Origin of the sequence: Arthrobacter globiformis (genome assembly GCF_003261175.1) — a bacterium.
In the GTDB taxonomy this organism is placed as follows: domain Bacteria; phylum Actinomycetota; class Actinomycetes; order Actinomycetales; family Micrococcaceae; genus Arthrobacter; species Arthrobacter globiformis_A.
The window spans coordinates 229167-344509 of sequence record NZ_QLNP01000105.1; the positions used below are offsets into that span (position 1 = coordinate 229167).

The 115343-nt window shown below is 66.8% G+C and carries 103 protein-coding genes and 5 tRNA genes (2 of these 108 cut by a window edge); 75 read left to right on the top strand and 33 right to left on the bottom strand.

Features of this window, described 5'->3' with window-relative positions; all coding sequences use genetic code 11:
- The 8 genes from atpE to DBZ45_RS21850 all read left to right on the top strand — a co-directional run.
- Positions 1-61 carry the final stretch of an ATP synthase F0 subunit C gene (atpE, locus tag DBZ45_RS21815; protein ID WP_003804776.1) on the top strand. It extends 158 nt beyond the left edge of the window, so only the last 61 of its 219 coding nucleotides appear in the window; its start codon lies off the left edge, out of view; the stop codon is at positions 59-61.
- 53 nt (positions 62-114) lie between these two features.
- A complete protein-coding gene (locus tag DBZ45_RS21820; protein WP_111905892.1) occupies positions 115-672 on the top strand; it encodes a F0F1 ATP synthase subunit B in 558 nt (185 codons plus the stop codon).
- Positions 672-1499 carry a F0F1 ATP synthase subunit delta gene (locus tag DBZ45_RS21825; protein ID WP_111905893.1) on the top strand — a complete coding sequence of 276 codons (828 nt, stop codon included), beginning with the start codon at positions 672-674 and terminating at the stop codon, positions 1497-1499. Before DBZ45_RS21820 ends, DBZ45_RS21825 begins: the two co-directional genes overlap by 1 nt.
- 83 nt (positions 1500-1582) lie before the next feature.
- On the top strand, positions 1583-3220 hold the full coding sequence (gene atpA, locus DBZ45_RS21830) for a F0F1 ATP synthase subunit alpha (protein WP_111905894.1): 1638 nt from the start codon (positions 1583-1585) through the stop codon (positions 3218-3220).
- A 76-nt stretch (positions 3221-3296) separates the two neighbouring features.
- The gene (locus DBZ45_RS21835) at positions 3297-4187 is read left to right on the top strand and encodes a F0F1 ATP synthase subunit gamma (RefSeq protein WP_111905895.1); all 891 of its coding nucleotides are present in this window, start codon (positions 3297-3299) and stop codon (positions 4185-4187) included.
- Between the two features lie 72 nt (positions 4188-4259).
- On the top strand, positions 4260-5714 hold the full coding sequence (atpD, locus tag DBZ45_RS21840; protein ID WP_111905896.1) for a F0F1 ATP synthase subunit beta: 1455 nt from the start codon (positions 4260-4262) through the stop codon (positions 5712-5714).
- 1 nt (position 5715) lies between these two features.
- Positions 5716-6000, top strand: a complete 285-nt coding sequence (locus tag DBZ45_RS21845) for a F0F1 ATP synthase subunit epsilon (RefSeq protein WP_111905897.1) — start codon at positions 5716-5718, stop codon at positions 5998-6000.
- A 10-nt stretch (positions 6001-6010) separates the two neighbouring features.
- Positions 6011-6442 (top strand): DUF2550 domain-containing protein, encoded by a 432-nt coding sequence (locus DBZ45_RS21850; protein ID WP_076801988.1) that lies wholly within the window; start codon positions 6011-6013, stop codon positions 6440-6442.
- Positions 6443-6573: 131 nt separating this feature from the next.
- On the opposite strand, the gene DBZ45_RS21855 is transcribed toward DBZ45_RS21850, so the two are convergent.
- Together DBZ45_RS21855 and nucS are read right to left on the bottom strand one after the other, a co-directional pair.
- A complete protein-coding gene (locus DBZ45_RS21855; protein ID WP_003804766.1) occupies positions 6574-6777 on the bottom strand; it encodes a cold-shock protein in 204 nt (67 codons plus the stop codon).
- 295 nt (positions 6778-7072) lie between these two features.
- Entirely contained in the window at positions 7073-7768 is a 696-nt protein-coding gene (gene nucS, locus DBZ45_RS21860; protein WP_111905898.1) for an endonuclease NucS, read from the bottom strand.
- 169 nt (positions 7769-7937) lie between these two features.
- On the opposite strand from nucS, the gene DBZ45_RS21865 reads away from it, so the two are divergent.
- Positions 7938-8294, top strand: a complete 357-nt coding sequence (locus DBZ45_RS21865; RefSeq protein WP_111905899.1) for an ATP/GTP-binding protein — start codon at positions 7938-7940, stop codon at positions 8292-8294.
- Positions 8295-8346: 52 nt separating this feature from the next.
- Positions 8347-9147: an alpha/beta hydrolase gene (locus DBZ45_RS21870; RefSeq protein WP_111905900.1), complete on the top strand. Its 801-nt coding sequence runs from the start codon at positions 8347-8349 to the stop codon at positions 9145-9147.
- Between the two features lie 28 nt (positions 9148-9175).
- On the opposite strand, the gene DBZ45_RS21875 is transcribed toward DBZ45_RS21870, so the two are convergent.
- The gene (locus DBZ45_RS21875; protein WP_111905901.1) at positions 9176-10543 is read right to left on the bottom strand and encodes an AI-2E family transporter; all 1368 of its coding nucleotides are present in this window, start codon (positions 10541-10543) and stop codon (positions 9176-9178) included.
- Positions 10544-10734: 191 nt separating this feature from the next.
- Here DBZ45_RS21875 and DBZ45_RS21880 point away from each other — a divergent pair, with 191 nt between their 5' ends.
- The 8 genes from DBZ45_RS21880 (at position 10735) to DBZ45_RS21915 (ending at position 20047) form a co-directional block, all read left to right on the top strand.
- Positions 10735-12477 (top strand): hypothetical protein, encoded by a 1743-nt coding sequence (locus DBZ45_RS21880; RefSeq protein WP_111905902.1) that lies wholly within the window; start codon positions 10735-10737, stop codon positions 12475-12477.
- An 80-nt stretch (positions 12478-12557) separates the two neighbouring features.
- Positions 12558-13535, top strand: a complete 978-nt coding sequence (locus tag DBZ45_RS21885; protein ID WP_111905903.1) for a tetratricopeptide repeat protein — start codon at positions 12558-12560, stop codon at positions 13533-13535.
- Positions 13536-13540: 5 nt separating this feature from the next.
- A complete protein-coding gene (locus tag DBZ45_RS21890) occupies positions 13541-14638 on the top strand; it encodes an NADH:flavin oxidoreductase/NADH oxidase (RefSeq protein ID WP_111906024.1) in 1098 nt (365 codons plus the stop codon).
- A gap of 83 nt (positions 14639-14721) precedes the next feature.
- A complete protein-coding gene (locus tag DBZ45_RS21895) occupies positions 14722-15486 on the top strand; it encodes an ABC transporter ATP-binding protein (protein ID WP_111905904.1) in 765 nt (254 codons plus the stop codon).
- A complete protein-coding gene (locus tag DBZ45_RS21900) occupies positions 15468-17039 on the top strand; it encodes a transporter (RefSeq protein WP_111905905.1) in 1572 nt (523 codons plus the stop codon). Before DBZ45_RS21895 ends, DBZ45_RS21900 begins: the two co-directional genes overlap by 19 nt.
- A gap of 54 nt (positions 17040-17093) precedes the next feature.
- On the top strand, positions 17094-17876 hold the full coding sequence (nagB, locus tag DBZ45_RS21905; protein WP_111905906.1) for a glucosamine-6-phosphate deaminase: 783 nt from the start codon (positions 17094-17096) through the stop codon (positions 17874-17876).
- A gap of 51 nt (positions 17877-17927) precedes the next feature.
- The gene (locus DBZ45_RS21910; protein ID WP_102972082.1) at positions 17928-18269 is read left to right on the top strand and encodes a DUF3039 domain-containing protein; all 342 of its coding nucleotides are present in this window, start codon (positions 17928-17930) and stop codon (positions 18267-18269) included.
- The gene (locus tag DBZ45_RS21915) at positions 18269-20047 is read left to right on the top strand and encodes a DEAD/DEAH box helicase (protein WP_111905907.1); all 1779 of its coding nucleotides are present in this window, start codon (positions 18269-18271) and stop codon (positions 20045-20047) included. Before DBZ45_RS21910 ends, DBZ45_RS21915 begins: the two co-directional genes overlap by 1 nt.
- Positions 20048-20075: 28 nt before the next feature.
- Here the strand turns inward: DBZ45_RS21915 and DBZ45_RS21920 are convergent, their stop codons facing one another.
- Together DBZ45_RS21920 and DBZ45_RS21925 are read right to left on the bottom strand one after the other, a co-directional pair.
- Positions 20076-20711, bottom strand: a complete 636-nt coding sequence (locus tag DBZ45_RS21920) for an isochorismatase family protein (protein ID WP_111905908.1) — start codon at positions 20709-20711, stop codon at positions 20076-20078.
- 19 nt (positions 20712-20730) lie between these two features.
- Positions 20731-22059 carry a nicotinate phosphoribosyltransferase gene (locus tag DBZ45_RS21925; RefSeq protein ID WP_111906025.1) on the bottom strand — a complete coding sequence of 443 codons (1329 nt, stop codon included), beginning with the start codon at positions 22057-22059 and terminating at the stop codon, positions 20731-20733.
- 389 nt (positions 22060-22448) lie between these two features.
- On the opposite strand from DBZ45_RS21925, the gene clpS reads away from it, so the two are divergent.
- The 6 genes from clpS to rdgB all read left to right on the top strand — a co-directional run bounded on the left by clpS (position 22449) and on the right by rdgB (position 26806).
- A complete protein-coding gene (gene clpS, locus DBZ45_RS21930; protein ID WP_111905909.1) occupies positions 22449-22826 on the top strand; it encodes an ATP-dependent Clp protease adapter ClpS in 378 nt (125 codons plus the stop codon).
- Entirely contained in the window at positions 22819-23385 is a 567-nt protein-coding gene (locus DBZ45_RS21935) for a DUF2017 domain-containing protein (protein WP_111905910.1), read from the top strand. Before clpS ends, DBZ45_RS21935 begins: the two co-directional genes overlap by 8 nt.
- A 141-nt stretch (positions 23386-23526) precedes the next feature.
- Complete coding sequence (gene murI / locus DBZ45_RS21940; protein WP_440130545.1) at positions 23527-24552, top strand: glutamate racemase; 1026 nt, start codon at positions 23527-23529, stop codon at positions 24550-24552.
- Positions 24549-25346: an MBL fold metallo-hydrolase gene (locus DBZ45_RS21945; protein WP_111905911.1), complete on the top strand. Its 798-nt coding sequence runs from the start codon at positions 24549-24551 to the stop codon at positions 25344-25346. The genes murI and DBZ45_RS21945 overlap by 4 nt, the downstream gene beginning before the upstream one ends.
- A gap of 48 nt (positions 25347-25394) precedes the next feature.
- Entirely contained in the window at positions 25395-26153 is a 759-nt protein-coding gene (rph, locus tag DBZ45_RS21950; RefSeq protein WP_078026682.1) for a ribonuclease PH, read from the top strand.
- A 5-nt stretch (positions 26154-26158) separates the two neighbouring features.
- Positions 26159-26806 carry an RdgB/HAM1 family non-canonical purine NTP pyrophosphatase gene (gene rdgB / locus DBZ45_RS21955; protein ID WP_440130546.1) on the top strand — a complete coding sequence of 216 codons (648 nt, stop codon included), beginning with the start codon at positions 26159-26161 and terminating at the stop codon, positions 26804-26806.
- A gap of 81 nt (positions 26807-26887) precedes the next feature.
- Here rdgB and DBZ45_RS21960 read toward each other — a convergent pair whose 3' ends face one another.
- Entirely contained in the window at positions 26888-27661 is a 774-nt protein-coding gene (locus tag DBZ45_RS21960) for a VTT domain-containing protein (RefSeq protein ID WP_111905913.1), read from the bottom strand.
- Between the two features lie 68 nt (positions 27662-27729).
- Here DBZ45_RS21960 and DBZ45_RS21965 point away from each other — a divergent pair, with 68 nt between their 5' ends.
- On the top strand, positions 27730-28743 hold the full coding sequence (locus DBZ45_RS21965; RefSeq protein WP_111905914.1) for an exonuclease domain-containing protein: 1014 nt from the start codon (positions 27730-27732) through the stop codon (positions 28741-28743).
- Between the two features lie 261 nt (positions 28744-29004).
- Positions 29005-29529 (top strand): DUF4395 domain-containing protein, encoded by a 525-nt coding sequence (locus DBZ45_RS21970; RefSeq protein WP_111905915.1) that lies wholly within the window; start codon positions 29005-29007, stop codon positions 29527-29529.
- Here the strand turns inward: DBZ45_RS21970 and DBZ45_RS21975 are convergent.
- Entirely contained in the window at positions 29516-30634 is a 1119-nt protein-coding gene (locus DBZ45_RS21975) for an ADP-ribosylglycohydrolase family protein (RefSeq protein ID WP_111905916.1), read from the bottom strand. The two genes, DBZ45_RS21970 and DBZ45_RS21975, sit on opposite strands and share 14 nt — an antisense overlap.
- A 234-nt stretch (positions 30635-30868) precedes the next feature.
- Between DBZ45_RS21975 and DBZ45_RS21980 the strand changes: the two genes are divergently transcribed.
- The 4 genes from DBZ45_RS21980 to DBZ45_RS21995 all read left to right on the top strand — a co-directional run bounded on the left by DBZ45_RS21980 (position 30869) and on the right by DBZ45_RS21995 (position 37627).
- Positions 30869-31807, top strand: coding sequence for an MIP/aquaporin family protein (locus tag DBZ45_RS21980; RefSeq protein WP_111905917.1), 939 nt, complete (start codon positions 30869-30871; stop codon positions 31805-31807).
- 55 nt (positions 31808-31862) lie between these two features.
- Positions 31863-33035, top strand: coding sequence for an exonuclease SbcCD subunit D (locus tag DBZ45_RS21985; RefSeq protein WP_111905918.1), 1173 nt, complete (start codon positions 31863-31865; stop codon positions 33033-33035).
- Positions 33032-36127 carry an AAA family ATPase gene (locus tag DBZ45_RS21990; RefSeq protein ID WP_111905919.1) on the top strand — a complete coding sequence of 1032 codons (3096 nt, stop codon included), beginning with the start codon at positions 33032-33034 and terminating at the stop codon, positions 36125-36127. The genes DBZ45_RS21985 and DBZ45_RS21990 overlap by 4 nt, the downstream gene beginning before the upstream one ends.
- 117 nt (positions 36128-36244) lie before the next feature.
- A complete protein-coding gene (locus DBZ45_RS21995) occupies positions 36245-37627 on the top strand; it encodes an MFS transporter (RefSeq protein ID WP_111905920.1) in 1383 nt (460 codons plus the stop codon).
- On the opposite strand, the gene DBZ45_RS22000 is transcribed toward DBZ45_RS21995, so the two are convergent.
- A complete protein-coding gene (locus DBZ45_RS22000) occupies positions 37615-38349 on the bottom strand; it encodes an IclR family transcriptional regulator (RefSeq protein WP_111905921.1) in 735 nt (244 codons plus the stop codon). The two genes, DBZ45_RS21995 and DBZ45_RS22000, sit on opposite strands and share 13 nt — an antisense overlap.
- 249 nt (positions 38350-38598) lie before the next feature.
- Between DBZ45_RS22000 and DBZ45_RS22005 the strand changes: the two genes are divergently transcribed.
- Positions 38599-39930 (top strand): MFS transporter, encoded by a 1332-nt coding sequence (locus DBZ45_RS22005; protein WP_111905922.1) that lies wholly within the window; start codon positions 38599-38601, stop codon positions 39928-39930.
- On the opposite strand, the gene DBZ45_RS22010 is transcribed toward DBZ45_RS22005, so the two are convergent.
- From DBZ45_RS22010 to DBZ45_RS22020, 3 genes are all read right to left on the bottom strand, one after another.
- Positions 39927-40580 (bottom strand): phosphoribosyltransferase, encoded by a 654-nt coding sequence (locus tag DBZ45_RS22010; protein WP_111905923.1) that lies wholly within the window; start codon positions 40578-40580, stop codon positions 39927-39929. The two genes, DBZ45_RS22005 and DBZ45_RS22010, sit on opposite strands and share 4 nt — an antisense overlap.
- 128 nt (positions 40581-40708) lie before the next feature.
- Positions 40709-41536 (bottom strand): alpha/beta fold hydrolase, encoded by an 828-nt coding sequence (locus DBZ45_RS22015; RefSeq protein ID WP_111905924.1) that lies wholly within the window; start codon positions 41534-41536, stop codon positions 40709-40711.
- A 121-nt stretch (positions 41537-41657) separates the two neighbouring features.
- Positions 41658-43040: an amino acid permease gene (locus DBZ45_RS22020; protein WP_111905925.1), complete on the bottom strand. Its 1383-nt coding sequence runs from the start codon at positions 43038-43040 to the stop codon at positions 41658-41660.
- A 185-nt stretch (positions 43041-43225) separates the two neighbouring features.
- On the opposite strand from DBZ45_RS22020, the gene DBZ45_RS22025 reads away from it, so the two are divergent.
- From DBZ45_RS22025 to DBZ45_RS22045, 5 genes are read left to right on the top strand one after another with little or no spacing between them, the layout of a single operon-like run.
- Positions 43226-43936 (top strand): NUDIX hydrolase, encoded by a 711-nt coding sequence (locus tag DBZ45_RS22025; protein WP_111906027.1) that lies wholly within the window; start codon positions 43226-43228, stop codon positions 43934-43936.
- Complete coding sequence (gene nadA / locus DBZ45_RS22030) at positions 43933-45243, top strand: quinolinate synthase NadA (protein WP_111905926.1); 1311 nt, start codon at positions 43933-43935, stop codon at positions 45241-45243. The genes DBZ45_RS22025 and nadA overlap by 4 nt, the downstream gene beginning before the upstream one ends.
- Before the next feature lie 10 nt (positions 45244-45253).
- Positions 45254-47017, top strand: coding sequence for an L-aspartate oxidase (nadB, locus tag DBZ45_RS22035; protein ID WP_111905927.1), 1764 nt, complete (start codon positions 45254-45256; stop codon positions 47015-47017).
- On the top strand, positions 47010-47882 hold the full coding sequence (gene nadC / locus DBZ45_RS22040) for a carboxylating nicotinate-nucleotide diphosphorylase (RefSeq protein ID WP_111905928.1): 873 nt from the start codon (positions 47010-47012) through the stop codon (positions 47880-47882). Before nadB ends, nadC begins: the two co-directional genes overlap by 8 nt.
- A 7-nt stretch (positions 47883-47889) precedes the next feature.
- Positions 47890-49053 (top strand): cysteine desulfurase family protein, encoded by a 1164-nt coding sequence (locus DBZ45_RS22045; protein WP_111905929.1) that lies wholly within the window; start codon positions 47890-47892, stop codon positions 49051-49053.
- Here DBZ45_RS22045 and DBZ45_RS22050 read toward each other — a convergent pair.
- The gene (locus tag DBZ45_RS22050) at positions 49050-49916 is read right to left on the bottom strand and encodes a fumarylacetoacetate hydrolase family protein (protein ID WP_111905930.1); all 867 of its coding nucleotides are present in this window, start codon (positions 49914-49916) and stop codon (positions 49050-49052) included. The two genes, DBZ45_RS22045 and DBZ45_RS22050, sit on opposite strands and share 4 nt — an antisense overlap.
- A gap of 60 nt (positions 49917-49976) precedes the next feature.
- Positions 49977-50639, bottom strand: a complete 663-nt coding sequence (locus DBZ45_RS22055) for a DUF1684 domain-containing protein (protein WP_111905931.1) — start codon at positions 50637-50639, stop codon at positions 49977-49979.
- Between the two features lie 84 nt (positions 50640-50723).
- Here DBZ45_RS22055 and DBZ45_RS22060 point away from each other — a divergent pair, with 84 nt between their 5' ends.
- On the top strand, positions 50724-51509 hold the full coding sequence (locus DBZ45_RS22060; RefSeq protein WP_111905932.1) for a hypothetical protein: 786 nt from the start codon (positions 50724-50726) through the stop codon (positions 51507-51509).
- 73 nt (positions 51510-51582) lie between these two features.
- Positions 51583-52389 (top strand): transglutaminase-like domain-containing protein, encoded by an 807-nt coding sequence (locus DBZ45_RS22065; RefSeq protein WP_111905933.1) that lies wholly within the window; start codon positions 51583-51585, stop codon positions 52387-52389.
- An 85-nt stretch (positions 52390-52474) separates the two neighbouring features.
- Here the strand turns inward: DBZ45_RS22065 and DBZ45_RS22070 are convergent, their stop codons facing one another.
- From DBZ45_RS22070 to bcp, 9 genes are all read right to left on the bottom strand, one after another.
- A complete protein-coding gene (locus tag DBZ45_RS22070; protein ID WP_111905934.1) occupies positions 52475-52942 on the bottom strand; it encodes a MarR family winged helix-turn-helix transcriptional regulator in 468 nt (155 codons plus the stop codon).
- Entirely contained in the window at positions 52939-54051 is a 1113-nt protein-coding gene (locus DBZ45_RS22075; protein WP_111905935.1) for an LLM class flavin-dependent oxidoreductase, read from the bottom strand. Before DBZ45_RS22075 ends, DBZ45_RS22070 begins: the two co-directional genes overlap by 4 nt.
- A 167-nt stretch (positions 54052-54218) precedes the next feature.
- Positions 54219-55172, bottom strand: a complete 954-nt coding sequence (locus tag DBZ45_RS22080; RefSeq protein ID WP_111905936.1) for an endonuclease domain-containing protein — start codon at positions 55170-55172, stop codon at positions 54219-54221.
- A 157-nt stretch (positions 55173-55329) separates the two neighbouring features.
- The gene (locus tag DBZ45_RS22085) at positions 55330-58545 is read right to left on the bottom strand and encodes an efflux RND transporter permease subunit (protein WP_111905937.1); all 3216 of its coding nucleotides are present in this window, start codon (positions 58543-58545) and stop codon (positions 55330-55332) included.
- 88 nt (positions 58546-58633) lie between these two features.
- Entirely contained in the window at positions 58634-60139 is a 1506-nt protein-coding gene (locus DBZ45_RS22090) for a malate:quinone oxidoreductase (RefSeq protein ID WP_111905938.1), read from the bottom strand.
- Positions 60140-60215: 76 nt separating this feature from the next.
- Positions 60216-61892, bottom strand: coding sequence for an ABC transporter substrate-binding protein (locus tag DBZ45_RS22095; RefSeq protein WP_190243223.1), 1677 nt, complete (start codon positions 61890-61892; stop codon positions 60216-60218).
- A gap of 198 nt (positions 61893-62090) precedes the next feature.
- Positions 62091-62762 carry a fasciclin domain-containing protein gene (locus tag DBZ45_RS22100; RefSeq protein ID WP_111905939.1) on the bottom strand — a complete coding sequence of 224 codons (672 nt, stop codon included), beginning with the start codon at positions 62760-62762 and terminating at the stop codon, positions 62091-62093.
- 245 nt (positions 62763-63007) lie between these two features.
- Positions 63008-63089 (bottom strand) — tRNA-Leu (locus DBZ45_RS22105).
- Between the two features lie 160 nt (positions 63090-63249).
- Positions 63250-63729, bottom strand: a complete 480-nt coding sequence (bcp, locus tag DBZ45_RS22110) for a thioredoxin-dependent thiol peroxidase (protein ID WP_111905940.1) — start codon at positions 63727-63729, stop codon at positions 63250-63252.
- A gap of 95 nt (positions 63730-63824) precedes the next feature.
- Here bcp and DBZ45_RS22115 point away from each other — a divergent pair, with 95 nt between their 5' ends.
- A complete protein-coding gene (locus DBZ45_RS22115) occupies positions 63825-64301 on the top strand; it encodes a MarR family winged helix-turn-helix transcriptional regulator (protein ID WP_111905941.1) in 477 nt (158 codons plus the stop codon).
- A 26-nt stretch (positions 64302-64327) separates the two neighbouring features.
- Here the strand turns inward: DBZ45_RS22115 and DBZ45_RS22120 are convergent, their stop codons facing one another.
- Entirely contained in the window at positions 64328-65326 is a 999-nt protein-coding gene (locus tag DBZ45_RS22120; protein ID WP_111905942.1) for a LacI family DNA-binding transcriptional regulator, read from the bottom strand.
- Between the two features lie 110 nt (positions 65327-65436).
- On the opposite strand from DBZ45_RS22120, the gene DBZ45_RS22125 reads away from it, so the two are divergent.
- The 7 genes from DBZ45_RS22125 (at position 65437) to DBZ45_RS22155 (ending at position 72288) form a co-directional block, all read left to right on the top strand.
- A complete protein-coding gene (locus DBZ45_RS22125) occupies positions 65437-66600 on the top strand; it encodes a Gfo/Idh/MocA family oxidoreductase (RefSeq protein ID WP_223257216.1) in 1164 nt (387 codons plus the stop codon).
- The gene (locus tag DBZ45_RS22130; protein ID WP_111905943.1) at positions 66597-67391 is read left to right on the top strand and encodes a TIM barrel protein; all 795 of its coding nucleotides are present in this window, start codon (positions 66597-66599) and stop codon (positions 67389-67391) included. The genes DBZ45_RS22125 and DBZ45_RS22130 overlap by 4 nt, the downstream gene beginning before the upstream one ends.
- Positions 67392-67531: 140 nt before the next feature.
- Entirely contained in the window at positions 67532-68527 is a 996-nt protein-coding gene (locus DBZ45_RS22135) for a substrate-binding domain-containing protein (RefSeq protein ID WP_111905944.1), read from the top strand.
- A gap of 56 nt (positions 68528-68583) precedes the next feature.
- The gene (locus tag DBZ45_RS22140) at positions 68584-69639 is read left to right on the top strand and encodes an ABC transporter permease (RefSeq protein WP_111905945.1); all 1056 of its coding nucleotides are present in this window, start codon (positions 68584-68586) and stop codon (positions 69637-69639) included.
- A 5-nt stretch (positions 69640-69644) separates the two neighbouring features.
- Complete coding sequence (locus DBZ45_RS22145; RefSeq protein ID WP_111905946.1) at positions 69645-70571, top strand: ATP-binding cassette domain-containing protein; 927 nt, start codon at positions 69645-69647, stop codon at positions 70569-70571.
- Between the two features lie 22 nt (positions 70572-70593).
- Positions 70594-71628, top strand: a complete 1035-nt coding sequence (locus DBZ45_RS22150) for a Gfo/Idh/MocA family oxidoreductase (protein WP_111906029.1) — start codon at positions 70594-70596, stop codon at positions 71626-71628.
- A gap of 141 nt (positions 71629-71769) precedes the next feature.
- Positions 71770-72288, top strand: coding sequence for a DoxX family protein (locus tag DBZ45_RS22155; RefSeq protein ID WP_111905947.1), 519 nt, complete (start codon positions 71770-71772; stop codon positions 72286-72288).
- 61 nt (positions 72289-72349) lie between these two features.
- On the opposite strand, the gene DBZ45_RS22160 is transcribed toward DBZ45_RS22155, so the two are convergent.
- Both DBZ45_RS22160 and DBZ45_RS22165 read right to left on the bottom strand, forming a co-directional pair.
- Complete coding sequence (locus DBZ45_RS22160; RefSeq protein WP_111905948.1) at positions 72350-73363, bottom strand: Gfo/Idh/MocA family oxidoreductase; 1014 nt, start codon at positions 73361-73363, stop codon at positions 72350-72352.
- A gap of 2 nt (positions 73364-73365) precedes the next feature.
- The gene (locus DBZ45_RS22165; RefSeq protein WP_111905949.1) at positions 73366-74550 is read right to left on the bottom strand and encodes a Gfo/Idh/MocA family protein; all 1185 of its coding nucleotides are present in this window, start codon (positions 74548-74550) and stop codon (positions 73366-73368) included.
- Between the two features lie 131 nt (positions 74551-74681).
- On the opposite strand from DBZ45_RS22165, the gene DBZ45_RS22170 reads away from it, so the two are divergent.
- Positions 74682-75710: a LacI family DNA-binding transcriptional regulator gene (locus DBZ45_RS22170; protein WP_111905950.1), complete on the top strand. Its 1029-nt coding sequence runs from the start codon at positions 74682-74684 to the stop codon at positions 75708-75710.
- 96 nt (positions 75711-75806) lie between these two features.
- On the opposite strand, the gene DBZ45_RS22175 is transcribed toward DBZ45_RS22170, so the two are convergent.
- The 4 genes from DBZ45_RS22175 to DBZ45_RS22190 all read right to left on the bottom strand — a co-directional run bounded on the left by DBZ45_RS22175 (position 75807) and on the right by DBZ45_RS22190 (position 78591).
- Positions 75807-75882 (bottom strand) — tRNA-Lys (locus DBZ45_RS22175).
- 174 nt (positions 75883-76056) lie between these two features.
- Positions 76057-76132, bottom strand: a tRNA-Lys gene (locus DBZ45_RS22180).
- Between the two features lie 116 nt (positions 76133-76248).
- Entirely contained in the window at positions 76249-77469 is a 1221-nt protein-coding gene (locus DBZ45_RS22185) for a PQQ-dependent sugar dehydrogenase (protein ID WP_223257217.1), read from the bottom strand.
- A 93-nt stretch (positions 77470-77562) separates the two neighbouring features.
- Positions 77563-78591 (bottom strand): sunset domain-containing protein, encoded by a 1029-nt coding sequence (locus DBZ45_RS22190; RefSeq protein ID WP_111905952.1) that lies wholly within the window; start codon positions 78589-78591, stop codon positions 77563-77565.
- Between the two features lie 225 nt (positions 78592-78816).
- Between DBZ45_RS22190 and ilvD the strand changes: the two genes are divergently transcribed.
- From ilvD to DBZ45_RS22295, 20 genes are all read left to right on the top strand, one after another.
- A complete protein-coding gene (gene ilvD / locus DBZ45_RS22195; protein ID WP_111905953.1) occupies positions 78817-80538 on the top strand; it encodes a dihydroxy-acid dehydratase in 1722 nt (573 codons plus the stop codon).
- A gap of 396 nt (positions 80539-80934) precedes the next feature.
- Positions 80935-82836, top strand: a complete 1902-nt coding sequence (locus DBZ45_RS22200; RefSeq protein ID WP_111905954.1) for an acetolactate synthase large subunit — start codon at positions 80935-80937, stop codon at positions 82834-82836.
- Positions 82837-82838: 2 nt separating this feature from the next.
- Positions 82839-83351 carry an acetolactate synthase small subunit gene (ilvN, locus tag DBZ45_RS22205; protein WP_050054685.1) on the top strand — a complete coding sequence of 171 codons (513 nt, stop codon included), beginning with the start codon at positions 82839-82841 and terminating at the stop codon, positions 83349-83351.
- 99 nt (positions 83352-83450) lie between these two features.
- The gene (gene ilvC, locus DBZ45_RS22210; protein WP_111905955.1) at positions 83451-84476 is read left to right on the top strand and encodes a ketol-acid reductoisomerase; all 1026 of its coding nucleotides are present in this window, start codon (positions 83451-83453) and stop codon (positions 84474-84476) included.
- Between the two features lie 117 nt (positions 84477-84593).
- Entirely contained in the window at positions 84594-86183 is a 1590-nt protein-coding gene (gene serA / locus DBZ45_RS22215) for a phosphoglycerate dehydrogenase (protein WP_111905956.1), read from the top strand.
- A 232-nt stretch (positions 86184-86415) separates the two neighbouring features.
- Positions 86416-89211, top strand: a complete 2796-nt coding sequence (locus DBZ45_RS22220) for an ABC transporter permease (RefSeq protein WP_111905957.1) — start codon at positions 86416-86418, stop codon at positions 89209-89211.
- A complete protein-coding gene (locus DBZ45_RS22225) occupies positions 89208-89963 on the top strand; it encodes an ABC transporter ATP-binding protein (protein ID WP_111905958.1) in 756 nt (251 codons plus the stop codon). The genes DBZ45_RS22220 and DBZ45_RS22225 overlap by 4 nt, the downstream gene beginning before the upstream one ends.
- Positions 89964-89997: 34 nt before the next feature.
- Positions 89998-91557 (top strand): methionine--tRNA ligase, encoded by a 1560-nt coding sequence (gene metG / locus DBZ45_RS22230; protein WP_111905959.1) that lies wholly within the window; start codon positions 89998-90000, stop codon positions 91555-91557.
- 407 nt (positions 91558-91964) lie between these two features.
- Entirely contained in the window at positions 91965-92528 is a 564-nt protein-coding gene (locus DBZ45_RS23060; protein ID WP_190243224.1) for a hypothetical protein, read from the top strand.
- 295 nt (positions 92529-92823) lie between these two features.
- Positions 92824-93402 (top strand): class F sortase, encoded by a 579-nt coding sequence (locus tag DBZ45_RS22245; RefSeq protein ID WP_317616973.1) that lies wholly within the window; start codon positions 92824-92826, stop codon positions 93400-93402.
- A gap of 69 nt (positions 93403-93471) precedes the next feature.
- Entirely contained in the window at positions 93472-94524 is a 1053-nt protein-coding gene (locus DBZ45_RS22250; RefSeq protein ID WP_111905963.1) for a 3-isopropylmalate dehydrogenase, read from the top strand.
- A gap of 100 nt (positions 94525-94624) precedes the next feature.
- On the top strand, positions 94625-95737 hold the full coding sequence (locus DBZ45_RS22255; RefSeq protein ID WP_111905964.1) for a branched-chain amino acid aminotransferase: 1113 nt from the start codon (positions 94625-94627) through the stop codon (positions 95735-95737).
- Positions 95738-95919: 182 nt separating this feature from the next.
- Positions 95920-96726 carry an MBL fold metallo-hydrolase gene (locus tag DBZ45_RS22260; protein ID WP_111905965.1) on the top strand — a complete coding sequence of 269 codons (807 nt, stop codon included), beginning with the start codon at positions 95920-95922 and terminating at the stop codon, positions 96724-96726.
- A gap of 18 nt (positions 96727-96744) precedes the next feature.
- Positions 96745-97521 carry a fumarylacetoacetate hydrolase family protein gene (locus DBZ45_RS22265; protein WP_111905966.1) on the top strand — a complete coding sequence of 259 codons (777 nt, stop codon included), beginning with the start codon at positions 96745-96747 and terminating at the stop codon, positions 97519-97521.
- Positions 97522-97602: 81 nt separating this feature from the next.
- The gene (gltX, locus tag DBZ45_RS22270; protein ID WP_111905967.1) at positions 97603-99114 is read left to right on the top strand and encodes a glutamate--tRNA ligase; all 1512 of its coding nucleotides are present in this window, start codon (positions 97603-97605) and stop codon (positions 99112-99114) included.
- Entirely contained in the window at positions 99114-99866 is a 753-nt protein-coding gene (locus DBZ45_RS22275) for an HAD family hydrolase (protein WP_111905968.1), read from the top strand. Before gltX ends, DBZ45_RS22275 begins: the two co-directional genes overlap by 1 nt.
- A gap of 162 nt (positions 99867-100028) precedes the next feature.
- Positions 100029-100100: transfer RNA gene (locus DBZ45_RS22280), tRNA-Gln, on the top strand.
- 130 nt (positions 100101-100230) lie between these two features.
- Positions 100231-100303: transfer RNA gene (locus DBZ45_RS22285), tRNA-Glu, on the top strand.
- A 172-nt stretch (positions 100304-100475) separates the two neighbouring features.
- A complete protein-coding gene (locus tag DBZ45_RS22290; RefSeq protein WP_111906030.1) occupies positions 100476-102233 on the top strand; it encodes a dynamin family protein in 1758 nt (585 codons plus the stop codon).
- Positions 102230-103843, top strand: a complete 1614-nt coding sequence (locus DBZ45_RS22295) for a GTPase (protein WP_111905969.1) — start codon at positions 102230-102232, stop codon at positions 103841-103843. Before DBZ45_RS22290 ends, DBZ45_RS22295 begins: the two co-directional genes overlap by 4 nt.
- A 6-nt stretch (positions 103844-103849) precedes the next feature.
- Here the strand turns inward: DBZ45_RS22295 and DBZ45_RS22300 are convergent, their stop codons facing one another.
- The 3 genes from DBZ45_RS22300 to DBZ45_RS22310 all read right to left on the bottom strand — a co-directional run bounded on the left by DBZ45_RS22300 (position 103850) and on the right by DBZ45_RS22310 (position 106910).
- Positions 103850-104401 carry a DUF1697 domain-containing protein gene (locus DBZ45_RS22300; RefSeq protein ID WP_111905970.1) on the bottom strand — a complete coding sequence of 184 codons (552 nt, stop codon included), beginning with the start codon at positions 104399-104401 and terminating at the stop codon, positions 103850-103852.
- 9 nt (positions 104402-104410) lie between these two features.
- Positions 104411-106060, bottom strand: coding sequence for an HNH endonuclease (locus DBZ45_RS22305; RefSeq protein ID WP_111906031.1), 1650 nt, complete (start codon positions 106058-106060; stop codon positions 104411-104413).
- 130 nt (positions 106061-106190) lie between these two features.
- Positions 106191-106910, bottom strand: a complete 720-nt coding sequence (locus tag DBZ45_RS22310; protein ID WP_043420062.1) for an IclR family transcriptional regulator — start codon at positions 106908-106910, stop codon at positions 106191-106193.
- A gap of 111 nt (positions 106911-107021) precedes the next feature.
- On the opposite strand from DBZ45_RS22310, the gene leuC reads away from it, so the two are divergent.
- The 6 genes from leuC (at position 107022) to DBZ45_RS22340 (ending at position 113583) form a co-directional block, all read left to right on the top strand.
- The gene (gene leuC / locus DBZ45_RS22315) at positions 107022-108476 is read left to right on the top strand and encodes a 3-isopropylmalate dehydratase large subunit (RefSeq protein WP_111906032.1); all 1455 of its coding nucleotides are present in this window, start codon (positions 107022-107024) and stop codon (positions 108474-108476) included.
- 9 nt (positions 108477-108485) lie between these two features.
- The gene (gene leuD, locus DBZ45_RS22320) at positions 108486-109088 is read left to right on the top strand and encodes a 3-isopropylmalate dehydratase small subunit (RefSeq protein WP_111905971.1); all 603 of its coding nucleotides are present in this window, start codon (positions 108486-108488) and stop codon (positions 109086-109088) included.
- A gap of 188 nt (positions 109089-109276) precedes the next feature.
- Positions 109277-110602, top strand: coding sequence for a UDP-N-acetylglucosamine 1-carboxyvinyltransferase (gene murA, locus DBZ45_RS22325; RefSeq protein WP_111905972.1), 1326 nt, complete (start codon positions 109277-109279; stop codon positions 110600-110602).
- A gap of 10 nt (positions 110603-110612) precedes the next feature.
- A complete protein-coding gene (locus DBZ45_RS22330; RefSeq protein ID WP_111905973.1) occupies positions 110613-111359 on the top strand; it encodes a lysophospholipid acyltransferase family protein in 747 nt (248 codons plus the stop codon).
- Positions 111356-112408 (top strand): NAD(P)H-dependent glycerol-3-phosphate dehydrogenase, encoded by a 1053-nt coding sequence (locus tag DBZ45_RS22335; protein ID WP_111905974.1) that lies wholly within the window; start codon positions 111356-111358, stop codon positions 112406-112408. Before DBZ45_RS22330 ends, DBZ45_RS22335 begins: the two co-directional genes overlap by 4 nt.
- 26 nt (positions 112409-112434) lie before the next feature.
- Entirely contained in the window at positions 112435-113583 is a 1149-nt protein-coding gene (locus DBZ45_RS22340; RefSeq protein WP_111906033.1) for a D-alanine--D-alanine ligase family protein, read from the top strand.
- A gap of 17 nt (positions 113584-113600) precedes the next feature.
- Here DBZ45_RS22340 and DBZ45_RS22345 read toward each other — a convergent pair whose 3' ends face one another.
- Positions 113601-114116 (bottom strand): DUF3515 family protein, encoded by a 516-nt coding sequence (locus DBZ45_RS22345; RefSeq protein WP_111905975.1) that lies wholly within the window; start codon positions 114114-114116, stop codon positions 113601-113603.
- Between the two features lie 124 nt (positions 114117-114240).
- Here DBZ45_RS22345 and thiL point away from each other — a divergent pair, with 124 nt between their 5' ends.
- Together thiL and DBZ45_RS22355 are read left to right on the top strand one after the other, a co-directional pair.
- Complete coding sequence (gene thiL / locus DBZ45_RS22350) at positions 114241-115266, top strand: thiamine-phosphate kinase (RefSeq protein WP_111905976.1); 1026 nt, start codon at positions 114241-114243, stop codon at positions 115264-115266.
- A 22-nt stretch (positions 115267-115288) separates the two neighbouring features.
- Positions 115289-115343 carry the 5' portion of a DAK2 domain-containing protein gene (locus tag DBZ45_RS22355; RefSeq protein WP_111905977.1) on the top strand. The gene runs 965 nt beyond the window's last position, so the window shows 55 of its 1020 coding nt (coding positions 1-55); its start codon is at positions 115289-115291; the stop codon falls past the right edge of the window.

Below are 115343 nucleotides of genomic sequence, written 5' to 3' on the forward strand. Positions count from 1 at the left end.
CCTTGCGCTGACTGAAGCCCTCGCCATCCTGGGCCTGGTCTTCGCTTTCGTTCTCAAGTAAACCTTCAGAACCAAGCGAACATTCAGAACCGAGTAGATAAGGACGGGTGAAATATGAATCAGCTGATCATCTCAGCCGCCACTGAAGGCGCCGCGGCGGCTAACCCGCTCGTTCCCAATCTTTGGGAAATGGGCGTCGTCCTCGCCGGCTTTGCTGTCCTCTTTTTCATCGTGGTCAAGTTCGTTGTCCCGATGTTCGAGAAGACGTTTGCAGAGCGTGCCGAGGCCATCGAGGGCGGCATCGCCAAGGCTGAGAAGGCTCAGGCTGAAGCTTCTGCTGCACTCGAAGAGTACAAGCAGCAGCTCACTGATGCCCGTGCTGAGGCAAACCGTATCCGTGAGGAAGCACGTGCCGAAGGCGCCCAGATCCTGGCGGAACTGAAGGAGAAGGCTGCAGCAGAGTCTGCACGCATCACCGCTCAGGCACACGCGCAGATCGAATCCGAGCGCCAGGCGGCCGTTGTGTCGCTGCGTTCGGAGGTGGGCACCCTTGCCACCACGCTTGCGGGCCGCATCGTTGGGGAAACCCTCGAGGACGACGCACGTGCAGCACGCGTCGTCGACCGCTTCCTGGCTGATCTGGAGACCCAGAACGCAGGTGTAGCTAAGTAATGGCAGGTGTATCGAGCGAATCGCTGACCAAGGCGCTGACCGAGCTGGAGCCAAAGCTTCCGTTTGCATCGCTGCAGTTGGCAAAGGAACTTTTCGGAATCCTGGGAGCGGTAGACAGCTCGGCTGGCTTGCGCCGCGCCCTGACTGACCCCTCCCGCAGCGGTGAGGAAAAGTCGGCGTTGATCAAGCAGCTCTTCAGCGGAAAAGCTTCCGCCGAAGCCGTGGACATCGCAGCCGGTCTGGCCAGCTCACGCTGGGCATCGGCGCGAGACATCGGCGATGCACTCGAGACGCTTGCCGCAACGGTGGTCATTGCCGTTGCTGAAAACAAGTCGGCCGTTTCTGCCTCCGGTATCACCGGTCTGGAAGAGCTGGAGAACGATCTTTTCTCCTTCAACCAGGCCGTGGCTGCCAACCACGATGTGCAGCGCGCCCTGTCTGAACCGCAGGCCAGCGCTGCTGCAAAGATCGCCCTGGCCGAGAGGCTCGTTCCTTCCGCAAGTGAGGAAGCCAAGGTCCTCATCGGACAGGCGGTCGCGCACCCCCGTGGCATCAAGGCAACCAAACTCGTGAGCCGTTTCGCCGAGCTCGCCGCCAAGCGCCAGCAGCGCTGGATTGCGACGGTCAGCGTCACGCGTCCCCTCACGGGGACGCAGGAGAACCGTCTGCAGCAGGGACTGAACTCCCTTTACGGACGCGAGCTGAAGATCAACTTCAACGTTGATCCGACGCTGATCGGCGGCATCCGCGTTCAGGTGGGGGACGAAGTGCTCGACGCTTCGCTCCTCACCCGCCTGAACGACCTTCAGCGCCAGCTGGCCGGCTAGCCGGACAAGCACCACACAACTGATAGAAACCCCGGTCATCGTGAGCAACGATGATCACGAATACAGGAGAGCAGGGACTGCAGATGGCCGAATTGACCATCAACGCCGACGACGTCCGTAATGCGTTGAACGAATTCGCGGCGTCCTACGAACCCGGAAACGCAGAGCGCGTAGAGGTCGGCCGTGTGACCACCGCAAGTGACGGCATCGCCCGTGTTGAGGGCCTTCCCTCGGTCATGGCGAACGAGCTGCTTCGCTTCGAAGACGGCACCCTGGGCCTCGCCCAGAACCTCGACGTCCGCGAGATCGGTGTCATCATCCTCGGTGACTTCTACGGCATCGAAGAGGGCCAGGAAGTTCACCGCACCGGACAGGTTCTGTCCGTGCCGGTGGGCGACGCCTTCCTCGGCCGCGTGGTGGACCCCCTGGGTGTGCCGATCGATGACCTCGGCGAGATCAAGGCCGAGACCACCCGCGCCCTGGAACTTCAGGCACCGGGCGTTACCCAGCGCAAGTCTGTGCACGAGCCGATGCAGACTGGCCTGAAGGCCATCGACGCCATGATTCCGATCGGCCGCGGCCAGCGCCAGCTGATCATTGGTGACCGTCAGACCGGCAAGTCCGCCATTGCCATCGACACGATCATCAACCAGAAGGACAACTGGGCTTCCGGTGACGTGAACAAGCAGGTCCGCTGCGTTTACGTCGCGATCGGCCAGAAGGCTTCCACGATCGCAGCAATCCGCCAGACCCTTGAGGACAACGGAGCGCTCGAGTACACCACGATCGTTGCCTCCCCGGCTTCCGACCCGGCCGGCTTCAAGTACCTTGCCCCGTACGCCGGTTCGGCCATCGGCCAGCACTGGATGTACGGCGGCAAGCACGTCCTCATCGTGTTCGATGACCTGTCCAAGCAGGCCGAAGCCTACCGCGCCGTGTCGCTGTTGCTCCGCCGCCCGCCGGGACGCGAAGCCTACCCGGGTGACGTCTTCTACCTGCACTCCCGCCTGCTGGAGCGTTGTGCCAAGCTCTCCGACGAGCTCGGCGCAGGCTCGATGACCGGTCTGCCGCTCATCGAAACCAAGGCAAACGACGTTTCCGCCTACATCCCGACCAACGTGATCTCCATTACCGATGGCCAGATCTTCCTGCAGTCGGACCTCTTCAACGCCAACCAGCGCCCCGCTGTTGACGTTGGTGTCTCGGTGTCCCGCGTTGGCGGTGCCGCCCAGGTCAAGTCCATGAAGAAGGTCTCCGGTACCTTGAAGCTGGATCTTGCCCAGTACCGCGACATGCAGGCCTTCGCGATGTTCGCATCGGACCTCGATGCTGCGTCCCGCCAGCAGCTGACCCGCGGTGCACGCCTGATGGAACTGCTCAAGCAGGGCCAGTACTCGCCGTTCCCGGTCGAGAACCAGGTTGTGTCCATCTGGGCCGGTACCCAGGGCTACCTGGACGACGTTCCGGTTGAGGACATCAGCCGCTTCGAGTCCGAATTCCTGGACCACCTCAAGCACAAGTCCTCCATCCTCACGACGCTGGCTCAGACCAACGTTCTGGGCGACGACACCGTCGAAGCACTGAAGACCGCGATCGTGGACTTCAAGAAGGGCTTCTTCGGCGAGGGGGACAACCATCTGGTGGGCGCCGGCCACGAGGAGCATGAAGCTATCTCGGAGGGTCAGGTCGACCAGGAAAAAATCGTCAGGCAGAAGCGCTAGTTTCGCTGGCAGGGACTGCCGGAACCCTTCGGGGGTCCGGCAGTCCCGGCCATCGGGATCTTAGGAAAGGATAAGTATGGGAGCCCAGATCCGGGTCTACCGTCAGAAGATCAGCTCGACGACGTCGATGCGCAAGATCTTCAAGGCGATGGAACTGATCGCTACCTCGCGCATTGGCAAGGCCCGTGCCCGGGTGGCAGCTTCACTGCCTTACGCGAACGCGATCACGCGCTCTGTTTCTGCTGTCGCAAGCCAGAGCGAAATCGACCACCCCCTGACTACCGAGCCGGAGAACATCCGCCGGGCCGCCGTCCTGGTCATCACCTCAGACCGCGGCCTTGCAGGTTCGTATTCCGCTAGCGTGCTCAAGCAGGCCGAAGGCCTGAATGAATTGCTCCGTGCCGAAGGCAAGGAAGTCAAGACGTTCCTGCTGGGCCGCAAGGCGCAGGCTTACTTCGAGTTCCGGAACCGTCCATATGGGCGCGTTTGGACCGGCAACACCGATGCCCCTGAGTTCGCCACGGCGCAGGAAATCGGCGCGGCCCTGCTCGAAGACTTCGCCACTGACTTCGAAGAGGGCGGCGTGGACGAGATCCACGTTGTGTACACCCGCTTCAAGTCCATGGTGACGCAGGAGCCCACCGTCATCCGACTTCTTCCCCTCGAAGTTGTGGAAGAGCAGGCGGCCTCCGAATCGGAACTGCTGCCGCTTTACGAGTTCGAACCGGAGCCGGAACAGGTGCTCAACGCCCTGCTGCCGCGCTACATCGAATCCCGCATTTTCGCGGCCATGCTGCAGGCAGCGGCCTCTGAGCTTGCTGCACGCCAGCGGGCGATGAAATCCGCCGGCGACAACGCCACGGACCTCATCAAGAAGTACACGCGTCTGCGCAACACCGCCCGCCAGGCAGAGATTACGCAGGAGCTTTCCGAAATCGTGGCCGGCGCCGACGCACTTGCGTCGTAGCCGGACCGGTCCCGGACCCCTGCAACAAAAGATAAACTTAACCCCACGCCATCTACGAGTGAAGTGAGAGAGATGACTGCCACCGCTACCGAACACGTAGCAGCAACGGCCGGTGCCACCGGCCGTATCGCACGTGTTATTGGCCCGGTTGTCGACGTCGAATTCCCGGCTGACGCAATCCCCTCGATTTACAACGCACTCACCACCGAGATCACTCTCAACGGTGAGACCAAGACCATCACGTTCGAGACCTCCCAGCACCTGGGTGACAACCTGGTCCGCGCTATCTCCCTGCAGGCAACCGACGGCCTGGTCCGCGGCACGTCCGTAGTCGACAGCGGTTCCCCGATCACCGTGCCTGTTGGCGACGGCGTCAAGGGCCACATCTTCAATGTCCTCGGCAAGCCGCTGGACGTCGACGAGTCCGAGATCCAGGCTTCGGACTACTGGCCGATCCACCGCAAGGCCCCGTCCTTCGCGTCCCTCGAGGGTTCCACCGAAATGCTCGAAACGGGCATTAAGGTCATCGACCTCCTCACCCCGTACATCAAGGGTGGAAAGATCGGCCTGTTCGGCGGCGCTGGCGTGGGCAAGACCGTTCTGATCCAGGAAATGATCACCCGTGTTGCCCGCAACTTCGGTGGTACTTCCGTGTTCGCCGGTGTCGGTGAGCGTACCCGTGAAGGTAACGACCTTTGGGTTGAAATGGAAGAGGCAGGCGTCCTCAAGGACACCGCCCTTGTGTTCGGCCAGATGGACGAGCCGCCGGGAACGCGCCTGCGCGTGGCCCTGTCCGCCCTGACCATGGCGGAGTACTTCCGCGATGTCCAGAACCAGGACGTGCTGCTCTTCATCGACAACATCTTCCGCTTCACGCAGGCCGGTTCCGAGGTTTCCACGCTGCTGGGCCGCATGCCTTCCGCCGTGGGTTACCAGCCCAACCTCGCCGACGAGATGGGCCTCCTCCAGGAGCGCATCACGTCCACCAAGGGCCACTCCATCACCTCGATGCAGGCCATCTACGTCCCCGCAGATGACTACACCGACCCGGCACCGGCCACGACGTTCGCACACCTGGACGCCACCACGGAACTTTCCCGTGAAATTGCCTCCCGTGGTCTGTACCCCGCAGTGGACCCGCTGACTTCGACGTCCCGAATCCTGGACCCGCAGTACATCGGCAAGGACCACTACAACACGGCTGTCCGTGTGAAGCAGATCCTGCAGAAGAACAAGGAACTCCAGGACATCATCGCCATCCTCGGTGTTGACGAACTGTCCGAAGAGGACAAGATCGTCGTGTCGCGTGCGCGCCGTATCCAGCAGTTCCTGTCGCAGAACACCTACACCGCCAAGCAGTTCACCGGCGTTGAGGGCTCCACGGTTTCCATCAAGGACACCGTTGAAGGCTTCTCTGCGATCTGCGACGGCGAGCTCGACCACATTGCAGAGCAGGCGTTCTTCAACGTCGGCGGTCTGGATGACGTTGAGCGCCAGTGGGCCAAGATTCAGGAACAGACCAAGTAATATGGCTGAGCTTGAGGTTGAGATTGTCGCAGCGGACCACTTCGTGTGGTCCGGGGCGGCCAAGATGGTCAAGGCCCGCACCAGCGATGGTGAAATCGGAATCCTGCCCGGCCACTCGCCCGTGCTGGCGATTTTGGCTGAGGGCCAGTTGGCAATCGAGCCGGTTTCCGGCGACCGCATTGCCGTGGATGTTGACGGCGGGTTCTTCTCCGTCGACAACGACCGGGTGGTAATTGTTGCTGACAACGCCCAACTGGGTGACGCGGCCACTGCGGGGATCCGATAGCACAACCCTGATGGACGTTACTTCCTTTCCGTTCATCGCCATAGCAACCGTGTTTGCGGTGCTGATTTTTACGCTGTGCCTGTTTGGGGTGCGCCGCTTCAACCTGCGGCGCGCCCTGGGCACGGTGGACGCCTCCATTCGTACGGCTGGAAAGAGCTGGCGGATGGGGGTTTGTCGTTATCAGGACAATGAGCTTGAGTGGTTCAAACTGCTGTCGCTGAGCGTCCGGCCCCGCCACCGCTTCAAACGGAGTTCCCTTGAGCTGCTGGGCCGGCGCCAGCCCACAGAGGCGGAGCTGGTCAAGGTGCAGCCCGATGTGGTGATTGTGGAGCTTCGGTACGAGGGGGAGGATGTCTTCCTGGCCATGAAGTTCGACGCCTACACAGGGTTGTCCTCGTGGCTTGAAGCCGGGCCGGTCATCGGCGTGGGGACCTGGCGCTGAGGGTTGCCGGCACCGGCCTGGCGGCAGGGCAGATCAATCCGCCGCCATGAATGTTTCAAAGTCTGAAAATATTAGTGACACAAAAATGATCCCCGGCACGAATGCCGAGGATCATTTATTTTTGCGACAAATTAGACGACGGTTACGCCCGTGGCCTGGGGGCCCTTGGCGCCCTGGCCGATTTCGAACTGAACGCGCTGGTTCTCGTCGAGGGTCTTGAAGCCACCGGTCTGGATCTCGGAGTAGTGAACGAAGACATCGCCATCGGAGTCGTCCGGGGTGATGAAGCCGAAGCCCTTTTCAGCGTTGAACCACTTGACGGTTCCCTGTGCCATTTATTTCTCCTCAGTATGGAACTTTTTAAGGCCAGCACACCTCGTACTGGTCTTGGTTACTCCGCGAGAAGAATCCTGGCCTGCACCCCCGATGACCGGAATTGCGTTGCAGGAGCTTCGCGCTCGCAACATGTCTTGCGAGCATGAAAAACACCTACACAAAGACTGGTATAAGAATTTCATGGGCAAACCGTCTGGTCAACGGTCAAAACGCGAATTACGCCAAATTTTGGGCAAATCCGGAGTAAACGCCTGATCACCATTGGCTGCAGCTCCGCCAGTCAGGAAAAACAGGTCAGAAAAGCCGGGACTCGACGTCGTCAACGCCCCGCATCGCGTCGTAATCCAGGGTCACGCAGTCAATGCCGCGGTCCGTGGCGAGCACCCTGGCTTGCGGCTTGATTTGCTGGGCTGCGAAGATGCCGCGCACCGGTGCCAGCAGGGGATCCCGGTTGAGCAGTTCGAGGTACCGCGTCAGCTGCTCCACGCCGTCGATGTCCCCGCGGCGCTTGAGCTCAATGGCCACCGTGGCGCCGCCGGCATCCCGGGCAAGGATGTCGACTGGCCCGATGGCGGTATAGTACTCCCGCCGGATCAGGGAGAACCCTTCCCCGAGGGTTTCGATCTGATCGGCCAGGAGCCGCTGGAGGTCGGCCTCGACGCCGTCCTTGATCAGGCCGGGGTCCTGTCCCAGTTCGTGGGAGCTGTCGTGGAGCTGCTCATGGATGTTGATGATGAGCCGGTCGTCCGTCTTGGCCGACTGCACGGTCCACTGCTCGACGACGCCGACTTCGACGTCGGTGTCCTCCGGGGAGGTGACGCGGAGAACGGCGGGTGGGCTCATCCAGTTCAGCGGCTTGTAGGAGCCGCCGTCGGAGTGCACCAGGACCGAACCGTCGGCTTTCACCAGCAGGAGCCGGGTGGCGAGGGGGAGATGGGCTTTGAGCCGGCCAACATAATCAACGGAGCAACGGGCTATGACGAGACGCACGCCCTACACCCTACCTTCTCTGCAGAGCCTTCCCTGCAGTGCCTTCCCTGCAGTGCCTTCCCTGCGGTGCCTGCTGCGGTGCCTGCTAGGCAGAGGCGAGACCCTGGCGTGCAGTAGCGCGATGTCATCCAGTGCAGGGCAGGGGTACGGGCTAAGGCAGAATGGAGGCATGCCCCGCTCCAACCGTCCCCGCCGCCCCAAAGCCGGGCGCGGTGCGGCCGGAAACGCCCCGGGCGGTGGAAAGCACGGCGCAGGTCCCGCCCCGGAACTTGACCTGGAGCGGGCCCGCGCGGGAATCGCCCGGAGGGAAAGTGCGCCGGACGGCGACTGGATGGTGCGCACCATGACAGCCCGCAACGCCGAGAAGACGTACATCTGCCCGGGCTGCTCCACCGGAGTGCTGCCCGGGATCGCCCACCTTGTGGTCTGGGCGGACGACCACCTGTTCGGCGCTGCCGCGGGGCTGGCCGAACGGCGCCACTGGCACACCAACTGCTGGACGTCCCGCAACTTCCGGTACCGGTAACGCCCGGTGACCTGTGCCGGGGGCAACCCGGCCGGAAGATAAGCTGGTGCGCATGACTTTTGACCCGTCGTCGTACGTTTTCAGCCAGCCATCAGCAGCCACCGCGATCCGCGCCTCCACGGTGCTTCCCGCCCGGCGCGAAAACATCGAAATCCGCACCGAAGACGGCCACACGCTCGTGGGCGAACTGGCGCTGCCCGAATCGGGCCCGGTCACTGCCACGCTGATCACCCTCCACCCGCTGCCCACGCACGGCGGCTTCATGGATTCCCACGTGTACCGCAAGGCCTCCTACCGGCTGCCGGCGCTGGCCGGGGTGGCTGTACTGCGCTTCAATACCCGGGGAACGTCCTCGCCGCGCGGAACCAGCGACGGAACGTTTGAAGAGGGCATCGGCGAGCGGTACGACGTGGAGGCGGCGGTTCGCTTCGCCGTCGAGCGGGGGCTACCCAACCGCTGGCTCGTGGGCTGGTCCTTCGGCACGGAACTCGCCCTCATGTACGGCGCCGTGGAACCGGTGGCCTCGCAGGTGGAGGGCGCCGTGCTGCTGTCCCCGCCGCTGCACCGCGCCACCGACGAGCACCTGTTGCTCTGGGCGGCCGCCGGCAAGCCGCTGACCGTCCTGGTGCCCGAGCACGACGACTACCTCCGGCCCGCCGCCGCAGAGGCCCGGTTTGGCCTTGTGCCGCAGGCAAGGGTGGTGGGGGTCGACGGCGCCAAGCACCTCTGGGTGGGGGAGAAGCAGGCCGCGCGGGTGCTGAACGAGATCGTGGACGACGTTACGCGCAACGGCCCGGGAGCCGAGGGCCTGCCGCAGGAATGGGAAGGGCCGGTGGCTGCCGCCGGCGTCTAATGCTTGCTGCGCCTAGTGCATGCCTGCGTTAGTGCTTGTCCTGGCGCACGATGTAGATCTCCTTGATGAGCAGCAGGGTGGCGGCCGCCGTCGGGATGGCAATGAGTGCCCCCAGGACGCCGAGCAGGCTGCCTCCCGCGATCACCGAGATGACGGCGACGGCGCCGGGGACCGCGACGGCTTTCTGCATGATGCGCGGCGAGATGAAGTACGCCTCGAACTGCAGGTAGGCGAAGTAGCAGATGGCGTAGGCCAGGGCCGACTGCCAGCCCAGCGTGAGCGTGATCAGGATGACCACCACGCCGGCGATCAGCCCGCCCACCAGGGGGATGAAGGCCAGCAGCGCCACGACGAACGTCAGCAGCACGGCGAACGGCACGCCGATGATGGACATGACGATGAAGGCAAAGGTGGCATTCAGGAGGGCGACCACGGCCTGGCCGATGACGTAGTTGCCCACCGAGCGGCTGATCTCCTCGGACAGCGCCTCGACCCGTCCGCGCCGGGACCGCGGTGCCAGCCGGTAGCCCCATTTCTTCATCGCGGGCAGGGCTGCGAGGAAGTAAAGGCTGAGCACCAGCACGATCAGGGTGCCGAAGAGGCCGTTGGCCACCGTCGAACCGAAGCCGACGACGCCGCCGAAGATGCCGCTCATGGCCTCCGGGTTCTTGACGAATTTGTCCAGTTCCTCGGTGATGCGGTCGCGCACGCCGAACTGGTTGTCCACCGTCCGGAAGAAGTCCGAGTTGATGAAGTCGCGCACCCATACCGGAGCCTGCTTCACAAGCTCGGTGACCTGCTCCACGATCGTGGGGATGAGGGTGGCAAAGAAGCCGACGACGGCGAGCATCAGCACGGACACCGACACGAGGATGCCGGCGGGCCGGGGAATCTTCCGGCCCTCCAGCCAGCGCACCACCGGGTCCAGGCCGAGGGCGATGAACAGGGCAGCCACGATCCAGAGCAGGAGCTGGGTGGTGTGGGAGCCGATCCAGTAGACCAGTAGGGCCAGGCCGACGCCCACGGTGCCCATGAACCCCAGGTACAGCGGGTGCTGGGTCGAGATGCGGGGCCCCGGGGACCCGAAACGCTCGGTGTCCCCGGGTTCACCGGCGTCTTCTGTCTCGAGGTTGTCTGGATGCTCCGGCGGGAATTCAAAGCGGAGCCTCGGCTGGGCGCCGGGGATCGGCTGGCGCAGGCGCCTCAGCAGGGCACCGAGGGCTGCGGGCCGCCCCTTCGTCTTTACGGGCTTGTGGTGCGGGGCGGGCTGGGGCGCAGTGCCGCGGTCTGCGGCATGGTGTGCAGCAGTGTCCTGTGATGCCGGCAGGCTCTGGGGGGAGTCGGCGTCGGGCAGATCTTCGGGGCCGCGCATGGACGGATCCGTGTGTTCAGTCACTGCTTTTTAATGCCTTTACCGTGGGTGGCGCCGCGGCTGCGGGCCGGATGTGATGATCATCGCAAACACTATCAGCAGCCTTGTGAATAGCCGGGCGGGCGGCGTTTCGCTAGGCCGGCAGCCGGTGCTCTGCCGCCCCGATCCGGCCTATTGGTAACAAAACGGTTACTATTGAAGGTAAACCCCCGCTGATGATAGGTATTCCTTTGCGTTTCAAGACTGCAGTTGCACTTGTGCTGCTCGGCCTCCTGACACTGCTGGCCGGCATCGGGCAGAAGACCTTCTGGGCCCCCGCCGAGACGGTCACGGCCACGGCTTCCGCCGGCGAAGCCGCGCCCCTGACCGTTATCGACCAGAAGCTCCGCACCCTCGAGGGCGGAACGGTCACCATCAAGGTCAAGGGTGAGGGCAGCTTCCTGCTCGCGGCCGGACGCCCGGATGACGTCGACGCCTGGGTGGGCAAGACCGCCCACAACACCGTCACCGGGCTCTCCGACGACAAGAAATCGCTGCAGGTAAAGCACACCGACGGCGAAGCCAGCGCGCCGTCGCCTGCCGGCTCCGACCTTTGGGTCAGCACCGAGAACGCCAGCGGCGAGCTGGACTACACGTGGTCCGCCCCGGCCGACGGTGATTGGTCCCTGCTGCTCGCAGCAGACGGAAAGAAGCCCGCGCCGTCGTCCGTTTCCATGACGTTCCCCAATGACACCTCCATGCCGTGGGCCGTGCCGCTCATGGTCCTCGGCGGCCTCCTGATTATCGCGGGCGGCGCACTGCTGGTCCTCAAGCCCAAGGGCGGGGCGCCCCGCGACGGCGGGTCCTCCGACAACGGGGCCGCCGGCAAGGCCGGCGACAAGCAGGGCAGCCTGTTTGCCCGGCGCGCCCGCGCCAAGGCGGCCGCCAAGGCCGGTGAACGGTCCTCCTCCGCACGGCTCAGCGTGGTGGTCGCGGCCACCACCGCAGCAGTCCTCGCCGGCGGCGCAGCTGCCGCGCAGGCCAGCACGTCCGCAGCCCCGACGAACAGCGCGTCTGCGGCTCCTGCGGCGAGCGGCACGCCGGTGGTCCTGGACGCCCAGTTCCGCCGCATCCTGGAGCAGGTGGCCAGCGCCACCGACGCGGGCGATGCCGCCAAGGACGCCAAGAAGCTTGCCGCCCGTGTTGCCGGAACGGAACTTGAGGTCCGCACCCAGAACTACAAGATCAGGTCGCGTGTGGCCTCCTATGACGCGCGCATGCCTGTGCGTTCCACGAAGCTCCTGACGACCGTGGTCACGGACAAGCGCGAATGGCCGCGCTCCGTCATGGCCGTCACGCAGGGCGAAGGCAACGTTGTGCCGCAGCTGCTTACGCTCGTGCAGAACTCGCCGCGGGAAAACTACAAGCTCGTGGGCACCTCCCCGCTGCAGCCCGGCACCACCTTCCCCGCGATCGTGCGCGGCGGCACCGAATCGCTTGCCGCGGACGACAAGTCCGGCCTGCTCTACAGCGGGCAGGAAGCGCTCGCCGGCCTGGCCGACCGGCTGACCAAGCCCAACTCCACGTTCAAGAGCAAGCTGGTTGAAGGGGAATCCTCCCCGTACATCGCGGACACGCTGTCCTACCAGGCTGACATCGTGAAGGACGGCGTCGACGGCAAGTTCGCGTTCACGCACAAGGTTGTTCCGGAGAGCACCGTCGTGTTCCGGACGGAGGACGGCGGGGCCCTGGTCCTTGGCCGACTGAACTTCAACTTCGACGGCACCCCCAAGGCGGAAGGCGACAAGCTGTCCATCGGCAACGATGCGGCTGTCCTCGCCGGCGGCAAGGAGACCACCACCGGTATGGTGCTGAAATTCGCCGAATCCGTGGCCGTCTATGTGCCGCCGGCCGCCTCCAAGGATCCGATGAAGCTCGTCGCTGCCACGCGCGGACTGGTTGGCGCCAGCTTCAAGTAGGGAACGGCTTCCCTAAACCTGCCGTCACTGGAGCGGCCGCGGTGCTTACCGCGGCCGCTCTTGTGGCTAGAGTGGGAGCTATGAGTTCGCCAGCTTCCCGCCCTGTCCCTTCGGCCGCGAGCCAGCTTAACCTTCGCGGCGCCGTCGACCTCTCCTCCCTCAAGCAGCGCCCGGCGCCGCCGGCGCCTCCGGGCAACGCCGGTGCCGCTGATTCCCAGCAGGCCGACGGGGGACCCGCCCTCCGGGTGGACGTCACCGAGGCGAACTTCCAGAGCCTCGTGGAGCTGTCAGCCCAAGTGCCCGTGGTCTTTGCCCTGTGGGCCGCCTATTCGCCCGAATCCACCGGTGTGCTGGATGCGCTTGACCGGATCATCCAGAGCTACGGCGGCCGGCTGGTCCTCGCCGCTGCGGACATCGAAGCATTCCCGCAGCTGGCCCAGGCGTTCCAGGTGCAGGCCGTTCCCACCGCCGTCGCCGTGCTCAAGGGCCAGCCGGTTCCGCTCTTCCAGGGTGGCGCCGACGAGCAGCAGATCCGCCCGCTGCTCGACGAACTCCTCACAGTTGCCGCCGCCAACGGGGTGACCGGCAACGTCGGAGGTGGCGCTGGTACAGCCGAGGAACCCGGCCCTGCCCCTCTGCCGCCGCTCCACCAGAAGGCCTTCGACGCCATCGAAGAGGGTGACTACGCTGCTGCGGCCGCTGCCTACCGGCAGGCGCTCACCGAGATGCCGGCGGACGCCGAGGCCAAGGCCGGCCTGGCGCAGGTGGAACTCATGGAACGCCTGCAGAGCCTTTCCGGACCCGAGGGCGAGGCGCTGCGCCAGCTTGCCGCGGACGAACCGGACAACCTCACGGCCCAGTTGGGCATCGCTGACCTTGATCTCGCCGGCGGCCACGTGGAGGATGCCCTGAACCGCGTGGTCGCGTTTATTGGCAGGAACTTCGGCCCGGAACGCGAGTCCGCCCGCGTGCGCCTGCTCGAGCTGTTCGAAGTTGTCGGAACCACGGATGAACGCGTGGGCAAGGCCCGCCAGGCCCTGGCACGGGTGCTGTTTTAGTGGCGGTGCCCGCGCTGTTCCAGCCGCTGACGCTGCGCTCCCTGGAACTGCAGCACCGCGGCTGGGTCTCGCCGATGTGCCAGTACAGCTGCGAACCTGACGAGGCCCCCGGAGTGCCCAACGACTGGCACCTCATGCACCTCGGGTCGTTCGCCGCCGGGGGAGCGGCCCTCATCCTGACCGAGGCTGCGGCTGTCAACGCCGAAGGGCGTATCAGCCCGCGGGACGCGGGGCTGTACAACGACGAGCAGGCGGAGGGCTGGGAGCGGATCGTCCGCTTCGTGCACCGCCACGGCGTCGCCGACGCCAAGATCGGTGCCCAGCTCGCCCATGCGGGACGGAAGGCGTCCACCTACTGGCCGTTTTCCGGCCGGAGCGGCTCCGTCCCCGCGTCCGACGGCGGCTGGGAGACAGTCGGTCCGGGCCCCCAGCCTTTCGACGGCTACGCGACACCCGCCGCCATGACCGAGGATGACATCAAGCGCGTCACCGCGGATTTTGCCGCCGCAGCGACCCGCGCCGTCGACATCGGCTTCGACACCATCGAGTTGCACGGCGCCCATGGCTACCTCCTGCACCAGTTCCAGAGCCCGCTGATCAACGACCGCACTGACGCTTGGGGAGGCGATGCGGAGGGACGTGACCGGCTGACCCTGGCCGTCATCGACGCTGTCCGCAACGTCATCCCGGAGTCCATGCCGCTGCTGCTTCGCATCTCGGCAACCGACTGGGCGGAGGGCGGAATCAGCGTGGAGGACTCGGTCAGCCTGGCCGCGCAGGCCGCGCAGCGGGGAGTGGACCTGGTGGACGTGTCCAGCGGCGGGGCCGTGGCGCACCAGCAGATCCAGCCCGGGCCGGGCTACCAGACGGAGTTCGCAGCCCGGATCCGCCGCGAAACAGGAGTCGCCACCGGCACTGTCGGGCTGCTGACGTCCCCGGGACAGGCCGAACATGTGGTGGCCACCGGTCAGGCCGACGGCGTCTTTATCGCCCGGGCGGCCCTGCGGGATCCGCACTGGTGGCTGCGGGCCGCCTTTGAACTCGGCCACGACCTGCGCTGGGCGCCGCAGTACGAACGGGCCGTGCCGCGCCGCACGTTCTGACCGCTTTTAGGCGTACCGCGTCAGCAGGTTTTTACTCCTTCCGGAGGATCCCCCCGGCGACAGGCCAAGACTAGGGTAAGTGCATGAGCACTCCCTTAACAGCCCTCTCGATCAGGGGGCTTGCCAAGCGCTTCGGCACCAAGATCGCGGTGGACGGCATCAGCCTCGACGTTCCCGCCGGTTCGTTCTTCGGCATTGTCGGGCCCAACGGTGCCGGCAAGACCACCACCCTGTCCATGGCCACGGGCCTGCTCCGCCCGGACTTCGGAACGGCGGTGGTCCACGGCGTGGACGTCTGGGCACAGCCGCTGGAAGCCAAGAAGCTGATGGGCATCCTGCCCGACGGAGTGCGGCTCTTTGACCGGCTCAGCGGTGAGCAGCTGGTCACCTACGCCGGGCTGCTCCGGGGCATGGACAGGGCCGTGGTGGCTGCCCGGGTGGGGGAACTGCTCGCAGCCTTGGACCTCGGCCAGGACGCGGGCACCCTCGTGGTGGACTACTCGGCCGGCATGACTAAGAAGATCGCGCTGGCCTCCGCGCTGATCCATGCTCCGAAGGTCCTCGTGCTGGATGAGCCCTTCGAATCCGTGGATCCCGTCTCCGCCGCCAACATCAGGGACATCCTGGAGAGGTACGTGGCGACGGGCGGTACCGTGATCGTGTCCAGCCACGTGATGGACCTCGTGCAGCGGATGTGCGACCACGTCGCCGTGATTGCCGGCGGCCGGATCCTGGCCGCCGGAACGGTGGACCAGGTGCGGGCCGGCGCGAGCCTGGAAGAGAGGTTTGTGCAGCTTGTGGGCGGCAGGAGCCAGACGGAGGGGCTCGAATGGTTGCGCACCTTCTGAGGCTGAAGCTCACGCTGTTGCGGAACGGCCTGCGGCGCAGCCCGTGGCAGCTTGTGGGGCTGGCCTTCGGCGGGCTGTATGCGCTGGGCATCGTGGGCATGTGCCTGGTGCTGCTGGTCCTCCTCCGGCAGGAGGATCCGGGCCTGGCCCAGACCGTGGTGGTGCTCGGCGGATCGGTCGCCCTGCTGGGCTGGGGGATTGTGCCCGTCGTTGCCTCGGCCGTGGACATGACGCTTGACCCGGCCCGGTTCACGACGTCGGCCGTGCCCATGCCGCAGCTGCTGGCCGGCCTCGCGCTCGGCGGCCTCATCGGACTCCCGGGGCTGGCCACATTGCTCGTCGCCCTGGGCACCGTGGTCACCTGGTCACGCAGTGTGCTGCCAGCCGTGGGTGCGCTGACCGGAGCCCTTTTGGGCGTGCTCACCTGTGTGGTGTTCTCCCGCGTCGTCACGACAGCCACGGCAAGCCTGGCTTCCTCCCGGCGTTTCAAGGACGTCAGCGGGATTGCCTTCTTGGTTCCCCTGGTCCTCCTCGGCCCCATCACCGCCGGCATCTTCCAGGGGACGGCGGGTTCAGGGGTCTTCCTGTCCGGGCTGGCCGACAGGATTTCCTGGACGCCGCTGGGGGCCGCCTGGTCTCTGGGCGGCGACCTCGAAAGGGGCCAGGCGGGCGCGGCGGGACTCAAGCTGCTCATCGCCGTGGCCACGCTTGCCGGGCTTTCCTGGTGCTGGAAGCTGCTGCTCGAACGCGCGCTGGTTACGCCGCCCTATGCCGGGAGCAGCCGCCGGAAGGGCGGGCGCCTGGGGCTCTTCGCGCTCCTGCCCGGCACGCCGGCCGGTGCCATCACGGCTCGGGCGCTGACCTACTGGTTCCGTGATCCCCGGTACTCAGGCTCGCTGGTGGTCATCCCCCTGCTGCCGGTCGTCCTGGCCTTCCAGGGCAGCCAGACCAACGACTACGGCGTCCTGATGATCACCGGGCCGCTTACCGCCTTCCTCCTGGCGTGGTCCATCTCTGGGGATGTGTCCTACGACAACACCGCCTTTGCCCTGCACCTGGCCGCCGGCGTGCGGGGTGTCCATGACCGGCTGGGGCGCGCGCTGGCGTGCCTGGCGTTCGCGCTGCCAACGGTGCTGGTCCTCGCCATTGTGCCGTTCTTCATTACGGGGGACTGGGCGTGGGGACCCTCGATTCTAGGAATATCCGTGGGAGTGCTGCTGACCGGGCTGGGCCTGTCGTCCGTGGTGTCCGCCCGCTACACGATTGCCGTGCCCCTTCCCGGCGACAGCCCGTTCAAGAAGCCGCCGGGCAACGTGGGGCAGACCCTTGCCGTCCAATTTGGCGGAATGGGTGTTCTCCTGGTGCTGGTCCTCCCGGAGGCCGGCCTGGTCCTGGCGCAGGTGCTCACCGGTGACCTGCTGTTCGGCTGGATCAACCTGGCGGTCGGCCCCGTCCTCGGCGCTGCCCTGTTCATTGTGGGGGTCCGGGTCGGCGGGCGCTGGCTCGATGCCCGCGGCCCCGAGCTCCTGGCCCAGGTCACGGTCAACCGCTGAAAAGTAGCTACCCGCCGTGGTTGACTAGCAGGACAGCTGAGAGAAAGGCCGGAAATGGAAGTCGTCATACTTCCGGGCGGCAAGCAGATCGCCTCCCTCGTGGCGGACGCGGTGGAAAGCCTGCTGCGGAGCAAGCCCGACGCGGTGCTGGGGCTTGCCACAGGATCATCGCCGCTGCCGGTCTACGACGAACTTGCCCGGCGGCACGAACAGGCCGGCCTGGACTTCAGTCGTGCCTCCGGGTTCACCCTGGATGAGTATGTCGGGCTGGAACCCGCACACCCCGAGTCCTACCGGGAGGTGATCCGCCGCGACTTCGCGAACCGGGTCAACATCGACCCCGCGAACGTCCTCGGACCGGACGGAAGCGCTGCCGACATCCCGGCAGCCTGCCGGGCCTACGAGGACCGGATTAGGGAGCGCGGCGGCATCGACCTGCAACTTCTGGGTTTGGGCACCGACGGGCACATCGGCTTCAACGAGCCGGGGTCGTCGCTGGCATCCCGCACCCGGATCAAGTCGCTCATCGAGCAGACCCGGCGCGACAACGCCCGCTTCTTCAACAGCCTTGAAGAGGTTCCGCACCACGTGGTGACCCAGGGGCTGGGCACCATTCTCGAGTCGCGGCACGCGATCCTGCTTGCCACCGGAGCGCAGAAAGCGCAGGCCGTCCACGACCTTGTGGAGGGGCCCCTTGCCGCCATTTGTCCTGCCTCTGTCCTGCAGTTGCACCCCCATGCCTCCATCGTGGTGGACGAGGCCGCCGCGTCGTCACTGAAGCTCGCCGACTACTATCGGCACACCTTCGACCACAAACCGGCGTGGCAGGGGCTCTGATAGGAACCTGCGCCCGGGTCCTCCCGCGGCCGCCCGTCCGGAACGGCTAAGATGGATGCCATGAGTAGCATGACGGATCCTCTCGACAACGACCCCATGCGTGAGCTTTCCGGAGCCGGATCGTCCACCGCAACCATTGAGCGCGAGGAACTGCGCCAGGAAGTGGAGCCCGGCGACCGTGAGCGCTTCTCGCACTACGTGCGCAAGGAAAAGATCATGGAGTCCGCTTTGACGGGCGAACCGGTCATCGCGCTGTGTGGCAAGGTCTGGACGCCTGGACGGGATCCGCAGAAGTTCCCGGTCTGCCCCGAGTGCAAAGAGGTCTATGACGGCCTCCGCCCGGGCAACGACGGCGGCAAGGGGTCCGGCGGAGACTCAGGCAACAACAAGTAGTGACGGAGACACTCTTCGGCGGACCCACCCTGCCTCCGGCTTATCCGGAACGTGCAGCCTGGGGAACCGCCCAGAAGCTCCGTGCCTGGCAACAGGAAGCGCTGGACCTTTACTTCAGCAAAGCTCCCCGCGACTTTATGGCAGTGGCCACCCCCGGCGCCGGCAAAACCACCTTTGCGCTCAGGGTGGCCTCCATGCTCATCGAGGCCGGCACGGTGAACCGCGTGACCATCGTGGCGCCCACGGACCACCTGAAGCGGCAGTGGGCTGACGCTGCGGCGCGCGTCGGCATTGCGATCGACCCCAACTTCAAGAATTCCGACGGCCAGCACGGCCGCGGGTTCATCGGCGTGGCCGTGACCTATGCGCAGGTGGCCAGCAAGCCCATGCTGCACCGGGCCAAGACTGAAGCCGCCCGCACCCTGGTGATCCTTGATGAAATCCACCACGGCGGCGAGGCACTGTCCTGGGGTGACGGTCTCCGGGAGGCCTTCGATCCCGCTGCCCGGCGGCTGTCCCTGACCGGTACGCCGTTCCGGTCGGACACCTCGCCCATTCCGTTCGTGGAGTACACCGAGGACCGTGAGGGCATCCGGCGCTCCAAGTCGGACTACACCTACGGCTACGGCAATGCGCTGCGTGACCACGTGGTGCGCCCGGTCATCTTCATGGCCTATTCCGGGCAGATGCGCTGGCGCACCAGCGCCGGTGACGAGATGGCCGCCTCCCTCGGCGAGGCCGCGGTCACGAAGGACATCACGTCGCAGGCCTGGCGGACCGCCCTGAACCCTGCGGGCGAATGGATTCCCGCCGTTCTGGCGGGAGCGGACAAGCGGCTCAGCGAGGTCCGTCGGTCCGTTCCGGACGCCGGCGGCCTGGTGATCGCCACTGACCACGAGGACGCCCGGGCGTACGCCGGCCAGCTCAAGAAGATCACGGGCGAGTCGCCGACCGTGATCCTGTCCGATGATGCGAAGGCTTCAAACAAGATTGAGGAGTTCAGCGCGGGCAACCAGCGCTGGATGGTTGCCGTGCGAATGGTGTCCGAAGGCGTGGACGTGCCGCGCCTTTCGGTGGGCGTCTACGCCACGTCGACCTCCACCCCCTTGTTCTTCGCCCAGGCAGTGGGTCGCTTCGTGCGTTCCCGGAAACGGGGCGAGACGGCCTCGGTCTTCCTGCCGTCCGTTCCCCCGCTGATGGCGCTGGCCAACAGCATGGAGGCCGAACGTGACCATGCCCTGGACCGGCCGCAGAACGATGACGGGGACGGCCTCATGGACCTCGAAGAGTCGCTGATGGACGAGGCGAACCGCGAGGAGAAGGCGTCGGACAGCCTGACCAAGGGCAAGTTTGAGGCGCTGGACTCGCAGGCGTCGTTCGACCGCGTGCTGTTTGACGGCGGCGAGTTCGGCACCGGAGGCGACATCGGGTCCGAGGATGAACTGGACTTCCTCGGCATCCCGGGCCTGCTGGACGCAGAGCAGGTGGGCATGCTGCTGCGCCAGCGCCAGCACGAGCAGCAGGGCCGCAAGAAACGCCAGGGCCCCGCGGCAGCGCCCGCCGCCCCCGCGGTACCCGACCACCGCATGCTGATGGACCTGCGCAATGAGTTGGCGAAGAACGTGGCGGCCTGGTCCGCACGGACGGGCACACCGCATGGCGTGGTGCACACGAAGCTGCGGACCGTCTGCGGCGGCCCTCCGGTGGCACAGGCGAATGAGGAGCAGCTCCAGTCCAGGCTGAAGAAGCTCCAGGACTGGTTCATCGGCCGGACATAGCGGCGCCTGAAGGAGCCAGCCGCAAAACCTACTCGAGGTCCACGCCGCCCAGCTCCATTTCGGCGTAGGTGTCGTCGAGGTCATCGGCGATGCCCGCCGTCAGCCGCTTAATCACGGTGACGGCGTAGCCGGCCTGGACGGCATCCAGTGACGTTGCCATGACGCAGTGGTCGGTGGCGAGGCCCACCACCACGACGTCCTCCACGTCGTGGCTCTGGAGCCAGTCGTCGAGGCCGATCGCGTCTTCCTCGGGGGCGTAGCCGGGGTCGGCGGCTCCGGGCAGGGAACCGGGCTGCCGCTCGCCGGTGGGGACGGCGTCCTCCGGTGCCAGCAGGCCTTCGAACCCGGAGTAGGCAGCGGTATACAGGCCCTTGTGGAAGTAGGCCTGGATGTGTTCGGTGTCGAGTTCCGGGTGCAGCTCGGCTCCCTGGCTCCCGGCCACGCAGTGCGGTGGCCAGGTGTCCTTGAAGTCCGGGGCTTCCGAGAAATGGGCGCCCGGATCGATGTGCCAGTCCTGCGTGGCCACGATGTGGTCGAACTGGCCGTGGTGGTTCTCGACGTACTCGCTGATGGCCCCGGCCACGGAGGCCCCGCCCTCCACCGGCAGCGCGCCGCCCTCGCAGAAATCGTTCTGGACGTCGACGATGATGAGTGCCCGTGCCATCAGTTCTCCTCAGTTCCCATCAGTTGTCCTCATAGAGCGTCGGAATAGCCGGCTCGCCGCGGTGCAGGCGGTGGACTACCGAGGGCAGTTCGGCCATGGAATCGGCGTGGCGCTGCCGGGCGCGCAGGACGCCTTCGTGGCCGGTCCAGCCCGGCAGGAGCTCGCCGTTCTTGATGAACTGCTGCAGCAGCGCACGGTCATTGCCGTCGTCCGCCGGCCGGTGGCCCACACCGATGAGCTCCTGGGTTGCCGTACCGTTGTCGTTGAGCCGGCGGAGAGCATACTTCCGCCCGCCCTTGCTCGTCTTGTTCTTGGCGGCCTTGGCCACCGATACGAACTCCCCGGCGTCGTTGGTGCGGCTGACCAGCTTATAGACCATGCTGGCGGTGGGTGCACCGGAGCCGGTCACGAGGGACGTGCCCACCCCGTAGGAGTCGACAGGGGCGGACTGCAGGGCCGCAATCGCGTATTCGTCCAGGTCCGAGGTCACAGTGATGCGGGTGCGCTCGTTGCCGAGCTCGTCCAGCAGCTGCCGGACCCACTGCGCCTGCTCCACCAGGTCGCCGGAGTCCAGCCGCACGGCGCCCAACTTGTCCCCGGCGATGTCAACGGCCGTACGAACGGCGGTCTCGACGTCGTACGTGTCCACCAGCAGCGAGGTGCCGGCCCCCAGGGAGGCGATCTGCGCCTCAAAGGCGTCCCGCTCGGTGTCGTGGAGCAGCGTGAAGGAGTGGGCAGCGGTGCCCACCGTCTTGAGTCCGTACCGGAGCCCGGCCTCGAGGTTTGAGGTGCTGTCGAACCCGGCGATGACGGCGGCACGGGCGGCAGCGGTGGCTGATTCCTCCTGGGTCCGCCGGGACCCCATTTCGATGCAGGGCCGCTGGCCGGCCGCCATCACCATGCGCGAGGCCGCCGAGGCGATGGCGCTGTCGTGGTTGAGGACGGACAGGACGTACGTCTCCAGGATGCACGCCTCGGCGAACGTTGATTCGACGATCAGGATGGGGGAGTTGGGGAAGTAGGCCTCGCCCTCGGCGTATCCCCAGATGTCGCCGGTGAAGCGGAAGTCGGCCAGGTAGTCGAGCGTCTCCTTGTTAACCACGCCGGTGCGAGCCAGGAATTCGAGCTCCGCGTCGCCGAACCGGAACGCCATGATGCCTTCGAGCAGCCTGCCCGTCCCGCCTACAATTCCGTAGCGGCGCCCGTCCGGGAGCCGGCGCGCGAACGCCTCGAACACGGCCTTCCGGTGCGCGGCGCCGGAATGGAGGGCCCCCTGCAGCATGGTCAGCTCGTAATGGTCGGTGAACAGGGACGTGCGGGGCTGCTCCCAGCCGGCGGAGTTACTCACAAAAATCACTCTAGTCCCCACCGGCTCCCACGTCTCGCTTCGCTTCGCCGCGGGGCCCTCGCCGGCGTGGGCCCACCCACCGGCTCCCACGTCTCGCTTCGCTTCGCCGCGGGCCCTCGCCGGCGTGGGCCCACCCACCGGCTCCCACGTCTCGCTTCGCTTCGCCGCGGGCCCCTTGCCGGCGTGGGCCCACCCACCGGCTCCCACGTCTCGCTTCGCTTCGCCGCGGGGCCCTCGCCGGCGTGGGCCCACCCACCGGCTCCCACGTCTCGCTTCGCTTCGCCGCGGGCCCTCGCCGGCGTGGGCCCACCCACCGGCTCCCACGTCTCGCTTCGCTTCGCCGCGGGCCCCTCGCCGGCGTGGGCCCATCATCGCCATAGAATGGACAGATGACCTTAAGCGTTGCGCTCGGCCCTGACACCCAGGAGAGCACCCAGACCGGAACGGCGGTGTCCACCGACGCACTGACCGTCCCGGACGTCCCTTGGAACCTTGTCATCTGGAATGACCCCGTTAACCTCATGAGCTATGTCAGCTACGTGTTCCAGAGCTATTTCGGCTACTCGGAAACCAAAGCCAACAAGCTGATGCTTGAGGTCCACAGGAAGGGCCGGTCTATCGTTGCCCACGGCAGCAAGGAACAGGTGGAGCAGCACGCGGTCGCGATGCACGGGTTCGGCCTGTGGGCCACCGTGGAGAAGGCCACCGGCGGAGACAGCGGGGGCGGCAAACGCGGCCCGGGCAAGGGCAAGGGAAAACGTGGCTAAGGCTTTCAAATACGGACTCAAAGGCATCTCCGGCTTTCTTGAACCGGCCGAGAGGGAACTGCTCCGCAGCCTCTTCGCCGATGTCATCTCCATGCTGGAGCCGGCGGACCGCGGCTCCGAGGATCCGCTCGCCGCGATGATCGGACTGGACATGGAGGTCCGGGAACCGTCGGACCGCGCCCTCCGCCGGCTGCTGCCCAACGCAGTGAAGGACGACGCCGCGGCCTCGCTCGAGTTCCGCCAGCTCACCGAACGCTCACTGCGGGAAAGCAAAATCGGCGCGCTGCGCGCCGCCGCGCTGGGCCTGGACAAGGACGAGCTCGTCCTGACGCCGGCTGATGCCCGGCACTGGTCCACAGCGCTCAACGACGTGCGGCTGGTGCTCGCCGAGCGGCTCGACATCCGGGACGAGGCGGACGCGGACCACGTCCACCAGATGCAGGACTGGTCCCAGGCCGAGGACGTGGAAAGCTACCTCGCCTTGGTTTACAACTTCACCACGTGGCTGCAGGAATCCCTCGTGCAGGCGATGCTGCAGTCACTGGACACACGGTCCTGAGCTGTTCCGGCGGTGAACTTTTCCGCCACTGGGCGGCTCCGCGGGTGAGCCGTTGCGGCCGCCGGATGTGACAAATTCGACATGAGTCGCCCGCCACAAGTGATGGCCGCACCTCACGGGAAGACCTATCCTCAAATAATCATGACTTCAGCATCGAGCATGGATCCGGCAGCGGGAGCTGCAGCGGAGTCCGCAACGGCCGACGGCGTAAATGTGGGATCGCTGCCGATCGGCGTCTTCGACTCCGGGGTCGGCGGCCTCACCGTGGCGCGGTCGATCATCGACCAGCTGCCGAACGAATCCATCCTCTACGTCGGCGACACCGCCCACGGCCCGTACGGGCCGCTGCCCATCGCGGAGGTGCGCGCCAACGCCCTCGGCGTCATGGACGAACTCGTGGACTCCGGTGTCAAGCTGCTCACCATCGCCTGCAACTCGGCGTCGGCCGCGGTGCTCCGCGACGCACGCGAACGCTACACGGCGCGTTACGGCATTCCCGTCATCGAGGTGATCCAGCCGGCCGTGCGCCGCGCCGTCGCAGCCACCCGCAGCGGCCGGGTGGGCGTAATCGGCACCTCCGCCACCGTGGGCTCCCGGGCCTACGAGGACACCTTCGCCGCGGCGCCTGACCTGGTGATCACCTCCGTGGCCTGCCCTGCATTTGTGCCGTACGTGGAGGCGGGCATCACCACGGGGCCGGAACTGCTCGACGTCGCCCGCGAGTACCTTGAGCCGCTGAAAGCCGCGGGCGTGGACACTGTGGTGCTGGGCTGCACGCACTATCCGCTCCTGACCGGCGTGATCTCCTACGTCATGGGCGAGGACGTCACGCTGGTCTCCAGCGCCGAGGAAACCGCCAAGGACGTCTACCGGGCGCTGGCCAGCAACGGCCTCGAACGGACGGATCCGGCGCCGCCGGAGCACAGCTTCATCGCCACCGGCGATCCCGGCCAGTTCGAAGCGCTGGCCCGCAGGTTCCTCGGGCCGGAGGTGCTGAGCGTCAAGCACGTGGACCATGTCGCGGCGCAGTACCCCACGGGCAGCCTGGCGAGGATCACCCCCGAAATGATCGCCGCCGCACGGAACGCGGCCGCCCGCCCGCGCATCTCCAACTTCGTCGGGCAGGCCGCCGGCAGCGGGGCAGCCACCGGAGGTCCGTTCCAGTGAAGCTCACCATCGTCGGCTGCACGGGCTCATTTCCCGGCCCCGGATCGCCCGCATCCTGCTACCTGCTGACCGCCAACGACGGCGAACGCGTGTGGAAAGTGGTCATGGACCTCGGCAGCGGGGCCCTGGGCGCGATCCAGCGGTACACAGACCTCGAGGACATCGACGCGATTTTCCTCACCCACCTGCACCCCGACCACTGCATGGACCTCTGCGGCCTGCACGTGGCGGTCCGCTGGAAGCCCGGCGGCTGGGACCGGGGCAGGATCCCCGTCTGGGGCCCGGCCGCCACCGCCGACAGGATGGCAACCGCCTACGGGCTGGACCTGGATCCGGGGATGCACGAGGAGTTCGACTTCACGAACTGGACCGAGCGCCAGTCTGTCACCGTCGGCCCCTTCACCGTCACGCCCTTCGCCGTTAACCACCCTGTGGAGGAGGCCTATGCGCTGCGCGTGGAGGTCACCGAGCCGGACGCCGCCGGGAATGCCCTGACCCGCGTGCTGACATATTCAGGCGACACGGATTCGTGCCGCGGACTGGAGGAGGCGGCCAAGGACGCCGACCTCTTCCTCTGCGAGGCGGCCTTCGAGGAGGGCCGTGACGACGGCATCAAGGACGTCCATCTGACCGGCAAACGGGCGGCTGAAGCCGCCACGGCCGCCGGCGCACGCCGCCTTCTCCTTACCCACATTCCGGTGTGGACCTCTCAGACCAAGGTCATGACCGAGGCGCGTCCCGCCTTCGCCGGTGACGTGGCCGTGGCCGTGGCGGGCGTGCACTACACCGTCTGAGCAGCTTCCTGGGGCGGGTGCAGCCCGATAAATCGATAAGCTAAAGGCATGACTTCCGAAGCAACCACTGCCCCCGTCATCCGTGCCGACGGCCGCACCCCGGACCAGCTCCGGCCCATCAGCATCACCCGTGGCTGGTCCAAGCAGGCCGAGGGATCGGCCCTCATCGAGTTCGGCAACACCCGGGTCCTGTGCACCGCTTCCCTCACCGAAGGTGTTCCGCGCTGGCTCAAGGGCGAAGGCCGCGGCTGGGTGACCGCCGAATACGCCATGCTCCCGCGTGCCACGAACACCCGCTCTGACCGCGAGTCCGTCAAGGGCAAGATCGGCGGCCGCACCCACGAGATCTCCCGCCTGATCGGGCGCTCGCTGCGGTCGATCATCGACACCAAGGCCCTGGGGGAGAACACCATCGTGCTGGACTGCGACGTCCTGCAGGCCGACGGCGGCACGCGGACGGCGGCCATCACCGGCGCCTACGTGGCGCTCGCCGAGGCCATCCGCTTTGCCCGCGAGAACAAGATGATCGCCCGCAACGCCCAGCCGCTGGTGGACACCATCGCCGCCGTGTCCGTGGGGATCATCGACGGTATTCCGATGCTGGACCTGCCGTACATCGAGGATGTGCGGGCCGAAACCGACATGAACGTCGTGGTGACCGGCTCCGGCAAGTTCGTGGAGGTCCAGGGCACGGCCGAGGGCGCCCCCTTCGACCGGGACGAGCTCAACAAGCTGCTGGACCTGGCACTGCTGGGGACGGAACAGCTGGCCGCGATCCAGCGCGAGACCCTGGCCGAAGCTCCGTGAGCGGCGTGTCGGCAACTGAGGCGGCACCCCGGCTGGTGCTGGCCACGCGCAACGCCGGAAAACTGCGGGAGCTGCGTGAGCTGCTGCGCGGGCAGATCCCCGGGCTCGACGTCGACACGCAGGTGGTGGACGCGGCCGCCGTCGGAGCCCCGGACGTCGCGGAAACCGGGGTGACCTTTGCGGAAAACTCGTTGCTGAAGGCGCGGGCAGTGGCCGAGGCAACGGGGCTGGTGGCCATCGCCGACGACTCCGGGCTGTCAGTGGATGTCCTCGGCGGCGCGCCGGGGATTTTCTCCGCGCGCTGGGCCGGCCGGCACGGTGACGACGACGCCAACCTGCATCTGCTGCTGGCCCAGCTGGCGGACGTGCCGGACGGCCACCGCGGTGCCGCCTTCGTGTGCGCGGCGGCGCTCGCCGTGCCGGCGTCGGCATCCGCGAACGGGGCCCGCGAAGTGGTGGAGTACGGCCAGCTGGCCGGCACGCTGCTGCGTGAGCCGCGCGGCGAAGGCGGGTTCGGCTATGACCCCGTCCTGGAACCCGTGGGCCTGGACCGCAGCTGCGCCGAGCTCAGCCCCGAGGAGAAAAACGCCATCAGCCACCGGGGCCAGGCGTTCCGTGCATTGCTTCCCTCGATCGTCGAAGCCCTCCGGTAAACAGCAACGCGGGGTCACTTAGCGCCCAATCCGGTCATCCCATTGGGCGCTAAGTGACCCCGCGTTGCTGTTGAGCGCCGGTCAGTCGAGGTTGGTCTTGCGCTCGGCCTCGGGCTCGTGCTCCTCGATGAACTCCTCCACCGGGTCCGTCCCGAAGGCCGCGGCCTCGCGCTTGGCGGTCATGCCGCGCACAACTTCAATCCCGATAGGAATCACCGAGAGCAGGACGATGACGATGAAGATAATGTCGAGGTTTTCCCGCACCCACGGAATCTTGTCGCCCAGCACGTAGCCGAGAAGCGTCACGCCGCCGCCCCAGAGGAGGGCGCCAATGACGTTAAAGAGGAAGAACTTCCGCTTGTCCATCTGGGCAACGCCCACGATGACGGGGACAAAAGTACGGATGATGGGCACAAAGCGCGCCAGGATCAGGGCCTTGCCGCCGTGCTTTTCGAAGAACTTGTGAGCACTGTCAACGTTCTCATGCTTGAAAAGCCTGGAGTCCGGCTTGTTGAAGATGGCGGGGCCAGCCTTGGACCCGATGAGATAGCCCGTCTGGTTGCCGATGATGGCGGACACGATGATCAGCGCGGCGAAGAGCCAGATGTTGAATTTGATCGTGTCCGTGGCCACGAGCAGGCCCGCCGTAAACAGCATGGAATCGCCCGGCAGGAAGAACCCGATCAGCAGCCCGGTTTCGGCGAAGATAATCCCGCACACCAGCAGAACCACCCATGGGGCAAGGGCCGGGTCGGCGAGGAAGACCTGGGGGTTGAGCCAATCGGGCAGGAATGATGCCAGATGCGGCTGGACGGGGCCGGCGCCACCCAGCGCGGGCACGGCAAAGTCGCTCAATGCATTAAAGTTCACGTTTCAAGGGTACTTGACGGGCTCGGCGCCGCCGCCGGGCTACAGTTGTCCCCGTGGGTTTGGACTTTACGGCGATCGACTTCGAGACCGCCAATGGCTTCCGCGGTTCGCCGTGCGCCGTTGGCCTCACCAAGGTCCGCGGCGGCGTCATCGTCGAGGAGGCCTCGTGGCTGATGCGGCCACCGGAAAACCACGACTCATTCGACTACCACAACGTCCGCGTCCACGGCATCAGGCCCGAGCAGGTGGCCGGCCGGCCCCGCTTTGGGGAGCTGTTCCCCGAGATCGGCGCGTTCATCGGCGGCGACATCCTCGCGGCCCACAACGCCGCCTTCGACCTCGGCGTCATTCGCTCCGGGCTGGAAGTCTCGGGGCTTCCCGGCCCCGCCTACGACTATGTGTGCACCGTGATGCTCTCCCGGCGCTGCTACTCCCTGGTTTCGAATTCCCTGCCCTTTGCCGCCGAGGAAGCGGGCGTGCCGCTGGTGAACCACCACGATGCCGCCGAGGACGCCCGGGCGTGCGCCGGCATCCTCATCGACATCGCGGGGCGCAACCGGGCCAACAGTATTGCCGAGCTCTACCTTTCGCTGGGGCTGTCCATACCGCAGCAGGCTGCGTTCGATCCATCCAGCGGTGAGCTTTCCAAGGCGACCGTCTCAGCCCTCGCCGCCGTGGGCGGCGACAGTGCGGACCGGGTGGTCCGGCCGTTCCGCAGCGGGTGGCCGGAGGAAGGGCCGAATCCCGAGCCCAATCCCGACGCCGAACCCGGGAACCCGCTGTTCGGCCAGACCGTCGTGTTCACCGGCCAGCTCGGGATGCCGCGGCCCGAGGCGAAGACCCGGTCCGCGGAACTGGGGGCGCGCCCGGAAAGCCGGGTCACGGCACGGACCAGCGTCCTCGTGGTGGGCGACGGCTTCGTGGCCGGCGACCTGCGCTCCGGCCGGCTCACCGGCAAGGCCAAACGGGTGCTGGAACTGCACGACCGCGGCCAGGCCATCGAGGTGATCTCCGAAGGTGAGTTCCTGCAGATGGTGGGCGGCGCGCCGGTACATATGGCGCACTAAGGCTTCCCGGCGCCGCCGCCGAATGACTGCCCCTTCCTCACGTCCCGCGGAATCTTAGGGCGCCAAGATACGCCGCAGGATGTGAAGAGCGTTGCCGAAAGCTCCGTAGGATCTGATAGAGCGTTGCCAGGAATTCCGCAGGATCTGAGAGAGCGTCCTGAACAGCACGGGCCGCCTGGCTTATGCAGATGTGGATGGCGCGCCCGTACACATGGCGCAATAAAACTTCCCGGCGACGCCGCCGCTCCCTAGCCTTGCCCTATGGGCAAACTGAGCGTTCCAAGTAAACCGGGTACACCGGGCAGATTGAGTGCTGCGTTCGCCTTTCCCAACCCTGTCAACGAATACGCGGCCCGTATCACCGCCGGGCTGGTGGTCCTGCTGGCTGCCGCGACGCTGCTCACGGGCTTCGGTTGGGGCCTAGCGGTCATTGCCGCCGGTTTTTGGCTGCGGGTGCTGTTCGGCCCGAGGATCTCCCCGCTTGCCCTGCTTTCGGTCAGGGTCCTCGCCCCGCGGCTGGGACGGGTAAAGCTGGTGCCCGGGCCGCCCAAGCGTTTCGCCCAGGGCATCGGCGCCGCGATGTCCACGGCCGCCGCCGTCCTGCTGGCGGCCGGCCTCGCGCCCGCCGCGTGGATTTTGCTGGCCGTGCTGATTGTTGCCGCCTCGCTGGAGGCCTTCGCGGGGTTCTGCCTTGGCTGTGCCATCTTCGGCCTGCTGCAGCGCCGGGGACTCATCCCCGAGGACGTCTGCGAGGCGTGCAACAACATTTCGCTCAGCCGGACGTGACGGCAACCAGCTGCCCGGCCATGCCGCGGATCACCTCGGGTGCCTCGAGTGCCTCGAGCCAGTCCGCCGGCAGGCAGTCCGTGCCGTAGTACGCACCGAGGATGTTTCCCGCGATGGATCCGGTGGAATCGCTGTCGCCGCTGTGGTTGATGGCCACGGCGATTGCTGCCTTGAAATGCTCCACCGGATCGGGCGCGCCATCTCCCTCGGCGCGGTCTCCGGATACCGGGGCAGCAGTGGCCAGGACCGCGTAAAGGCCGACGGCGAGAGCCTCCTCCGCCACCCAGCCCTCACCCAGTTCACGGACCAGGTCCTCCGGGCTGAGTACGGAGTCGGCGCCGGCAACACCGGCTTCGCCGGCGAGGCGGACCGCGGCTCCGAGCCGTTCGCGGAGTTCGGGCGCCGCCCCGTTATCTCCCAGCACACGGTCGAGGGCGGCCTGGGCTGCCTCGGCCAGGCCGCTGCCCTGCACCAGGGAGTAGATGAGCAGGCTGAAAGCGCCCGCGCTTTGCCGGGCGGAGGGATGCCCGTGCGTGAGCGACGCCGCGTCTGCGCTCAGCTTGTACACGGCGTCCGCCGGAATGTGCGGAACCAGCCCGAAGGGGGCGGAACGCATCACGGTTCCGCAGCCCTTCGACTCGGGATTGACCGGACGGGCGGCCGTTCCCATCTCCCCGGTGGACAGCCCGCTCAGGCAGGCGTTGCCGGGCGCCCGCCGGTGCCGAAGCACCTCCTGGCCGTCAATCCAGCGGGGCTGCGGCCGCGGCGCGGATTCGGGCACGTGCACGCCCTGCGTGTCCAGCCAGCGCAGGTAGGCAAGCCAGACGCAGGCGTTGGCGTCGGCGCCGACACCCGAGTTGGCCCACTCCAGGGCCTCGACGATCCCGTCGACTGTGTACAGCGTCATCTGGGTGTCGTCCGAGAAGTGGGCCCCGCCGTCGAGCGCGGAAAAATCCCGGAGCCCCGCGGCGCCGAAACGGCGCCGGATCTCGTCTATGGAATCGAACTCGACGGCGTAGCCGAGCGAGTCGCCCAGGGCACCCCCGAGCAGGCAGCCATGGATGCGGGACTCGGGGGACGGAACGGTGCCGGGAACATTGCTCATGCAGGCAAATTTACCTTCCCGCGGGAGCTGTCCAGACTCTGTGATCGTGGATGCTGTGGTGTTGACCGCTGTGCCCGCGGACGGTGCTGTGATGTCGCACTCGCAATGCCGGGGGTCCGGGCGCCGGACGATAAGCTCGGATTCAGCAACCGTCCAGACTTTGCTGCCAGACTGCTGGGGCCGGCTCCCGAAGCGAGCGGCATTCCACGCCGACAGAAACCAAAGGATTCCCCCATGAGCACCCCTGTGTCCGTCCCCCCGACCGATGACCGGCATTCCGCCGGAGACAACGGATTCCGGCCCGGGCTCCTGTCCAGGCTCGGAGCGGAGGCGTTCGGAACGCTCTTTCTGGTGGTCGCCGGGCTGGGCGTGCCGCTCTTCACCCTGCCGCAGTCAAACCCGCTGCCCGGAGCACTCGCCGGAGGCCTTGCCGTGACGGCGGCGATGCTGGCTTTCGCTTACATCTCTGGCGGGCACTTCAACCCCGCAATCACCCTGGGCAACCTGGTGGCAGGCAGAATCGGCATCGCCGCCGCGGCTGCCTACGTCGGCGCACAGCTGGTCGGCGCGGCGGCAGGCGCGCTCGCCTTGTTCGGCATCCTCCGCACGGTGCCCAACATCCAGGACGCGCGCACCGCCTTCGACACTGTCACCGCCGGCTTCGGTGAGCACTCCGTGATCCAGACGTCGATGGCCGGCGTGCTGCTCGTGGAAGTGCTGGGAGCAGCCCTCCTGGTCGCGGTGTTCCTTGGCACGACGGCCCGCCGCAACAGCCACGCGGCCGCCGCGCCCTTCGCCGTCGGGCTGGCCTTTGCCGTGCTGCTGCAGCTGGGCCAGGCCCTTGGCAACGCGCCCTTCAACCCGGCCCGGGCCACGGCCTCCGCGCTCTTCAGCAGCAGCTGGGCGCTGGAACAGCTGTGGCTGTTCTGGGTGGCCCCGATCGTCGGTGCCGGTATCGCTGGCCTTGTTTTCCGTGGGTTCGCTGACGCCCAGGGCCGCGGTGCCGCCGCTGCGGACCACGCCGCCGCCGCCGATCCTGAGTCTGAGCTCGGGGACGACTTCGACGGCGCCTCGACGCAGGAGGCAGTCGAAAAGCCCGCCGCCGCAGCGCCTGGTGGCGGCGGCGACGACGCGCGCGACTTCTTCGACGGGCCGCGCAGCAAGGAGTCCTGACGCGCCGAGGGCCGGGGTCGGCTATTTTGTCGGTGCCCGCGTCTAGCTTATGAATATGCGGTTATTGCACACTTCCGACTGGCATCTGGGCCGGTCCTTCCACGGCGTCGGCATGCTGGACGCCCAGCGCGACTTTGTCGACCAGCTGGTTGCCCGGGTCAGGGAACTGTCCGTCGACGTCGTGCTGATCGCCGGCGACGTCTACGACAGGGCACTGCCCGGCGTCGATGTGGTCAACCTTCTGGACGATGCGCTGGTCCGGCTGACCGGGGCAGGCGCCCAGGTGGTGCTGACCAGCGGAAACCACGACTCCGCCATCCGGCTCGGCTTCGCCTCCCGGCTGCTGGAGAAGGGCGGCGTTCACCTGCGCACCCGCCTGCAGGAGCTGGACGTCCCCGTGGTCTTGCCGCTCGGCGGCACAGGGGCGGATTCGGTACTGGCCATTTATGGCATCCCTTGGCTCGAACCCCGGCTGGTCGCCGATGAGCTTGGAGTGGTCACCGCCAGCCACTTCGAAGTCACCCGTGCTGCCACGGAACGCATCAGGGCCGACATCGCCACGCGCAGCGAATCCCGGGTGGTCCATTCTGTTGTGCTGGCCCACACCTTCGCCAGCGGGGGCATCAGCTCCGACAGCGAACGCAATCTCAGCATCGGGGGAGTGGGTGCCGTGCCGCTGGACCTGTTTGATGGCTTCAGCTACACAGCACTTGGCCATCTGCACGGCCGGCAGTCCCTGTCCACGGAGGTGCGGTATTCGGGCTCGCCGCTGGCTTACTCGTTCTCCGAAGCAAAGCACCAGAAGGGCGGCTGGCTCGTTGACATTGACGAGTCCGGTGCCACCGCCGTGGAGGAGATCCTCTGGGACGCGCCGCGGAAACTTGCCGTCCTCCGGGGGACCCTCGACGGGCTGCTGGAGTCCCCGGAGCACGCCTGGGCCGAGCAAGCCTACTGCCAGGTGACCCTGACGGACGCCCAGCGGCCGGCACAGGCCATGGAGCGGCTGCGTGCCAGGTTCCCGGATACGCTCGTCCTCGCTTTCGAGCCCGAGGGGGCACCCGCCGCCTCCCGGGCGAGCTACAGCAGCCGGCTGGCCGAGGCGGAGGATGACCTCGCCGTCTGCTGCGGATTCCTGGAACACGTCCGTGGCCGGGAGCCGGACACGGCGGAACAGGCCGCCCTCACCGAAGCTTTGGAGAACGTGCGTCTGCAGGAGGCATCACTGTGAGGATCCACCGTCTGGAAATCTCGGCGTTCGGGCCGTTTGCCGGAACCGAGGAAATCGATTTCGACCGGCTGAGCGCCCACGGGCTGTTCCTGCTTAACGGCCCCACCGGTGCCGGCAAGACCAGCGTGCTGGATGCCATCTGCTATGCCCTGTACGGGTCCGTGCCGGGCGCGCGGCAGGACGGAAAGAGACTGCGCAGCGACCATGCCGACCCGGCCGCCGAACCCCGCGTGACCTGCGAATTCACGGCCCGGGGCAGGCGTTTTGAGGTTACCCGCTCGCCGGCCTGGGACAAGCCCAGCGCCCGCGGACGGAACGGGTTCACCACACAGCAGGCCAAGACGCTGCTGCGTGAGCGGGTGGCACATGCGTGGGTGGAGAAGTCCGGCCGGAACGACGAAGCCGGGGCGGAGATCACCGAGCTCCTCGGCATGGACCGGGAGCAGTTCACCCGCGTGGTTCTGCTCCCCCAGGGGGACTTTGCCGCGTTCCTCCGGTCCAAGGCTTCGGACCGCCTCGACCTGCTGCAGAAGCTCTTCGGAACCGAACGGTTCGAGGCAGTGGAACGGGAGCTTGCGTTACAGGCCGCCGGGGCCGTCAGTGAAGTAGCCGATCTTGAGGGCAGGCTGGCCCTGCTGGTGGCGAGGGCCAGGACGGAGGCCACGGCCCTCGAAATCGACCCCGACGCGACGCCGGAACCCGCCGGCGGTCCCGAACTGCTGTCTTGGCTGGAGTCTGCCGCCTCGGAGCGTGCCTCGGCCGTGGCCGGGGATGCAGCATCCGCCGAGGTGCAGCGCCGCGGGTGCGCGGAGCGGCTCGAAGCGGAGCTGGCCAGGGAGGGAAGGCGCCTGAAGCTTGCTGCTGCCCTGCGCCGGAGGGCAGATGCGGAGGCCACCGCCCCTCGACTGGCCAGCGCGGGAGCCGCGCTTGACCTGCACCGGAAGGCCGAGCTCCTGGGCGGCCAGCTGAACGCCGTGACCGCCGCCGAATCCTTGCTTGTACGGGCGGAAAGAGCCGCGGACCTCGCCTTTGCTGGCGTGCGGGAGGCAGCGAGCTCGAGCTCGGAACTGGCAGTGGTGGAACACGGCATTGCGGAACACGGCACCGTGATTGAACACAGCGCCGTCGCACAGCACGCCGCTGTCGACGTGGCCACAGAGCTTTCGCGGCTGCGCTCGCTTGCCGCTGTGATCGGTGAACGCCTTGCCGATGAGGACCGGCTGGGTGGCCTGCGCGCACGGGCCGCCGGGCTTGCGCAGCGGCGGCAGGAACTGACCCGTTCCGGAGATGACCACGCCGCCAGGCTGCTTTCCCTGCGCAGCGAGATGGAGGCCCTGCGTGCAGCGCTGCAGCCGCTTGAACAGCTGGCAGGGGAGTCCGTGCTGCGGACCAAGGAAGCCGCAGCTGCCGACGAGCTGGTGGATGTTGTCAGGCGCTACGGAATTGCTGCGGCAGGGTGCGCCGCCGTCACTGAGCGGCACCTCAAAGCCCGGGAACACCACCAGGAACTGCGCCGGCAATGGCTGGACGTCCGGGAGGAACGCCTGTCCAATGCGGCGGCCGAATTGGCTTCGCGCCTGGAACACGGGGCGCCCTGTCCCGTCTGCGGCAGCTCGGAGCACCCCGATCCGGTTCCCGCCGGGGACTCCGTCCTGGGGCTTGCCGAGAAAGAGGAACGGGCCAAGGAGCGCAGCGAAGCGGCCGAAAGGGCGCTGGCTGCACTCGAAGCGGAGCTTTCCGAGGCCAGGCAGCTGGTCGCCGTTCTCGCCGGCCAGGACGGCGACACCGATCCCGCCCAAGCGGCGGAAGCCGCCCAGTCTGCCCGGGAAGCTGCTGCCGAGGCGGCTGCGGCCGTTGCGGAACTGGCAGCGAGCAGGAGCCGGCAGGAGGAACTGGCTGAGCGCATCGAGGCCACGAAGCAGCAGCGCGTGGACCTGTTGTCGCAGTTGGCGCAAACAGAGTCCGCCCTGGCCGAGATCGAGGGGCAGTCCGCCGCCTTGGAATCGTCGCTCGAAACGCTTCGTGCCGGCCATGCCCGTCTCGCTGTCCGCAGCGACGCCATCGCCAATCTTGTCGACATTCTCGAACAGGCAGACGCTGCCCGCTCGCAGCTGGAGCAGGCTGCCGCCCGGCTGGCTGAGGCCCGGACCGGGCTGGACCGCGCTCTTCCCGAGGCCGGATTCGCATCGGCCGCTGAGGCCCGCCAGGCCCTGCTGCCGGAGGCGGAGGCGGCGCGGCTGGAGTCTGCCGTCCAGTCCGGGCGTGACGAGGAGGTACGGCTGGAGGAACTGTTCGCCAGCGAAGAGCTCGTTGTCGCAGCAAAGGAACAGACCGCCAGGGAAGACGAAAGCGGCTCCGCGGCCACCCCAGCGGACCTGGACCTGCTGCGCACCGAAGCCGAACAGGCCGCCCGGGCAGCAAAGGACATCGAATTGGCGGCGGCCATGGCGCGTCAGGCGTCCCAGACCCTGGGACGCCTCCGTGCGGAGTACGGGGAACTCGCTGAATCCGGCCGGGAGCCCCGGGAACGCGCTGAAATCCTGAAGGGCCTCGCCGAAGCGGCCCGCGGCTCCGGCGACAACACCTACCGCATGAGCCTTAACGCGTACGTCCTGGCGGCACGGCTCGAACAGGTTGCCATTGCCGCGTCGGAAAGGCTCGTCGCCATGAGCGACGGCCGCTACACGCTGCAGCACTCGGACGCGAGGGCAGCACGGAACGCCAAGTCAGGGCTGGGACTGGAAGTCGTGGACGAATGGACCGGCCGCCGCCGGGACACCTCGACCCTCTCCGGCGGGGAATCCTTCATGGCCTCGCTGTCGCTGGCCCTGGGCCTCGCTGACGTGGTGCAGCAGGAAGCCGGCGGTGTCGACATTGAAACGCTGTTCGTCGACGAGGGCTTCGGCAGCCTCGACGAGCAGGCACTGGAGCAGGTCATGGATGCACTGGAGGGCCTCCGCGACGGGGGCCGCGTGGTCGGACTCGTGAGCCACGTGGGGGAGATGAAGCAGCGCATCGGCAGCCAGCTCCAGGTGGTGAAGCAGCGCAACGGCTCCACGGTGCACATCGTTGATGCGCTCGTAACGGTCTAACCCGGCGGAGCGCGCTGCCGCTCGCATGGACTTTCCTGTCCAGTACCATGGGACCGTTACCGGGTTCAGCGCATCGGGAGGAGGGACGATGCGCACGGACTGAACGAGCCCGCATACATGAGCACTTCAACGGCGCCCCAACCACCCGCCGACCCCCGTCCCATTGCCCCGTCCGACAACACTCAGGCGCCCATCCCGCAGTTCGGCGGCCGTTTCGCGCGCCTGCCGGCGATGGCGGGCAGGGGATTCCTGCCAGTCGGCCTGTTTGCCCGCCTGCCCCTCGCGATGCTGACCCTGGGAACCCTCACCCTTGCCACGTCGGTTACCGGCTCCTACGCCGTAGGCGGGGCCGCTGCCGGCGCCGTCGGTATCGGCTCGGCCGTCGGTGCGCCGATCCTCGGCTGGTTGGCCGACCGGCTCGGCCAGCGCCCGGTGCTGCTGATCTCGGCCGTCCTGAACGTCCTGGCCGTACTTGCCGTCATCGCCACCGCATATCTGATTCCCGGCGTGCACGACGTCGGTGCCGCGTGGGGCGTCATCGCGGCCTCCTTGGCGGCGGGCCTTAGCTGCCCCCAGGTCGGCCCGCTGGCCCGTGTCCGGTGGATGGCGCTCACAGCCGAAAGCCGGCGCGCCGGGGACAGCGCCGATCTGGATGTCGCGCTGTCCTATGAGAGCACGGCTGACGAACTGACGTTCGTGCTGGGTCCGGCCCTCGTGGGCGTCCTGGCCAGCCTGGCCGCCCCATGGCTGCCGCTGGCCCTGGCCGCCGCGATCACCCTCACACTCGTTCCGGCCTTCGCCATGCACCGTACCCACGCCGCTGTTCCGCGGCGGGCGGCCGTCGGCACCCGCGCCGGCAGCCGCGCAGTACGGGGAAATGCCGCCGGACAACATGCCGAAACCCGGGCCGGCAGCCGCATTGCCGGCGTGGCCCGCGTGGCACTTCCGGTCCTGGCCATGGTCTGCATGGGCACATTTTTCGGCTCCACGCAGGCAGCCTTGAGCGCGTTTGCCGCCACTTTCGCAACGTCAGAGGCGGCCGGACTCCTGTACGCCGTCATGGGAATCAGCTCGGCCGCGGCCGCGATCTCGGTGGCCTACTGGCCGGCCGGCTTCCCTGTGACTGCCCGCTGGGTGGCCGGGGCGGCAGCCATGGCTGGGCTGTCTGCCCTGCTGTTCCTTCCAACCGACGGCTGGGGCATGGTGCTGGTACTGCTTGCATTGGGCCTGCCGGTGGGACCGGTCATGGTCACGGTGTTTGCCATCGGCGCGCTCGTGGCGCCGGCGGGCCGGCTGGCCACTGTGATGACGGCGCTCGCCAGCGGCATCGTCGCTGGCACCGCCTTGGGTTCGTCCCTCGGCGGCCAGTTGGCACAGCAAGGGGGCCACCACGCCGCCTTCCTCGTCTCGGCAGCCGCCGCGGCGGCGCTGTGCGCTCTCGGGGCGGCGGCCGCCGCCGCCGTCGTCCGTTCCCGGAAGCGGTCAGCTCAGGCGAGCTGACTTTCGATCCGGGCGGCGCTGGCGGTCAGGGCAGCGGCCACCTCGGCCGGATCCTCCGATGAGCGGATATAGACGACGGCGACAGCCGCCGGGCGTCCGCCGGGCACACGGACCGGCGCAGCAAGCGAGGAGACCCCCGCGATGACCTCGTCGTGGCTTGCCGCGTAACCGCGCTTCCGCGCCTCGCCTGCCTCGGGACGGTAGGGCACGGCGGGAGCCAGCTGGCTCCACTCGTGCTCCGTCAGGGCGGACTGGATGGCTATCCCGGGCGCGCCGGAACTGATCGGATGGCGGGACCCCGGATGCTGCACCACGGTGGGGGCCGAATGCCGTGGTTCCACCGTCACCAGTGTCACGCATTCCTGGTGGTCCCACACCGCCACGAAGGCCGTCATGTTAAGTGTGTTGGCCAGCTGGGTCAGTTCCGGCAGGGCAGCGGTCTGGAGGTTCCGCGAAACGCTGCGCGCCAGAACTGCGAGGCCGGGGCCGGGCTGGACGCGCCCGGCGTCGTCGCGCACCAAGAGGGAGTGATCCTCCAGGGTCCGCAAGATCCGGTAGGCCACGGAACGGTGGACGCCCATGGCCTCCGCCAGCTCGGCGATGGTCAGCGGTCGGTCTGCCTCGGCGAGGATTTCCAAAGCGCGGATGCCCCGTGAGAGCGTCTGCGATGGCGAGGTCTGGGCGGGTGCAACCTGCGCTGCGGCACCGGCGTTGGGAGTCATGCTGTCCATCCTAGGCAGGTAAAACGGGGCGGCCGGCCAAAGGGCTCTACGTGCCGTTGCCGCCCGTCGTTCTCTATGAGATTTCCGTGTTCAAATATGGAACAGTCTAGCCGTTTCCGCGCCTAACGGGGTGAGGGGTGCGCCAGATCACACTTCGTAGTATCCTCGCACTAACTGACCGTTCGATCAGTAAATCGAACAGCTTCACATCAACTTCGGCAGTAGCACTGCCCTGGCCACGGAGTTTCAATGACCGCAACTTCACCCGTAGATTCAGAGGTTGGCCCCAGCAGCAAGCGTGAGGAACGCAAAGTCCTCGCCGGCACGCTGGTGGGCACCACCATCGAATGGTACGACTTCTTCATCTTCGCCCAGCTGACGGCAACCCTGCTGTCGCCGCTGTTCCTCGCCCCGCTCAACCAATCCAACCCGGGCCTGGCGCAGATCCTTTCCTTCGCACTGATTGGCATCAGCTTCCTGTTCCGCCCGCTCGGCGCCATCGTTGCCGGACACCTGGGCGACCGCCTGGGCCGCAAGGCGATGCTGGTGTTCACCCTCATCATGATGGGTGCCGCAACGGCCCTGATCGGCATGCTGCCGACGTACGCCCAAATCGGCGCCTGGGCACCGATCCTGCTGATCCTCCTCCGTGTGCTGCAGGGCTTCTCTGCCGGCGGCGAATGGGGCGGGGCCGCCCTCATGGCCGTGGAGCACGCGCCGCTGCACAAGAGGGGGCTGTTCGGCGCCTACCCGCAGATCGGTGTTCCCGTCGGCATGATTCTGGCCACGGGGCTGCTGTTCTTCCTGAACTCCGGAATGTCGAAGGAAGACTTCGCCGCCTGGGGCTGGCGCGTTCCCTTCCTGCTCTCCATCGTCCTGATCGTGGTGGGCTACATCATCCGCCGCGCAGTCGGCGAAAGCCCGGTCTTCAAGGAAATGACCGCGCGCAAGGCCGAAAGCAAGGCGCCCCTCGGCGAGCTCATCCGCCACCACAAGAAGGCGGTACTGCACTCCACCCTGATCTTCATCGGCAACAACGCGGCAGGCTACCTCCTGATTGCCTTCTTCATCGCCTACGCCACCAGGACACTGAAGATGCCTACGCCGCAGATTCTGCTGGCCACCACGCTGGCATCCTTCGGGTGGCTGATCTTCACCCTGGTGGGCGGCTGGCTCTCGGACCGGATCGGCCGGGTCAAGACCTTCCTGACCGGCTACGCGATTGTCTTCGCCTGGATGATCCCGATGTTCGCCCTCATCGACACGAGGGACATCGTGCTTTACGGCGTGGCGCTGTTTGTCCTCACGGTAGGCCTTGGCCTGTCCTACGGCCCCATGTCGGCCATGTACGCGGAGATGTTCCCCGCCCACGTCCGGTACTCGGGGATCTCGATCGGCTACGCGTTCGGCGCCATCCTGGGCGGCGCGTTTGCCGCCACCATCGCCGAGTCACTTCTGCAGAGCACCAAGTGGACAGGCTCCATCGGCATCTACATCATGGTGCTGTGCGTCATCTCAGCCATCGGCGTGATCCTGGCGAAGGAAACGCGGGGCCGGCCCCTCGGCGTGAGCCGGCACTAGATGCGGGCGCCGTGCAGCAGGGCGATGGCGTCCTCGTCGCTCAGTTGCTCGAAGTGCCGGTAAAAGGCCCCCACTGCCCGGAATCTTCCGGGCAGGTGCAGACACAGGACATTGCAGACCCGGGACAATGATTTCTCCGCCTCGATCGAACCGACGGGCGCGGCGGCCACTACCGCTGCCGCGCCCGCCATCCGAACGGCCTCCACGGCCGCCCGCATGGTGGCCCCCGTGGCCAGGCCGTCGTCCACGAGCAGGGCGGTCTTGCCGTTGACGTCGGGGTGCACGGCCGGATAACTGTCGGCGCGGCGCATCAGTTCGGCCCGCTCCCGGTGCTCCACCTGGTCGAGCCACTCCTGCCGCACGCCGTCGTCCAGAATCCGCTCCACGAGCGGTCTGTTGAGTAGGCGGACGATCCTTCCGTCTGAATACGCGAGCGCGCCGTAGGCAGTCTCGTCATGGCCCGGGATGCCAAGCTTGCGGACCAGCAGGGCACCGAACGGCAGGTGCAGGACCTCGGCCGCGGCGGCGGCCACCGGAATGCCGCCCCGGGCCAGGCCCAGCACCAGGGTGTCCGGGCGCTCGCGGAACTGCGGAAGGGCGGCCGCAAGCTGCCGTCCTGCGTCTTCCCGGTCCTCAAAAACCATGCCCATGGGTTCCTCTTCCGGTGTCTCCGCCCCCAAAGTCCAGCCTACGCCCGTCGGCTCCGGCGGGAGCCGGGGTATTCGACGGCGTTCGGGCGGGAGACTCGGGGTGCAGGAAAGCCGGGCCGATTCGCCGGCTAGTTGCCGAGGAACGTGATGGCCGCCTGCTTGAAGGCCCGGCTGGTGATGGCGTTGGTGTGTGTGCGGCCGGGCAGCACCAGCTGCTCGGCAGTGGAACCGGCCTTCAGTGCCAGTTCGGCAAGCTGCGGCATGGACGTGGCGCGTTCATCGTTTTCGCCGGCCACCAGCAGCACGGGCATGTGCGGCACGGCCTCGGCCGGGTCGTACGGTTCACCCTTGATCGCCTCCACCAGGGACAGCAGCGCGAAGATGTTGTTGCTCGGGAGCGCCTGAGCCATGCTGAGGAGCCCGGCCGTCGACGCGTCCGCAATAGGCGTGCCATCGGCCAGGTAGCGCTGGGCAGCGACGAGGTCGAAGGCCGCCAGCGGATCAGCCATGTTCGGGCCGCCCAGAACCAGCCGGTGCACCAGCTCCGGCTGGGTGGCGCCGAACTCCCAGCCGAGCCGGGAACCCAGGGAATAGCCGATCACGTCCAGTCCGCTGGCGGGGTCACCGTCGCGCAAAGGCCGGGCTCCGGCGTCGAACGCGATCTGCAGCAGGTCCGCCCTGATTCGGCTGGGGGAGTAGGAGTCCATGTCCTCTGGCGCGCCGCTCCTGCCGTGTCCGGGGAGATCGATGGCGATGACCCGGCGGCCGGCTTCCAGCAGCGCCGGGATCCAGCCGGTGTCTTCCCAGTTCAGCTTGCTCGACGCGGAGAAGCCGTGGATGAGCAGGATGGGACGGAGTCCGGCGTCGTTCTGGGGGTCGTGCACCGCGACGTACAGTTGCGGGTCGGTGCCCTCGACCGTGTGGGAGTGCTGTTCACCGGTGTGTCTGCCGCTCATCGCCTCTGTCCTCGTCAAGTCTCAGTCCTCATCATGTACAGGGCTCGCCTGGACTGCTTCGTCGCCGGTCCGCCGTGGATGGGCACCACTCTACCTGCCGGCAGAGCGGGGAAATCCGCGGCTAGGAGCGCCGGGCGCGCCGGGATCCCGCAATCCGGGCACCTGCCCAGCAGGCGGCGGCGATGCCCGCAATCAGCAGCAGCGTGCTGATCAGCTGGATGCGGCTGCTCTCGGCGCTGAAGCCCACGGCAAACACCAGCCCCAGCAGAACGAGGCCGAACACGGTGAGCCCGGGGAAGCCCCGCATCCGCAGCGGCAGGGGGGTGCCGTCTCGGTCCGCCCGCCGGCGCAGGATGAACTGGGAGACCAGTGCCGAACCCCAGACCACGAGGCACGTAGACCCGACGAGCTGGAACAGGGCCGGCAGGATCCGCTCGGGGAACAGCAGTTCCAGGACCGTGGCGATGAAGCCGAACGCGACCGAGACGCCGACGGCGGCCACCGGCACGCCTGCGCCGCTGAGCCGGGACAGGAAGCCGGGAGCCTCGCCGCGCTCTGCCAGCGAGAACACCATGCGGGACGCCCCGTACAGGTTCGCGTTCAGGGCGGACAGCAGGGCGACGACGGCCACCAGGGTGATGGCGGTGGCGGCACCCGGGATGCGGGCGGCGTCCAGGACGCCCGCGAACGGGGACGACAGCGCCTCCGAGGTGGCGGGAAGGACGGCTGCGATCACGAAGACGGAGCCGATGTAGAAGACGAGGATCCGCCACACGACCGTCCGGATGGCCTTGGTGACGCTGTGCTCGGGGTTTTCGGTCTCCGCCGCTGCGACGCTGACGATCTCCGTACCGCCGAACGCAAAGATCACCACGAACAGTGCGGTTGCGATGCCGGCAAGGCCCGAGGGCGCGAAGTCTCCGGTGATGTTGGCCAGGCCCGGGGATGCCGCGTCCGGCAGCAGGCCCAGCAGCAACGCGGCGCCGATGGCCAGGAACAGGACGATGGCGGTCACCTTGAGGATGGCAAACCAGAACTCGAACTCGCCGAAGTTTTTCACGCCGGCCAGATTGATGCCGGTGAACACCACCATGAACACCAGGGAGAGCGCCCACACGGGAACCACCGGCCAGACCGAAAACAGCAGCCCCGCGGCGCCGAGCGCCTCTGCGGCGATGACCACCACCAGCTGCAGCCACCAGAGCCAGCCCACTGTTGCCCCGGCGGTCTTGCCCATGGCGCGTTCGGCGTACACGGAGAAGGCGCCGCTGTTGGGGTTGGCTGCCGCCATTTCGCCCAGCGCCCACATGACCAGGATGATGAGCGTGCCGGCGACGAGGTAGGAAACCAGGACCGCTGGGCCGGCCGCCTGGACCCCGGCGCCGGAGCCGAGGAAGAGCCCGGCCCCTATGGCGCTGCCCAGGCCCATCATGGTGAGTTGCCGGGGCTTCATGCTGTGGCGGAGCTGTACTGCGGGTCGCTCTGCCGTGGACTTCGTCGTCATGCTGCGTACCTTCTTGGGGTTGGGGAACTGGTCCTTTTGGGACCTTTCGAATTTACACCCACTTCCGGCGAAACATTTTGCATCCCGGGGGACCGGTCGTAGAATCAGTTTGAGTCAACTTGACTATAACTAACCGAGGCCGGCACCAGACAGGCCGGCCGATCGCAGCGAAGCGGGTGATTACCGTGTACACCACCTCAGCCAACGTGGCCGAGCGGCAGTCCGCGCCGCCGTCGCTCGCCATTTCCACTGTGATTTTCGCGCTCCGCCCCAGCGAGTCCTCCGGCCGGCCCACCCTGTGGATTCCGTTGGTCCGGCGGATTCGGGAGCCCTTCAAGGGGCTCTGGGCCCTGCCCGGCGGTCCGCTGACCCACACTGAATCCCTGCAGGACGCCGCCTCGCGGAACCTGAGGGAAACGACCGGGCTGGCACCCAGCTACCTCGAGCAGCTCTACGCCTTCGGCGGCCTGCACCGCTCGCCTACGCAGCGCGTGGTGTCCATCGTCTACTGGGCGCTGGTCCAGCCCACCGAAGCGGCCCTCGCGGACGAATCCGAGAACGTCCGGTGGTTCCGCGCCGACAAGCTTGGCAGCCTGGCCTTCGACCACAACGGGATAGTGGACTACGCACTCTGGCGCCTGCGGAACAAGCTGGCGTACGGCCCCATCGCCTACCACTTCCTGGGGGAATACTTCACCCTCGCCCAGGTCCGCGAGGTCTACGAAGCCGTGCTGGACACGCAACTGGACCCCGCAAACTTCCGCCGCCAGATCAAGTCGACGCCGGAAATCGAAGAAACCGGTGAATATCTGCAGGGCGGCAAGCACCGCCCGCCGCGTCTTTACCGATTTACCGGCCGCCCCGGCCTTGACCCAGATAACAGGAGCACCCCATGAGCAGCGTCAACACTGCCATCCAGCTGATCACGCGTGAACAGGCCGAGAAGGCCACGGCTGGCGGCGCCGGCGGCACCTGCAGCCCGGCGCTCGCCAAAGGTCCCTGGGAATACGACCTCGCGGAAACGCTCGCCGGCGTTCCCGCGTACGGTCCCGGCGCCTCCAGCACGGACGTCGCGCCTGCCTCCACGCCGCGCCAGGGCCAGCTTCCCGATGAGTACAAGCTGGCCGGCGAAGCTGAACTCGATGCCCGGATCCGGGCTGCCAAGGCGGCGCTGGGTGACCGCGCCGTCATCCTGGGCCATTTCTACCAGCGCGACGAGGTTGTCCAGTACGCCGACTTTGTCGGGGATTCATTCCAGCTGGCCAACGCCGCGCTGACCCGGCCCGATGCCGAAGCGATCGTTTTCTGCGGCGTGCACTTCATGGCGGAAACCGCTGACACGCTCTCCACACCGGAGCAGGCGGTCATCCTGCCCAACCTGGCAGCCGGCTGCTCCATGGCGGACATGGCCGACGCCGATTCCGTGGAGGACTGCTGGGAACAGTTGGAAGAGATCTTCGGCACCGAGCCCGACGCCGAAGGCCGCGTTCCCGTCATCCCGGTCACCTATATGAATTCCTCCGCGGCGCTGAAGGCGTTCTGCGGCCGGAACGGCGGCATCGTCTGTACGTCCTCCAACGCCAAGACGGTCCTCGAATGGGCCTTCGAGCGCGGCCAGCGCGTCCTGTTCTTCCCGGACCAGCACCTCGGCCGGAACACGGCCAAGGCGCTGGGCGTCCCGCTCGAGCAGATGCCCATGTGGAACCCGCGCAAGGAACTTGGCGGCAACGACGAGCAGGCGCTGCTGGATTCCCGGGTGATCCTCTGGCACGGATTCTGCTCGGTGCACAAGCGTTTCAGCGTGGCCCAGATTGAGAAGGCGCGCGCCGACTTCCCGGGCGTCAACGTCATTGTGCACCCCGAGTGCCCCATGGAAGTGGTGGACGCAGCCGACTCCGCCGGATCGACGGACTTCATCCAGAAGGCCATCGCCGCAGCCACCGAACCCACGGTTTTCGCGATCGGAACCGAGATCAACATGGTGAACCGGCTGGCCGCCCAGTACCCGCAGCACACCATCTTCTGCCTGGACCCGGTCATCTGCCCGTGCAGCACCATGTACCGGATCCACCCCGGCTACCTGGCCTGGGTCCTCGAGGAGCTCGTCGCCGGCCGCATCGTCAACCGCATCACCGTGGACGATGACGTGCAGCAGGACGCCAGGACAGCACTCGAGCGCATGCTCGCCGCCAAGCCCCAATAGGGAGCCGACCATGACCAGCGAAAACGGAACGGACGCACGGCGGCGGCTCGCCGTCGTCGGCAGCGGCATCGCCGGCCTGTACGCCGCGCTGCTGGCGGCTGAGGCAGGCGCCGATGTGGTGCTGCTGACCAAGGGCGCGCTCGCGGACAGCAACACGTACTTCGCCCAGGGCGGCATTTCCGCCGTTCTGGACGAGCCGGCTCCCGGCGACACCGTGGCCGCCCACATCGCCGACACCCTGAAGGCCGGCGCCGGGCACTGCAACCCGGCTGCGGTCCGGGTGCTCTGCACCGAGGCGCGCCGTGACATCGCCGGGCTCGGCCGCTTCGGCGTCCGCTTTGACCTGGACGACGACGGCGACCCCGCCTTGGGTCTCGAGGCCGCCCACTCCGCGCCACGGATCCTGCACGCCGGCGGCGACGCCACCGGCGCCGGCATCGCCAACGCCCTGATCTGCGCCGTGCTGGCCGCGCAGGCCACGGGCAGGATCCGGCTGCTGGGCCACGCCAGCGTCACCGCACTCCTCCAGCAGGGCCGGCGGGTCACCGGCGTTGAGTTCCTGCAGGACGGCCGGCCGGGCAGCATCCAGACCGATGCTGTGCTGCTGGCCACCGGCGGGGCAGGGCAGCTGTTCGCACAGACCACCAACCCTGCCGTTGCCACTGCCGACGGCCTGGCACTCGCCTGGCGCGCCGGTGCCGCGGTCGCGGACCTGGAGTTCTTCCAGTTCCACCCCACCTGCCTGGTTAGGCCGGACCGGTCACGGACAACCGGGGGAGCAAAGCCGGACGATGCCCAGGATCCGTTGCTGATCTCCGAGGCAGTGCGCGGCGAGGGGGCCATCCTCGTTGACGCGCAGGGCCACCGCTTCCTGGGTGCCTACCACCCCGACGCCGAACTCGCCTCGCGCGACGTCGTTTCCCGCAGCATCGCCCTGCACCTTGCCGCGCTCGGCGACCCCAACGGCCACGTCTACCTGGACGCCCGGGCCATCGAGGACGCCAGGGGACCAGGGTTCCTCAAGCGCCGCTTCCCGACCATCACACGGCGCACCCGGGAAGCCGGCATCGACTGGACCCGTGAGCTCGTCCCCGTCGCGCCGGCCGCGCACTACTGGATGGGCGGCGTCTCCACCGACCTGCACGGCCGCACCACCGTCCCCGGACTCTTCGCGGCCGGCGAAGTCGCCTGCACCGGCGTCCAGGGCGCCAACCGGCTGGCCAGCAACTCGCTATTGGAGGGACTAGTGTTCGGGCGGCGGGCTGTTGAGGCGTTCCTGACGGCCTCCGCCGATTCGGCGGGCAGTGATCCGGAAGCGTGCGTCAAGGGGAGGCCGCTTGCGGCCGTGGGCCCATGCGATCCGGGTTCCCTGGCCGAGCTTGCGAGGCGAGGGGGATCGCAGGGAGCACGCGGAGGATTGCCGTTCGTCGAAGCGCATGAACCCGGGGAGTTCTCTCGGGATGCCCTGCGGCGGCTGATGACTGCCAATGCCGGCGTGTTGCGCAGTGGGGGGCTGCTGCGGGAGGCGGGGGCCGCGCTTGCCCGCTGGGCCGCCGTCGTCCGTCCTGAAGCGGTGCCGCAGGCGGCGGACCCGCGGACCCATGAGGACGCCAACCTGCTGCTCGCCGCGCAGCTGCTGGTCCACGCAGCGCGGGAGCGGCAGGTGTCGCTCGGCGCGCACTACCGGGATGACAGCCAGCCGGCAGACCTTTCGGTCGGCGACCTAGACGAAGAATTCAGAATGAGCCCGAAAGCGAGCCTTGTCCATGACTAGCCTGACCCTCCCTGCAGCACCCGTCCGCGAGATCCTGGAGCGGGCCTTCGCGGAGGATGCGCCCAGTGGCGACATCACCTCGCAGCTGCTGATCCCGGCCCAGGCCAGCGCCACCGCGGTGCTCAACGCCCGCGTCCCTGGCGTCTTCAGCGGCGGCAGTGTGTTCCGCGACGCCATGCTGATGGTGGACCCCGATACGCAGGTGGAGCTGCTCGTGGCCGACGGCGAGGCGTTCGCCGCCGGAACAAAGCTGGCACGGGTCACCGGCCGGGCGCGCAGCGTGCTGCTGGCGGAGCGGGTGGGCCTGAACCTGGCACAGCGGATGAGCGCCATCGCCACCAAGACGGCCGAATTCGTGGCTCTGGCCGCCGGCACCAAAGCCCGCATCACCGACACCCGCAAGACCACCCCCGGCCTGCGGGTCCTGGAACGGTACGCCGTCCGCTGCGGCGGTGGCGCCAACCACCGGTACAGCCTTTCCGACGCCGTGCTGGCCAAGGACAACCACCTGGCCGTCATGACCGGGGGAGACCCGGCACGGCTGACCGCCCTCCTCGCCGACGCGAAGGCCCAGCTGGGGCACACCACGCACTTCGAGGTGGAGGTGGACAGCGCCGACCAGATCGAACCCGTCCTGGCCGCCGGAGTGGACACCATCATGTTGGACAACTTCAGCCTGGAGGAACTCCGTGCCGGCGTCCGCCAGGTGGCCGGGAGGGCCATTGTGGAGGCCAGCGGCAACGTCAACCTCCGCACCGTGGCGGACATCGCCGCCGCCGGAGTGGACGTCATCTCGGTGGGCGCCCTGACACACAGCGTCACGGCGCTGGACCTCGGCCTGGACGTCGAACTGACAGTGGGATGAGCACGCCATGATCTTCCTGGACGCAGCAGCCACATCACCCGTCTGCCGGGAGGTGCTGGAGGCCATGTGGCCCTACCTCACCGGCGAATTCGGCAACCCGTCAAGCCACCACTCGCTGGGCGATTCCGCCGCGGCGGCACTCGCGGACGCCCGCAAGACCGTGGCCGCGGTGCTGGGCTGCCGGCCCGGGGAGATCACCTTCACGTCGGGCGGCACGGAGGCGGACAACCTCGCCGTCAAGGGGATTGCCCTGGCGCGGCAGGCCGCGGACCCGGCGCTGAACCGGGTGGTGATCAGCGCCGTCGAGCACCCGGCCGTGGAGGAGTCCGCACGGTACCTCGAACGCTTCCACGGCTTCATTGTGGACGTCGTACCCGTCGACGGGAACGGAACCGTGACCCCGGAGGCACTCGCCGCGGTGCTGCGGGACGAAACCGCGCTGGTCAGCATCATGTACGCCAACAACGAGGTGGGGACCGTCCAGCCGGTGGCTGAGTTGGCGGATCTGGCGCGGGGGCGGGGGATCCCCTTCCATACCGACGCCGTGCAGGCCGCCGGCTGGCTGCCGCTGGATGTGCGGGCGCTCGGCGTGGACGCCCTGAGCATTTCCGGGCACAAGCTCGGGGCGCCCAAGGGCAACGGGGTCCTGTTCGTCCGGGGCCGGACCCGCATCGAGCCCCTGGTGCATGGCGGCGGCCAGGAACGCGGCCGGCGCTCGGGCACCGAAAACGTTGCCGGCGCGGTGGCCCTGGCCACCGCCCTCACCCTGGCGCGCGCCGACCGGCCCGCGCTCGCGGCCCGCGTCACCGGCCTGCGCGACCGTTTTATTGCCGCCGTGCTGGGAAGCATTCCGGGTGCGCTGCTGACCGGCCATCCGTCTGAGCGGCTGCCGTCCGTGGCGTCGTTCTGCTTCCCGGGCACCAGCGGGGAGTCGGTGCTCCTCGAACTCGAGCGCCAGGGCGTGGTGTGCTCCAGCGGCTCGGCGTGCGCGGCCGGCTCGGATGCGCCGTCGCCGGTGCTGGTGGCACTCGGCATCGAAACGGAGGTGGCGCAGACCGCAGTGAGGTTCAGCTTTGATTCGTCGGTGACCGCCGCCGACCTGGAGGCAGCTGCCGCGGCGGTGACAGCCGCCGTCGGAAGCGTCCGGCACCTGGGCCTGATTCCGGGTTAGGGTGCCGGTCGGCTAGCGGCCGTGACGGGGTTGGAAAGCTCTCCGATCCCGCCCACCCGGCAGGTGACGGTGTCGCCCGGCTGGATGCCGGCGCTCGCCGCCGGGAACCCGGTGAGCACCAGGTCGCCGGGGTGCAGGGTCATGAACGACGTCAGGTAGACCAGGATCTCGTCCACCTTCCAGCCGAGGTCCGCGGTGCTGGCGGCGGGCAGTTCGGTGCCGTTATGGACGACGCCGACGGGCAGGTCAGCATGGTCCAGCCCGGTGACGATCCAGGGACCGGCCGGCGTGAACGTGTCCTGGCTCTTTGCGCTCAGCCAGAGTTCATCGGACTTTTGCAGCTTGCGTGCGGTGACGTCGTTGCCGATGGTGTAGCCCAGGACCGCCGTCCGTGCGTTGCCGAGGGTCAGGTTTTTCGCTGTCCGGCCGACGACGACGGCCAGTTCCGCCTCCGGCTCCACCAGTCCGATTCCGGCCGGCAGTTCAATCGCCTCGCCCGGTCCGATCACGCTGGTGGCCGCCTTGTGGAAGGCCTGTGCGGGAAGGTCCCGGCCGGCCTGCCCGGTGTTGTGGGCCATCCCGAGGACGTTGGCCGGGACGCTCGGCGCCAGGAACGTGAAGCTGTCTTCGGAGACTTCAGCTCCGGGTTCCCATCCCTTGCGGTGGGCGCTGCCGGCATTGGCGCGCGAGCCGGGGAAGGGAGACTCCACCACCGTCCAGGTCCGTCCCGCAGTGCCCAGGAAGTCGGCGGCGTCGTTGGCCACGAAGAACTGCTCGGGCAGCGGTGCTTTGTCCGAGTCTGGGTTTGGGGTAGGGGCGAGGGGGCGGACGCGGGCGATCCGCCGCTGGACGGGAGGAGTCATTCAGCCATCGTATGTGCCCTGCGGAGTGTTTCCTGCTGGGCGGCCCCGAACTGCGTGGCGTCAGTACAGCTCGCCGACAGGGATCTCCACAGCCAGCCGGTTGGCCGGGCCGGCGAGCGGGCAGGCCCAGGCCTCGTTGTAGGCGCACGAGGGGTTGTAGGCGAAGTTGAAGTCCAGTACGTACTGGGCGTCGGGTCCGGAGCCGCGGACGCCGTGGAACGCGCCCTTGATGGTGTCCAGGAGATAGCGGCCGGCACCGTAGCTTCCGCCGGGCTTACCGGCGGTGGCATCGCGGAACGGGACGAAGATCCCGCCGCCGTAGCCCATCAGCTTCCACACGGCCAGTTGTCCCATTTCTGGAAGGTCGAACGTTCCCAGCCGGACAAACCTGACCAGCCCGTCCGTTCCCGTTTCGACGGTCATTTCCCGCCCGGCGCCTTCCTTGGTCAGGGGCACGTAGAAGCGGTAGATGGGATCGTAGTCGGCGGTCCTGAGTCCGTAGAAGGACGACTTGGCCTCCGCCGTCAGTGCCGATGCAGCATGTGTGCCGAACATGCGGTCGCGCTCCTGGCGCCAGTAGGCGTGCGCTTCCTCAGGGCTGTCCGCGGCAATCTTTCGCACCGTGTCGTAGAGGGCGAAGGTCCGCAGCCGCCAGTCGGCAATGTCGAGGGCGGACATGTTCGCCAGCGTCTGCTCTGCTTCGTCAAGCTCATGTTCGTCCATGACCTCAGCCTAGTTGCTAATTCATCGTCGAAACGCTGCCCGGCAACCCCCGGACGGGCCCGGCGTCCCGGCTAGGCTGGAGCCATGACAGGGATCACCGCCTCTGGACGCATCGGGATCGCCGCCGTCGTGCTGTTGACGGCGGCACTGGCCGGCTGCAGCAGCGACGGCAAGGGCGCGCCCGTCTGGACGGCGGAGCCCGGCACGAGCCCTGCGAGCGGGGCAGCCTCGGGGTCCGCGAGTGCCTCCGCAAGCGCGTCCGCCGGTGCCTCTGCGACGGCCGGTGCCACGGCAGCGGCATGGAAGGTCTTCACCGACCCCGCCAAGACCGTGAGCTTCGAGCTTCCGCAGGACTGGATTGCCCAGTCGGTGGACCCGGACAAGGGAACCCTTCCCGGCGCGGTGAAGATCGAGGTCAAGGACGCGGAAGGCACCTATCTGGCCACCCTGCAGACCGGGCTGCCGGAGGCCGCGGCAGCCACGTGTGCCGCCTCCGCCCGCAAATCCTACGTCGTCGTCAGCAGTGTCCCCGTCGAGCTGCCGCACAGCGGCGGGCAGGGGACCATCGACCCGCACGTGGTGTTCAGGGTGATCCAGGGCTACCGCTACTTCGGCTCCTACGGCATCACCAACCTGGTGGGCGGCGCCGATTCCAAGGCCTGCCAGCTGCAGAACGTGGTGCAGGGCCTGGCCGGCAAGGGGAACTACTCGTTCAGCGACGTGCGCTCCCTGAAGGCGTTTGCTCCGGATGAAAAGGTGGCCCCGGCCAAGGCCTTCGACACGCTTGACCAGGCCGCCGGCTACGTCAACGACGGCTCCGAATTCGCCAATGTCCAGCGGATGCTAATGTCTCTGAAGATCAAAAACTAGTCCTGCTGCGCCTCCGGCACATCCCCCGTCCGCAGCCGCGACTGGCTGACGCCGCCTCACACCCCGGAGACCCATGGAACGAACTGTTGCTGCCCGCCTGGTATTCAAGACCGTGGCCGACACCAAAGTGGCGATGGCCATCTCCGTGGCGAGGAACGCCGGCTACACGTCCTTCGAGGAGAACCTCAGCGTGACGGCGGACGGGGAACCGGTACCGCTGACTGAGATTTCGGACCACCATGGCGGCAGGTTCCACTACATGGAGTTCGCCGACCCCACGGACGTCACGGTGGATTACTCGGCGACCGTTGCGGGCCGCGCCGAACCTGAGGATGCCGCGCTGATGGAGCTGATCCGCTACGTCCGGCCCAGCCGCTACGCGGAGTCTGACCGGCTGCTTCCCACGTCGTATGCGGAGTTCGGCGGACTCCAGGGCGAGGAGCTCCTGCACGCCGTCCGCAACTGGGTGTTCAACGAACTGCGCTATGTCAGCGGTTCCTCCCGGGGAACGGACGGCGCCGTGGAGACCCTCCTGAACCGGCGCGGCGTGTGCCGGGACTACGCGCACCTGGCCATCTCGCTGTTGCGTGCCAAGAACGTGCCTTCCCGGCTGGCGGCTGTCTATGCGCCGGGCCTTTCCCCGATGGACTTCCATGCCGTGGCCGAGGCCCATATCAACGGGGCGTGGCACGTGATCGACCCCACTGGCCTAGCGCCCAGGGAGGCCATGCTGCGCATCACGGCCGGGCGCGACTCCTCGGACACAGCCTTCCTGTCCACCGTGGGCGGCAGCCTCTCCCTCCGGGAGATCCGGGTCTCCGCCACGGTGGACGGCGACCTGCCGGCGGAGGATCCGGGCAAGCTGGCCGTCATCGGCTGACCGGAACTACCCGCTTAGCTGGCCTCCCGCCGTCGGCCGTCCGACGGCGGGGCCGCCTGCCGTCCCGCTAACGGGACGGCAGCGACTAACGGGACGGCAGCGACGCGCGCAGCTTCTCCGTGAGCCGCAGCAGTTCCCGCTGCTCTGCCGCCGTCAGTGCCGGGCCCACGAGCTCGGCGATGTCCCGCACATGCTCCCGGCCGATTTCCTTCTGCAGCGCGGCGCCCTCCTCGGTCAGTTTGAGCAACACGCCCCGGCCGTCGTCCGGGGCCGGCATGCGTTCCACGAGGCCGCGTTTCTCCAGCCGATCCACCAGCCTGCTCAGGCTGGACTGGCTCAGGAGCACGTTGTCGTTCAGTTCGTTCAGGCGCAGCCAGCCGGACGGGCACCGCGACAGTGTGAACAGCACGTCGTACTCGTTCACCGCCAGGTCCCGGAAGGCAGGGCCGGACTGCAGCCGGCGCATCACAGCCACCTGCGCCCGGAACAGTGACTCCCAGGTTTCGGCGGCTAGCCGGACGGCGGACGTGCCCGACGCGGTCCGGGGTGTCATCGCGACTCCGTTGGGGAGGCAGCGGTTTCTTCGGCTGCGATCCGTGCGGCAACGCGTCCGGCGTGCGTGGGTGGAGCCGGGATGTGCGCCGGCGTGCGGTCTGCGTACTCCTTGCGCAGGACCGGCAGGACTTCCTCGCCGAACAGGTCCAGCTGCTCCAGGACAGTCTTCAGCGGCAGCCCTGCGTGGTCGATCAGGAACAGCTGGCGCTGGTAGTCGCCGAAGAACTCGCGGAACGTGAGGGTCTTCTCGATGACCTCCTGCGGGCTGCCAACGGTCAGCGGGGTCTGGGACGTGAAGTCCTCCAGCGACGGGCCGTGGCCGTAGACGGGGGCGTTGTCGAAGTACGGCCGGAACTCCTTCACGGCGTCCTGGGAGTTCTTCCTCATGAAGAACTGCCCGCCCAGCCCCACGATGGCCTGGTCCGCCTTGCCATGGCCGTAGTGCTCGTAGCGCTCGCGGTAAAGGCTGATCAGCTGCTGGTAGTGCTCCTTGGGCCAGAAGATGTTGTTCGCGAAGAAACCGTCGCCGTAGTAGGCCGCCACTTCCGCGATCTGCGGGCTGCGGATGGAGCCGTGCCAGACAAAGGGGGACACGCCGTCGAGCGGTCGCGGGGTGGAGGTGAAGTTCTGCAGCGGCGTGCGGAACTTGCCGGACCAGTTGACGGTGTCCTCGTCCCACAGCTTGCGCAGGAGGCTGTAGTTCTCGATGGCGAGCTCGATGCCGTCCTGGATGTTCTTGCCGAACCAGGGGTAGACCGGGGCCGTGTTGCCGCGGCCCAATACCAGGTCCACGCGGCCGTCGGCGAGGTGCTGCAGCATGGCGAAGTCCTCGGCGATCTTGACCGGATCGTTCGTGGTGATCAGCGTGGTGGCCGTGGACAGCGTGATGCGCTCGGTCTGGGCGGCGATGTACGCGAGCGTGGTGGTGGGGGAGGACGAGAAGAACGGCCGGTTGTGGTGCTCACCGATGGCGTAGACGTCCATGCCGATTTCTTCGACCTTCTTGGCGATCGCCACGGATGCCTTGATGCGCTCGTGCTCGGTGGGCGTCCGGCCCGTGGTGGGGTCCTGGGTGATGTCGCTGACGCTGAATACGCCGATCTGCATGATGAGCCTTCCGTTCGCCGAAGTTGTTCGGGCCTGTGCTACCAGTGTACCCGATTTGCATGCATTTGCATGTACTGCCCTCAACGTCCCCGGCGCCAGGTTATTCCCGCCGCTCCCAACTGGGTAGCAGTTCAGGGCGTTCCCAGCGCTGGGAACCCTCTGAACTGCTACTCAGATGGGGACCAGCCGCGCGCCAGGAGCGCCAAGCGGACCTTTCGGACGGCCGCCCGCGCGTCGTTCTCCATGTGGGCTTTGCCGATCCGCACCAGGATCCAGTCCGCGGCCGCGAAATCCTCGTCGCGGCTTATATCCCTCAGCACCTGTGCTGGATCCGAATGCCCCTCGCCGTCATACTCCACGGCCACACGGAACTCCGGGTAGGCAAGATCGGGTTGGCGCACGACGCCGCCAACCAGCGTCACCGGGACGTTGACGTCCGCCTTGGGAAGGCCGCGGCGGTCCAAGGCAAGCCGGAGCCGTGTTTCAGGGGCAGAATCCGCGCCGACGCACGCCTGTTCCAGTGCCAGTCGGGCCTTTCTGATCCCGGGCGTTCCTTTGTGCCTGTCCAGCATGTCGGCGAGTTCTTCACGGGTGGCATGCGCTGCGGACCTACCCTCGAACTCGGGGCGGGGACGGCGCAGGAGGTGGTCAGCCACCACCGTCAGCTCGTCGATACTCATCCGCCGCGCGATGTCCAGCCATGTCCGGGCCCTGCTGGTCACGAACACCCCGTAGAGTTCCACGATTTCGTCCGGAAAGAACTGCCCGCGGTGGCCCACCACACGCCGACGCCGGGCGATGGTAACGGTATCCGGACGGGAAATGTGGATGCCCGGCTTGTCAGCGCCCGGGAGAAAGCCGGGGAACTCCCACAGCAGGAATGCCGTGGCGTGTGACGCCGCCGAAAGGCGAGTAACCAGCGTGTGAGGCCTGGCCAACTGTGCAAGCTGCACCAGGCACTCCGGGCTGGTGCTGGCGCCTGAAGGCAACCGGATGCTCCGGCTGGGAGTCACGAGGCCGCCGTTCTTCAGCCGGTCCCGGGCAACTCCGGCGTTGAGCCCTTCATCCACGGTGAAGGGCACGCCCGAGAGATGCTCCGGCAAAGGGCTTGGATATTTCATGGCCCCATCGTGCCAAAAACGAGAGGCGGGATTTGGGTTATCCACAGGGCGCGCGACAGTCACGTGATCTAGGTAGCAGCTGAGGGCGTTCCCAGCGCTGGGAACGCCCTGAAGTGCTACCCAGTTGGGTGGGGAGGAGAAGTGGGGAGGCGCCGGGCTATTCGGGGGAGCCGGGGGCGGCGCGGCGTCCGCTGAGCTTGGGCACCATGCCGGTGGTCCAGTCCGCGAACTCTGCGTCGACGTCGTCATCGGCCGGGGAGAAATTGGGTCGCTGCTTGAGCTGGCGCAAGAGCTCCTTTTTCTCCTTCCGCCCCTCCACCAGCCGGTACAGCACGGGGACGAGCACCAGCGTGAGCGCGGTGGAGGACACCAGGCCGCCGATCACCACAATGGCCAGCGGCTGCGAAATGAACCCGCCGCCGCCCGTCATGCCCAGGGCCATGGGGGTCAGCGCGAAGACCGTGGCCAGCGCGGTCATCAGGATGGGCCGGAGCCGCTGCCGGGCGCCGTGCATGATGGCGTCGGCAACACTCATGCCCGGGTTGCCGCCGCGTGGATTCCGGTACTGGTTGATCAGGTCGATCAGCACAATGGCGTTGGTCACCACGATGCCCACGAGCATCAGCATGCCGATCAGCGACGGCAGCCCCAGCGGCACCCGCGTGACCAGGAGCAGGGCAACTGCTCCTGTGGCGGCGAATGGCACCGACACGAGGAGGATCAGCGGCTGCACCAGCGACTTGAATGTCGCCACCATGATCACGTAGACGATGGCGATGGCGGCCAGCAGTGCGAGGCCGAGCTGCCGGAAGGATTCTGCCTGCTGGGTGGTGGCGCCGCCGATCGCCGCGGTCACCCCGGCGGGAAGGTCCACGGCCTTGAGGCGCTGCTGCACCTCCGCGCTGACGGCACCCAGATTGGATCCCGACGGCGTGACGGACACCTGCGCGGTCCGCTGGCCGTTGCTGGAGGTGATGGAGACGGGGACGTCAACCTGTTCGACGGCGGCAATCCGGCTGAGCGGGACCGCGCCGGAGGCGGTGGGGAGCGGGATGTCGCGGACGGCGGCAATGCTGGTGAAGCGTCTTCCTTCGCCGATCTGGACGGGGAAGTCGTCCGTGTCGATGCGCACGGTGCCTGCGGGCACGGGGCTGATGGTGGAGGCGAGGACGCCCGCCACCTGCTCTTCGGTCAGGCCGGCGGCAACGGCCTTGGCCCGGTCAACCTTCACCTGCACCACGGGCTGGCTGGCAGCCAGGTTGGTGGTCACTTCGCTGCTTCCGGGAACTCCGGCCATGGCCTTGACCATGGCGTCGCTGGCCTTCTTCAGATCTTCGGAGGTGGCCGCCTTCAGGGTGATGTCCACGGTGGAGGACGTTCCGAAGCCTCCCTGCTGGGAACCGACGGAGATCTTGCCGGCAGCACCCGCCGCCGCCAGTTCGCTGCGGACGGTGTCCTGCAGCTTGCCCTGGTTTGCTTTTTCCTCGGTGACCACGGTGAACGAGGAGTTGGAGGTGCCCGAGGACGTCAGCGCGGTGAAGCCCGCCTGTGCGTTGCCGGAGGTCACCTGGACGTCCCTGATGCCGTCGATGCCGAGGAGCACGTCCTCGACCTTCCGGGCCGCGGCGCTGGTGTCGTCGAGGCTCGTGCCGGCGGGAAGTTCCTGCTTGACCGTCATGCTGTTCTCGCCGGAGCGTCCCAGCAGGTCGGTGGCGAGCAGCGGCGTCATTGCAGCGGTCCCGCCGAGGACCAGGACCGCGGCGATCAGGGTGAGCACGGGGTGCTTCTGGGTCTTGGTCAGGACGGGAAGGTAGCCGCGCTGCAGGATGCTGCGCTGCTCGGCCTCGTGTGCCTGCGCCTGGACTTCCCGGGCGGAGCGGGGGGCCTCGCCGGCTCCGTTGGCGGGGCTCTTCAGAAACCAGTACGCGAGCACGGGAACGATGGTCAGGGACACCAGGAGTGAGGAGAGCAGCGCAATGGTGACCGTCAGGGCGAACGGCCGGAACAGTTCCCCCGTGAGTTCGCCGACGAAGGCGATCGGGAGGAAGACGGCCACTGTCGTCAGCGTGGAGGCGGTGATGGCGCCGGCCACCTCGCGGATGGAGGTGAGGATCGCGGTGAGCTTGGCTTCGCCGTAGCTCAGGTGCCGCTTGATGTTCTCGATCACCACGATCGAGTCATCCACTACCCGGCCGATGGCGATGGTCAGCGCCCCAAGAGTGAGGATGTTCAGCGAATACCCCGTGCCGGACAGGCCGATGAAGGTGATCAGCAGAGAGAGCGGAATGGAGACGGCGGTGACCAGGGTGGAGCGGACGGACATGAGGAAGAGGAGGATGACGGCCACCGCGAAACCGAGGCCCAGGAGGCCCTCCGTGGCGAGGTCCTTGATGGACTTCTCGATAAAGGGTGCCTGGTCGAAGACGGGGGTGAACTTGGCGTTCGAGCCAAGCTCCGCCTCGAGCTGTGGCAGCAGATCCTTCACCGCGTGCGAGATCGCCACGGTGTCGCCCTCGGGTTTCTTCGTCACCGAAATGGCAAGCGTTTCGAGGCCGTTCGTTCGGGTGATGGAGGTGCGCGCGTCATCCTTGATGCTGACGTCGGCCACAGAACCGATGGTGGTGCCGGCTTGCCCGCCGCTGAGCGGCAGGGACTTCACCGCGGCAACGGAGTCGACCGGGCTGCCGATCTGCAGGGAGAGGCTTTGGCCCTTCTCTTCAATCGTGCCTGCCGGAACGAGATCGCCGTTGTTGGTCAGGGCGTTCCGGATCGACTGGATGCTGGCACCGCCGGCGGCCATGCTGGCCGTGTTCGGCTGGATCAGGATGTGCCGGTTGGCACCGCCCGTAACGTCGGCGCCTCGGACGCCGTCGAGCTTCTGCAGCCTCGGTACCGATAACCGCTGAAGGTCCGTGTTCAGCTCGCTCAGCGGCTTGTCGGAGGAGACGGCGAGGAAGACGATTGGAAAGTCGCTGATGCTGCCGGCGATGGCCTGGGGCTGGACGTCGTCCGGGAGCGTACGCTTCGCGTTGGAAATCGCCCGGTCGATCTGGTTCCGGGCCCGGTCCAGGTTGGAACCATAGGTGAACACCAGGCTGATCTGCGAGACGCCGTTGCGGGAGGTGGCCGATGTCGACTCCAGGCCTTCGACGCCGTTCAGCGCCGTCTCCAGCGGACGGCTGACCTGCTTGTCCACCACCTCGGGCGACGCCCCGGGCATCGACGTGATCACCGTGATCCTCGGGAACTCAACCGGGGGTATGAGTTCCTGCTTCAGCGAGGACATGGTGATCACGCCGAACACCGAGGCGAAGATGGTGATCAGCGCGATGAGCGCGCGATTCCCGAGGGATAGTTGGGCCAGCCGGAACATCGCATGATCTCCTGGGTCGACGGACTGTTTGCCTTCGTGGTGCCTGCCGCAACCCGCCGGTCAGCGCCTGACGGTCACCGCTGGAGGGTCACCGCTGAACGGCGGGCGATGCTTCCAGCTGGAGGCTCTTGGCGGTGGCCTTCTCGAGTTCCGCCGCCAGCTCCGGGTTTTCGTTGAGCTTGACGCCGTAGCCCGGCATCATTTCCTTGAGCTTGGACTGCCAGCCCTTGAAGTTCTTGGGGAAGGACTTCTGCAGGAGCTCGATCATGATGGGCACGGCCGTGGAGGCTCCCGGTGAAGCGCCGAGGAGGGCACCGACGGAACCGTCGCGGGCGGCGATCACCTCGGTGCCGAACTGCAGCACACCGCCCTTTTTCGGATCCTTCTTGATGATCTGGACCCGCTGGCCGGCCGTGATGAGTTCCCAGTCGCCGTCCTTGGCCTCCGGGTAGTACTCGCGCAACGCCTCCACCTTGTCACCGTGCCGCTTGGCCACCTCTTTAACAAGGTAGGCGGTCAGGTCCATGTTGTCCTTGGCCACGGCGAGCATCGGGATGATGTTGCTCGGCCGGATGGACAGCGGAAGATCCAGGTAGCTGCCGTTCTTCAGGAAGTTCGTCGAGAAACCGGCATACGGGCCGAACAGGAGGGAACGCTTGCCGTTGACGTAGCGCGTGTCCAGGTGCGGCACGGACATCGGCGGAGCACCCACGGAAGCCTGGCCGTAGACCTTGGCGTTGTGCTGGGACGCGAGGGACGGGTCCGTGCAGCGGAAGAACTGGCCGGAAACCGGGAACCCGCCGAAGCCCTTGCTTTCGGGGATGCCGGAAGCCTGCAGCAGGTGCAGCGCTCCGCCGCCCGCGCCGACGAAGACGAACTTGGCCCGGATGCTGCCGCGCTCACCGGAAGCGCGGTGCTTGAGCGAAAGGTCCCAGCCGCCGTCGGACGCCCTGCGGAGATCGGTGACGTCGTGGCCGTAGTTGATTTCAACGCCGTTGTTGGCTAGGTATCCGGTCAGCTCGCGGGTCAGGGCACCGAAATCGACGTCGGTGCCTTCGGCGGCGCGGGTGGCGGCAACGCGCTGCTTCGTGTCGCGGCCCTTGACGATCAGCGGCGCCCACTTGGCGATCTGCGCGAAGTCCTCGGAGTACTCCATGCTCCGGAACAGGGTGTGCTCCTTGAGCGCGTTGTACCGGGTCTTGAGGAAGGTGGAGTTGTCGTCGCCGATGACGAAACTCATGTGCGGAACCGTGTTGATGAAGCCCTTGGGCGAGCCGATCAGGGAGTTGTCCACCAAGTGGGACCAGAACTGGCGGGACAGCTGGTACTGCTCGTTGATGTGCAGTGCCTTGGCGGGATTGACGGAGCCGTCTTTGGCTGCGGGGGAGTAATTAAGCTCACACAGCGCGGCGTGCCCCGTGCCGGCGTTGTTCCACGGTCCTGAGCTTTCCAGGCCGGCCTCGTCGAGCCGCTCGAACAGCGAGACGGTCCAGTTGGGTTCGAGCTGCTTGATGAACGCACCCAGCGTGGCGCTCATAATGCCGCCGCCAATAAGAACGACGTCGGCATGTTGGGTCTTGGAAATGAAGGTCACAATCAGTCTCCCGTAGGCGGCTCTGGCTGTCACAGAATATCCCTGTACCGCCTCTAACTGAAATTGCGCCCCGGCGTCAAGGCCTCAGCTGGACCTTCGTGAAAACTTCATTTAATACCGGCGAGGCGGGATAGCTGATCACCCGGTCGGACAGGGCCAGTGCGGAGATCGGGAAAGCGATGGGGACGGCGGGCAGGGACTCCGCGATCTGGGCGTTGATGGTCTGGTACTGCTGCGTGCGTTCCTGGCCGTCCGGGAGTCCGCGGGCGCGGTCGATCTTGGAGAACACCTGCGGGTCCTGGTAGCCGAACTCCCCGTTCTTCTCGCCGAAGAGCGGGGCGAGGAAGTTGTCCGCGTCGGAATAGGAACCGTTCCAGCCGAGTAGGTGCAGGGCATGGTCGCCGGGGTTCTGCACCTTCTGCAGGTAGCCGTCCGTCCAGTCCACGGGGACGGGCTGGATGTTCAGGCCCACCGCCGTGAGCTGGCGGCTGATCTCCGCATAGACCTTCTCGGGGGTGGGCAGGTACGGCCGGGTGACGTTCATGGGGTAGTAGAACTTCAGTGCCTGGCCCCTGTAGCCGGCCTCTGCCAGGAGTTCCTTCGCCTTGCGGGGGTCATAGCCGAGTGCGGGTGCGTTGTTGTTGAACCCGCTCAGCTTGGGCGGAACGAACTGCGAAGCCTGGGCGGTGTTGTCGATGAAGAAGCGCCTGATCAGCGTGTCCTTGTCGATGGCCAGCTCGATGGCCTGGCGGACCTTGAGGTCCTTCAGTACCGGAATTGCCTGGTTCATGCCGAGATACATCACCGAGAACGGGTCCCGCTGGATGATCTGCTTGCCGCGCTTGACCAGCTGGTCGAAGTTTCCCACCGTCACGGAGTCATAGCCGTCGATCCTGCCGTCCAGCAGGGCTTGCAGCCGCGTCTGCGGGTGGTCGTAGGTGACGAATTTGAGGGTGGCGATCTGTCCTCGGGTGCCCCAGTACTCCTTGTTGTCCGTGAGTGTGACTCCCGCGCTGTCCCAGGCGGAGAAGCGGAAGGGGCCGGTGCCCACGGGATGGGTGGCGTAGGCGGAAAGTGCCTGGCTGCCGCGCCGCAGGGTGGGCTGATCGGCCTTCCCGGCGGCGAGTGCCTTGGGGGAGGAGATGGCAAACGCGGGAAGCGTCAGCGCCTGCAGGAAGCCGGTGAAGCGTTCCGTGAGGTTGATCCGCACCCGCAGCGCCGACAGGGCGGTGCAGGATTTGAAGACGGACAGCTCCGGATGGTCGGCGTGCTCCTTGAAGACTCCCTTGAAGGTGGTTCCCGGAGCCTGCTTCCGAAGGGCCTCGGAAAAATTGAACCAACGGTCGAAGTTGGTGCAGACAGCGTCGGCGTTAAAAGGGGAACCGTCGTGAAACGTGACGCCGGGCCGAAGTGTGAACGTATAGGCCAGGCCGTCCGGCGACTCCGTCCACTGCGTTGCCAGCAATGGCGTGGGCTCGCCCGTTGTCTGGTCGACGCCCACCAGCCCCTCCAGGATCTGCCGGGTGACCCGCTGCGATTCGACATCGTTGGCCAGGGCGGGGTCAAGGCCCAGCGGCTGCGAGGCCGTGCCGAACGTGAAGGTTTCCGAGGGGTCAGTGGCTGCTGTTGTGGTGCTTGCCGCAACGGACGACGGGGTGGGCCGGGCTTCGCTCGTGCAGGAAGTGAGCGACAGGCCCAGAAGGACGGCGCCGGTCTTGAGGGCCGTACGGCGCGGGATACTGCTGCTGGGCACTCGAATACCACCTCTGGACTGCTGGGGTGCGCGTGGGCGGCTGTTGCCCGCCACCCAGTCTAGTTGACGGATCGCGGACCCCTGGCTTATGCGTGAGCCAGGACACGCCGGGGCCCGGAGCAGCAAAAGGCCGCGGTCCGCACTGTCGGGTGCGAACCGCGGCCTCTGCCGGGACGACCCCCGGATCAGGCCCAGCGCCTACTTGGGCATCAGCACCGAGTCCACGAGGTAAACGGTGGCGTTCGCCGTCTGGACGCCGCCGCAGATCACGTTGGCGCCGTCCACCTTGAGGGCATCCTTGGTCCCGGTCACAGTTACCGATCCGCCCTGAACGGTCTTGTGCGTGCCCACGATCTTGTCCGGGGTGACCTGGCCGGGGACCACGTGGTAGGTGAGGATCTTGCTCAGGAGGGCATCGTCCTTCTTGAGGGTCTCGATCGTTGCGGCATCCACTTTGGCGAAAGCATCGTCAACGGGCGCGAACACCGTGAACTCGCTGCCGTTCAGGGTGTCGACGAGGTTGACCTTGGGGTTCAGCTTGCCGGAGACAGCGGCTGTCAGGGTCTTCAGCAACGGGTTGTTCGAGGCTGCGACGGCCACGGGGTCCAGGGCCATGCCTGCCACGGAACCCTTGCCGCTGGGGACCTGCTTGGCGTAGTCGGCACAACCCGGTCCGGCGAGGTTGGCCGCCGGATCCATGGCCGCCGTCGAGGTCTCCGACGGCGACGGCGCCATGCTGGAGGCAGACGGCTCGGCGGCCGCCGACGAGCTGCTGGTCGTGCCGGCGGAGCCGCCGCATGCGGTGAGGCTGAGCAGAGCTGCCGCTGCAATGCCTGCGACGGTGAAGGTTGAGCGCTTGAAAGACTGCATTTCGATTCTCCTTAGTTGTGCCGACGAACGGGATCGGAGGGGCTGGGGCCCTCCGGTGATCCTTTTCCGACTGTGGGGCACCGGCCTGTAGTTCCAGGCTGTTGGGCGGTGTCTCACTGGGTATTCGCCGGGCTGGCAGCAGCGGATGGGTGAACCGCGAAAAATTTTCTGGCGGCCTCGCGGGTTGCCCGTTAAAACGAAGAAATCCCGGGCCGCAACCCGGGATTTCCTACTCTTAACTTTTGTGCGCAAGGGGGGACTTGAACCCCCACGCCCGAAGGCACAGGAACCTAAATCCTGCGTGTCTGCCAATTTCACCACTCGCGCCCGGCTCCGCCTGGTGCGTTCCGTGCCGGCATAAGCAGCAGGAAAACGACGACGGCGGATGCCAGCCTCAATTGTACCGTTACCTGTGCGGTCCTTGCGGCAGGCGCCGGTTTCGCTGGGCTGTGTTGTTAGGCGCAGGTCCGGGTTGTTAGGCGCTGGGCTAACCAACCTCTTCGAGCTTGAGGTCCTTGCGCAGCTTGGCGACGTGCCCGGTGGCCCGGACGTTGTACTGGGCCACGGCAACTTTGCCGTCCTCATCCACCACGACGGTGGAACGGATGAGGCCCTCGTAGGTCCGGCCGTAGTTCTTCTTCTCGCCCCACGCGGCGTATGCCTCGGCAACGGCGTGGTCTTCGTCCGACAGGAGGGGAAAGGTGAGGCCCTCTGCGTCGGCAAAACTGGCCAGCTTGCCCACCGGGTCCGGCGAGATCCCCAGCACTTCGTAGCCGGCAGCCTGAAGGGTTGCCAGGCTGTCCCGGAAGTCGCAGGCCTGCTTGGTGCATCCGGGCGTGGCGGCGGCCGGGTAGAAATAAACTATGGTGTTCCGGCCGCGGAAGTCGCTGAGGCTGACGTCTGCTCCCGTGGCATCCTTCAGTGTGAAGCCCGGGGCGGTGTCGCCCGGCGTAAGTTTTTCAGCCAACGTTCTCTCCTTGTTTTCGTGCAGGACATTCCAGCTTAGTGAGGCGTCGTGCCGGGTACTAATCAGGCTTAGTTATACTAGGTGGTATGCCTGATATGGATCGCTGGCCCACAGGGCGCCTCTTGTCCACGGCGGCCCGCCTCGTAGAGCACTCCTGGAACGAGAAGCTGGGTGCCATTGGCCTGACCCATGCCGGCGTCATCGCCATCGAGGTGCTCTACAACAGCGGTCCGATGACGCAGGCGCAGCTTGCCCAGCTTGTCCGGGTGCAGGCCCAGACCATGGGCAAGACGCTGAGCCGCCTCGAGTCGCACGGGCACATTGTGCGCCAGCGCAGCACGTCGGACCGGCGCAGCCACGTCGTTTCGCTCACGGAGCGCGGCACCGAAGCTGTGATGGCAGCAGCAGACATGGAGCGGTCGGTCCTGGCCGCGGCATCCATCGACCCGGACCGGCTCCGCCAGGAACTCCAGGCCGTGGTCCGGGAGTTGGCCAAGCGCTTCGCATCGCCGGAGACCAGCGCCATTGTGGCCGGAGCCGACGCCGGGCTGGCCGTCGAGGCAAATTCCTAGCCCGAGGCAAATTCCTTCACCGGCCGCTACCCGCCGGGGGCAGGAGCGGCCGTGGTCCTGCGCGCAACCAGGTGCGGGGTCCGGACAACGTGCCCAGGCGGCTGCGTTCCCTCAATCCGGGCCACAGCGCGGTCCACGGCTGCTGCTGCGAGAAGCGGAGCGTCCTGGCTGATCGAAGACAGCTGCACATAACTGAGCCGCGCGAACTGGCTGTCGTCGTAGCCCAGCACTGACACATCTGCCGGGACTCTCAGGCCCTGTGCCCGGAGACTCTCGATAAGTCCCAGGGCTGACCTGTCGTTGAAGGCAATGACGGCCGTCGGCATGTCCGGGCCGAGGGAATTGCCGGCAGTCATCCCGTCTTCCTCCATCGCGCCCCCGGCAATGATGGCCGGCTCCAGGCCGCGTTGTTCCATCTCCGCCCGGAAGGCAGACCGGCGCGGTTCGGCGGAAACCGCGGTGCCGCCGTCGACATGGATGATCCGCCGGTGCCCCAGGGACACGAGGTGTTCCACCGCCATCCGGATGCCCTCGTAATCGTCACTGCTCACGGAGTCGGTGAGTTCGCCGACGTCGTTGCGGAGCAGGCTCACCACCGGCACCTGGCCGGCGTACCGGGCCAGTTCGTCGCTGCTTAGCGTGGGTGAGATCAGGATCAGCGCCTCGGACCCGAAATCCAGCAGGGCCTCGATGGTCCGGGCCTCTGGCCTGCCGCTGGTGACGCCGCCCAGAGCGAGTTCATAACCCTTGGCACTGGCCTCGGCATACGCCGCGTCTACAATTTCGGCGTGGAACGCGTGGCCTGTGGAGAAGCTGAGACCCAGGAGTTTGGTCCGGGTGCTGCGCAGCAGCCGGGCACGGCTATCGGGCCGGTAGCCAAGTTCGCGTGCAGCGTCCAGCACTCTCTGCCGTGTGGCGACGGCTGCGCCGGGGGCGCCGCGCATCACGATGGAAACCAGGGCCCGCGATACGCCGGCCGCTTGGGCTACGTCCACGAGGGTCGGTCGCCGTTGCTGTTCAGACATGTGCCTCCTTGCTGACAGCAGTCTATAGAACGATCTAGACAGATAGCCAAAAGCTGTGCCACGATCATGTGACTAGAACGATCTAAATGCCCTGAGAAGAGGAGTGCAACATGACCTACGTCCAGCAAACGGCCGGCGACAACCGCCCCGTCCGCCTCGGCCTGATTGGAGCCGGCTGGATCGGCGCCTTCCACGCCGAGTCAGTGGCCCGCCGGATCCCCAATGCACGGCTGGATGCCATCGCCGACCCTGCTCTTCCCGCCGCCGAGGCACTGGCGGGCCAGCTCGGGGTAGCCAGAATCACCGCAGATCCGGCGGACGTGATCGGCGACCCGGACATTGACGCGGTCCTGGTGGCATCGCCGGCAAGGTTCCACTCAGGCCTCATCGCAGCTGCGGCCCGGGCCGGGAAAGACGTGTTCTGCGAAAAGCCGGGCGGCCGCACCGTCGAAGAACTGGATGAGGCGCTGGCCGCCGCGGACGCCGCCGGGGTCAACGTCCAGTTTGGCTTCAACCGGCGCTTCGCGGCGGACTTCGCCGCCGCCAGGAGACTCATCGACGACGGTGCCGTGGGCACCCCGCAGCTGCTGCGCTCCCTCACCCGGGACCCGGGCACCGCGGCCGGAATCTCGTCCCCGGAGCGGATCGCGCCCGGAACGATCTTCCTGGAGACGCTGATCCATGACTTCGACACCCTGAACTGGCTGAACCCGGGAGCGGTTCCGGTGAAGGTGCATGCAGTGGCTGACGCCCTGGTGGCGCCGGAAGCGAAAGCCGGGGGGCTGCTGGACACGGCGGTGGTCACGGTGACCTACAGTAACGGGGCCATCGCAGTGGCCGAAGCCAACTTCAACGCCCTCTATGGCTATGACGTGAGGGGTGAGGTGTTCGGATCCGCCGGCATGGTCGCCGTCGGCGGGCCGCAGGCATCCAGTGCCGTGAGCTACACCGCCGCAGGAATTGCCTCGGACACCGTGCGGCTGAACATCCACCTCTTCCACGACGCCTACACCGCTGAACTCGCCCGCTTCGTCGAGGGCGTTGCGGCCCGCCGGGCCGGACGCGCAGCGGGAGCGGCTGTTCCGGGCGGCGTCGATGCCCGCAATGCGCTCGCCGTGGCACTGGCGGCGATCCGGTCGCATGAGAGCGGCCTCCCGGTGGACGTTTCGGCTGTGGCGCACCTGCAGGCCGCCGAGCCCGAGCTGCAGCCCACCGAACTGCATCTCACAGGGCTGCACTCCGCAGGGCTGCACTCCACAGGACAAGGCGCATGAGCTTCCGGCTGGCAGCATGCGCCGAAATGATCTACGGCGAGTTGCCCCTCGTCGAGCGGGTGCAGCGAATTCATGGGCAGGGGTTCGAGGTGGAACTCTGGGACACGCGGAACCGGGACATTTCGGCGCTCGCCGCGACAGGTGCCCGTTTCTCCTCCATGAGCGGTTACTTCGGCGGCAGCCTCATTGACCCGGATAGCGCGGACCGGGTGGTTGAATCGGCCGAGAAACTCATTCCGACTGCATTGGAGCTGGGGGTCGAGCGCATGGTGGTGCATCCGGCGGAACTCGGCGACGGCGGGGTTGCCGTGCGGCCCCTTCACCGCTCCACCGGCCAGATGTGGCTGACCGGCCTCCGCACTTTGGAGCGGCTGGGCCGGCTCGGTGAGCGGCATGGTGTGGTCTTTGCGCTTGAGAACCTCAACACGGTCGTGGACCACCAGGGCATACCGCTGGCCCGGGCCAAGGACACCCTGGCGCTGGTGTCCGCAGCCGACCACCCGCACGTAAGGATGATGCTGGATCTCTACCATGCCCAGATCGGCGAGGGAAACCTGATTGAACTTGTTCGCGGGGCTCAGCCCTGGATCGGGGAAATTCAGGTGGCCGATGTCCCGGGCCGCTTCGAGCCCGGAACGGGGGAGGTCAACTACAGTGCCGTCGCCAAGGCGCTCGCCGGCGTCGGCTACTCGGGCGTCATTGGCCTTGAGGCCGCTGCGTCGGGCGGTTCAGGAGTCGCCGCAGGGGACAAGGCTCTGGCAGCCTTCCGTCACGCCTTCACGGTCGAGTAGGTCAGAGCTTTAGAACTAATATCGTCCTAATGTTAGGACAAACATTGACAACTGTGACCAGAGTCACGATGATCAGAGATATCAACCTTCCGACCGGTGCGGCGTGGCACGGCCGGATTCTGAATCAAAGGAGATTTTCGGTGAAGAAATTTTCATGGCGGAGGGCGGCGCTGGTAGCCGCCGTCGTGCCGATGATGGCCCTAAGTGCCTGTTCGTCCAGCGGTGGCAGGCCGGAGGAGAACGCAAACGCCGGAGGCGGCGGGCAGGCTGCGTCGACGCCGCGTATCAAGGTTGCCCTGATCACGCATGCCGCTCCCGGTGACACTTTCTGGGACATTGTCCGCAAGGGAGCTGAGGAAGCCGCCGCAAAGGACAATGTTGAGCTGCTCTACACCTCGGACCCCGAAGGCGGCCGTCAGGCCCAGCTGATCCAGCAGGCCGTGGACCAGAAAGTGGACGGCATCGCGGTGACCCTGGCGAAACCGGATGCGCTGAAAGACGCCCTGAAGAAGGCCACCGATGCCGGCATCCCCGTGGTTAGCCTCAACGCCGGTGAATCCGTTTTCGCCCAGCTCGGCGCGTTCACGCACTTCGGTTCGAACGAGAAGCTCGCCGGTGAAGCAGTGGGCGACAAGCTCAACTCCCTCGGGCTCAAGCACCCTGTCTGCGTCATCCAGGAGCAGGGGCACGTCGGCCTCGAAGCCCGCTGTGCGGGCGTGAAGTCGAAGGTCCCGGCCACCGAGATCCTGTACGTGCAGGGCACGGACATGACCCAGGTGTCCTCCACAGTGACCGCCAAACTGCAGGCCACCGCTGATGCCGACGTCATCATCGGGCTGGGTGCGCCTTACACGCTGACCATCCTCAAGGCGGTGACCACGGCCGGCAGCAAAGCCAAGGTGGCCTCCTTCGACATGAACGCCGAGCTCGCCCAGAAGATCGCTGATGGCGCTGTTGAATTCACCGTTGACCAGCAGCCGTGGCTGCAGGGCTACGGCTCGGTGGACGCGCTGTGGCAGGCCAAGCGCGGCGGCTTCAAGCTCGGCGGCGGCCAGCCCGTCCTGACCGGCCCCACCATCGTGGACAAGGCCGGAGCAGCCAACGCCCTCACCTTCGCCCAGCAGGGTATCCGCTAGCAGCCCGCCAGCCCGGTCCGGCGGAAACGCCGGACCGGGCAGCAAGGAGCATTCCAATGACCATGACCCAGACCATGTCCAAACCGGCGGTGACCGACGAACGTGTCGGCAGGCGCAATCCATTGCAGAAGCTGCTTGGCCGTCCCGAGGTGGGCGCCCTTGTGGGAGCCATCGTCCTTTTCATATTCTTTGCGGCGGTGTCCCAGACCTTTACCCAGCCGAACGCGTTCGCCACCGTGCTCTACGGGTCCTCGACCATCGGCATCATGGCGGTGGGGGTATCGCTGCTGATGATTGGCGGCGAGTTCGACCTGTCCACAGGCGTGGCAGTCATCAGCTCCGCACTCACGGCGTCGATGTTCAGCTGGTACTTCAGCATGAACGTCTGGATCGGCGTGCTCCTGGCGCTGGTGGTGTCGCTGAGCATCGGCTTCATCAACGGCTGGATCCTCATGAAGACCAAGCTCCCCAGCTTCATCGTCACGCTCGCCACGTTCCTGATGTTGACCGGCCTGAACCTCGGTCTGACACGAATGATCGGCGGCGGCGTCTCATCACCGTCCATCTCCAACATGGACGGCTACGAGTCCGCGCAGGCCATCTTCTCCTCGTCGGTGAACATCGGCGGCGTGGACGTAAAGAACACCGTGTTCATCTGGATCGCCCTGGTTGCCATCGCCTCCTGGGTGCTGCTTCGCACGAAGGTGGGCAACTGGATCTTCGCCGTCGGCGGCGACGCCAACGCCGCCCGTGCCGTGGGCGTTCCCGTCAAGGCGACCAAGATCGGCCTCTTCATGGCCGTGGGCTTCTGCGGCTGGATCCTGGGCATGCACAATCTGTTCGCATTCGACGCCGTGCAGTCGGGCGAGGGCGTGGGCAACGAATTCCTGTACATCATCGCCGCCGTGATCGGGGGGTGCCTGCTGACCGGAGGCTACGGATCCGCGGTGGGCGGCGCGATCGGCGCCTTCATCTTCGGCATGGCCAACAAGGGCATCGTGTACGCGCAGTGGAACCCGGACTGGTTCAAGTTCTTCCTGGGCCTGATGCTGCTCCTGGCTACCATCGTGAACCTGATCGTCAAGCGCCGCGCAGACTCAAGTAAGGGCTGAACACCATGGACGCCAAACAAATCGACCAGCGGGAACTCCTTAGGGACGAGAAGGACCCGCTGACCCACACCCCGGTGCACCTGCTCTCGTTGGAGAGCGTGGGCAAGCACTACGGCAACATCGTCGCCCTCACGGACGTCACGATGGCCGTGGATAATGGCCGGGTCACCTGTGTGCTCGGCGACAACGGCGCGGGCAAGTCCACGCTGATCAAGATCATCGCCGGCCTGCACCAGCACGACGAAGGTGTCCTCCACATCATGGGCGAGGAGCGGAAATTCGATTCGCCCCGTGACGCCCTGGATGCCGGCATCGCCACCGTCTACCAGGACCTCGCGGTCGTTCCCCTGATGCCCATCTGGCGCAACTTCTTCCTCGGCTCGGAGCTGACCACGGGCTTCGGTCCCTTCAAGCGCATGGACGTCCAAGCCATGAAGGACATCACCAAGAAGGAACTGGCGGACATGGGCATCGACCTGCGCGATGTCGAGCAGCCCATCGGCCAGCTCTCCGGCGGTGAACGCCAGTGTGTCGCGATCGCGCGCGCCGTGTACTTCGGTGCGAAGGTCCTGATCCTGGACGAGCCAACTGCAGCCCTGGGCGTGAAGCAGTCCGGCGTCGTGCTGCGCTACATCCTGCAGGCCCGCGACCGCGGACTGGGCGTCATCTTCATCACCCACAACCCCCACCATGCCTTCCCCGTCGGGGACCGGTTCCTGCTGCTCAAGCGCGGCAGGTCGATTGGCTACTACGACAAGAAGGACATCACCCTCGACGAACTCACCGCCCAGATGGCAGGCGGCGCCGAACTGGCCGAACTGGCCCACGAACTCGAACAGCTCGGCGGCCACGGGGACGTCGTCAAGCAGGTCCAGGCCGAGGTCGCCGGCGTGACTGACTCCACGGCCGACACCAGCCGGGCATCGGGGTAGGGGAGCCGTGACAAGAAGCAGCATTGAAGAAGTAACCCTTGGACTCGTGGGAGTCGGCCGGATTGGTGCGATGCACGCACGCAACATCACCGGCCTGAACGGGCTGATGAAGCCGCAGGGCACCACGGTGCACCTCAAGCTGACCGACGTTGCGGCAGATCACGCCCGCTCCCTGGCCGGCGGAATCGGCGCCGGGTTCCTTCCGTCCGTTGAAGCCTTGCTTGACTCGGGCGTCGACGGACTGGTCATCGCGACCGGAACGGCCACGCATCCGGACCTGATCAGGGCCGGAGTGGACGCGGGAATCCCGGTGTTCTGCGAAAAGCCCGTCGCCGTGAACGTCGAGGAATCACTGCCTGTGCTCGACCACATCCGGACCACGGGCGGCACTGTGCAGATCGGCCACCAGCGCCGGTTCGATCCGGGCTACCTGGCGGCCAAGCGCGCCTTCGACGCCGGGGAGCTGGGATGGCTCCACACGGTCAGGGCGGTCACCTGCGACATGACGCCGCCACCGGTGGAGTTCCTCGCGACGTCCGGCGGCCTCTTCCGCGATTGCTCCGTCCACGACTTCGACATCCTCCGATGGCTCACCGGCAAGGAAATCGTGGAGGTTTTCGCCAAGGGGTCCAACAACGGTGACCCGGCAATCGGTGCCGTGGGCGACGTCGATACCGCGCTGGCTGTGGTGACGTTCGACGACGGCAGCGTCGGAACGGTCTCGGCCACCCGCTACAACGGGGCGGGCCATGATGTCCGGCTGGAACTCCAGGGATCGGCAGGGTCCGTCATGGTGGGGATGGATGACCAGATGGCGATGGCTTCTGCCGAGCCCGGGATCGGTTTTCCGGCCGGGCCGCCGTACATGACGTTCGCGGAGCGGTTCCACACGGCATACCGTGCCGAGATGGCGGCCTTCGTGGAAGTAGTGCTGGGGCAGCGGCAGAACCCCTGCACACCGGAGGACGCCGTCGCAGCGTCCATGGTGGCCGACGCTGCCCAGGCATCGCTGCAGTCCGGGGAGCCGGTGCGGGTGGCGCTCCAGGCGGCGGGCTGACGGGGGAAGAGCCTGGCCCGGCACCTGCGGGGACCCGCCCCGGGCCTGGATGCCAAAGGAAAACATAGGGGCCCTCCCGTAGCCTCCCTGCATCGAACAAGCGGGGAGGCGGCTGCCCCAAGGTCAGGGAGGGGAACACAAATGAAAACATTGCTGCGCGGGGGCGGGCTTCTGGTGCGTCTGGGGGGTGCTGCCGATGCCCGCCTCGTCCACGTGCTGCGCCCGGCGGCGTTGCCTTCACTGCGTATCCTGCTTGGCGTCCTGTTCATATGGTTCGGTGCGCTGAAAGTGGCAGGAGTATCGCCGGTTGCGGCTATGGTCGCCGGAACTCTGCCTTGGGCAGATCCGCACCTCGTAGTGCCTGTTCTCGGTGGGGTTGAAGTGTTGCTCGGCGCGGCGCTCGTCACCGGGGTTGCCCTTCGCGTTGCCCTCCCGGTCCTGGCCGCGCACTTGTGCGGAACGTTCCTGACCTTCCTGATGCTGCCCGGGCTGATGTTTTCCGACGGCGACCCGCTGCTCCTTACAGGGGACGGTGAGTTTGTCATGAAGAATCTCGTCCTCATCGCCGCGACGCTGGCCTTGATTGCCCATGCTCCCGCCAGGACACGTAACCGGGACGGAGCGCGGCAGCTGAGGGCCCGGGCGGCCGCTCAGAATTAGGAGCGGCTGCCTCAACGGCCGGGCAGACCCCTGCGCCCCTCGGGGCGCAGGGGTCTGCCCGTCAGTAGTGGATCGTCTCCGTCCTGCCGGTGCGCAGGGACAGCGTTGCCGCTTCGGCGATGGCCTGGGCCTTCAAACCATCCTCGAGTGACGGCGTAACGGATGAACCGCCGTCGCCCGCTTTTCCGTTCTCCAACGCAGCCACAAAGTGGGCCAGGGCGGCGGCGTAGGTCGGCTGGACCCGTTCAAACCAGCCGGGGTGCATGCCGTCGTCCACCACCTTCCCTGAGTAGTAGCGGGACACAGCCCCGGCGCGGTGGCGGCCGGCCTCGGCCATGCCAGCGGAGCCCATGATTTCGATCCGTTCGTCATAGCCGTAACCCGTGCGGCGCGCGCAGTCGATCTGGACCAGGGCGCCGCCGGGAAGCCGGAGCGACACCACGGACGTATCCACATCGCCGTACTCGGCCAGCCGCGGTTCGGCCAGAGCGGACCCGGTGGCGAAGACCTCAACCGGGTCCGCTCCCGTCAGCCAGCGGACCAGGTCGAAGAAGTGAACGGTCTGGTCGCGCATCTGGCCGCCCGACGTGGCGATGTAGGAGAGCGGCGGCATGGCCGGGCCGCGGCTGGTGAGCTGGATAAGCTCTACATCTCCGATCTCCCCGGCGTCGACAATCCTTTTGAGCTCGGCGTAGTCACGGTCAAAGCGCCGGTTGAAGTCCACCATGACCGGCACCGCGTGCTTGGCTGCGAACGCCGCCGTCTCCCGAGCCTGCCCGAGGTCCAGGTCGATCGGCTTCTCGCACAGCACGGCCACGCCGGCCTCGGCGGCACGGCGGAGGTGGGCGGCATGGGTGTCGGTGGACGAGGCGATGAACACCGCGTCGATAGACGAGGAGTCGAAGACCTCCTCCAGGTTTGCGGCAGCACGTGTACCGTGCTTCACGGCCAGGGCCTTCGCGCGGTCCTGGTCGACATCGAAGACCAAACGGAAGTCAACGTCCGGGTGGGCTGCGAGGTTGGCGGCGTGAACGGAGCCAATGTAGCCCGCCCCGACGAGCGCGAAGCGCTGCATAGTCAGACCCCCACCTTCACCGCGGCACCTGCCGGGATAACCCAGGCGGCATCCTGGGCATTTGAAGCGGCGACCGCCTCGACGAACCTGACGCCAACAAGGCCGTCGTAACCCGTGGGGAAGGACAGTTCCCGGGTCTCCGGCAGGGTGCCGTCCCGGCGGGCGCGCAGTTCGGCGGCCAGGTCGCGGTAAAAGTTGGCAAAGGCTTCGAGGAAACCCTCAGGATGCCCCAGCCCCACCCTGGTGAGCCGGGAGGCGTCGTCTGACAGGGAACTGAGCCCTTCCGTCAGGACCGTCGTGGTCCCGTCGAGGTCCTGCACTGCCAGGTGATGCGGGTCCTCATGCTGCCACTCGAGGTTTCCCTTTGTGCCGAAAACCCGGATCCGCAGGCCATGGTTGTGGCCGGCGGCGGCCATGCTGGCCCACAGCCGGCCCGGAATCTCACCGGTGAGCTGCAGTTCGACGGTAGCGTGATCGAAGACCCGCCTGCCCGGAACCAGGGTCTTCAGCCGTCCGGAGACCCTCTCGGCCTCGAGCCCGGTGATGTAGCGAAGCAGGTGGAAACCGTGCGTGCCGAGGTCGCCGACGACGCTGGGGAAGCCGGCGATGTCCGGGTCCGTCCGCCACGTGGCCTGCTTGTGCCCGCCTTGTTCCAGGGGAGTGGCCGCCCAGCCCGAGGCGTGCTCCACGTCCGCGAACGTGACGGCCCCGAGCTGGCCGTCGCGCACCATCCGGGCCGCGTGGCGCACCATGGCGTAGGCCGAGTAGCAGTGCGGAACCGCCAGGACGGCGCCATTGTCAGCGGCGGACCGCACCAGTTCCCCGGCGGTCACTGAGTCCCGGGTAAGCGGCTTCTCGCACACCACCGAGATGCCGGCCTCGAGAAAAGTTCGGGCGATCTCGAAGTGGCTGTCGTTCGGCGTCGCAACAACCACCACATCGACGCCGTCCTTCCGGCCCGCTTCCTTTTCCGCCATCTCGCGGTATCCGGCGTAGTGCCGGTCTTCCGGGATGCCGAGTTGGGAGGCCACGGCAGCGGAGCGGGCGCGATCGCGGCCGAAGACGCCGGCCTGCAGGTCGTATTCGCCGTCCAGGCGCATCGCGCGGCGGTGCGTCTTGCCGATGTCTGCCCCTGCGCCGCCGCCAACCATTCCGGCCACAAGCTGCCGTGCGTGCGGTTCACTCATAAGGATCCTCTTTGACTCTTTGGAATTTTCTTGGACCGGTCCATAATCAACGGCATAGGGACGGTTCGTCAACCCCGTAGGCTGGTACCGGACTGGCGGCACCCGGCTGCCATGACCCGAAGAGGAGCACCGTGAGCCCATCGTTCCCCAGCAGCGGTCAGCCCGCGGCGAAGCCCACGATCCGTGACGTGGCAGACCGGGCCGGGGTGTCCAAGTCGCTCGTCTCGCTCGTTCTGCAGGGTTCCGGGAACGTCAGTGATTCCCGGCGTCGGGCGGTGCTTGAGGCGATGGACGAACTGGGTTACCGGCCCAACAAACTCGCCCGCGGGCTCTCGATGCCGCGCACCGGGACCGTTGGCGTTCTGCTCAACGATCTCCGGAACCCCTGGTTCATCGAGCTTCTGGAAGGTCTTTCCGCCTCCCTGCACGCCGCCGGCGTTTCCCCCGTCCTCGCCGATTCCTACACGGACCGCAGGATCGGCCGACCGTCCGTCGAGGCGTTGCTGGAGCAGCGGATTGACGGCCTGGTGGTGGTGGGAACCACAACGGAGTCCGCCGCCATCAGGGCCGCCTCCGCCGTGGTTCCCGTGGTGCTGGCGGGTACGCTTGATCCAGAGCTGCCGGGTGTGGATGTGGTGGTTAACGACGACGCCGCGGGCGCGCGGAAGGCCACCGAGCATCTTATTGCGCTTGGACACCAGCGCATCGCCCATCTCCAGGGCCCCGATGAGATTGGACGCTTGCGGCGGTCCGGTTACGAGCAGGCGATGCAGGCGGCCGGCCTGCAACCGCGAACGGTGGCGGGCGGCATGAGTGAGGAAAGCGGCTACGCTGCGGCCCGGACCCTGCTGGCAACCGGCACCCCGCCGACGGCGATTTTCGCTTTCAACGACATCGCCTGCATTGGCGTGCTGTCCGCCGCAGCAGACGCGGGTGTGACGGTGCCGGGGAACATTTCCCTGGTCGGCTACGACAACACGTATCTGGCGCGCATCCGCCACCTGTCCCTGACCTCGGTGGACAACGGCAATCTCGCGGTGGGGGTCCAGGCAGGCAAGTTCATTTTGGAGCGGCTGGGCACTCCGGATCTGCCGGGCCGGAGGCATCTGGTCAGCAGCGAGCTGCAGGTCAGGGGTTCCTCCGGCAGTGCGCCGGACTAGGGTTCCTCCACGGTCGCGCCGGGGGAGCCTGAGGCCAGGCCGAGGGAACGGGAAAGCCCCGCCTTCAGGCGTGTGGCCTTGAAGGCGGGGCTTCGGTGGTGCACCCCCCGGGACTTGAACCCGGAACCCATTGATTAAGAGTCAATTGCTCTGCCAATTGAGCTAGAGGTGCATCTGTTGTTTGTTCATCCGCGGGCTTTGGTTTCCCGCATTGACCTCCGCAACGACATGAAACTCTACACGATGTTTTGGCTACGGCGTGCATGGCGGGCAGCCGGAATCACGCACAGTCCGGGAACGGGAAAGCCCCGCCTTCAGGCTTGTGGCCTTGAAGGCGGGGCTTCGGTGGTGCACCCCCCGGGACTTGAACCCGGAACCCATTGATTAAGAGTCAATTGCTCTGCCAATTGAGCTAGAGGTGCATCTGCTGTTTCGTTCGTCCGGGGGCTTTTTATTTCCCCCGTTGACCTCCGCAACGACATGAAACTCTACACGAAGTTTCGGCCGGTGTGAAATCGGGGTGGACGTGAGGTGCCGCTTAGCGTGGAATCCGCAAAATCAATGCGAAATCAGGGCTTTGGTTGTTGCTGAGAACCCATAAATCCCCGTTTGGGGCCACCGAAACGTTCCTGATCCGCCCGAACTGCCGCGTGAAATAGCCCACAGGATTGGCGGCGTTTTCGCCGTCGAGCGGGATAGCCCAGAGGCGCTGGCCCCTCAGCGCGCCAAGGTACGCCGTGCTGCCAACGATCTCGAGTCCGCTGGGCGAGGAATCTGCGGTGGACGGCCAGACGACCTTGGCGTCGATGAATCCGTCGCGGTGGGGTGCTCCCGTGACTTCCGGCCAGCCATAGTTTCCGCCGGGCTGGATCAGGTTGAGTTCGTCATTGACGTCGGGGCCGAACTCGCTGGCCCAGAGCCGGCCCTGGCCGTCCCATGCCAGGCCCTGCACGTTCCGGTGGCCAAAGCTGTAGACGGGATTGTTCGGGAAGGGATTGCCGGGCGCGGGGGCGCCATCCTTGGTGAGCCGCAGGATCTTGCCGCCCAAAGCGTTCCGGTCCTGCGGCTGCTCCCGGCGCTGCGAATCTCCCGTGCCGACGTAGAGGAACCCATCCGGGCCGAAGCGGATCCTGCCGCCGTTGTGGGTGGAGGCCTTGGATATGCCGGAGAAGATCACCTCCGGCTCACCCAGCCGGAAGCCCGCACCGCCGGCTGCCCCGCTGCCTTCCAGGCGCATGCGGGCAATCCGGTTGTCATCGGCTGCGGTGAAGTAGGCATAGAGATAGCGGTCCGAGGCGAAGCCGGGCGACAGTGCCAGGCCCAGCAATCCGCCCTCACCGCCGGGAACAACGCCGGGGACGGCCCCGATGGTACTGACCTTGCCGTCCCGGACCGACCTGAGCAGGGCGGAATCCCGTTCGGAGATGACGGCCGTGCCGTCCGGCAGGAACACCGTCGACCAGGGAATCTGCAGTCCCTCGATCCTGCTCCGCACTTCCGGCGCCCGCGGCGGTGCCGGAGCGGCGCTGGAAGCAGCCGGTGCACTCGTACCCGAGCTACCCGTTGCCCCCGAGCTCCCCGTTTCCGGCCTGCCGGGGCCGGGGGCGGATGTCCCGGGAACCCCGTTGGCAGGGGAGCCGGTGCTGCCCGGGGCAGGCTGACCGCCGTCGCCGGTGCAGCCGGACAGGGACAACGCGAGGGAGAGAGACAGCGCCAGGGACAGCGGCAATACGAAGCCGGAATACGCCCGTGCGGTCACGGCCGGGGGAGTGGCGGTGGCAGCCGTTGCAAATTTCCGGTGTTTGCGCCTCAACCGCCTGCTCCGTCCGCAATCTGCCGCCACCGCGTGGCGTTAGCGCCGGGACCGCCGAGGCGCCCGGAACCCGGCGGCCTCGGCGTGTGCCGGTGACTCGAACCAGACTTCCGCCCGGGCGTCGTCGTAGCCGGCACTGTCTTCGTCGTAATAGGTCATGGCGCTGACGTCGCCCTTGACGACGTATCCGTCCGGGGCGCTGCCGTCTGCCGCGGGCGCGGCGGATCCCTCGCCGTACGGCTGATCCCCTGCGGCTGCTTCACTCACATCGGCGACCCGTTCACGATGGATGGGCTGCTCGCCGAAACCACGTTCGGCGCCGAAGCCCTGTTCCAGATGATGCGGCTGGGGTTCGCGGTGATGGGGCTGGGCCTCGTGGCTGGCCCCGGCTTCCGTGGCGGCCGAGGACTGGATCCGCTGCCGGGTTTCGGCCTCGGCGTCCATCGATTCGGCCGCCGCGGATTCCGCGCCCGGCAGGGTGGGAGCATGTGGCTCCGTGTACTCCGCGTGATGCGTAGGGGCGGCAGGCTCTTGCACTGCGGGCTGGGTGGAACTGGCTGCTGCGGCACTGCCTGTTTCTGCACTGCCGGCATCCGACCACTCGGCATCCCATTCGGCCTTATCTTGGTCGTCGTCCCAGTCGTCAACATCTCCTCCGGCGGGCCGTGCCGAGGAGGGGCGGGCGGTGGCGGCTTCCCAGGATTCGATGTCCGGTTCCACGTCCTCGGGGTCCGGGCGCGTCGATGCCGGGGCTGGCTGGCCTGCCAGCGGCGCGGCTTCCGCGGCCGCCGGCCCTGCGTCCGGCCCTGCGTCCGGCTCCGCCAGGCGGCCTGTTTCCGGTACGGTCCGTGTGGTGGCCGACGGCGGTTCTGCCGCCGCTGCTGCGGCGGAAACGGCCGACGGCGTCTCTTGCGTTCCGGTTGACGCTGCGGGAGAGGCTCCGGCACGGGGCGCCGCCTGTTCGGTCCGTGCCGCGTCGGCTGCCGTTGCCCGCGAGTTCCGGTTCAGCAGCCACCAGACAATGGCAATGATCAAAACAATGACAATGACCCAGATAATCCACTCCATAGCAAAACCTTTCATCCGTCACACGAGGTTGCCGTTGCTTGACGGTACGTCGGTGTCAATAGGGCTGTCTAGGCTTGTCAACGCCGATGGGGGAGGGGGCATGCAGCCCCTTCGTCTCAAAATGTGAGACCTGAGTCCACTATTTGATCGAATTTTTCTGAAAATTGGGCCAAACCGGCCGCTTCCGGTCGTTGGCGGCCGTTCAGGAGTCATAGACTTTGACCCATGAGTGAGGACACCCAGATCGCAACCGATAACAAGCCTGACATCAAGCCCCGGAGCCGGATTGTCACGGACGGCATTCACGCAGCTCCGGCCCGTGGAATGTTCCGGGCCGTAGGCATGGGCGACGACGACTTCGCCAAGCCCCAGATCGGCGTCGCGAGCTCCTGGAATGAAATCACTCCCTGCAACCTGTCCCTGAACCGGCTGGCCCAGGGCGCCAAGGAAGGCGTCCACGCCGGCGGCGGCTTCCCGATGCAGTTCGGCACCATCTCCGTGTCCGACGGCATCTCCATGGGCCACGAGGGCATGCACTTCTCCCTGGTTTCCCGTGAAGTCATCGCCGACTCGGTGGAGACCGTCATGCAGGCAGAGCGCATCGACGGCTCCGTGCTGCTGGCCGGCTGCGACAAGTCGCTCCCGGGCATGCTTATGGCCGCTGCGCGCCTGGATCTCGCCAGCGTATTCCTCTACGCCGGCTCCATCATGCCGGGCTGGGTCAAGCTGGAGGACGGCTCCGAAAAGGAAGTCACCCTGATCGACGCCTTCGAAGCCGTCGGTGCGTGCGCCGCGGGCAAGATGAGCATGGAAGACCTCACCCGCATCGAGAAGGCCATCTGCCCCGGCGAAGGCGCCTGTGGCGGCATGTACACCGCGAACACCATGGCCTGCATCGGTGAGGCCCTGGGCATGTCCCTGCCCGGCTCGGCAGCCCCGCCCTCGGCAGACCGCCGTCGTGACGAATTCGCCCGCAAGTCCGGCGAAGCCGTGGTCAACCTGCTCCGCCACGGCATCACGGCCCGCGACATCATGACCAAGAAGGCCTTCGAAAACGCCATCGCCGTCACCATGGCCTTCGGCGGATCCACCAACGCCGTCCTGCACCTGCTGGCGATCGCCCGCGAGGCAGAGGTCGAACTGACCCTGGACGACTTCAACCGCATCGGCGACAAGATCCCGCACCTGGGTGACCTGAAGCCCTTCGGCCGCTACGTCATGACCGACGTCGACAAGATCGGCGGCGTGCCGGTGATCATGAAGGCGCTGCTCGACGCCGGCCTGCTGCACGGTGACTGCCTCACCGTTACGGGCAAGACGGTTGCGGAAAACCTTGAGGCCATCAACCCGCCGGACGTGGACGGCAAGATCCTCCGCGCACTGGACAACCCGATCCACAAGACCGGCGGCATCACGATCCTGCACGGTTCCATGGCTCCGGAAGGCGCCGTCGTGAAGAGCGCCGGCTTCGACGCCGACGTCTTCGAGGGCACTGCACGCGTGTTCGAGCGCGAGCAGGGTGCCCTGGACGCGCTGGACAAGGGCGAGATCCAGAAGGGCGACGTCGTCGTGATCCGCTACGAAGGCCCCAAGGGCGGTCCGGGCATGCGCGAGATGCTCGCCATTACCGGCGCCATCAAGGGTGCAGGCCTGGGCAAGGACGTCCTGCTGCTCACCGACGGCCGCTTCTCCGGGGGCACCACGGGCCTGTGCATCGGCCACGTCGCCCCCGAAGCGGTCGACGGCGGCCCCATCGCCTTCGTCAAGGATGGCGACCGGATCCGCGTGGACATCGCCGCCCGCAGCTTCGACCTGCTCGTAGACGGCGCAGAACTCGAATCCCGCAAGGAAGGCTGGGCACCGCTGCCGGCCAAGTTCACCAAGGGTGTCCTGGCCAAGTACGCCAAGCTGGTGCACAGCGCCAGCACAGGGGCGTACTGCGGGTGATGCCTTCCCCTTGCGGGAGGCGCTGAGCGCTTCCCGCAAGGGGACCCTAGGCACCACCCTTATTAAGCCCTGCCGCCCCCAGTGGGCGGGTGCAGTTCGATCCCTTAGGGAAGGATCATCTCGTGGACACCGACGTCCACATGGTGAGATGGCGTGCCGCTTCGTTGACACGCTATCCACCAGAGGGAAAACTGAACGCATGATCTTCGTTACCGTCGGCACCGTCGTCGTACTTACCAAGCGCGTGGCTCCATAGCCCGACTGGTAACGAACTGTCACGCGCAACCCCTCGAAAAGCCACCAGGCGGCTGAGGGGTTTTTTTATTTTCCGGGCGGGACGGAACGTTCAGTTTTCCTAGCACCACACCAATTCAAGATCCACTAAGGAAGAGTTCGATGAGCAAAGGATCGCCCATCAGCCCCTCGCTGATGGCTTCAAAGTCCGCTGGAGCCGCCAAGGCTCCGGAACGCGTCGACAAGCCGGCTGAGGCCGGGGTCGACATTGCTGCAGCCGCCTCTCCTGTCCTTGGGCCGAACAACGTCGTACCCCCGACGGTGATGACCGGCTCAGAAGCAATTGTCCGTTCGCTCGAAGAACTCGGCGTCGACGACATTTTCGGTTTGCCCGGTGGCGCGATCCTGCCCACCTACGACCCCTTGATGGCCTCCAAAATGAACCACGTTCTGGTCCGTCACGAACAGGGAGCCGGCCACGCCGCGCAAGGCTACGCCATGGTCACCGGGCGGGTGGGCGTCTGCATCGCCACCTCGGGCCCGGGTGCCACCAATCTCGTTACTGCCATCATGGATGCCCACATGGACTCCGTTCCGCTCGTGGCCATCACCGGCCAGGTCTCCAGCGGAGTGATCGGCACCGATGCCTTCCAGGAAGCCGACATCGTGGGCATCACTATGCCCATCACCAAGCACTCGTTCCTGGTGACCGACCCCAACGACATTCCCCACGTCATGGCCGAGGCCTTCCACCTCGCCTCGACGGGACGTCCGGGCCCGGTCCTGGTCGACATCGCCAAAGACGCCCAGCAGGGACAGATGACGTTCTCCTGGCCGCCGAAGATCGACCTGCCGGGCTACCGCCCCGTGGTCCGCGGCCACAACAAGCAGGTCCGTGAGGCCGCCAAGCTGATCTCCGCCGCCAGCAAGCCCGTGCTCTACGTGGGCGGCGGTGTGGTCAAGGCCCACGCCTCGGCTGAACTGCGCGAGCTGGCTGAACTGACCGGTGCACCCGTGGTCACGACGCTCATGGCCCGCGGTGTCTTCCCGGACTCGCACCCGCAGCACGTGGGCATGCCCGGCATGCACGGCACGGTTTCGGCTGTTACCGCGCTGCAGCAGGCGGACCTGCTGGTGACCTTGGGCGCGCGCTTTGACGACCGCGTCACCGGTGTCCTGAAGACCTTCGCGCCCAACGCCAAGGTCATCCACGCCGACATCGACCCCGCGGAAATCTCCAAGAACCGCACGGCCGACGTTCCCATCGTGGGCTCCGTGAAGGAGATCATTCCGGAACTGACGGAAGCTGTCCGGACCCAGTTCGGCACCTCCGGGACCCCGGACCTGGCGAACTGGTGGGCGTTCCTGAACAACCTGAAGGACACCTACCCGCTGGGCTGGACCGAACCCGAGGACGGCCTGACTGCACCGCAGCGGGTCATCGAGCGCATCGGCGCCCTGACCGGCCCCGAAGGCATCTACGTTGCCGGCGTGGGACAGCACCAGATGTGGGCTGCGCAGTTCATCAAGTACGAGCGCCCGCACGCCTGGCTGAACTCCGGCGGCGCCGGCACTATGGGCTACGCCGTTCCGGCCGCCATGGGCGCCAAGGTGGGAGAGCCGGAGCGTGTGGTCTGGGCCATCGACGGCGACGGCTGCTTCCAGATGACCAACCAGGAACTGGCCACCTGCGCCATCAACAACATCCCCATCAAGGTTGCCGTCATCAACAACTCCTCGCTGGGCATGGTGCGCCAGTGGCAGACCCTTTTCTACGAGGGCCGCTACTCCAACACGGATCTGAACACGGGCCACGAGACCATCCGCATCCCGGACTTCGTCAAACTCGGCGAGGCCTACGGCTGCGCGTCCTTCCGGTGCGAGCGGGCCGAGGACATCGACGCAACAATCCAAAAGGCGCTGGAAATCAATGACCGCCCCGTGGTCATCGACTTCGTGGTCAGCCCCGACTCCATGGTGTGGCCGATGGTGCCCGCCGGAGTCAGCAACGACCAGATCCAGGTTGCCCGCAACATGACCCCGGAATGGGAAGAGGAGGACTGATCATGAGCCGCCACACACTGTCCGTTCTGGTCGAAGACAAGCCCGGTGTGCTGACCCGCGTGGCCAGCCTTTTCGCCCGCCGGGCCTTCAACATCAATTCCCTGGCTGTAGGCCCGACGGAAGTTCCGGGCATCTCCCGGATGACCGTCGTCGTCGACGCCGACGGTGACCTGATCGAACAGGTCACCAAGCAGTTGAACAAGCTGATCAACGTGATCAAGATTGTTGAACTGACTTCCGAATCTTCCGTACAGCGCGACCACATCCTGGTCAAGGTACGTGCGGATGCCGCAACTCGTCTGCAGGTGACCCAGGCTGCAGACCTGTTCCGTGCTTCAGTGGTCGACGTCTCCACAGACTCGGTGGTCATTGAAGCAACTGGCCATCCCGAAAAGCTCACGGCACTGCTCTCAGTGCTGGAGCCCTTCGGTATCCGCGAAATTGTGCAGTCCGGCACCTTGGCCGTTGGACGGGGATCCCGCTCCATGAGTGATCGGGCCTTGCGCAGCGCCTAAGGCACAGCCCAGAGCTCAGCCCAGGCGGCGCGATTTGCCCGCAAACGCAGCACCGAAGCTATACATCTACAAAAAATCCACTCAAGAGGAGTTACGCAAGTGACTGAAATGTTTTACGACGACGACGCAGACCTGTCGATCATCCAGGGCCGCAAGGTCGCCATTGTCGGCTATGGCTCCCAGGGCCACGCCCACGCGCAGAACCTGCGCGATTCCGGCGTCGAGGTCGTCATCGCCCTCAAGGAAGGCTCCAAGTCCATCGCCAAGGCGGAGGACGCAGGCTTCACGGTCAAGAACGTTGCCGACGCCGCCGAATGGGCCGACGTCATCATGATCCTGGCACCGGACCAGCACCAGCGCTCGATCTTCAACGACTCCATCAAGGACAAGCTGACCCCGGGGAAGGCCCTCGCCTTCGCGCACGGCTTCAACATCCGCTTCGGCTACATCGAGGCTCCGGAGGGCGTTGACGTCATCCTGATCGCCCCGAAGGCCCCGGGCCACACCGTCCGCCGCGAATTCGAAGCCGGCCGTGGCATCCCGGACATCATCGCCGTGGAGCAGGACGCCTCCGGTTCCGCCTGGGAACTGGCCAAGTCTTACGCGAAGGCCATCGGCGGCACCCGCGCCGGCGTCATCAAGACCACCTTCACCGAAGAGACCGAAACCGACCTCTTCGGCGAGCAGGCTGTCCTGTGCGGCGGCGTGTCCCAGCTGGTCCAGTACGGCTTCGAGACCCTGACCGAAGCCGGCTACCAGCCGCAGATCGCCTACTTCGAGGTGCTGCACGAGCTCAAGCTCATCGTTGACCTCATGTGGGAAGGCGGCATCGCCAAGCAGCGCTGGAGCGTTTCCGACACCGCAGAGTACGGCGACTACGTCTCCGGCCCGCGCGTCATCACCCCCGAGGTGAAGGAAAACATGAAGGCCGTCCTCGCAGACGTCCAGTCCGGCGCCTTTGCCAAGCGCTTCATCGAAGACCAGGACAACGGCGGCGCCGAGTTCAAGGAGCTGCGTGCCAAGGCCGAGCAGCACCCGATCGAGGGCGTCGGCCGCGAACTGCGCTCCCTGTTCTCCTGGCAGCAGCAGGACGAGGACTACGTGGAAGGCTCTGCAGCCCGCTAAGGCTGAGCCCTTCAAAGCACGGCGGTGAGGCCGGGTTCACACTTAACAATGTGAGCCCGGCCTTTCCGTACGCCTAGACTTTATGTACCCCCAGGACTTCAACGCAGAGGATCAGCTGTGTCAAAACCCGTAGTATTGCTTGCCGAAGAACTTTCGCCCGCCACCATCGAGGCCCTTGGCCCGGACTTTGAAATCCGCCAGACCGACGGCGCTGATCGTTCCCAGCTGCTCTCTGCCATCGAGGACGTTGACGCCATCCTGGTCCGCTCCGCCACGAAGGTGGACGCCGAGGCCATTGCCGCCGCAAAGAACCTGAAGGTCATCGCCCGCGCCGGTGTGGGCCTGGACAACGTGGACATCAAGGCTGCCACCCAGGCCGGTGTCATGGTGGTCAACGCCCCGACGTCGAACATCGTTTCCGCCGCGGAACTGACCGTTGGGCACATCCTGAGCCTGGCCCGCCACATCCCGCAGGCCAGCGCCGCCCTGAAGGACGGCGAGTGGAAGCGCTCCAAGTACACCGGCATCGAGCTCTTCGAGAAGAAGATCGGCATCATCGGACTGGGCCGCATCGGTGCACTGGTGGCCGCCCGCCTCCAGGGCTTCGACACCGAGATCCTCGCGTTCGACCCCTACATCACCTCAGCCCGCGCCGCCCAGCTCGGCGTGAAGCTCGTCACCCTGGACGAGCTGCTCGCGCAGTCTGACTTCATCACCATCCACATGCCCAAGACGCCGGAAACGGTCGGCATGCTCGGCGCCGAAGCCTTCAAGAAAATGAAGAGCACGGCTTACGTGGTCAACGTGGCCCGTGGCGGCCTCGTGGACGAGGAAGCCCTCTACACCGCACTGCAGGACCGCCAGATTGCCGGTGCCGCCGTGGACGTTTTCGTCCAGGAGCCCAGCACCGACCTGCCGTTCTTCAAGCTGGACAATGTTGTGGTCACCCCGCACCTGGGCGCGTCAACCGACGAGGCGCAGGAAAAGGCCGGTGTCTCCGTCGCGAAGTCCGTCCGCCTCGCCCTCGCAGGGGAGCTCGTTCCGGACGCCGTGAACGTTGCCGGCGGCCTGATCGCCCCCGACGTCCGCCCGGGCATCCCCCTGATCGAGAAGCTGGGCCGCATCTTCACGGCGCTGACCCACGCCTCGGTGACCCAGATCGACGTCGAGGTTTCCGGCGAAATCGCCGCGCTTGACGTCAAGGTCCTGGAGCTCGCCGCCCTCAAGGGGATTTTCGCCGACGTCGTCACCGAGCAGGTGTCCTACGTCAACGCCCCGGTGATCGCTGAGCAGCGCGGCATCAACGTCCGCCTCATCACTACCCCTGAGGCCGAGGACTACCGCAACGTGCTGACGCTGCGCGGCGCCCTGAGCGACGGTGCACAGATCTCCGTGTCCGGCACCCTTACCGGACCCAAGCAGGTGCAGAAGCTCGTCGGCGTGAACGGCTACGACGTCGAGATCCCCATCAGCGAGCACCTCGTGGTGGTCTCCTACGCCGACCGTCCCGGCGTCATCGGCACCATCGGCCACATCCTGGGCATGAACAACATCAACATCGGCGGCATGCAGGTGGCACGGAACGCGGAGGGCGGCCAGGTCCTGGCCCTGCTCACCATCGACAGCTCCGTCCCGCAGCAGGTGCTGGACGCCATCAAGGCCGGCATCGGTGCCGAGATGGTGCGCGAAGTGGACCTCGAGGACTAGTCCGACGAACACCGGCCGGCAGCGGCCGGGTCCCCAACGCGGGGTGAACTCCTTGTCCCCTGGAGTCCACTCCGGCCAAGTATGATCGGCCGGTCTGCTTACAATAGCTAGGTTCGAATTGAAGGATCCAGCCGGCAGGCCGGCCAATACTTTTTGCACGCCCGCAAGGGACACCCCCACATTTCTGCGGTCATCGTGGCGTGCGCACGCAATCCAGGTTTCAGGGAGCCCAATGAACGCCGTCCAGAGGTTCATCAGAAGCAAAGTGCTTTTGCTGACCGCTGCAATTCTGATCTTCGCCATGTGCCTGTCAGTCCTCGTCCAGACTCAGTCGCAGGCAGCGCTGAACCGGACCGTGGACCAGAACTCGCGCGGGCTCTACGACATCCTGGTCCAGGCCAAGGCGGGCTCGGACGGTTCGCTGATGCAGCCGGAAATTGCCACCGGGCAGGGCGGCATCAGCTTCGACCAGCTGCAGAAGATCCGGGACCTGTCCGGCACCTCCGTTGCCGCGCCCATCAGCCTGGTCTCGCGCGTGACGCAGAACCTCGAGACGCCGCGCCTGGAGGCCATGGACTACCTGGGCTTTAACGCAGGACTCGTCGGCACCGCGACCGCCGGGCAGCCCGGCGGCACCGATCCCAGCAAATGGCCGGAAGCCCAGTCCGTGCTCAGCGACACCCCCAAGAAGTACCGCCTGACGGCCAGCGCCACGAGCTCCGACGGATCCTCGCAGCACACCCTTTTCAAGTCCACTGCCGAGGGCGCTCTCGGCAAGGGGAAGCTCGTGGAGCAGCAGGTCGAGGGAGGCAACAGCATCCAGATCGCCGGTCCCGAGGGCGAGACCGGTATCAAGTTCCCGGCCCCGGCCGGCGGGTCCGAGCACAACCTGTTCAACCTCACAGTTGCCCTGCCCATGGCGCCGGAGGTCACGGAGTCCGTGGTCGCCGTCGACCCTGTTTCCGAGCGTGCCCTGCTGGGCACCTCCGGTGACTTCCTGGCGCCGCTGGAGAAGGCACCGCCGGCCGACGCCCGCAGTGCCGAGGCGGTAGGCCAGCACCTGGAGAGCCTCTTCACCACCGGCATCGGCCTGAAGGAACTCGAGGAAGGCCCTGACTTCCTTGGCGTGAAGCTCAAGTACTGGGCGCCCATCATGACCCAGTACCAGCAGGCCAAGCGCAACGGGCAGCTCACCGAGGATTCCCAGGCCATCCCGCTGATCGTCCGTTCCGGGACGTCTGTTGACCTCAAGTACTCCGTGAAAATCGAGGAGATCGACGACTCCGGAAACGTGGTCAAGGAAGTCGGCACCGCTGAGCGCTCCCTGGACAAGGACTACCTGCCCTTCGTCTCCAAGTCGCCGTTCGCGCTGTCCTGGCCCGGGTCCACGGACTACTCCAAGCTGCTCGGCAACTCGGCGAACTTCAGCCGCGGCCTCTACAGCCCCGCCACCTGGAGCACCAACTTCGCCTCCGCCCCCAAGTACACGGACGGCTCCACCGCAGGCAACGGTGCCGAGGACAAGACCGCCACTCCGGGCGAATGGGTCACCGTGAACCGCCTGCCGGAGAAGAGTGCCAACGGCGAGGCCGTGGACCAGACCCAGCGCAACCCCGTGGACGAGCGCTCCTACCGGGAGAACCTGGAAACGGGCAAGAAGCTGGCCACCCCGCTCGCCATGGTCTACGGCACCTTCGATCCCGCCTCCATCCAGGAAACGGCCGGGGACGTCAACCGGCTTCCGCTCGGTGGCTACGATCCCACGCCCATGACCCTGAGCAAGGACGCGCAGGGCAAGGACGTTCCGGACACCGCGCTCAAGCCCTCTTTGAGCGCCACCGGACTCGTCAGCCAGTCGGCCGGCGCCATCACCGACTACTACGGCCTGGCTGCCGCCCGCGGCTACGAGAAGAACGCCTCCGTCATCGACGCCGTCCGCGTGCGGGCCAGCGCCGCGGGCAGCTGGAAGCAGGTCCAGCCTGAGGTGGACAAGCTCGCCACCGAGATCAGGGGCATGGGCCTTGAAGCCACCGTTGTGGCCGGTTCTGCCCGCGAGGACGCCAACATCTTCGTTCCCGGCTACTCGAAGGACGACGCCGGCAAGGAGTCCGCCCTCGGAACTGTCCAGCAGTCGTGGGTCAGGCAGAACGCGGCCGACGCCGTTGCCGGCTCGCTGACGGCGACCAACCTGACGCTGCTGTTCCTCACGCTCTGCGGTGCCGCGCTGCTGACCGGCGCCTCGACCGTCAGCTACGTGCGGCTGCGCCGCAGCGAAGCCGGCACGCTGCGCGCCATGGGCTGGACCCAGCGCCGCATCCGGTCCTGGGTGCTGGAGGAGTTTGCCGTCGGCGCCGGGCTGCTGGCCGTGGCGGGCATTGTGCTCAGCCTCCTGAGCTGGAACATCGCCACCGCCATCGTCTCGGCGTCCGTTCTGGCCCTGTACCTGGGCGCGGCCTTCTTCGCCGCCCAGCAGCTGCGCCACCGCGAGGTGGTCGACCAGGAGCCGCAGCACGACGAAAAGCTCATCGCCGTCGACTCGCCGCTGACCTTCGCGAACCGGCAGCTCGGCACCCACCGCTTCAACGCCATCTCGCTGGCCGTTGCCGTTGGCGTGTTCGGCTCGGCAGTCGGCGGCCTGATCGCCCTGCTGATCGACATCCCGCGGGCCGCCGGCGCCAGTGCGCTCAGCGGGCTGGCCGCCGCCAGCGTGGCCCTGCCGAGCATCATCCTCGGCCTGTCCGGCGTTGCGGTGGGGCTCCTGCTCACACTGGTCACCGGGCGCTTCGAGCTGAAGGCCAAACGACGGTACCTCGGCACGCTGCAGGCGATGGGCTGGAACCCCGACATGCTGGGCCAGGTCCGCTTCTTCGAAAACGCCCTGGTGGGCGCGGTTGCCCTCCCGCTGGGTATCCTCGGCGCCCTGGCCATCGGCCTTGTTCTTGCCCCTTACGCCGCGCTGTGGGCCGCCGTGGCCGGGCTCGTGGCTGTTCTCTGCTGGATTCCGATTGCAACGAAAGTGGTCAAATGACTAACGACCTGAACCTTCGCCGCGTGCGCGGGAACAATGAGGCTGTAACCCCGGTCCAGACCCGGGCCAACACCATCGTCAAGGAAGCTGACCACGCCACCCCGCTGGAGCTGAGCAACATCACCATCCGCTACGGCGGGGGCAAGAACGGCTCCGACGCCGTCAGCGTCGTGGAGGGTTTTGACCTCACCCTGAACGCGGGGGAGATGCACTGCGTGGCGGGCCGAAGCGGCTCGGGCAAGACGAGCATCCTGACCGTCGGAGCGGGCCTGACCCTGCCGACGTCGGGCCGCGTGCTGTGGGAGGGCGATTCGCTCGAAACCATGAGTGACGACGAAATCGCCGACCGCCGCCGTGCCCTGATCGGCTATGTTGACCAGGGCGGTGCCTTGATCGACGGCATGAGCGCGCTTGAAAACGTGCTCCTGCCCGCGGTTCCGGACGGCGAGGTGGAGCAGCGGCGCGAGATGGCCAAGGACCTGCTGGACCTCGTGGGCCTCGGCCGCCGCATGCGGCACCGTCCCGAGCAGCTCTCCGGCGGTGAACGCCAGCGTGTGGCCATCGCCCGCGCCCTGATCTTGGGCACCCGCGTCCTGGTGGTGGACGAGCCCACAGCCAGCCTGGACCGGGCCTCCGCCAACCGCATCATCAGTATCCTCAAGGACACAACCTCTGACGGCATCGCAGTCCTCGTGGCGTCACATGACCACGAACTGGTCCGGCTCAGCGATACGCTGACCGAACTGATCTAGCTCCATCCCTCCGCATAAAGGTAACGTTCCGCCCGTGACTTCCTCAGACAAGAGCCCCTTCTACATCACTACGGCCATCACCTACCCGAACGGCGTGCCTCACATCGGCCACGCCTACGAGTACATCGCCACGGATGCGATGGCCCGGTTCAAGCGGCTCGACGGCTATGACGTGAAGTTCCTGACCGGCACGGACGAGCACGGGCTGAAGATCGCGCAGACAGCGGAGAAGGAAGGCGTCTCGCCCAAGGAACTGGTGGACCGGAACGCGGAAATCTACAAGGCCGCGCACGCCGCCCTAGGCATCAGCTACGACCGTTTTATCCGCACCACGGACGCGGACCACTACACCGCCTCGCAGGCCATCTGGAAGAAGATGGAAGCCAACGGGGACATCTATCTATCCAAGTACGAGGGCTGGTACTCCGTGCGGGACGAAGCCTACTACGGTGAAGACGACACCGTGGTGAAGGAGGACGGCGCCCGGTACACCAAGGAGACCGACACCCCGGTGACCTGGACCGCCGAGGAAAGCTACTTCTTCCGGCTGTCCGCCTACCAGGACAAGCTACTGGCCCTGTACGAGGCACAGCCTGAGTTCGGCGCGCCGCAGTCCCGGTTCAACGAGGTCATCAGCTTCGTCAAGCGCGGCCTCGAGGACCTGTCCATCAGCCGCACCACCTTCGACTGGGGCGTTCCCGTCCCCGGCGACGAAAAGCACGTCATGTACGTGTGGGTGGACGCCCTGACCAACTACCTCACCGGTGCAGGCTACCCGGACGTGGAATCCGACTCGTTCAAACGGTACTGGCCGGCCGATGTCCACATCATCGGCAAGGACATCTCGCGGTTCCACGCCATCTACTGGCCGGCCTTCCTCATGAGCGCAGGCCTCGAACTGCCCAAGCGGGTCATGATCCACGGGTTCCTGCACAACAACGGCGTCAAGATGTCCAAGTCCCTCGGCAACGTCGTTGCCCCGGCGGACTTCGTGGCCCAGTACGGCCTGGACCAGGTCCGCTTCTTCTTCCTGCGCGAGGTTCCGTTCGGCGCTGACGGCAGCTACAACCACGAGGCCATCGTCGGCCGGATGAACTCGGACCTGGCGAACAACTTCGGAAACCTGGCGCAGCGCTCACTGTCCATGGTGGCCAAGAACTGCGAGGGCCGGGTACCCGTGGCGGGCGCGCTCTCGGACGCAGACACTGCCATCCTGGGCCAGGCGAACGCGCTGCTGGAGCAGGCTCGTGCGGCCTTCGATAAGCAAGAGTTCAGCCGTGCGCTCGAGGCGATCTGGACGGTACTGGGGGACACCAACGCGTACTTCGCCGAGCAGGCACCCTGGGTGCTGCGCAAGACCGACGTCGAACGCATGCAGACAGTGCTGTACGTGACCCTCGAGGTCCTGCGAATCGTCTCGATCCTTGCCCAGCCGGTCATGCCCACTGCCACGGCCGCCCTGCTCGGGTACCTCGGCCAGCCGGAAGGGGCGGCCCGGGAGTTCACTGCCATCGCGACGCCGATCGTCGCGGGTACCGACCTGCCCGCCCCCGCGCCGGTGTTCCCCAAGTACGAGGAACCCGCGGACGCCTGAGTTTCCAAACAGCCCAGTTTCACCCCATGGCCCGGTGCTCCTGATGCGTATGTGAGTGGTGTTACCAATGAAGCAAGTGGGGCTGGCTGTACAAACAGGTACCCGCTACTCGGGACGCCGATAATCGCCGAACCTACCCTGAAGGAACAAGCAAACTGGCATCGCATTCGGGGGTTCCGGTTCCACACCGCTAATGGTCGCCGTGGTCACAACCACCAAGTGCCGAGCGAATCAGGAACGGTCTCTTCTCCCGTCTGGTCAGTTTGAAACGGATCTGGAGGGGACAAAGAATGAAACGAGTATTAGCAACGGCCGCTCTTGTGGGTGTGGGACTCCTTGGCACCTCACTTCCTGCTGCGCTTGCGCAATCTGGCGACGACATCGGGGGTTCGGGCCAGAATTGCGAGGTGTCCGGCTCCGAGGACGACTTCTCCGCGCTGACCGTCAGTATCCAGCGCTCCTCGGGCGGTAGCGACGACTGCGGCAACGAAGGACCGGGGGACAATGAGGGCCCCAGCGAAAATCAGGGCCCCGGAGACAATGCGGGCCCCGGCGGCGGCCACGAGGAGCCCCCGGTTGACCAGCCCCCCGTTGACCAGCCCCCGGTTGACCAGGCACCTGTTGAGCAGGCGCCGGTTGAGCAGCCACCTGTTGAGCAGGCGCCGGTTGAGCAGCCACCCGTAGCTCAACCGGTCGTCAAGCCTGTGGTCAAGCCCGTCGTGAAGCCGGTCACCAAACCGGTGGCCAAGCCTGTGGCGGCTGCCGCGGTAATGCAAGCGGCACCGGCTGCGGCCGCCACTGTCCCCGCCGCGGACAACGCCGGCTTGAACGTGCAGACTGCCGCCGCCGTGGGTTCCCAACCGGATGCCGGCATCCCGGGCTGGCTGGCAGCGATGACGGGGCTGTTCACCGCACTGGCGGCAGGAGTGCTCGCCAGGAGCGGGATCCGTTCCAGGAAGCCGGAGGCATAACAAGACCAGTGCGGGTGCCTCAGCCCCCCGAGGCGCCCGCACTGGATCATCAGGGGCAGGGCCTGTGAGCCAAAGGAGTTATATGGCCGCGCATCGCCGGCAGCGGGAAGGACGCCGACGCCGAGAGGAACGGTTCCGGCAAGGCCGTCGCCACCGGCTTCCAGGAGGCAGTCGCGTGCTGACATTCGGCCGTGTCGAGCTGGCCGTGCTGTCCGTTTGTCTTGTGGGGCTGTTGGGATCCTGGCTGTTGTACGCAGGTACAGCGACGCATCCGCCAGCCCACCAGGTTCCAGGCTTGCCAGCAGCGGCGGCTGCACCGGCTACGGTGTCGCCCGAGCCGCCGGCATCCGATCCTGCGGGCAACGGCCGTCATGCGGCCCGGTCCACGGCTGCGGCGGCCAAGGCTGCCACAGCAGGCGTGCCGGCCCGTCCCGGATCTGCTCCGCAACGCATTGTCTATCCGGCCATTGACATGGACGTGGCGGTGCACCCGCTGAAGCCCAGCAGCAGCGACGTGGAATCGCAGTCCATCGTCCCCCCGGAGACCCTGGATGGCTATTGGCTCACCCCCTACGGAATGCCCGGCTCCGGTTCCCGGAACACCACCTACGTCGTCGGCCACAGCTGGGAAGGCCTTGACGCTCCATTCAACCGGCTCAGCACGCGCGCAGGGCGGGGAGACGTGTTCACCGTGCACACGGCGGCAGGGCAGCTCAAGTACAGGGTCGACTCAGTGACGACCTACACCAAGTCGACTCTGAAGGACAGCCCGATCTGGAGCGTCGTCCCCGACCGCCTGGTTCTGATCAGCTGCTATACCGAGGATCTTTGGGGCAGGAACGTGGCTGTTGTGGCGTCAGCAGCAGGACCGTGAGGGCAACACCGCTGTTCGGATGCTGAGACGACTTGACCAGAATGTGGATGGCTTGGCTACCCTGAAAAGATGAGCGCATCTACCATCAATCTCGCTGTCATCCCCGGCGACGGCATTGGCCCGGAGGTCATCGCCGAAGCACTGAAGGTCCTCGAAAAGGTCGTCGCCGCCGAAGGCGTCTCCCTTGACCAGACCCACTACAAGCTCGGTGCCCAGCACTGGCTTGAGACCGGCGAGACCCTTCCGGAGGCTGTCCTAGAGGACCTGAAGTCGCGCGATGCCATCCTCTTCGGCGCCATCGGGGCAGCGCCGGGGGACACCCGCATCCCGTCCGGACTGATCGAACGCGAACTGCTGCTCAAGCTGCGCTTCAGCCTTGACCACTATGTCAACCTGCGCCCCTCACGGCTCTACGGCACCGTGGGCAGCCCGCTGGCTGCACCGGGCAACATCGATTTCATTGTTGTCCGTGAAGGGACCGAGGGTCCCTACGTGGGCAACGGCGGCACCCTGCGCGGCGGCACGCCGCACGAGGTGGCCACCGAGGTTTCCCTGAACACTGCCCACGGCGTTGAGCGCGTGGTCCGGGACGCGTTCCGGCGTGCCAACGAGCGCCCGCGCAAGAAGCTGACCCTGGTCCACAAGCACAACGTACTGGTCTTTGCCGGCCACCTGTGGAAGCGCACCGTCGAGGCCGTGGCCAAGGAATTCCCCGAGGTCACCCATGACTACCTGCACATCGATGCCGCGACCATCTTCATGGTCACCGATCCCGCGCGCTTCGACGTCATTGTCACCGACAACCTCTTCGGCGACATCATCACCGACCTTGCTGCCGCCATCACCGGCGGAATCGGACTGGCCGCCTCGGGCAACATCAACATGGATCGCACGGCGCCGTCCATGTTCGAACCGGTCCACGGTTCGGCACCCGACATTGCCGGCCAGCAGAAGGCGGACCCCACCGCCGCAATCCTGTCCGCAGCCCTCCTCCTGAGCCACCTGGGCTACCCCGATGCGGCCCGGAAGATCGAGTCCGCGGTGGTGGCCGACGTCGAAAGCCGCAACGGCGAAGCGCGCAGCACAAGCGCCATCGGAGACGCCATTGCGGCGGCCGTGTAGCCTCCGTCAGCAGGCGTAAGCTTGACCTGAATTACCAATCGCTGCCGTGGTCCGATGCTGAACCACGTTCAGATGCCAGGCAGCCGACCGTGGAGGAACCATGACTCAGACTGCCCATGGCGTCGAATTCACCCAGCAGCCCTCGGCCACCCCGAAGTCTGCTGAGGAGCGTGCAGCCATCCTGGCGAACCCAGGCTTTGGCGACCACTTCACCGACCACACTGCGATTGTTGACTACACGGTCGACGCCAGCGGCCAGGGCGGATGGCATGATGCGCGGATCGAGGCCTACGGGCCGATCATGCTGGACCCGTCGGCCGCTGTGCTGCACTACGGGCAGGAAATCTTCGAGGGACTGAAGGCGTACCGTCACGCGGACGGCTCCATCTGGAGCTTTCGGCCCGAGGCCAACGCCGCGCGGATGAACAAGTCTGCCCGCCGACTGGCGCTTCCGGAGATTCCGGCCGAATACTTCCTGGGCGCCATCCGCGAACTTGTGGCGGCGGACAAGGAATGGGTTCCTTCCGGTGACGGCGAGGCCCTGTACCTGCGCCCGTTCATGATCGCCACCGAGGCATTCCTGGGCGTGCGGGCAGCGCGCGAGGTGTCGTTCCGCGTCATTGCCTCGCCGGCCGGGAACTACTTCGGCGGCGAGCTCAAGCCGATTTCGATCTGGATTTCCCGCGAGTACGCCCGGGCAGGCCGGGGCGGCACGGGCGCTGCAAAGTGCGGCGGCAACTACGCCGCCTCGCTCATCGCGCAGCAGGAGGCCGAAGCGAATGGCTGCAAGCAGGTGCTGTTCCTGGACCAGTTCAACGACAACGCCGTTGAGGAATTGGGCGGAATGAACGTCTTCTTCGTTCTGAAGGACGGCTCGCTGGTGACGCCCGCGCTCAGCGGCACCATCCTCGAGGGCGTGACGCGCTCCTCGATCATGCAGGTCGCCAAGGACATGGGCCGCGAGGTGACCGAGCGGAAGATCACCCTGGATGAGTGGCGCGACGGCGTTGCCTCCGGCGACATCGCCGAGGTCTTCGCCTGCGGCACCGCCGCGGTCATTACGCCCATCGGCGTTCTCAAGGACGCCACGGAGTACATCGGCTCCGAGGACGCAAAGGCAGGCGAGACCACCATGGCCATCCGGAAGCAGCTGCTCGGCATCCAGACCGGCGCCGTCGCGGACACCCATGGGTGGCTGACCCGGCTCGCCTGAGCCGCTTCGGCCAGATAATTTCAAAGGTACGACGGCGGGTGGCCCGGGCTGTTTCGGCAGCCCAGCGGCCGCCCGCCGTCGTTCTGCTGTCCTTCTGCTCCTGTGGTTGTGCTGCTGTTCTGCTGCTGCTGTTGTGCTGCTGCTGTTCTGCTCTCGTTGGTCGCTGTTTCCGGGATGGCAGAATGAAACACGTGAACCAGGACATCACCAGCGCCTTTACCGGCAGCAGCCCGCTGACGCGTTTCCGCCTCGCTCCCAATCCGGGGCCGATGAGCCTGGAAGGGACCAACTCCTACATCGTCGGCGAGCCGGGCCACGCGGCTACGGTGGTGGTCGATCCGGGTCCGCTTGATGAGGCTCACCTGCAGGCGCTGGCTGCGGCCGGACCCGTCGAGCTCATCCTGGTCACGCACCGGCACGCGGACCACACTGCCGGGTCGGCCCGCCTCGCGGAAATCACCGGCGCGCCCGTCCGGGCCGCCGCTTCCGAGCATTGCCATGGGGGAGCCGTGCTGCGGTCCGGGGAAACCATCGCTGCCGGCGGGACGGAGATCCGGGTGGTTTCCACGCCGGGGCACACGTCCGACTCCGTCTGCTTCCATCTGCCCCTCGACGGACCTGCCGGCTCCATACTGACCGGGGACACCATACTCGGCCGGGGCACCACCGTGCTGGACCATCCGGACGGCACGCTGGCGGACTACCTCACTTCCCTCGACCGGTTGGAGCTGCTGGGGCCAGCCACAGTCCTTCCTGCCCATGGCCCCGTCCGTCCCGCACTCGACGCGGTGGTCCGCGCCTACCGGGAGCACCGGATCGACCGGCTGGCCCAGATCCGGATGGCCCTCGACGGCCTCGGCCCGGACGCCACCGTAGCTGAGGTCACCAGCGCTGTTTATGCCGACGTCGCCCCTTCCGTCCGGCGCGCCGCCGAGAATTCCGTCGCGGCACAGCTGGAATACCTGCGCCTCCTGAGGGAGAGGGACTGAGACTGTAGGCTTGGGGCCATGCGTATTGCCCGGTTTGTAGTCGATTCTGATCCCCTTTACGGCGTTGTTGAAGGCCAGCCCGGCAGTGAGGAAATCACTGTCATCAACGGTGACCCGTTCTTCAACGGTGTGGAACGCACCTCCGTGCGGCACAAGCTGGAGGATGTCCGCCTGCTGGCGCCCATCATTCCGCGCAGCAAGGTGATCGGCGTCGGACGGAACTTTGTGGAGCACGCCCACGAACTCGGCAACGAGGTGCCCCAGCAGCCGCTGCTGTTCCTGAAGCCCAACACCTCCGTGGTGGGCCCGAACGATCCCGTTGTGCTGCCGGAGTTCTCTGAAGAGGTCTCCTTTGAGGCGGAGCTGTGCGTCGTCATCGGCCGCATCTGCAAGGACGTGCCGGAAGAGCGTGCCGACGACGTGATCTTCGGGTACACCTGCGGCAATGACCTCACCGCCCGCGACGTCCAAAAAACGGACCTGCAGTGGGCGCGGGCCAAGGGCTTCGATACGTCCGCGCCGCTTGGACCGTGGATCGAAACCGAACTTGATCCCGAGGACCTGTCCATCAAGGGCCGGCTCAACGGCGAACTCCGCCAGGACGGCAGCACCACCCAGATGATCCGCGGCGTCCGCGAGCTGGTCTCCATCGTCTCCAGCGCGTTCACCCTGCTGCCCGGCGATGTCATCATGACCGGCACCCCGGCAGGCGTGGGCCTCGTCCAGGCCGGCGACCGGTACGAAGTGGAGATCGAGGGCATCGGCCGTCTGTCGAACCCCGTCGTCCGCCGCTAGCTGCACACCCGGCGTCGCTGGGCGCGGGCAGCGACGCCGGGGACTGGGCAGCGGTGCCCGGTTGGTAAAGTTGGTATTACTATGACTACCCCCTCCGCTGCTCCTGCTGCCATTCCTGCCGTCACCGCCGAAACGCCCGTCCGCGTCCGCTTCTGCCCGTCACCCACAGGCACCCCGCACGTCGGGCTGATCCGCACGGCGCTGTTCAACTGGGCCTATGCCCGCCACACCGGCGGCAAGATGATCTTCCGCATCGAGGACACGGACTCGGCGCGCGACAGTGAGGAAAGCTACCACCAGCTGCTGGATGCCCTGAAGTGGCTCGGCATCGACTGGGATGAGGGCGTAGAGGTGGGCGGGCCCCACACACCGTACCGCCAGTCGCAGCGGAGCGAGCTGTACCAGGACGTCATCGCCAAGCTCAGGGCGGGCGGCCACATCTACGAGTCCTACTCGACGCCGGATGAGATCGAAGCGCGCCACCGCGCCGCCGGTCAGGATCCGAAGCTGGGCTACGACGGCTTTGACCGTGACCTCAGCGATGAACAAGTCGCGGCGTTCAAGGCAGAGGGCCGAGAAGCCGTGCTGCGCCTGCGGATGCCGGACGAGGACATCACGTTCACTGACCTGGTCCGTGGCGAGATCACGTTCAAGGCCGGCTCTGTCCCGGACTTCGTCGTGGTGCGTGCCAACGGTGCGCCGCTTTACACGCTGGTCAACCCGGTGGACGACGCCCTCATGGGGATCACGCACGTTCTCCGTGGCGAGGACCTGCTCAGCTCCACGCCCCGGCAGATCGCACTCTACCGGGCGCTGTATGCCGTGGGCGTTGCGGAATACATGCCGGAGTTCGGTCACCTGCCCTACGTCATGGGACAGGGCAACAAGAAGCTTTCCAAGCGCGACCCGGAATCAAGCCTCTTCCTGCACCGGGAGCGCGGCTTCATCCCCGAGGGGCTGCTGAACTACCTCTCCCTGCTCGGCTGGTCCCTGAGCGCCGACGAGGATATTTTCACGGTGGAAGAGCTGGTGAAGAACTTCGACATCCACGATGTCCTGGCCAACCCCGCCCGGTTCGACCTCAAGAAGGCCGAAGCGATCAACGGAACACACGTCCGGCTGCTGGACCCTGCAGTCTTCCGCGAGCGGCTGGTCCCGTACCTCCGTCAGGCCGGCCTGGTGGGGGAGACCCTCACCGACCGCCAGGAGGAAATCCTGACGGAGTCCGCGCCGCTGGTCCAGGAGCGCATCACCCTCCTCGGCGAAGCCCCGGAGATGCTGGCGTTCCTGTTCAAGTCGGACGACGCGATCGACGTTGCCGCCGACGCCCGCAAGGGCCTGCCGGAGAACGTCACCGAGGTTCTCGATGCGGCGCTGGCCGCGCTCGAGCCGGTCGGCGACTGGAAGGCTGAAAACATCCAGTCCGCGCTGAAGCAGGCGCTGGTGGAGGACCTTGGCATCAAGCCCAGGCTCGCGTTCGGTCCCGTACGCACTGCGATCTCCGGCCGCCGGATCTCGCCGCCGCTGTTCGAGTCCATGGTCATCCTGGGCAAGGAATCGTCCCTGGCCCGCCTTCGGGCTTTCCGCGGCTGATGTCGCAGCCGGCAGTGGAAACCACCGTCCTGTCCCGCAGCCTCGGGGCGGTCAGCGGTGTCCTGTTCGACATTGACGACACGCTTGTGGACCTTGCCTACGCCATGACCACGGCGCTGCGGGACGCCAGCGAACACCTCCTTCCCGGCCTGGACCAGGCCGGGTGGGAGAAGGTGGGGCGGATCTTCACACACGAGACGACCCACTACTACGACCGTTACCTCGCCGGTGAGCTGACCTTCAACGAGCAGCGACTGCTCCGGGGCCGCGCTGCCCTGGGCCACTTCGGCGTCGAGATGGGCGAGGGGGAGGAGTCGCACAACTGGCTCAGCACCTATTCGCGCCTGCAGCCCAGCTACGTGCGGGCCTACGAGGACGTGCTGCCGTTCCTCGACGCCCTGGACCAGGCCGGCATTCCGTACGGGGCCGTGAGCAACAACGTGCACGACTACCAGCGGGTGAAGCTGGACAGCGCCGGCCTGGAACGCATCCGGTTCCTCGTGGGCACCAACACCGTCGGCGTCCCGAAGCCGGACCCTGCCATCTACCTCGAGGGCGTCCGGCTGATCGGCAGCACGCCCGCCACCACGCTCTACATCGGGGACAACCGGCTCCTGGACGCCGAGGGCTCCACGGCGGCAGGACTGTTGGGCATCTGGCTGAACCGCACAGGGGAGCAGGCTCCGGGTTTCCAGGGGCAGGAGATTGCCTCGCTGCTGGAACTGCTGGCTCTTCCGGCCGGGTCCAGCTAGGCGGCCATGTCCGCTGCCTGCGCCCATGGCGGCCTACCCAAAGTGTGGCGCAGGTAACGGCTAGCCGATTTGTGCGGGGCAAAAGTCTCGGGTAGAGTAATTACTCGTGCTGAGGGGCACGGAGCGAAAGATAAACACTTTCGACCGGCCCGAAAGCGCCAATGGGATATGGTGTAATTGGCAACACTACGGTTTCTGGTACCGTCATTCTAGGTTCGAGTCCTGGTATCCCAGCTCTGAATCTCTTCGGATTTTCCGCAGAATTTCAGGTGTTGCGAATCGAAAATCATCGATTTGGAACAAAGCCAAATATGTGAAACACTAACTTGGCTTGATCGGCGGAGACGCTGGTCGGAAAGTACATGGCCCCATCGTATAGCGGCCTAGTACGCCGCCCTCTCACGGCGGTAACGCGGGTTCGAATCCCGCTGGGGTCACAAGTAACCGGCTCCGGGCAATAGCCCGGGGCCGGTTTTGCTTTGCCCGAAAATCAGTGGGCCTGCTGGGTGTTTGGCGCCCGCCAACGCGCGGGTCCGACCTAAACCCGTCCTGAACTGGCATGATGAGGCTGTGACCTCCGACCGGATCCCGCCAACCCAGGACCAGGACATGGAAGCGCAGCCTGCCGGCGTACGCCTCCTGGAGGACGTCCGCCGCGATCTGGCAGCCGTCTCGTTGCCGCTCGCCCTGCCGACGGCCGAACAGGCGCGGCTGGAGATCCGGAACTCCGTGGCCCAGCTCGATGACTACGTCCTGCCCCGCTACCGCAGCCTGGATGCTCCGCTGTTGGCCGTCGTCGGCGGTTCAACAGGTGCAGGCAAGTCGACACTCGTTAACGCGCTGGTGGGCCATCCGGTGACGCGGGCCGGCGCCATCCGGCCCACCACCCGCCAGCCCATCCTCCTGCACCACCCATCGGAAGCCGACTGGTTTGATGACCAGCGGGTACTTCCCGGCCTCAGTCGGATTCGCGGAACCATAGTCCCGGGCGCCGCCACGCCTGCCGCTGCTGCTGGCCCCGCCGGCCCGGCCGGGCCGTCAACGGACAGCGCGCCCGTCACGTCATTGGTCCTGGTGGGCGAGCCTGCCGTGCCCGAGGGCATCGCACTGCTCGATGCCCCGGACGTGGACTCCGTCTCCGACGAGAACCGCAGGCTCGCCGGGCAGCTGCTGGCGGCCGCCGACCTGTGGATCTTCGTGACCACCGCCAACCGCTACGCTGACGCCGTTCCGTGGAAGCTGCTGCTGAACGCGGCGTCGAGGGACATCATGGTGGCGGTGGTCCTCGACCGCGTGCCTCCGGCGGCGGAAGCTGAAGTGAGCGAGGACCTTCGCAGCATGCTGGCCAGGGAAGGCCTTGGTGCCGCCCGCCTGTTTGTCATCCCGGAAGTCGCCCTCGGCAGCTCCGGCATGCTTCCGCCCGAAACCGTGCAACCCCTGAAAGCCTGGCTCCGCGGCCTTGCCGACGACGCCGCAGCGCGCGCTGACATCGCACGGCGGACGCTGCACGGCGCCGTACGGGACCTTGGCCGGCGTGTGGGCCGAATCGCCGACGCCGCCGCTGAGCAGGGCCGCGCGGCCGCCCTGCTGGGCGACGACGTGCGGGCCGCCTACCAGGACGCGGGAACCCGGATCATCGACGCCACCAAGGACGGGGCGCTCCTGCGCGGCGAGGTCCTGGCCCGCTGGCAGGATTTTGTGGGAACGGGTGAGTTCTTCCGCAGCCTGGAGCAGAACGTGGGGCGGTTCCGCGACCGGCTCGGGGCGTTCTTCCGCGGCGAGCCCGCGCCCGCAGTGCAAGTGGAAACCGCCATTGAGACAGGGCTCCATGCCGTCATCGTGGATGAAGCTGCCAAGGCGGCGGAGGACGCAGACCAGCGCTGGCGCTCGGATCCCGCGGGCCGGCAGCTTCTGGGCACGGACGACCTCTCGGGTACGAGCCCCGGTTTTGCGGACCTTGTGGCGGCGGAAATACGCGACTGGCAGGCCGGCCTCATGGAACTGATCAGGACCGAAGGGCAGGACAAGCGGACCCAGGCGCGCTGGCTCTCATTCGGTATCAACGGCCTCGGGGCGGCCCTGATGGTCGTGGTGTTCTCCATGACTGCCGGGCTGACCGGCCTTGAGATCGGCGTCGCCGGAGGTACCGCCGTCGTGGGCCAGAAACTGCTCGAGGCCGTCTTCGGCGAGGACGCCGTGCGAAGGCTTGCACGTACCGCGCGTGACGATTTGAGCAGCAGGTGCAGAAGCCTGCTGGCGGCAGAGCAGGAGCGCTTTTTGGACCGTCTGGCCCCGGAGGCCGGGCAGGCCGCCGTCGGGCTCGCCGAACACGCACGGGCGCTCACACGGTTGGCGGACGCCACGTGAACCGGCGGGGGAGGGCGAAGGAAGAGACGCGGCTGCAGGGCCGCCTCGAGGCTTTGGGCACGGCCCGGGAACTGGCCCAAGGCGTGCTTCCCGGCGCCGCCCTCGAGGACGTCCTCGGTGTGCTGGAACGCGCCACGTCACGCCGGGCGCTCTCTGCCGACCACACGGTGGTGGGCTTCTTCGGGGCGACGGGAAGCGGAAAATCCACCCTGTTCAACGCCGTGAACGGCGCTGAAATCGCGACGGCGGCGGCGCGACGGCCCACCACATCCGAACCATTGGCGAGTGTGTGGGGCGCCGACGGCAGTGAGCCGCTGCTGGACTGGCTGGATGTCCGTGCCCGCCACCATGCAGATGCGGTGGACGGCTTCGCAGACGAGGACGCCGGGCTGATCCTGCTGGACTTGCCCGACTTCGACTCGACGCGTACCGCGAACCGGGAGATAGTGCAGCGGCTGGTGGGGATGGTGGACGTCCTGGTCTGGGTGCTGGACCCGCAAAAGTACGCCGACGCCGCTGTCCACAACGGCTTCCTGGCGCCGCTGGCGTCACACGGCGCCGTCACGCTGGTGGTTCTCAACCAGGTGGACAGGCTTCCGGCAGCGGATGTGGCGCCCGTGCTGGAATCGCTGCGGGGACTCCTGGCGCGCGACGGGCTGGGCAAGGTCCAGGTCCTGGCGGCCTCGGCACTGACCGGAGCGGGTGTAGACGGCGTCAGAGCCGCCATCCGCCGCGTGGTCTCGCAGCGGGAGGCGCTCTCTCTGCGGCTTTCCGCGGACGTGACCAAGGCGGCGGCGCAGCTGGAGGAAGCGGCGGGCCACGGGGAGGCCGCCGGTGTAAGGGGCGGGACCGTGGCGCGGCTTGGTGATGAACTGGCGACGGCGGCCAACGTACCCCTGGTGGCCGCTGCAGTGTCCGCGTCCTACCGGATCGAGTCCACCCGGCGCACGGGCTGGCCGGTGACGCGGTGGCTTGTGCGTTTCAGGCCCGATCCGCTCCGCCGGCTCAACCTGCGCCGGGACGGCAGCGCAGAGGTGAACCGGACGTCCCTGCCGCCCGCCGGGGCTCCGGAGCGTGCGCGGACCGATGCCGCGGTCCGCGAGTTTGCCGACGCCGCCAGTGACGGTGCCCCTGGTCCCTGGCGGGCATCCATCCGCGCGGCGGCCCGGGCGGGAAGGGACCGGCTGCCTGATGCCCTTGACCAGGCCATCGCCGGGGCTGACCTCGATGCGGGACGGCGCTCCTGGTGGTGGGGTGCATTTAATGTGATCCAGTGGCTGGCGCTGCTCGCGGTCGTGGCGGGGCTGGGCTGGCTGGGTGTCCTGGCCGGGCTCGGCTACCTGCAGCTGCCCGTTCCGGAGGTGCCCCGGGTGGAAGGCTGGCCTGTCCCCACCCTGCTGATCGCCGGCGGAGCTGCGCTGGGGATCCTTCTTGCCGTGACGGCCAAATTCATCTCCGCCGGGGTCGCGCGGCGCCGCGGCGCGAGGGCCAGGAAGCGGCTCAACGCCGCCGTGGCAGAGGTAGCCGGCCGGCTTGTGGTGGAACCGGTGGAGGCGGAGGTCCGTCGGCTGGAGGCGTTCAACGCGGCGCTTCGGGCCGCAGCCGGCTAGTCCTGCTCAGCCGGCCGCCGTCTCCAGGGCTGCCGCGGCGTCCCGGACCTTGATCATGGTGCGTAGGTTTCGGGTGGTGGTGGAGGCCTTGTACTTCGGCTTGGCGGAAAGTTTGCTGAACGGGCTCTCGAGCGTGCCGCCGGCAGGCGCCAGCCAGGCCATGGCCTCGGGACCCAGCCGGTCCTGCTCCCCGCCGTTCAAGGCTTCCCCCGCGGCGAACAGCTCGTCCAGTCCGGCCGTGTCCGAGGCCAGCGTGAGATAGGTGTGCGTGCTTTTGTCGTCTGCCGGATAGCGGCAGGCCGCAACGAGTTCCGACACGCGGTCTGAGGTCAGCACCACCACCCAGGCGTCATAGCCGAAGGCCTTCCGCAGGGTCGTCTCGAATTCCTTCTTGACGGCGGCAGGCTCAAGTTCGCTGGCCAGCACCACGTTGCCGCTGGCCAGCAGCGTCTTTACACCGGTGAACGGTCCCGCCTTGAGGGCCTCCTTGAGGTCCGCCATCTTGATGTTGATGCCGCCCACGTTAATGCCGCGGAGGAACACTGCGTAGCTGGTCATGCGCCCACACTACTGCCCGGTTCCTGGTAGCGGTGGTGCCGTCGAGTGGTAGGTGTGTCCAGTGGGCGTGGTGATTCCGTAGGTGTGTCGGGGTCCTGGTCTGGGTTGGGCTTTCCAGCCGGGGAGTTCTTTGGTGTGGTTGCACGCTTCGCAGAGTCCCGCGCCGTTGGCGAGGGATGTTGGGCCGTCGTCGTGCCAGGGGATGATGTGGTCAAGGTGGCGGATGGGTGCGTCGCAGTAGGGGGTGCGGCAGGTGTCGTCGCGGACCTGGATGAAACGGCGCAGCGGAGGCGGGAAGAGCCGCCGTCCGGAGTCCATGGCCACCAGGTCACCGGTTTCCGGCGCGGTGTACAGGCGCCGGAGCCAGATCTTCAGTTCCTTCACAGCATCGTTCTGGCCGGCATGGGAGTCGGACGCGTTTGAGCTGCCAGCGCGAGGTTCCCTTCCCGGCATCCGTGGGTGTTCTGGCGCGCGTTCCGGGGCTTCTTCCTGATTGAGGAGTTCCCGGGCCCAAGTGGCGGGGACGATGCCGTAACCGGTGAGGCGGGCGGGTGCGCTGTCGGCTTGGAGGAGGGTGCGGTCGGTCATGACCAGGTTGAGCTCTATCCCGCTGATCCCGCCGGGGGTGCCGGTGGTCCATTCGACGAAGGTGTCGGCCATGGCTTGGTTACGGGACCGCGGATCCCCGGCGGAGCGGAGCGCATCGGCATGCCGGGTCAGTGCCGTGTAGACGGCGACGCCCTGGTGGGCCGGCAGCAGGGCGGTGAAATAGGTCATGCAGTCAGGGGCCGGGCGCAGGCTCACCGACCGTTCTGACGCGGCGTGGCTTGCGCGTTGGGTGACGGAGCGGGGGTCCCTGCGGGTGGCGGCAGCCTTTATAGCAGCGATGATGGTCCGGGTTCCCGCGCCGGTGAAGGTTCCCGTATCCGCAGCCAACTCTTCATCGACGGCGGTCCGGTCTTCGACCGTCAGGCAGGCCGTTTCCTTCACGACGTACATGGCTTTTTCTTCGTTCAGCTGGCCGGTGTCCAGGGCTGTCAGGGCGTGCGGCATCTCGATCACCAGGGCCTTGGCCATGCCGAGCAGCCGGTGTCCGCGGTTCGGCGATTCCCCGCGGGCCAGCGCGATCTGCTCAGGCACGCCCGAAGTGTTTTCTTTGGGGCGCTTCTTTCCCAGGTCCTCGGCCGACAGGGTGCTGCGCTCGGCCTGCCCTGCAAGTGCAGCTTGTTCCTGACGGTGTCTCGCCTCGAACTCGACGGCAAGCCTGGCCTGTTGCGCGGCGGCCCAGCACTTGACGTTCTCGTAGCCGCGGATCTGGTTGATCAGCCCGGGACCGTCGGCCGTGAGGTCAGCTGCAGGGAGCAACGGTCCCGAGGCTGTAGCAGTACTGAAGGGAACCCCTTCGTCAAAAGCGCCGCCGGCCAATAAGTCCTCGTCGAAAGAACGGTCCGCAAACAGGACCTCGGGAAAGGGATCCTCCGGGAGGGATGCCGGATACACGGCGTCGAGATCCTCGTCATACGGCAATCCGAAGTACGGATCGACGTCGAGACCAGTGGCGTCAGGTACGCGGAAAACGCCGTCGGGAGCCGCCGCAGCCTGCAGAACAACGCCGCGCGGCGCCGCTCCTGTCAGTGCCGAATTCCCGATGACCTCCATGAACACAGTCTGCCAAGGGGCTACGACAATAAAGGCCCAATTCAGCATCAGATGCGGGCAAGATCTAAAAGATTTTTGGATCCGCCTTGGAACGAAAACGGGCTGGCCTGCGTGGCCACCCTAAGTGGCGTCAGTCGTTGTTCTTGCGGAGGGCTTCCGTCAGGACGCGGGCGGCGTTGCAGACGACCTCCGCGTGCAGCCGGCCGGGCTGCCTGGTGAGGCGCTCGATCGGGCCGGAGATGGAGACGGCGGCGATGACCCTGCCGGACGGTCCGCGCACGGGTGCCGAGACTGAGGCGACCCCGGGCTCCCGCTCGCCCAGGCTCTGGCCCCAGCCCCGCCGTCGTACTCCCGCCAGAACGGTGGGCGTGAACCGCGCGGACTGCAGGCCCTCCAGGAGGCGGTCATGGTCTTCCCAGGCGAGCAGGACCTGGGCGGCTGAACCGGCCTTCATGGACAGCTGGGTCCCCACGGGAATCGTGTCGCGCAGCCCGATGGGCCGTTCGGCGGAGGCAACACAGACCCGCCAGTCGCCCTGACGGCGGAAAATCTGGGCGCTTTCGCCGGTGGCGTCGCGAAGCTGCATGAGAACCGGCCCCGCGGAGGCGATCAGCCTGTCCTCGCCGGCGGCGGAGGCAAGCTCAACGAGGCGGCTGCCGAGGACGAAGCGGCCCTGGATGTCCCGGCTAACGAGGCGGTGGTGGACCAGCGCCAGCGCGAGCCTGTGCACGGTGGGCCGCGCCAGTCCCGTGGCAGCGACCAGCTGCGCAAGAGTCGTGGGCCCGGCCTCAAGTGCGTCGAGCACCTGAGCTGCTTTATCAATGACACCGACTCCACTAGAATTGTCCATGTATTGATATTGCCGTCTCATTATCTGAGATGCAAATCATTTGACTGGCTTATTACAGGGGTCTGCTGTTTCAGTGGATCTGACAGCAAACAGCATCGAAGGGAGATGGCCATGGCCAAAACATTGGCCGAGAAAGTCTGGGATGCGCACGTGGTGCGCAAAGGCGACGGCGAAGGCGCCAACGCCCAGCCGGACCTTCTGTACATCGACCTCCACCTCGTCCATGAGGTGACCTCCCCGCAGGCCTTCGAGGGTCTCCGCCTGGCCGGCCGCAAGCTGCGCCGCCCGGACCTCACCATCGCCACCGAGGACCACAACACCCCGACGCTGGACATCGACAAGCCGATCGCCGATCTTACCAGTCGGACCCAGATCCAGACCCTGCGCAACAACTGCGAGGAGTTCGGCGTCCGCCTGCATTCCCTTGGCGACGCCGAGCAGGGCATCGTGCACGTTGTGGGTCCGCAGCTTGGACTGACCCAGCCCGGAATGACCGTGGTGTGCGGCGACTCGCACACGTCCACGCACGGCGCGTTCGGCGCGCTGGCGATGGGCATCGGCACGTCCGAGGTGGAGCACGTCATGGCCACCCAGACGCTGTCCCTCAAGCCCTTCAAGACCATGGCCATCAACGTCGAGGGCACGCTGCGCCCCGGCGTGACCGCCAAGGACATCATCCTGGCCGTCATCGCCAAGATCGGCACCGGCGGCGGCCAGGGCTACGTCCTGGAGTACCGGGGCGCGGCCATCCGCGCGCTGTCCATGGACGCCCGCATGACCATCTGCAACATGTCCATCGAAGCAGGCGCCCGCGCCGGCATGGTGGCTCCGGATGAGACCACCTACGCCTACATGAGCGGCCGCCCGCACGCACCGCAGGGCGCCGAGTGGGACGCCGCCGTCGACTACTGGAACACGCTGCGCACGGACGAGGACGCCGTCTTCGACGTCGAGGTTGACCTGGACGCCAACACCCTCGAACCGTTCGTGACCTGGGGCACCAACCCCGGCCAGGGCGTCTCGCTGTCGGCTAAGGTACCGTCCCCGGAGGACTTCGGCGACGAGAACGCCAAGGCCGCTGCGGAGCGCGCCCTGCAGTACATGGGCCTGGCAGCCGGAACGCCCATGAAGGAGATCCGGGTGGACACCGTCTTCCTGGGCTCCTGCACCAATTCGCGCATCGAAGACCTGCGGGCCGCGGCGGACATCGTCCGCGGCCGCGAGAAGGACCCGAAGGTGCGGATGCTGGTGGTCCCCGGCTCGGCCCGGGTACGCCTCGAAGCCGAGGCCGAAGGCCTGGACAAGGTCTTCAAGGACTTTGGCGCCGAGTGGCGTTTTGCCGGCTGCTCCATGTGCCTGGGCATGAACCCGGACCAGCTGGAGCCGGGGGAGCGGTGCGCCTCCACGTCCAACCGCAACTTTGAAGGCCGACAGGGCAAGGGCGGCCGCACGCACCTTGTTTCCCCTGTGGTTGCAGCCGCCACGGCCGTCCGCGGAACGCTGAGTTCGCCGTCGGACCTCGATCCGGCACCGGCATCCGCAGCCCTCACCACCGACGCCGCCTAGGAAGACGCCATGGAAAAGTTCACCACCCACACCGGTATCGGCGTCCCGCTGCGCCAAAGCAACGTTGACACGGACCAGATCATCCCCGCCGTGTACCTCAAGCGAATCACCCGCACCGGCTTTGAAGACGCGCTGTTCTCAGCGTGGCGCAAGGACCCTTCCTTCATCCTGAACCAGGAGCCGTTCAACGTCGGGTCCGTCCTGGTGGCGGGCCCCGACTTCGGCACCGGGTCCTCCCGTGAGCACGCCGTCTGGGCGCTTAAGGACTACGGCTTCCGCGCCGTACTTTCCTCCCGGTTCGCCGATATCTTCCGCGGCAACTCGGGCAAGCAGGGACTCCTCGCCGCCCAGGTTGCCCAGGATGACATCGAGCTCATCTGGAAGACCCTCGAGAACGCACCCGGAACCGAGGTGACCGTTGACCTCGCCTCCAAGACCGTCACCTGCGGCAACGTGGTTGCGCCATTCGAGATCGACGACTACACGCGCTGGCGCCTGCTCGAGGGCCTCGATGACATCGGGCTGACCCTGCAGCACGAGGAGGACATCACGGCCTACGAAGCCACCAGGCCCTCCTTCAAGCCGCTCACACTCCCGGCCAGGACTTCCTGACCGATTCCTAGTAAGCATCGCCAAAAGGCCCGCCGTGCATAGCCGCGGCGGGCCTTTCCGCTGCCCCCGGTCCGGCCATTGGTCCCCACGCGCCCGCGTCAGTATTTCGGTTCGGTAACGCGAACTCATATGCTTAGCTGGTGCCTTTGTAAGGATTTGGGGGCGAGTAGTCGTGAGGAAACCGGTAAATGAGTAGTGTTCTGACAATCCGCGGAGGCGTCCCGCTAACTGGCCGTGTCACCGTCCGCGGTGCCAAGAACCTTGTGCCCAAGGCCATGGTGGCCGCGCTGCTGGGCAACGAGCCTTCCGTGCTGCGGAACGTTCCGGAAATCAAGGACGTCGAGGTAGTCACCAGCCTGCTCCAGCTCCACGGCGTGACCGTCGACAAGGACCCCGTCACCGGTGACCTGACCCTGGATCCCAAGGCTGCCAAGACTGCGCCGAGCACGGCCATAGATGCCCACGCCGGCGACTCCCGGATCCCCATCCTGCTGTGCGGTCCCCTGATCCACGCGGTAGGCGAAGCCTTCATCCCGGACCTGGGCGGCTGCAAGATCGGCGACCGGCCCATCGACTACCACCTGAACGTGCTGCGGCAGTTTGGCGCCGTCGTCGAAAAGCGTCCGGGCGGCATTCACATTTCGGCGCCCAAGGGGCTGCGCGGGGCCAAGATTTCCCTGCCGTATCCTTCCGTCGGCGCCACGGAGCAGGTTCTCCTGAGTGCAACGCGCGCCGAAGGCATCACCGAGCTCTCCGGTGCCGCCACCGAGCCCGAAATTGTTGACCTCATCGCCGTGCTGCAGAAGATGGGCGCCATCATCAGCGTCCAGACGGACCGCACCATCCGGATCGAGGGTGTCCGCGAGTTGGGCGGCTATAACCACCGCGCGCTGTCGGACCGCAACGAGTCGGCCTCCTGGGCGTCCGCGGCGCTGGTGACACGCGGCGACATCTTCGTCGAAGGCGCCTCCCAGCGGGACATGATGACCTTCCTGAACACCTTCCGCAAGGTGGGCGGCGGCATGGACATCGGCGAGGACGGCATCCGCTTCTACCACCGCGGCGGCAAGCTCAGCCCCCTCGTCCTCGAAACGGACGTCCACCCTGGTTTCATGACCGACTGGCAGCAGCCCCTCGTCGTAGCCCTGACCCAGGCCGAAGGCGTATCCATCGTGCACGAGACGGTCTACGAGAACCGCTTCGGCTTCACCGAAGCCCTCATCCGCATGGGCGCCAGCATCCAGGTGCACCGCGAATGCCTGGGCAGCGTGCCGTGCCGCTTCGGTCAGCGGAACTTCCTGCATTCCGCCGTGATCTCGGGCCCCACCCAGCTCAAGGGAACCGACATCGACGTGCCTGACCTCCGCGGCGGCTTCAGCCACCTGATCGCCGCCCTGGCCGCCACGGGAACTTCCCGGGTCACCGGAATCGACATCATCAACCGCGGCTACGAGCGGTTCACGGAGAAGCTGGCCGGGCTCGGCGCCGACTTCGACATTTCGTCGGCGAAGTAGCGGGGGCCCGGTGAAAGAATCGGCCAAAAGCCATACAACGTTCGTGATTATCGCCGGCATTGTCCGGCCGGTCCTGAACCTGATCATGAACAAAAAATGGGAGGGTACGGACAAGCTTCCCGCGGGCGGCTTCATCGCCGTGCCCAACCACTGCACCGAGATCGACCCCCTCGTGATCGGGCACATGCTGTACAGCAACAAACGCGCCCCGCACTTCCTGGCGAAGTCGGGCCTCTTCAAGGTCCCGGTGGTGGGTGCCGTACTGCGTGCCACCAAGCAGATTCCGGTTGAACGCTCGACGGCGGGGGCTAACCGCTCGCTGCAGCTCGCCCAGGAGGTTGTGGCCGAGGGCGGAGCGATCATCATCTACCCCGAGGGTACGCTGACCCGCGACCCCGACCTTTGGCCGATGAAGGGCCACACCGGCGCCGCCCGCCTGGCCCTCGAAAGCGGCATCCCCGTGGTGCCGATGGCGCACTGGGGCGCGCACGAGCTCTTTCCCCGCTACGCGAAGCGCTTCCACCTGTTCCCGCGCAAGACCTCCAGGATCCGGATCGGCGACCCCGTCGACCTCTCGCGCTTCGCGGGCCGGCCCCGGGACAAGGCCACGCTGTCGGAAGCCACCGACGTCATCATGGATGCCGTCACCGGACTCCTGGCCGAACTCCGCGGAGAGCAGCCGCCGGCCCGGCGCTGGGACCCTACCGCCCACAACCAGACGAAGCACGGCCGCGACGTCGAGCGGGGCGGGAAGTGACGCCTGTGCACGCCCGGCCCGGCTCCGCCGTGTCCGTGGCGGTCCTGGGCGCCGGCTCTTGGGGTACCACGTTCGCGAAAATCCTGGCCGACGCCGCCACCGCCTCCGCGGTGGAGCGCAGCATCCGGCTCTGGGGGCGCCGGGAGGAAGTCGTAGCCGAGATCAACGGCAACCACCGCAACCCACAGTACTTGGCAGACATTGACCTTCCGCCGAGCATCTCCGCCTCCACGGACGTGGCGGACGCGCTGTCCGGGGCCGACCTGGTTGTCCTTGCCGTACCGGCACAGTCCCTGCGCCTCCAGCTGCGCAAGTGGAAGCCCCTGATCGGGCCCGACGCCCTCGTGGTGTCCCTGATGAAGGGCCTTGAGCTGGGCACCGACGCCCGGATGAGCGAGGTGATTGCTGAGGAACTGGACATCCCAGCCGACCGGATCGCCGTCGTCTCCGGCCCCAACCTGGCCATGGAGATCGCCCGGGAGGAGCCCACGGCCTCGGTTGTCGCCTGCCCTGACTCCGCCGTCGCCGGCTGGATCGCCAGAAGCTGCACGGCCCCCTACTTCCGCCCCTACACCACCTCGGACATAGTGGGTGTCGAGATCGGCGGCATCGTCAAGAACGTCATCGCGCTGGCCGTGGGCATATGTGAGGGAAAGCAGATGGGGGACAACACCAAGGCTTCCGTCATTACCCGCGGCCTGGCAGAAACATCCCGGCTGGCCCTGGCGCTCGGCGGGAAGGCCCACACGATGGCCGGCCTGGCCGGGCTTGGGGACCTGGTGGCCACGTGCTCGTCACCGCTGTCCCGGAACCACACTGCCGGCCGCCTGCTGGGACAGGGCCTGACCCTGGACGAGGTCGCGCAGAAAATGACCCAGACCGCAGAAGGCATCAAGTCCGGCCAGGCCGTCCACGAACTGGCCGGCAAGCTCGGCGTCGAGATGCCCATCACGGCGGCCGTCGTCGCGGTCCTCGCCGGAAAATTGTCCGTTGACCAACTCGGGCCGCTGCTGCTGTCCCGGGAACTTAAAGCCGAAGGCGATTACTGACAGTGTCGGAAGAAAACTTGACCGCAGTGGACAACACCAGCCAGAGCAAGGCCGCCCTTGGCGGCAGCCAGCCCAAGCCGCGCGTGGCCGTCCTCTTTGGCGGCCGCTCCAGCGAGCACGCCGTCAGCTGCGTGACCGCTGCCGGAGTGCTGGGGGCTATCGACCGGAACAAGTACGACGTCGTTCCCATCGGCATTGCCAAGTCCGGCCAGTGGGTCCTCGCGCCGGGAGACACGGCACAGTGGTCCCTGTCGGCAACGTCGCTTCCGGAGGTCGCCCCGTCCGCCCGGACAGTGAGCATCACGGAGATCGGGGGAGAGCACCAGCTCATCGTGACGGCTCCCAACGAGGTGCCGCAGGAACTTGGATCCGTGGACGTGGTGTTCCCGCTGCTGCATGGGCCGTTCGGCGAGGACGGCACCATCCAGGGGCTTCTGGAGCTCTCCGACACCCGCTATGTCGGTGCCGGCGTACTCGCCTCGGCGGTGGGCATGGACAAGCACTTCATGAAAGTGGTCTTCGAGGCCGCAGGCCTGAAAGTGGGCCCGTACATCGCCGTGACCGACAGGCAGTGGCGCAATGACCCCGAGTCTGTCCGCAAGCAGGTTGACCTGCTGGGCTTCCCGGTGTTCGTCAAGCCCGCCCGCGCCGGATCCTCGATGGGGATCTCCAAGGTGGACTCGCTTGACGGCCTGGACGCCGCGATAGAGGCGGCCCGCGAACATGATCCGAAACTGGTGATCGAGGCCGGCATCGTGGGCCGGGAAATCGAATGCGCCGTGCTCGAGGGCCGCGGTGGCGATGCGCCCCGCACGTCCCTGCCCGGAGAGATCTCCGTGGCCGGCGGCGGGCACGAGTTCTACGACTTCCAGGCCAAGTACGTGGATGACGCGGCCGCCCTGAGCTGCCCCGCGGACATGCCCGGGGAAGCGATTGCCCGCGTCCGCGAGCTCGCTGCCGCGGCGTTCGACTCTGTGGGGGCTGAAGGCCTGAGCCGGGTGGACTTCTTCTATACGCCCGACGGCGACCTCATCATCAACGAGATCAACACGATGCCCGGATTCACGCCGAAGAGCATGTACCCGCAGATGTGGGCGGCCACCGGACTGAGCTATCCGGACCTGATCGACGAGCTGATCCACCTGGCGCTGACCCGCAAGACCGGCCTGCGCTGAGGCGTGGGCCCGGCCCGCTACTTGCTGGTGGGCAGGTCCTGCAGATCGTCCTGGCCCACGCAGTTGCGGCTGGCCTTGATCTTCGCGGCTGCGGCGGACAGGTCAGCCAGCACGGTGGCCGAGCTGATCTTGTCCGGATCCATCAGGATTTCCGTGGCGGGTTCCCGGCCGTAGGTGGTCAGTGTCCACACGGGGCTGCCCTCCTTGATGACCCAGTCGACGTCGTTGACGCTGACGCAGCGGTCCGTGGTGGGTCCGGGGACATTGACGCCGCACCGCAGGACCACCTGCGACGGGTCGCCCCAGGCGGCGGTGGCCTGGCTGTTCGTCTTCCGCAGGCGGGCGTCGCCGATCGCGTCCGGAAGGGCCACCATCATGGGGGCGCAGGCCGGATTGGCTGCGTCGGCGGCGGGGACAACATCGACGGCGGGTGAACAGCCACCCAGCACCAGTCCAGTCAGCGCGGCGGCCACTGCCACTGCCAGCCTGCGGACGGGTTTCTGGGCAGGTTTCTGGGCAGGCGGGTAATGCATCGTTCAAGCCTATCGTTCCGCGGGAGCCGGGCTGACCGCCGAGTGACGCCCCGCACTACGTGCTGGCCGGGCCCGGAATCCCGGCCAGCCAAAGAATGTCGGTCCGTGGCGGTAGCGTAGTGCCGTGCCCCAATCACCATTGACTGTCGCCGCACTGTCCGAAGCGGAGCTTCTGGCACGGATTTTCCCGCGCCTGGAACTCAGTGCCTTGCACAGTGCCGCCGTGGTCCTCGGACCGGGCGATGACGCCGCCATCATTGCTGTTCCGGACGGCAGGACGGTCATCAGCATCGACACCCAGGTCCAGGACCAGGATTTCCGACTCGAGTGGAACAACGGCTACCGGACTACCGGATACGACGTCGGGTGGAAGGCCGCAGCACAGAACCTCAGTGACATCAACGCCATGGGTGCCTCGGCAACGTCCATGGTGGTGAGCCTGACCCTGCCGCCTGGCACGCCCGTCGGATGGGTGGAGGATCTGGCGGACGGCCTCACGGCCGCCATCAGCAAGCTGGGCGCGGGTGCCTGCTCTGTCGCGGGCGGCGACCTTGGCCGCGGCCGCGAACTGTCCGTCACCGTGGCAGTCCTCGGCACGCTAGACGGCGGCCAGCCAGTACTCCGGTCCGGCGCCCGGGCAGGCGACACCGTGGCCATCGCCGGGCGGGCAGGCTGGGCCGCCGCCGGGCTGGCACTGCTCGAGTCCACCCATCATGTGGGTTCACTTTCACCGGAATTGCTGTCATTGCTTGACCTTCAGTGCCGACCGGAGCCTCCCCTGCAGGCCGGACCGCTGGCGCGCATGTCCGGCGCCACAGCGATGATGGACATTTCCGACGGCCTGGTGCGGGACGGAACCAGGATGGCGGTGGCCAGCCACGCTGTGCTGGACCTGGATCCCGGGCACCTCGGCCAGCTCGCCGAGCCCCTCCGCCCCGCGGCCACCCTCCTAAGCGCTGACCCGCGCGCCTGGGTACTGGGCGGCGGGGAGGACCATGGGCTCCTGGCCACATTCCCGGCAGGCACGAAGGTGCCGCCCGGGTTTACTGGGATAGGCTCAGTACAGGCCTGCGGTGCTGACAAGGCGCCCGGCGTGACGATCGCGGGACGGCCCGCTGGCTCCGTGGGATGGGATCACTTTGCAGACTAAGGTTGCCGCGAACGCGCAAGCGATGAAGCGGTGGTTGGGCAAGGCCGAAACCGCCCTGGGCAACCACAGCGACCGCC

Excerpts from the sequence above, each read along its gene's own strand:
- DBZ45_RS21835 (WP_111905895.1), top strand. The coding sequence starts at position 3,297 with ATGGGAGCCCAGATCCGGGTCTACCGTCAGAAGATCAGCTCGACGACG.
- DBZ45_RS22060 (WP_111905932.1), top strand. The coding sequence starts at position 50,724 with ATGACAGGGATCACCGCCTCTGGACGCATCGGGATCGCCGCCGTCGTG.
- DBZ45_RS21985 (WP_111905918.1), top strand. The coding sequence starts at position 31,863 with ATGCGGTTATTGCACACTTCCGACTGGCATCTGGGCCGGTCCTTCCAC.
- nadC (WP_111905928.1), top strand. The coding sequence starts at position 47,010 with ATGACTAGCCTGACCCTCCCTGCAGCACCCGTCCGCGAGATCCTGGAG.
- DBZ45_RS22140 (WP_111905945.1), top strand. The coding sequence starts at position 68,584 with ATGACCATGACCCAGACCATGTCCAAACCGGCGGTGACCGACGAACGT.
- DBZ45_RS21845 (WP_111905897.1), top strand. The coding sequence starts at position 5,716 with ATGGCTGAGCTTGAGGTTGAGATTGTCGCAGCGGACCACTTCGTGTGG.
- DBZ45_RS22345 (WP_111905975.1), bottom strand. The coding sequence starts at position 114,116 with ATGCATTACCCGCCTGCCCAGAAACCTGCCCAGAAACCCGTCCGCAGG.
- DBZ45_RS22005 (WP_111905922.1), top strand. The coding sequence starts at position 38,599 with ATGACCGCAACTTCACCCGTAGATTCAGAGGTTGGCCCCAGCAGCAAG.
- ilvD (WP_111905953.1), top strand. The coding sequence starts at position 78,817 with ATGAGTGAGGACACCCAGATCGCAACCGATAACAAGCCTGACATCAAG.
- DBZ45_RS22290 (WP_111906030.1), top strand. The coding sequence starts at position 100,476 with ATGGAAGCGCAGCCTGCCGGCGTACGCCTCCTGGAGGACGTCCGCCGC.
- DBZ45_RS21880 (WP_111905902.1), top strand. The coding sequence starts at position 10,735 with ATGATAGGTATTCCTTTGCGTTTCAAGACTGCAGTTGCACTTGTGCTG.
- DBZ45_RS22100 (WP_111905939.1), bottom strand. The coding sequence starts at position 62,762 with ATGCAGTCTTTCAAGCGCTCAACCTTCACCGTCGCAGGCATTGCAGCG.
- nadA (WP_111905926.1), top strand. The coding sequence starts at position 43,933 with ATGAGCAGCGTCAACACTGCCATCCAGCTGATCACGCGTGAACAGGCC.
- rph (WP_078026682.1), top strand. The coding sequence starts at position 25,395 with ATGACTTCCGAAGCAACCACTGCCCCCGTCATCCGTGCCGACGGCCGC.
- DBZ45_RS22055 (WP_111905931.1), bottom strand. The coding sequence starts at position 50,639 with ATGGACGAACATGAGCTTGACGAAGCAGAGCAGACGCTGGCGAACATG.
- DBZ45_RS22010 (WP_111905923.1), bottom strand. The coding sequence starts at position 40,580 with ATGGGCATGGTTTTTGAGGACCGGGAAGACGCAGGACGGCAGCTTGCG.
- DBZ45_RS22045 (WP_111905929.1), top strand. The coding sequence starts at position 47,890 with ATGATCTTCCTGGACGCAGCAGCCACATCACCCGTCTGCCGGGAGGTG.
- DBZ45_RS22220 (WP_111905957.1), top strand. The coding sequence starts at position 86,416 with ATGAACGCCGTCCAGAGGTTCATCAGAAGCAAAGTGCTTTTGCTGACC.
- DBZ45_RS22305 (WP_111906031.1), bottom strand. The coding sequence starts at position 106,060 with ATGGAGGTCATCGGGAATTCGGCACTGACAGGAGCGGCGCCGCGCGGC.
- DBZ45_RS22165 (WP_111905949.1), bottom strand. The coding sequence starts at position 74,550 with ATGAGTGAACCGCACGCACGGCAGCTTGTGGCCGGAATGGTTGGCGGC.
- nadB (WP_111905927.1), top strand. The coding sequence starts at position 45,254 with ATGACCAGCGAAAACGGAACGGACGCACGGCGGCGGCTCGCCGTCGTC.
- DBZ45_RS22300 (WP_111905970.1), bottom strand. The coding sequence starts at position 104,401 with ATGACCAGCTACGCAGTGTTCCTCCGCGGCATTAACGTGGGCGGCATC.
- DBZ45_RS22310 (WP_043420062.1), bottom strand. The coding sequence starts at position 106,910 with ATGGACAATTCTAGTGGAGTCGGTGTCATTGATAAAGCAGCTCAGGTG.
- DBZ45_RS22050 (WP_111905930.1), bottom strand. The coding sequence starts at position 49,916 with ATGACTCCTCCCGTCCAGCGGCGGATCGCCCGCGTCCGCCCCCTCGCC.
- DBZ45_RS21920 (WP_111905908.1), bottom strand. The coding sequence starts at position 20,711 with ATGGCACGGGCACTCATCATCGTCGACGTCCAGAACGATTTCTGCGAG.
- DBZ45_RS21910 (WP_102972082.1), top strand. The coding sequence starts at position 17,928 with ATGGATGCCATGAGTAGCATGACGGATCCTCTCGACAACGACCCCATG.
- DBZ45_RS21900 (WP_111905905.1), top strand. The coding sequence starts at position 15,468 with ATGGTTGCGCACCTTCTGAGGCTGAAGCTCACGCTGTTGCGGAACGGC.
- DBZ45_RS21975 (WP_111905916.1), bottom strand. The coding sequence starts at position 30,634 with ATGAGCAATGTTCCCGGCACCGTTCCGTCCCCCGAGTCCCGCATCCAT.
- DBZ45_RS22260 (WP_111905965.1), top strand. The coding sequence starts at position 95,920 with ATGAAACACGTGAACCAGGACATCACCAGCGCCTTTACCGGCAGCAGC.
- DBZ45_RS21895 (WP_111905904.1), top strand. The coding sequence starts at position 14,722 with ATGAGCACTCCCTTAACAGCCCTCTCGATCAGGGGGCTTGCCAAGCGC.
- DBZ45_RS22020 (WP_111905925.1), bottom strand. The coding sequence starts at position 43,040 with ATGACGACGAAGTCCACGGCAGAGCGACCCGCAGTACAGCTCCGCCAC.
- DBZ45_RS22200 (WP_111905954.1), top strand. The coding sequence starts at position 80,935 with ATGAGCAAAGGATCGCCCATCAGCCCCTCGCTGATGGCTTCAAAGTCC.
- DBZ45_RS22065 (WP_111905933.1), top strand. The coding sequence starts at position 51,583 with ATGGAACGAACTGTTGCTGCCCGCCTGGTATTCAAGACCGTGGCCGAC.
- DBZ45_RS21855 (WP_003804766.1), bottom strand. The coding sequence starts at position 6,777 with ATGGCACAGGGAACCGTCAAGTGGTTCAACGCTGAAAAGGGCTTCGGC.
- DBZ45_RS22160 (WP_111905948.1), bottom strand. The coding sequence starts at position 73,363 with ATGCAGCGCTTCGCGCTCGTCGGGGCGGGCTACATTGGCTCCGTTCAC.
- DBZ45_RS21870 (WP_111905900.1), top strand. The coding sequence starts at position 8,347 with ATGACTTTTGACCCGTCGTCGTACGTTTTCAGCCAGCCATCAGCAGCC.
- DBZ45_RS22145 (WP_111905946.1), top strand. The coding sequence starts at position 69,645 with ATGGACGCCAAACAAATCGACCAGCGGGAACTCCTTAGGGACGAGAAG.
- DBZ45_RS21820 (WP_111905892.1), top strand. The coding sequence starts at position 115 with ATGAATCAGCTGATCATCTCAGCCGCCACTGAAGGCGCCGCGGCGGCT.
- DBZ45_RS22190 (WP_111905952.1), bottom strand. The coding sequence starts at position 78,591 with ATGGAGTGGATTATCTGGGTCATTGTCATTGTTTTGATCATTGCCATT.
- DBZ45_RS22255 (WP_111905964.1), top strand. The coding sequence starts at position 94,625 with ATGACTCAGACTGCCCATGGCGTCGAATTCACCCAGCAGCCCTCGGCC.
- DBZ45_RS22265 (WP_111905966.1), top strand. The coding sequence starts at position 96,745 with ATGCGTATTGCCCGGTTTGTAGTCGATTCTGATCCCCTTTACGGCGTT.
- clpS (WP_111905909.1), top strand. The coding sequence starts at position 22,449 with ATGACCTTAAGCGTTGCGCTCGGCCCTGACACCCAGGAGAGCACCCAG.
- DBZ45_RS22080 (WP_111905936.1), bottom strand. The coding sequence starts at position 55,172 with ATGAAATATCCAAGCCCTTTGCCGGAGCATCTCTCGGGCGTGCCCTTC.
- DBZ45_RS21970 (WP_111905915.1), top strand. The coding sequence starts at position 29,005 with ATGGGCAAACTGAGCGTTCCAAGTAAACCGGGTACACCGGGCAGATTG.
- gltX (WP_111905967.1), top strand. The coding sequence starts at position 97,603 with ATGACTACCCCCTCCGCTGCTCCTGCTGCCATTCCTGCCGTCACCGCC.
- DBZ45_RS22115 (WP_111905941.1), top strand. The coding sequence starts at position 63,825 with ATGGATCGCTGGCCCACAGGGCGCCTCTTGTCCACGGCGGCCCGCCTC.
- DBZ45_RS21865 (WP_111905899.1), top strand. The coding sequence starts at position 7,938 with ATGCCCCGCTCCAACCGTCCCCGCCGCCCCAAAGCCGGGCGCGGTGCG.
- DBZ45_RS22125 (WP_223257216.1), top strand. The coding sequence starts at position 65,437 with ATGACCTACGTCCAGCAAACGGCCGGCGACAACCGCCCCGTCCGCCTC.
- DBZ45_RS22130 (WP_111905943.1), top strand. The coding sequence starts at position 66,597 with ATGAGCTTCCGGCTGGCAGCATGCGCCGAAATGATCTACGGCGAGTTG.
- nagB (WP_111905906.1), top strand. The coding sequence starts at position 17,094 with ATGGAAGTCGTCATACTTCCGGGCGGCAAGCAGATCGCCTCCCTCGTG.
- DBZ45_RS21995 (WP_111905920.1), top strand. The coding sequence starts at position 36,245 with ATGAGCACTTCAACGGCGCCCCAACCACCCGCCGACCCCCGTCCCATT.
- DBZ45_RS22155 (WP_111905947.1), top strand. The coding sequence starts at position 71,770 with ATGAAAACATTGCTGCGCGGGGGCGGGCTTCTGGTGCGTCTGGGGGGT.
- DBZ45_RS22000 (WP_111905921.1), bottom strand. The coding sequence starts at position 38,349 with ATGACTCCCAACGCCGGTGCCGCAGCGCAGGTTGCACCCGCCCAGACC.
- DBZ45_RS22250 (WP_111905963.1), top strand. The coding sequence starts at position 93,472 with ATGAGCGCATCTACCATCAATCTCGCTGTCATCCCCGGCGACGGCATT.
- leuC (WP_111906032.1), top strand. The coding sequence starts at position 107,022 with ATGGCCAAAACATTGGCCGAGAAAGTCTGGGATGCGCACGTGGTGCGC.
- DBZ45_RS22085 (WP_111905937.1), bottom strand. The coding sequence starts at position 58,545 with ATGTTCCGGCTGGCCCAACTATCCCTCGGGAATCGCGCGCTCATCGCG.
- DBZ45_RS22120 (WP_111905942.1), bottom strand. The coding sequence starts at position 65,326 with ATGTCTGAACAGCAACGGCGACCGACCCTCGTGGACGTAGCCCAAGCG.
- DBZ45_RS22070 (WP_111905934.1), bottom strand. The coding sequence starts at position 52,942 with ATGACACCCCGGACCGCGTCGGGCACGTCCGCCGTCCGGCTAGCCGCC.
- DBZ45_RS21825 (WP_111905893.1), top strand. The coding sequence starts at position 672 with ATGGCAGGTGTATCGAGCGAATCGCTGACCAAGGCGCTGACCGAGCTG.
- DBZ45_RS22015 (WP_111905924.1), bottom strand. The coding sequence starts at position 41,536 with ATGAGCGGCAGACACACCGGTGAACAGCACTCCCACACGGTCGAGGGC.
- DBZ45_RS22075 (WP_111905935.1), bottom strand. The coding sequence starts at position 54,051 with ATGCAGATCGGCGTATTCAGCGTCAGCGACATCACCCAGGACCCCACC.
- DBZ45_RS21885 (WP_111905903.1), top strand. The coding sequence starts at position 12,558 with ATGAGTTCGCCAGCTTCCCGCCCTGTCCCTTCGGCCGCGAGCCAGCTT.
- murI (WP_440130545.1), top strand. The coding sequence starts at position 23,527 with ATGACTTCAGCATCGAGCATGGATCCGGCAGCGGGAGCTGCAGCGGAG.
- DBZ45_RS22225 (WP_111905958.1), top strand. The coding sequence starts at position 89,208 with ATGACTAACGACCTGAACCTTCGCCGCGTGCGCGGGAACAATGAGGCT.
- DBZ45_RS21850 (WP_076801988.1), top strand. The coding sequence starts at position 6,011 with ATGGACGTTACTTCCTTTCCGTTCATCGCCATAGCAACCGTGTTTGCG.
- ilvN (WP_050054685.1), top strand. The coding sequence starts at position 82,839 with ATGAGCCGCCACACACTGTCCGTTCTGGTCGAAGACAAGCCCGGTGTG.
- murA (WP_111905972.1), top strand. The coding sequence starts at position 109,277 with ATGAGTAGTGTTCTGACAATCCGCGGAGGCGTCCCGCTAACTGGCCGT.
- DBZ45_RS22275 (WP_111905968.1), top strand. The coding sequence starts at position 99,114 with ATGTCGCAGCCGGCAGTGGAAACCACCGTCCTGTCCCGCAGCCTCGGG.
- atpA (WP_111905894.1), top strand. The coding sequence starts at position 1,583 with ATGGCCGAATTGACCATCAACGCCGACGACGTCCGTAATGCGTTGAAC.
- DBZ45_RS21980 (WP_111905917.1), top strand. The coding sequence starts at position 30,869 with ATGAGCACCCCTGTGTCCGTCCCCCCGACCGATGACCGGCATTCCGCC.
- leuD (WP_111905971.1), top strand. The coding sequence starts at position 108,486 with ATGGAAAAGTTCACCACCCACACCGGTATCGGCGTCCCGCTGCGCCAA.
- atpD (WP_111905896.1), top strand. The coding sequence starts at position 4,260 with ATGACTGCCACCGCTACCGAACACGTAGCAGCAACGGCCGGTGCCACC.